This window comes from Frigoribacterium sp. Leaf172 (genome assembly GCF_001424285.1).
Lineage (GTDB): Bacteria > Actinomycetota > Actinomycetes > Actinomycetales > Microbacteriaceae > Frigoribacterium.
This window is the reverse complement of sequence record NZ_LMPB01000001.1, coordinates 224,594-336,123: the sequence shown is the minus strand read 5'-3', so window position 1 is coordinate 336,123 and position 111,530 is coordinate 224,594. Positions and strand designations below refer to the sequence as shown.

112 protein-coding genes and 6 tRNA genes (2 of these 118 running past the window's edge) are annotated in these 111,530 nt (G+C 71.7%); 49 read left to right on the top strand and 69 right to left on the bottom strand.

Annotated elements, in window-relative coordinates; all coding sequences use genetic code 11:
* From ASF89_RS01605 to tilS, 14 genes are all read right to left on the bottom strand, one after another.
* Positions 1-655, bottom strand: the 5' portion of a protein-coding gene (locus tag ASF89_RS01605; RefSeq protein WP_055811445.1) for a hypothetical protein. The gene continues 179 nt to the left of window position 1, outside the view; the window shows 655 of its 834 coding nt (coding positions 1-655); the start codon lies at positions 653-655; the stop codon falls past the left edge of the window.
* A gap of 608 nt (positions 656-1,263) precedes the next feature.
* Positions 1,264-2,292: a sigma-70 family RNA polymerase sigma factor gene (locus ASF89_RS01600; RefSeq protein ID WP_055799304.1), complete on the bottom strand. Its 1,029-nt coding sequence runs from the start codon at positions 2,290-2,292 to the stop codon at positions 1,264-1,266.
* 495 nt (positions 2,293-2,787) lie between these two features.
* Positions 2,788-3,033: a hypothetical protein gene (locus ASF89_RS15260; protein WP_082489704.1), complete on the bottom strand. Its 246-nt coding sequence runs from the start codon at positions 3,031-3,033 to the stop codon at positions 2,788-2,790.
* A gap of 24 nt (positions 3,034-3,057) precedes the next feature.
* Complete coding sequence (gene lysS, locus ASF89_RS01590) at positions 3,058-4,605, bottom strand: lysine--tRNA ligase (RefSeq protein WP_082475274.1); 1,548 nt, start codon at positions 4,603-4,605, stop codon at positions 3,058-3,060.
* A 49-nt stretch (positions 4,606-4,654) separates the two neighbouring features.
* Positions 4,655-5,416, bottom strand: a complete 762-nt coding sequence (locus ASF89_RS01585) for a Rossmann-like and DUF2520 domain-containing protein (RefSeq protein WP_055799301.1) — start codon at positions 5,414-5,416, stop codon at positions 4,655-4,657.
* Positions 5,413-7,374 (bottom strand): PH domain-containing protein, encoded by a 1,962-nt coding sequence (locus tag ASF89_RS01580; protein WP_082489703.1) that lies wholly within the window; start codon positions 7,372-7,374, stop codon positions 5,413-5,415. Before ASF89_RS01580 ends, ASF89_RS01585 begins: the two co-directional genes overlap by 4 nt.
* Positions 7,371-7,928 (bottom strand): PH domain-containing protein, encoded by a 558-nt coding sequence (locus ASF89_RS01575; RefSeq protein ID WP_082489702.1) that lies wholly within the window; start codon positions 7,926-7,928, stop codon positions 7,371-7,373. The genes ASF89_RS01580 and ASF89_RS01575 overlap by 4 nt, the downstream gene beginning before the upstream one ends.
* 43 nt (positions 7,929-7,971) lie before the next feature.
* Positions 7,972-8,442, bottom strand: coding sequence for a DUF3180 domain-containing protein (locus tag ASF89_RS01570; RefSeq protein ID WP_055811441.1), 471 nt, complete (start codon positions 8,440-8,442; stop codon positions 7,972-7,974).
* Positions 8,439-9,020, bottom strand: a complete 582-nt coding sequence (gene folK, locus ASF89_RS01565) for a 2-amino-4-hydroxy-6-hydroxymethyldihydropteridine diphosphokinase (protein WP_082489701.1) — start codon at positions 9,018-9,020, stop codon at positions 8,439-8,441. Before folK ends, ASF89_RS01570 begins: the two co-directional genes overlap by 4 nt.
* Entirely contained in the window at positions 9,017-9,487 is a 471-nt protein-coding gene (gene folB / locus ASF89_RS01560; RefSeq protein WP_082489700.1) for a dihydroneopterin aldolase, read from the bottom strand. Before folB ends, folK begins: the two co-directional genes overlap by 4 nt.
* Positions 9,484-10,293: a dihydropteroate synthase gene (gene folP / locus ASF89_RS01555; protein ID WP_055800672.1), complete on the bottom strand. Its 810-nt coding sequence runs from the start codon at positions 10,291-10,293 to the stop codon at positions 9,484-9,486. The genes folB and folP overlap by 4 nt, the downstream gene beginning before the upstream one ends.
* A gap of 756 nt (positions 10,294-11,049) precedes the next feature.
* On the bottom strand, positions 11,050-13,047 hold the full coding sequence (gene ftsH, locus ASF89_RS01550; protein WP_055799295.1) for an ATP-dependent zinc metalloprotease FtsH: 1,998 nt from the start codon (positions 13,045-13,047) through the stop codon (positions 11,050-11,052).
* 117 nt (positions 13,048-13,164) lie between these two features.
* Complete coding sequence (hpt, locus tag ASF89_RS01545) at positions 13,165-13,716, bottom strand: hypoxanthine phosphoribosyltransferase (RefSeq protein WP_055799292.1); 552 nt, start codon at positions 13,714-13,716, stop codon at positions 13,165-13,167.
* Positions 13,717-13,763: 47 nt separating this feature from the next.
* Positions 13,764-14,771: a tRNA lysidine(34) synthetase TilS gene (gene tilS / locus ASF89_RS01540; RefSeq protein ID WP_055811438.1), complete on the bottom strand. Its 1,008-nt coding sequence runs from the start codon at positions 14,769-14,771 to the stop codon at positions 13,764-13,766.
* 68 nt (positions 14,772-14,839) lie between these two features.
* Between tilS and ppa the strand changes: the two genes are divergently transcribed.
* Both ppa and ASF89_RS15575 read left to right on the top strand, forming a co-directional pair.
* Entirely contained in the window at positions 14,840-15,331 is a 492-nt protein-coding gene (gene ppa / locus ASF89_RS01535; RefSeq protein WP_055799285.1) for an inorganic diphosphatase, read from the top strand.
* A gap of 73 nt (positions 15,332-15,404) precedes the next feature.
* Entirely contained in the window at positions 15,405-15,578 is a 174-nt protein-coding gene (locus ASF89_RS15575) for a hypothetical protein (RefSeq protein ID WP_156463289.1), read from the top strand.
* A gap of 18 nt (positions 15,579-15,596) precedes the next feature.
* Here ASF89_RS15575 and ASF89_RS01530 read toward each other — a convergent pair whose 3' ends face one another.
* Complete coding sequence (locus ASF89_RS01530; RefSeq protein WP_055811436.1) at positions 15,597-16,895, bottom strand: M23 family metallopeptidase; 1,299 nt, start codon at positions 16,893-16,895, stop codon at positions 15,597-15,599.
* Between the two features lie 220 nt (positions 16,896-17,115).
* Between ASF89_RS01530 and ASF89_RS01525 the strand changes: the two genes are divergently transcribed.
* The 4 genes from ASF89_RS01525 (at position 17,116) to ASF89_RS01510 (ending at position 19,037) form a co-directional block, all read left to right on the top strand.
* Positions 17,116-17,188, top strand: a tRNA-Glu gene (locus ASF89_RS01525).
* Positions 17,189-17,237: 49 nt separating this feature from the next.
* Positions 17,238-17,311 (top strand) — tRNA-Asp (locus ASF89_RS01520).
* Between the two features lie 80 nt (positions 17,312-17,391).
* Positions 17,392-17,464 (top strand) — tRNA-Phe (locus tag ASF89_RS01515).
* Between the two features lie 49 nt (positions 17,465-17,513).
* On the top strand, positions 17,514-19,037 hold the full coding sequence (locus ASF89_RS01510; protein ID WP_055811431.1) for a glycosyltransferase family 39 protein: 1,524 nt from the start codon (positions 17,514-17,516) through the stop codon (positions 19,035-19,037).
* 37 nt (positions 19,038-19,074) lie between these two features.
* Here ASF89_RS01510 and ddaH read toward each other — a convergent pair whose 3' ends face one another.
* On the bottom strand, positions 19,075-19,950 hold the full coding sequence (ddaH, locus tag ASF89_RS01505) for a dimethylargininase (protein WP_369814524.1): 876 nt from the start codon (positions 19,948-19,950) through the stop codon (positions 19,075-19,077).
* Positions 19,951-20,047: 97 nt separating this feature from the next.
* Here ddaH and ASF89_RS01500 point away from each other — a divergent pair, with 97 nt between their 5' ends.
* Positions 20,048-20,485, top strand: coding sequence for an Lrp/AsnC family transcriptional regulator (locus tag ASF89_RS01500; protein ID WP_055799275.1), 438 nt, complete (start codon positions 20,048-20,050; stop codon positions 20,483-20,485).
* A gap of 185 nt (positions 20,486-20,670) precedes the next feature.
* Here ASF89_RS01500 and ASF89_RS16225 read toward each other — a convergent pair whose 3' ends face one another.
* Positions 20,671-24,228 carry a proline dehydrogenase family protein gene (locus ASF89_RS16225; RefSeq protein WP_055811428.1) on the bottom strand — a complete coding sequence of 1,186 codons (3,558 nt, stop codon included), beginning with the start codon at positions 24,226-24,228 and terminating at the stop codon, positions 20,671-20,673.
* A 41-nt stretch (positions 24,229-24,269) separates the two neighbouring features.
* On the opposite strand from ASF89_RS16225, the gene ASF89_RS01490 reads away from it, so the two are divergent.
* Complete coding sequence (locus tag ASF89_RS01490; protein WP_055811425.1) at positions 24,270-24,764, top strand: MarR family winged helix-turn-helix transcriptional regulator; 495 nt, start codon at positions 24,270-24,272, stop codon at positions 24,762-24,764.
* Positions 24,765-24,843: 79 nt separating this feature from the next.
* Here ASF89_RS01490 and ASF89_RS01485 read toward each other — a convergent pair whose 3' ends face one another.
* From ASF89_RS01485 to ASF89_RS16150, 8 genes are all read right to left on the bottom strand, one after another.
* A complete protein-coding gene (locus tag ASF89_RS01485; RefSeq protein ID WP_055811421.1) occupies positions 24,844-25,803 on the bottom strand; it encodes a DNA-3-methyladenine glycosylase in 960 nt (319 codons plus the stop codon).
* A gap of 130 nt (positions 25,804-25,933) precedes the next feature.
* On the bottom strand, positions 25,934-26,653 hold the full coding sequence (locus tag ASF89_RS01480) for an ANTAR domain-containing protein (RefSeq protein ID WP_055811418.1): 720 nt from the start codon (positions 26,651-26,653) through the stop codon (positions 25,934-25,936).
* 56 nt (positions 26,654-26,709) lie between these two features.
* On the bottom strand, positions 26,710-27,186 hold the full coding sequence (locus ASF89_RS01475) for a MarR family transcriptional regulator (RefSeq protein ID WP_055799260.1): 477 nt from the start codon (positions 27,184-27,186) through the stop codon (positions 26,710-26,712).
* Between the two features lie 210 nt (positions 27,187-27,396).
* Positions 27,397-28,002, bottom strand: coding sequence for a potassium-transporting ATPase subunit KdpC (gene kdpC / locus ASF89_RS01470; protein WP_055799256.1), 606 nt, complete (start codon positions 28,000-28,002; stop codon positions 27,397-27,399).
* Between the two features lie 43 nt (positions 28,003-28,045).
* Positions 28,046-30,229, bottom strand: coding sequence for a potassium-transporting ATPase subunit KdpB (gene kdpB / locus ASF89_RS01465; RefSeq protein ID WP_055811415.1), 2,184 nt, complete (start codon positions 30,227-30,229; stop codon positions 28,046-28,048).
* 2 nt (positions 30,230-30,231) lie between these two features.
* Positions 30,232-31,905, bottom strand: a complete 1,674-nt coding sequence (gene kdpA / locus ASF89_RS01460; RefSeq protein WP_055811411.1) for a potassium-transporting ATPase subunit KdpA — start codon at positions 31,903-31,905, stop codon at positions 30,232-30,234.
* A complete protein-coding gene (gene kdpF / locus ASF89_RS15570) occupies positions 31,905-31,994 on the bottom strand; it encodes a K(+)-transporting ATPase subunit F (protein WP_071257733.1) in 90 nt (29 codons plus the stop codon). The genes kdpA and kdpF overlap by 1 nt, the downstream gene beginning before the upstream one ends.
* Positions 31,991-32,125, bottom strand: a complete 135-nt coding sequence (locus tag ASF89_RS16150; protein WP_255354962.1) for a hypothetical protein — start codon at positions 32,123-32,125, stop codon at positions 31,991-31,993. Before ASF89_RS16150 ends, kdpF begins: the two co-directional genes overlap by 4 nt.
* A 116-nt stretch (positions 32,126-32,241) precedes the next feature.
* On the opposite strand from ASF89_RS16150, the gene ASF89_RS01455 reads away from it, so the two are divergent.
* Entirely contained in the window at positions 32,242-32,871 is a 630-nt protein-coding gene (locus ASF89_RS01455; protein WP_055812968.1) for a hypothetical protein, read from the top strand.
* On the opposite strand, the gene ASF89_RS01450 is transcribed toward ASF89_RS01455, so the two are convergent.
* Positions 32,855-33,457 (bottom strand): TetR/AcrR family transcriptional regulator, encoded by a 603-nt coding sequence (locus ASF89_RS01450; RefSeq protein WP_055799242.1) that lies wholly within the window; start codon positions 33,455-33,457, stop codon positions 32,855-32,857. The two genes, ASF89_RS01455 and ASF89_RS01450, sit on opposite strands and share 17 nt — an antisense overlap.
* 109 nt (positions 33,458-33,566) lie before the next feature.
* Between ASF89_RS01450 and ASF89_RS01445 the strand changes: the two genes are divergently transcribed.
* The 3 genes from ASF89_RS01445 (at position 33,567) to ASF89_RS01435 (ending at position 36,174) form a co-directional block, all read left to right on the top strand.
* Positions 33,567-34,277, top strand: a complete 711-nt coding sequence (locus ASF89_RS01445; RefSeq protein ID WP_055811408.1) for an SDR family oxidoreductase — start codon at positions 33,567-33,569, stop codon at positions 34,275-34,277.
* Positions 34,278-34,433: 156 nt separating this feature from the next.
* On the top strand, positions 34,434-34,868 hold the full coding sequence (locus ASF89_RS01440) for a LexA family protein (RefSeq protein ID WP_369814523.1): 435 nt from the start codon (positions 34,434-34,436) through the stop codon (positions 34,866-34,868).
* Positions 34,861-36,174, top strand: a complete 1,314-nt coding sequence (locus ASF89_RS01435) for a Y-family DNA polymerase (RefSeq protein ID WP_055811404.1) — start codon at positions 34,861-34,863, stop codon at positions 36,172-36,174. The genes ASF89_RS01440 and ASF89_RS01435 overlap by 8 nt, the downstream gene beginning before the upstream one ends.
* An 82-nt stretch (positions 36,175-36,256) precedes the next feature.
* Here the strand turns inward: ASF89_RS01435 and aztD are convergent, their stop codons facing one another.
* The 4 genes from aztD to aztB are packed head-to-tail and all read right to left on the bottom strand — an operon-like array spanning position 36,257 to position 40,567.
* Entirely contained in the window at positions 36,257-37,477 is a 1,221-nt protein-coding gene (aztD, locus tag ASF89_RS01430) for a zinc metallochaperone AztD (protein ID WP_055811401.1), read from the bottom strand.
* A gap of 35 nt (positions 37,478-37,512) precedes the next feature.
* The gene (gene aztC, locus ASF89_RS01425; protein WP_055811398.1) at positions 37,513-38,442 is read right to left on the bottom strand and encodes a zinc ABC transporter substrate-binding protein AztC; all 930 of its coding nucleotides are present in this window, start codon (positions 38,440-38,442) and stop codon (positions 37,513-37,515) included.
* A gap of 2 nt (positions 38,443-38,444) precedes the next feature.
* Positions 38,445-39,662 carry a hypothetical protein gene (locus ASF89_RS01420; RefSeq protein WP_055811390.1) on the bottom strand — a complete coding sequence of 406 codons (1,218 nt, stop codon included), beginning with the start codon at positions 39,660-39,662 and terminating at the stop codon, positions 38,445-38,447.
* Positions 39,659-40,567, bottom strand: coding sequence for a zinc ABC transporter permease AztB (aztB, locus tag ASF89_RS01415; RefSeq protein WP_369814522.1), 909 nt, complete (start codon positions 40,565-40,567; stop codon positions 39,659-39,661). The genes ASF89_RS01420 and aztB overlap by 4 nt, the downstream gene beginning before the upstream one ends.
* Before the next feature lie 54 nt (positions 40,568-40,621).
* Between aztB and ASF89_RS01410 the strand changes: the two genes are divergently transcribed.
* The 3 genes from ASF89_RS01410 (at position 40,622) to ASF89_RS01400 (ending at position 42,825) form a co-directional block, all read left to right on the top strand.
* Complete coding sequence (locus ASF89_RS01410; RefSeq protein ID WP_055811385.1) at positions 40,622-41,305, top strand: metal ABC transporter ATP-binding protein; 684 nt, start codon at positions 40,622-40,624, stop codon at positions 41,303-41,305.
* A gap of 78 nt (positions 41,306-41,383) precedes the next feature.
* Positions 41,384-42,070 (top strand): GntR family transcriptional regulator, encoded by a 687-nt coding sequence (locus tag ASF89_RS01405; protein WP_055811382.1) that lies wholly within the window; start codon positions 41,384-41,386, stop codon positions 42,068-42,070.
* Positions 42,067-42,825, top strand: a complete 759-nt coding sequence (locus tag ASF89_RS01400; protein ID WP_055811378.1) for a sugar transferase — start codon at positions 42,067-42,069, stop codon at positions 42,823-42,825. The genes ASF89_RS01405 and ASF89_RS01400 overlap by 4 nt, the downstream gene beginning before the upstream one ends.
* On the opposite strand, the gene ASF89_RS15915 is transcribed toward ASF89_RS01400, so the two are convergent.
* Positions 42,819-43,481, bottom strand: coding sequence for a GntR family transcriptional regulator (locus tag ASF89_RS15915; protein ID WP_055811375.1), 663 nt, complete (start codon positions 43,479-43,481; stop codon positions 42,819-42,821). The two genes, ASF89_RS01400 and ASF89_RS15915, sit on opposite strands and share 7 nt — an antisense overlap.
* Positions 43,482-43,597: 116 nt before the next feature.
* Here ASF89_RS15915 and ASF89_RS01390 point away from each other — a divergent pair, with 116 nt between their 5' ends.
* Both ASF89_RS01390 and ASF89_RS01385 read left to right on the top strand, forming a co-directional pair.
* Positions 43,598-44,491 (top strand): rhodanese-related sulfurtransferase, encoded by an 894-nt coding sequence (locus tag ASF89_RS01390; protein WP_055811372.1) that lies wholly within the window; start codon positions 43,598-43,600, stop codon positions 44,489-44,491.
* On the top strand, positions 44,488-44,973 hold the full coding sequence (locus ASF89_RS01385) for a pyridoxamine 5'-phosphate oxidase family protein (protein ID WP_055811369.1): 486 nt from the start codon (positions 44,488-44,490) through the stop codon (positions 44,971-44,973). Before ASF89_RS01390 ends, ASF89_RS01385 begins: the two co-directional genes overlap by 4 nt.
* Before the next feature lie 27 nt (positions 44,974-45,000).
* Here ASF89_RS01385 and ASF89_RS01380 read toward each other — a convergent pair whose 3' ends face one another.
* On the bottom strand, positions 45,001-45,540 hold the full coding sequence (locus tag ASF89_RS01380; RefSeq protein ID WP_055811365.1) for a hypothetical protein: 540 nt from the start codon (positions 45,538-45,540) through the stop codon (positions 45,001-45,003).
* A gap of 77 nt (positions 45,541-45,617) precedes the next feature.
* On the opposite strand from ASF89_RS01380, the gene ASF89_RS01375 reads away from it, so the two are divergent.
* The 7 genes from ASF89_RS01375 to ASF89_RS01345 all read left to right on the top strand — a co-directional run bounded on the left by ASF89_RS01375 (position 45,618) and on the right by ASF89_RS01345 (position 52,184).
* Complete coding sequence (locus tag ASF89_RS01375) at positions 45,618-46,643, top strand: 6-phosphofructokinase (RefSeq protein WP_055799204.1); 1,026 nt, start codon at positions 45,618-45,620, stop codon at positions 46,641-46,643.
* A gap of 106 nt (positions 46,644-46,749) precedes the next feature.
* The gene (locus tag ASF89_RS01370; RefSeq protein ID WP_055799201.1) at positions 46,750-47,241 is read left to right on the top strand and encodes a hypothetical protein; all 492 of its coding nucleotides are present in this window, start codon (positions 46,750-46,752) and stop codon (positions 47,239-47,241) included.
* An 81-nt stretch (positions 47,242-47,322) separates the two neighbouring features.
* Positions 47,323-48,738 carry an SPFH domain-containing protein gene (locus tag ASF89_RS01365; protein WP_055799198.1) on the top strand — a complete coding sequence of 472 codons (1,416 nt, stop codon included), beginning with the start codon at positions 47,323-47,325 and terminating at the stop codon, positions 48,736-48,738.
* 10 nt (positions 48,739-48,748) lie between these two features.
* A complete protein-coding gene (locus ASF89_RS01360; RefSeq protein WP_082489695.1) occupies positions 48,749-49,744 on the top strand; it encodes an MDR family oxidoreductase in 996 nt (331 codons plus the stop codon).
* A 103-nt stretch (positions 49,745-49,847) separates the two neighbouring features.
* The gene (locus ASF89_RS01355; protein ID WP_055811362.1) at positions 49,848-50,537 is read left to right on the top strand and encodes a GntR family transcriptional regulator; all 690 of its coding nucleotides are present in this window, start codon (positions 49,848-49,850) and stop codon (positions 50,535-50,537) included.
* 130 nt (positions 50,538-50,667) lie between these two features.
* Positions 50,668-51,357, top strand: a complete 690-nt coding sequence (locus ASF89_RS01350) for a GntR family transcriptional regulator (RefSeq protein ID WP_055811359.1) — start codon at positions 50,668-50,670, stop codon at positions 51,355-51,357.
* Positions 51,354-52,184 (top strand): ABC transporter ATP-binding protein, encoded by an 831-nt coding sequence (locus ASF89_RS01345; RefSeq protein ID WP_235483949.1) that lies wholly within the window; start codon positions 51,354-51,356, stop codon positions 52,182-52,184. The genes ASF89_RS01350 and ASF89_RS01345 overlap by 4 nt, the downstream gene beginning before the upstream one ends.
* A 95-nt stretch (positions 52,185-52,279) precedes the next feature.
* On the opposite strand, the gene hemL is transcribed toward ASF89_RS01345, so the two are convergent.
* From hemL to ASF89_RS01285, 12 genes are all read right to left on the bottom strand, one after another.
* The gene (hemL, locus tag ASF89_RS01340; protein ID WP_055811355.1) at positions 52,280-53,644 is read right to left on the bottom strand and encodes a glutamate-1-semialdehyde 2,1-aminomutase; all 1,365 of its coding nucleotides are present in this window, start codon (positions 53,642-53,644) and stop codon (positions 52,280-52,282) included.
* A complete protein-coding gene (gene hemB / locus ASF89_RS01335) occupies positions 53,641-54,633 on the bottom strand; it encodes a porphobilinogen synthase (protein ID WP_055799182.1) in 993 nt (330 codons plus the stop codon). The genes hemL and hemB overlap by 4 nt, the downstream gene beginning before the upstream one ends.
* Positions 54,633-55,415 (bottom strand): uroporphyrinogen-III synthase, encoded by a 783-nt coding sequence (locus tag ASF89_RS01330; protein WP_055799179.1) that lies wholly within the window; start codon positions 55,413-55,415, stop codon positions 54,633-54,635. Before ASF89_RS01330 ends, hemB begins: the two co-directional genes overlap by 1 nt.
* The gene (hemC, locus tag ASF89_RS01325; RefSeq protein ID WP_055799175.1) at positions 55,412-56,398 is read right to left on the bottom strand and encodes a hydroxymethylbilane synthase; all 987 of its coding nucleotides are present in this window, start codon (positions 56,396-56,398) and stop codon (positions 55,412-55,414) included. Before hemC ends, ASF89_RS01330 begins: the two co-directional genes overlap by 4 nt.
* A 4-nt stretch (positions 56,399-56,402) precedes the next feature.
* Positions 56,403-57,626 (bottom strand): ferrochelatase, encoded by a 1,224-nt coding sequence (locus ASF89_RS01320; RefSeq protein ID WP_055811352.1) that lies wholly within the window; start codon positions 57,624-57,626, stop codon positions 56,403-56,405.
* Entirely contained in the window at positions 57,623-58,390 is a 768-nt protein-coding gene (gene hemQ, locus ASF89_RS01315; RefSeq protein WP_082489694.1) for a hydrogen peroxide-dependent heme synthase, read from the bottom strand. Before hemQ ends, ASF89_RS01320 begins: the two co-directional genes overlap by 4 nt.
* Positions 58,391-58,488: 98 nt before the next feature.
* The gene (locus ASF89_RS01310; RefSeq protein WP_055799170.1) at positions 58,489-58,716 is read right to left on the bottom strand and encodes a DUF3618 domain-containing protein; all 228 of its coding nucleotides are present in this window, start codon (positions 58,714-58,716) and stop codon (positions 58,489-58,491) included.
* Positions 58,717-58,762: 46 nt separating this feature from the next.
* Complete coding sequence (locus ASF89_RS01305) at positions 58,763-59,224, bottom strand: phage holin family protein (RefSeq protein WP_055799166.1); 462 nt, start codon at positions 59,222-59,224, stop codon at positions 58,763-58,765.
* Entirely contained in the window at positions 59,221-59,499 is a 279-nt protein-coding gene (locus ASF89_RS01300; RefSeq protein ID WP_055799161.1) for a hypothetical protein, read from the bottom strand. Before ASF89_RS01300 ends, ASF89_RS01305 begins: the two co-directional genes overlap by 4 nt.
* Positions 59,500-59,550: 51 nt before the next feature.
* Positions 59,551-60,966 carry an NAD(P)/FAD-dependent oxidoreductase gene (locus tag ASF89_RS01295; protein WP_082489693.1) on the bottom strand — a complete coding sequence of 472 codons (1,416 nt, stop codon included), beginning with the start codon at positions 60,964-60,966 and terminating at the stop codon, positions 59,551-59,553.
* Between the two features lie 29 nt (positions 60,967-60,995).
* Positions 60,996-62,069, bottom strand: a complete 1,074-nt coding sequence (gene hemE / locus ASF89_RS01290) for a uroporphyrinogen decarboxylase (protein ID WP_055811349.1) — start codon at positions 62,067-62,069, stop codon at positions 60,996-60,998.
* Between the two features lie 144 nt (positions 62,070-62,213).
* Positions 62,214-63,221 carry an NADP-dependent oxidoreductase gene (locus ASF89_RS01285; RefSeq protein ID WP_055811346.1) on the bottom strand — a complete coding sequence of 336 codons (1,008 nt, stop codon included), beginning with the start codon at positions 63,219-63,221 and terminating at the stop codon, positions 62,214-62,216.
* Between the two features lie 159 nt (positions 63,222-63,380).
* Here ASF89_RS01285 and ASF89_RS01280 point away from each other — a divergent pair, with 159 nt between their 5' ends.
* Together ASF89_RS01280 and ASF89_RS01275 are read left to right on the top strand one after the other, a co-directional pair.
* Positions 63,381-64,652 carry a glutamyl-tRNA reductase gene (locus ASF89_RS01280; protein WP_055811343.1) on the top strand — a complete coding sequence of 424 codons (1,272 nt, stop codon included), beginning with the start codon at positions 63,381-63,383 and terminating at the stop codon, positions 64,650-64,652.
* A 29-nt stretch (positions 64,653-64,681) separates the two neighbouring features.
* Positions 64,682-65,089 carry an NUDIX domain-containing protein gene (locus ASF89_RS01275; RefSeq protein ID WP_055811339.1) on the top strand — a complete coding sequence of 136 codons (408 nt, stop codon included), beginning with the start codon at positions 64,682-64,684 and terminating at the stop codon, positions 65,087-65,089.
* Positions 65,090-65,108: 19 nt separating this feature from the next.
* Here the strand turns inward: ASF89_RS01275 and ASF89_RS01270 are convergent, their stop codons facing one another.
* Positions 65,109-67,073 (bottom strand): M13 family metallopeptidase, encoded by a 1,965-nt coding sequence (locus ASF89_RS01270; RefSeq protein ID WP_055811335.1) that lies wholly within the window; start codon positions 67,071-67,073, stop codon positions 65,109-65,111.
* A 41-nt stretch (positions 67,074-67,114) separates the two neighbouring features.
* Here ASF89_RS01270 and ASF89_RS01265 point away from each other — a divergent pair, with 41 nt between their 5' ends.
* From ASF89_RS01265 to ASF89_RS01250, 4 genes are all read left to right on the top strand, one after another.
* Positions 67,115-68,380 carry a uracil-xanthine permease family protein gene (locus ASF89_RS01265; RefSeq protein WP_055799143.1) on the top strand — a complete coding sequence of 422 codons (1,266 nt, stop codon included), beginning with the start codon at positions 67,115-67,117 and terminating at the stop codon, positions 68,378-68,380.
* 1 nt (position 68,381) lies between these two features.
* Entirely contained in the window at positions 68,382-69,707 is a 1,326-nt protein-coding gene (locus tag ASF89_RS01260; RefSeq protein WP_055811332.1) for an MATE family efflux transporter, read from the top strand.
* Between the two features lie 154 nt (positions 69,708-69,861).
* Positions 69,862-70,317, top strand: a complete 456-nt coding sequence (locus ASF89_RS01255) for an Hsp20/alpha crystallin family protein (protein WP_055799138.1) — start codon at positions 69,862-69,864, stop codon at positions 70,315-70,317.
* A gap of 95 nt (positions 70,318-70,412) precedes the next feature.
* Positions 70,413-70,883 (top strand): MaoC family dehydratase, encoded by a 471-nt coding sequence (locus ASF89_RS01250; RefSeq protein WP_055811327.1) that lies wholly within the window; start codon positions 70,413-70,415, stop codon positions 70,881-70,883.
* A 195-nt stretch (positions 70,884-71,078) separates the two neighbouring features.
* On the opposite strand, the gene ASF89_RS01245 is transcribed toward ASF89_RS01250, so the two are convergent.
* From ASF89_RS01245 to ASF89_RS01235, 3 genes are all read right to left on the bottom strand, one after another.
* A complete protein-coding gene (locus ASF89_RS01245) occupies positions 71,079-71,666 on the bottom strand; it encodes a YdeI family protein (RefSeq protein ID WP_055811324.1) in 588 nt (195 codons plus the stop codon).
* Positions 71,667-71,726: 60 nt separating this feature from the next.
* A complete protein-coding gene (locus ASF89_RS16265; RefSeq protein ID WP_055811320.1) occupies positions 71,727-72,005 on the bottom strand; it encodes a DivIVA domain-containing protein in 279 nt (92 codons plus the stop codon).
* 137 nt (positions 72,006-72,142) lie between these two features.
* Positions 72,143-72,568, bottom strand: a complete 426-nt coding sequence (locus ASF89_RS01235; RefSeq protein ID WP_055811318.1) for a VOC family protein — start codon at positions 72,566-72,568, stop codon at positions 72,143-72,145.
* 103 nt (positions 72,569-72,671) lie between these two features.
* Here ASF89_RS01235 and ASF89_RS01230 point away from each other — a divergent pair, with 103 nt between their 5' ends.
* Positions 72,672-73,802, top strand: coding sequence for a YafY family protein (locus ASF89_RS01230; RefSeq protein WP_082489814.1), 1,131 nt, complete (start codon positions 72,672-72,674; stop codon positions 73,800-73,802).
* On the opposite strand, the gene ASF89_RS01225 is transcribed toward ASF89_RS01230, so the two are convergent.
* Both ASF89_RS01225 and ASF89_RS01220 read right to left on the bottom strand, forming a co-directional pair.
* Positions 73,740-74,453 carry a hypothetical protein gene (locus ASF89_RS01225; RefSeq protein WP_156463288.1) on the bottom strand — a complete coding sequence of 238 codons (714 nt, stop codon included), beginning with the start codon at positions 74,451-74,453 and terminating at the stop codon, positions 73,740-73,742. The genes ASF89_RS01230 and ASF89_RS01225 overlap by 63 nt on opposite strands.
* 8 nt (positions 74,454-74,461) lie before the next feature.
* A complete protein-coding gene (locus ASF89_RS01220; protein WP_055811313.1) occupies positions 74,462-75,658 on the bottom strand; it encodes an N-acetylglucosamine-6-phosphate deacetylase in 1,197 nt (398 codons plus the stop codon).
* A gap of 223 nt (positions 75,659-75,881) precedes the next feature.
* Between ASF89_RS01220 and ASF89_RS01215 the strand changes: the two genes are divergently transcribed.
* From ASF89_RS01215 to ASF89_RS01205, 3 genes are all read left to right on the top strand, one after another.
* Positions 75,882-76,883: a helix-turn-helix domain-containing protein gene (locus ASF89_RS01215; RefSeq protein ID WP_055811309.1), complete on the top strand. Its 1,002-nt coding sequence runs from the start codon at positions 75,882-75,884 to the stop codon at positions 76,881-76,883.
* Between the two features lie 172 nt (positions 76,884-77,055).
* Positions 77,056-77,391 (top strand): Lsr2 family protein, encoded by a 336-nt coding sequence (locus ASF89_RS01210; RefSeq protein ID WP_055799111.1) that lies wholly within the window; start codon positions 77,056-77,058, stop codon positions 77,389-77,391.
* 3 nt (positions 77,392-77,394) lie between these two features.
* The gene (locus ASF89_RS01205) at positions 77,395-77,892 is read left to right on the top strand and encodes a CarD family transcriptional regulator (RefSeq protein ID WP_055799108.1); all 498 of its coding nucleotides are present in this window, start codon (positions 77,395-77,397) and stop codon (positions 77,890-77,892) included.
* 47 nt (positions 77,893-77,939) lie between these two features.
* Here ASF89_RS01205 and ASF89_RS01200 read toward each other — a convergent pair whose 3' ends face one another.
* Positions 77,940-79,016: a LacI family DNA-binding transcriptional regulator gene (locus ASF89_RS01200; protein WP_055811306.1), complete on the bottom strand. Its 1,077-nt coding sequence runs from the start codon at positions 79,014-79,016 to the stop codon at positions 77,940-77,942.
* Positions 79,017-79,053: 37 nt separating this feature from the next.
* Positions 79,054-79,725: a GntR family transcriptional regulator gene (locus tag ASF89_RS01195; protein ID WP_055811303.1), complete on the bottom strand. Its 672-nt coding sequence runs from the start codon at positions 79,723-79,725 to the stop codon at positions 79,054-79,056.
* Positions 79,726-79,887: 162 nt separating this feature from the next.
* On the opposite strand from ASF89_RS01195, the gene nucS reads away from it, so the two are divergent.
* The 4 genes from nucS (at position 79,888) to ASF89_RS01175 (ending at position 83,013) form a co-directional block, all read left to right on the top strand.
* A complete protein-coding gene (nucS, locus tag ASF89_RS01190; protein ID WP_055799099.1) occupies positions 79,888-80,583 on the top strand; it encodes an endonuclease NucS in 696 nt (231 codons plus the stop codon).
* A gap of 131 nt (positions 80,584-80,714) precedes the next feature.
* On the top strand, positions 80,715-80,966 hold the full coding sequence (locus ASF89_RS01185) for a hypothetical protein (protein ID WP_055799095.1): 252 nt from the start codon (positions 80,715-80,717) through the stop codon (positions 80,964-80,966).
* A gap of 65 nt (positions 80,967-81,031) precedes the next feature.
* Positions 81,032-81,709 carry an HAD hydrolase-like protein gene (locus ASF89_RS01180; protein WP_055811302.1) on the top strand — a complete coding sequence of 226 codons (678 nt, stop codon included), beginning with the start codon at positions 81,032-81,034 and terminating at the stop codon, positions 81,707-81,709.
* Complete coding sequence (locus tag ASF89_RS01175) at positions 81,706-83,013, top strand: CynX/NimT family MFS transporter (RefSeq protein ID WP_055811300.1); 1,308 nt, start codon at positions 81,706-81,708, stop codon at positions 83,011-83,013. Before ASF89_RS01180 ends, ASF89_RS01175 begins: the two co-directional genes overlap by 4 nt.
* Before the next feature lie 41 nt (positions 83,014-83,054).
* Here the strand turns inward: ASF89_RS01175 and ASF89_RS01170 are convergent, their stop codons facing one another.
* Positions 83,055-83,924 (bottom strand): NAD(P)H-binding protein, encoded by an 870-nt coding sequence (locus tag ASF89_RS01170; RefSeq protein ID WP_055799085.1) that lies wholly within the window; start codon positions 83,922-83,924, stop codon positions 83,055-83,057.
* A gap of 212 nt (positions 83,925-84,136) precedes the next feature.
* Here ASF89_RS01170 and ASF89_RS01165 point away from each other — a divergent pair, with 212 nt between their 5' ends.
* The gene (locus ASF89_RS01165) at positions 84,137-85,051 is read left to right on the top strand and encodes a cation diffusion facilitator family transporter (RefSeq protein WP_055799082.1); all 915 of its coding nucleotides are present in this window, start codon (positions 84,137-84,139) and stop codon (positions 85,049-85,051) included.
* 21 nt (positions 85,052-85,072) lie between these two features.
* Here ASF89_RS01165 and ASF89_RS01160 read toward each other — a convergent pair whose 3' ends face one another.
* Positions 85,073-85,585: a universal stress protein gene (locus tag ASF89_RS01160; protein WP_055811297.1), complete on the bottom strand. Its 513-nt coding sequence runs from the start codon at positions 85,583-85,585 to the stop codon at positions 85,073-85,075.
* 118 nt (positions 85,586-85,703) lie between these two features.
* On the opposite strand from ASF89_RS01160, the gene ASF89_RS01155 reads away from it, so the two are divergent.
* Positions 85,704-86,387: an SOS response-associated peptidase gene (locus ASF89_RS01155; protein ID WP_055799076.1), complete on the top strand. Its 684-nt coding sequence runs from the start codon at positions 85,704-85,706 to the stop codon at positions 86,385-86,387.
* Positions 86,388-86,553: 166 nt separating this feature from the next.
* Here ASF89_RS01155 and ASF89_RS01150 read toward each other — a convergent pair.
* Positions 86,554-86,637, bottom strand: a tRNA-Leu gene (locus ASF89_RS01150).
* A gap of 107 nt (positions 86,638-86,744) precedes the next feature.
* On the opposite strand from ASF89_RS01150, the gene ASF89_RS01145 reads away from it, so the two are divergent.
* The 7 genes from ASF89_RS01145 to pknB all read left to right on the top strand — a co-directional run bounded on the left by ASF89_RS01145 (position 86,745) and on the right by pknB (position 95,845).
* Complete coding sequence (locus ASF89_RS01145; RefSeq protein ID WP_055799072.1) at positions 86,745-87,461, top strand: DUF3662 and FHA domain-containing protein; 717 nt, start codon at positions 86,745-86,747, stop codon at positions 87,459-87,461.
* On the top strand, positions 87,458-87,991 hold the full coding sequence (locus ASF89_RS01140; protein ID WP_055799069.1) for an FHA domain-containing protein: 534 nt from the start codon (positions 87,458-87,460) through the stop codon (positions 87,989-87,991). Before ASF89_RS01145 ends, ASF89_RS01140 begins: the two co-directional genes overlap by 4 nt.
* Before the next feature lie 7 nt (positions 87,992-87,998).
* Positions 87,999-89,243, top strand: a complete 1,245-nt coding sequence (locus tag ASF89_RS01135) for a PP2C family serine/threonine-protein phosphatase (RefSeq protein ID WP_055799066.1) — start codon at positions 87,999-88,001, stop codon at positions 89,241-89,243.
* Positions 89,227-90,690 carry an FtsW/RodA/SpoVE family cell cycle protein gene (locus ASF89_RS01130; protein WP_082489690.1) on the top strand — a complete coding sequence of 488 codons (1,464 nt, stop codon included), beginning with the start codon at positions 89,227-89,229 and terminating at the stop codon, positions 90,688-90,690. The genes ASF89_RS01135 and ASF89_RS01130 overlap by 17 nt, the downstream gene beginning before the upstream one ends.
* The gene (locus ASF89_RS01125) at positions 90,690-92,165 is read left to right on the top strand and encodes a penicillin-binding protein 2 (RefSeq protein ID WP_055799064.1); all 1,476 of its coding nucleotides are present in this window, start codon (positions 90,690-90,692) and stop codon (positions 92,163-92,165) included. The genes ASF89_RS01130 and ASF89_RS01125 overlap by 1 nt, the downstream gene beginning before the upstream one ends.
* Positions 92,162-93,985: a protein kinase gene (locus tag ASF89_RS01120; protein ID WP_055799061.1), complete on the top strand. Its 1,824-nt coding sequence runs from the start codon at positions 92,162-92,164 to the stop codon at positions 93,983-93,985. Before ASF89_RS01125 ends, ASF89_RS01120 begins: the two co-directional genes overlap by 4 nt.
* A 165-nt stretch (positions 93,986-94,150) precedes the next feature.
* Positions 94,151-95,845: a Stk1 family PASTA domain-containing Ser/Thr kinase gene (pknB, locus tag ASF89_RS01115; RefSeq protein WP_255354961.1), complete on the top strand. Its 1,695-nt coding sequence runs from the start codon at positions 94,151-94,153 to the stop codon at positions 95,843-95,845.
* Between the two features lie 148 nt (positions 95,846-95,993).
* On the opposite strand, the gene ASF89_RS01110 is transcribed toward pknB, so the two are convergent.
* Positions 95,994-96,632, bottom strand: coding sequence for an aminodeoxychorismate/anthranilate synthase component II (locus tag ASF89_RS01110; RefSeq protein WP_055799058.1), 639 nt, complete (start codon positions 96,630-96,632; stop codon positions 95,994-95,996).
* Between the two features lie 160 nt (positions 96,633-96,792).
* The gene (locus ASF89_RS01105; RefSeq protein ID WP_055799055.1) at positions 96,793-97,566 is read right to left on the bottom strand and encodes a class E sortase; all 774 of its coding nucleotides are present in this window, start codon (positions 97,564-97,566) and stop codon (positions 96,793-96,795) included.
* 108 nt (positions 97,567-97,674) lie between these two features.
* On the opposite strand from ASF89_RS01105, the gene ASF89_RS01100 reads away from it, so the two are divergent.
* Positions 97,675-97,923: a cell division protein CrgA gene (locus tag ASF89_RS01100; RefSeq protein ID WP_055800637.1), complete on the top strand. Its 249-nt coding sequence runs from the start codon at positions 97,675-97,677 to the stop codon at positions 97,921-97,923.
* A 172-nt stretch (positions 97,924-98,095) separates the two neighbouring features.
* Here the strand turns inward: ASF89_RS01100 and ASF89_RS01095 are convergent, their stop codons facing one another.
* Positions 98,096-98,953, bottom strand: coding sequence for a rhomboid family intramembrane serine protease (locus ASF89_RS01095; protein ID WP_082475257.1), 858 nt, complete (start codon positions 98,951-98,953; stop codon positions 98,096-98,098).
* Positions 98,954-99,493: a peptidylprolyl isomerase gene (locus tag ASF89_RS01085; RefSeq protein WP_055799047.1), complete on the bottom strand. Its 540-nt coding sequence runs from the start codon at positions 99,491-99,493 to the stop codon at positions 98,954-98,956.
* A gap of 144 nt (positions 99,494-99,637) precedes the next feature.
* On the opposite strand from ASF89_RS01085, the gene ASF89_RS01080 reads away from it, so the two are divergent.
* Positions 99,638-100,168, top strand: a complete 531-nt coding sequence (locus tag ASF89_RS01080) for a hypothetical protein (protein WP_156357384.1) — start codon at positions 99,638-99,640, stop codon at positions 100,166-100,168.
* A 429-nt stretch (positions 100,169-100,597) separates the two neighbouring features.
* Here the strand turns inward: ASF89_RS01080 and ASF89_RS01075 are convergent.
* The 10 genes from ASF89_RS01075 to dnaA all read right to left on the bottom strand — a co-directional run.
* Positions 100,598-100,670: transfer RNA gene (locus tag ASF89_RS01075), tRNA-Ala, on the bottom strand.
* A 40-nt stretch (positions 100,671-100,710) separates the two neighbouring features.
* Positions 100,711-100,784, bottom strand: a tRNA-Ile gene (locus ASF89_RS01070).
* A gap of 84 nt (positions 100,785-100,868) precedes the next feature.
* Positions 100,869-101,276 carry a DUF3566 domain-containing protein gene (locus tag ASF89_RS01065; protein WP_055799041.1) on the bottom strand — a complete coding sequence of 136 codons (408 nt, stop codon included), beginning with the start codon at positions 101,274-101,276 and terminating at the stop codon, positions 100,869-100,871.
* Positions 101,269-103,938 (bottom strand): DNA gyrase subunit A, encoded by a 2,670-nt coding sequence (gyrA, locus tag ASF89_RS01060; RefSeq protein ID WP_082475256.1) that lies wholly within the window; start codon positions 103,936-103,938, stop codon positions 101,269-101,271. Before gyrA ends, ASF89_RS01065 begins: the two co-directional genes overlap by 8 nt.
* 76 nt (positions 103,939-104,014) lie before the next feature.
* Positions 104,015-105,994 (bottom strand): DNA topoisomerase (ATP-hydrolyzing) subunit B, encoded by a 1,980-nt coding sequence (gene gyrB / locus ASF89_RS01055; RefSeq protein ID WP_055799038.1) that lies wholly within the window; start codon positions 105,992-105,994, stop codon positions 104,015-104,017.
* Positions 105,995-106,157: 163 nt separating this feature from the next.
* A complete protein-coding gene (locus ASF89_RS01050; protein WP_082475255.1) occupies positions 106,158-106,748 on the bottom strand; it encodes a DciA family protein in 591 nt (196 codons plus the stop codon).
* On the bottom strand, positions 106,745-107,914 hold the full coding sequence (gene recF / locus ASF89_RS01045; protein ID WP_055799036.1) for a DNA replication/repair protein RecF: 1,170 nt from the start codon (positions 107,912-107,914) through the stop codon (positions 106,745-106,747). Before recF ends, ASF89_RS01050 begins: the two co-directional genes overlap by 4 nt.
* Before the next feature lie 16 nt (positions 107,915-107,930).
* Positions 107,931-108,818, bottom strand: a complete 888-nt coding sequence (gene gnd, locus ASF89_RS01040) for a phosphogluconate dehydrogenase (NAD(+)-dependent, decarboxylating) (RefSeq protein WP_055799033.1) — start codon at positions 108,816-108,818, stop codon at positions 107,931-107,933.
* Between the two features lie 53 nt (positions 108,819-108,871).
* Positions 108,872-110,020: a DNA polymerase III subunit beta gene (gene dnaN / locus ASF89_RS01035; RefSeq protein WP_055811293.1), complete on the bottom strand. Its 1,149-nt coding sequence runs from the start codon at positions 110,018-110,020 to the stop codon at positions 108,872-108,874.
* Between the two features lie 494 nt (positions 110,021-110,514).
* Positions 110,515-111,530: the 3' portion of a chromosomal replication initiator protein DnaA gene (gene dnaA / locus ASF89_RS01030; RefSeq protein ID WP_055799026.1), read on the bottom strand. The gene runs 400 nt beyond the window's last position; the window shows 1,016 of its 1,416 coding nt (coding positions 401-1,416); the start codon falls outside the window, past its right edge — the gene reads right to left on this strand; it ends in the stop codon at positions 110,515-110,517.

The window sequence follows — 111,530 nt, the reverse complement described above, 5'->3', positions numbered from 1 at the left end:
CGTCACCCTCGTACTCGATCGCGACCTTGCACCACCGGTACCGCAGATCCGGCTTGCCGAGATAGCGACCGCTGGCGTCGTAGGTCGGCTGGTTGATCTCGGGCTCGGGCAACCCGGCGCGGACGAGCAGAAGGCGCAGATCGGTCTCTCTCGGTGACTCGACGCCCGAGCGGACGAACTCGAGCGCGGCTCGAACGCGCCCGGCACCCGGTACCCGACCCACGGCGGCGATCGCAGCGACGAGGTCGTCGATCGGCCGTTCGCGCGCCTCCGCGTGAGGCGACCATGAACCGGCCAGAGAGTCGCCGACGCGGACGAGCTCGTCGACGGTCAGCAGGGCGCCGGATCGCGCCCAAGCCGAGAGAGGATCATCGACCGGGAGTTCTCGTCGGATCGAGTTCTCGGTGCGCGGGAGTGCCGACGACGAGACATCGAGCCGCATCGGCTCGGAGAGTCGCGTCGGGGCCGACCGGTGCCCGACGACGCCTGGCCGACGTGGGCCGCGCCCGACGCTCGTGCTGACATGCAACGGCTCGATCCCGGTGCTGACACGGAGCGGGACGGGCAGACCCCACAGCGCCAGCGCCGTCGTGTGTGAGAAGACCCAGCCGTTCAGCATGACGGGCTGCAGCGCCAGTGCTCGATCGACGACCATGGCCGGTGGGCTCGCGAGGGCGGCCGATCCGGTCCCGGCTAGGCATGGCACCGACGCCAGGCCGAGCGGCCTCGCGGCGTTCGTGGCACCGTCGTGAATCGCGACGCGCTCGGAGCCGACACGGACTCCGCGATGCGGTGCCACGAGATCGGGGCCGCGGAGGCGCTTGCCTCCGACTCCAGCTCCTGTCGCCTCGGCGACGGAGAACGGACGATCGACGAGGTCAGGGGGCAGAGGGATACGGGGCATGAGCCGAGACTGGCGCGATGGAGTCGACCCGCCCCTCCTCGGCTTCGCCTTCTGGGGAGGATTCGGCCCGTGAGGCGATCGGGGAGGACTCGCCCTGCCGGGGGAGCCCCTGGTCGCCCAGAGCCGACGTCTCACGGTGGGCGGAAAACGTCCCTGCAGCAGGCCGGGAAGGGCTACTTCTGACCACCCAGGCCAGAGGCCCACTCAACAGAACTCGACTGTGGGCAGAAACCGTCCCTGCAGCTGGCCGCGAAGGGCTGTCACCGACCACCGTGGCCGGGGGCGGGGCGCACGGAGAAGGGCCGCCACCCGAGCGGACTCGGGGCGGCGGCCCTCCGACGCGGAGAAGCAGACGCGTCCTACTGCAGGTACAGCTGGAGGTCCTGGCTGACGGCCTTGGCGAACATGCGCAGGCGGGCGCGGCTCTCGACGCGCGAGACGGCCTGGCGCGACGAGTGGACGCGCTTCGAGATCTCGTCGAGGGTCATCGGCTGGTCGTCGTCGAGGCCGAAGCGCATGCGGATCACGCGGGCCTCATCGTCGGGCAGCGTCGCCACGAGGGCGTGCATGTCGCGGTTGAGCAGCGAGTTCTCGGTCGCTGCGGTCGGCGAGGGGGTCTCTTCGTCTTCGATGAAGTCGCCCAGCTCGCTGTCTTCGGCGTCGCCGACGACGGTGTGGATCGAGACGGGCTCGTGCGAACGCGACTTGAGCTCGACGAGGTCGGCGACCTCCATCGCGACCTCGGCGGCGACCTCCTCGACGGTGGGCGCACGGCCCAGGTCGACGGTCAGGTCGCGCTCGGCCCGCGAGATGCGGTTGATGCGCTCGACCGTGTGCACGGGGATGCGGATGGCGCGCGCCTTGTCGGCGAGGCCGCGGGCGATCGCCTGGCGGATCCACCAGGTGGCGTAGGTCGAGAACTTGTAGCCCTGCGTGTAGTCGAACTTCTCGACGGCGCGCACGAGGCCGAGGTTGCCCTCCTGGATGACGTCCATGAACGGCAGGCCGCGCTGCGTGTAGCGCTTCGCGATGCTGACGACGAGGCGCAGGTTCGCGGTGATCATGCGGTCCTTCGCACGCTCGCCGTCGTGCTGCAGCCACTTGAGGTCGCGCATCATCTGGGCGTGGGCCTTGGTGCGGTCCTTCTTGATCGCGTCGGCGGCCTGGAGGTCCTTGAGCTTCTCGGCGGCGAACAGGCCGACCTCGATGCGGCGGGCGATCTCGGTCTCCTCGGCGGCGTCGAGGAGGGGCATGCGGCCGATGTGGCGGAGGTAGTCGCCGACCTGGTCGGTGGAGGCCCCGCGGACCTGCGACAGGACTTCGACTTCGGTGTCGTCGGTCGCTGTGTCGGTGCTCGTGTTGCGCGTGGTGACGGAGGTGTTCGTCATCGTTCTCTCCCTGCTTCGAATGCTGACTGTGCTGCTGTCGAATAAGTTCGTGAAGCTCTTCGGCGTGATACGAGTCTGGCGTGCGGGAGTTTCGGCGCGAAAGCCGCGGAAGCGCTTCGCGGGGGTTCTCGGAGCAGGCACACAGGGTTTCGAGTCGGACGGGGTACGAGAACGAACTGGCTTTGACGGCGAGCCTCGATCGGGTGTAGGCCTTTCGCCCTCCCGAGCGGGGTACATCTCACCGAGCCGATTCTCAAGAGAAGCCCGGATCTCCGGGCCTCCCGAGGCGCATCCGAGCCGGTGGGGGGTGACAGTCCGCCGCGATGCACAGTTCGACGCGTGCTGCTCGCCTTTTCTTCACCTCGTCTTCACCGGCCGTTCGGATACCGGCTAGGGGGACATCTTCGAGTGCGCAAAGCGGATGCGACCGGACAGCGCGAACGCCCGCCGACATGGTCGGGCGGGCGTTCGGAGGGTCGAAGCCGAGGAGGCGCGCTACGGGGTGGCGGGCCGCGGACCGTCGTCGAGGTGGTCGACGCCCCGACGGTCGGCCGCCAGGCGCTCGGTCTCGAAGTCGGCGGCCGCGACCTTGGCGCGCTCTTCCGCCTCGATCTTCGCGTACGCGGAGCGCTCGGTCCGGTCGGCCCGGATCAGCGAGCGCACGACGAACCAGAAGATGAGACCGACGACGATGGTCGGCGTCAACGAGAAGACGAACGCTCCGAGGTACGATTCAGGCACTCGTCAAGGGTACGTCCCGCGGTGTCACTTCACCAGCGGGAACAGGATCGTCTCGCGGATACCCAGGCCCGTGATCGCCATGAGCAGGCGGTCGATGCCCATGCCCATGCCGCCGCTCGGCGGCATGCCGTGCTCGAGCGCCGTCAGGAAGTCCTCGTCGAGGCGCATCGCCTCGACGTCGCCGCGGGCCCCGAGGGCGGCCTGCTCGACGAAGCGCTCGCGCTGCACAACCGGGTCGACGAGCTCGGAGTACGCCGTGGCCAGCTCGAATCCGCGGACGTAGAGATCCCACTTCTCGACGACGCCCGGCTTCGAGCGGTGGCTGCGGACGAGCGGGCTCGTGTCGACCGGGAAGTCCATGACGAAGGTCGGACGGTCGAGCGACGGCTTGACGAAGTGCTCCCAGAGCTCTTCGACGAGCTTGCCGTGCGTCTCGTGCGGCACGACCAGGTCGACCGTGGCGGCCAGCGCCTGCAGGTCGGCGACCGACGTCGTCGGGGTGACCTCGACGCCGGCGGCCTCGCTGAGCGACTCGTACATCGGCACTCGGGCCCATTCGCCCCCGAGGTCGTACTCGGTGCCGTCGGCGAGCGTCACGACGTGGGTGCCGGCGACGGCGAGGGCGGCGTTCTGCACCATCTCCTGCGTCAGACGGGCCATCTGCTCGTAGTCGCCGTAGGCCTGGTACGCCTCGACCATGGCGAACTCGGGCGAGTGCGTCGAGTCGGCGCCCTCGTTGCGGAAGTTGCGGTTGATCTCGAACACGCGGTCGATGCCGCCCACGACGGCGCGCTTGAGGAACAGCTCGGGCGCGATGCGGAGGAACAGCTCGGTGTCGAACGCGTTGCTGTGCGTCTGGAACGGCCGAGCCGCGGCCCCGCCGTGCATCGTCTGCAGCATCGGCGTCTCGACCTCGAGGTACTCGTGCGAGTCGAAGGTGCGACGCAGCGAGGCGACGGCCGCGGCGCGGGCGCGCACGGTGGCGCGGGCCTGGTCGCGGACGATCAGGTCGAGGTAGCGCTGACGGACGCGGGTCTCTTCGCTGAGCTCGCCGTGCAGGTTCGGCAGCGGCAGGATCGCCTTCGACGCGATGGTCCAGTCGGTCACCATGATCGACAGCTCGCCGCGACGCGACGAGATGACCTCGCCGGTGACGAAGACGTGGTCGCCGAGGTCGACGAGCTCCTTCCAGTCGGCGAGGGACTGCTCGCCCACCTCGGCGAGCGACACCATCGCCTGGATGCGCGAGCCGTCGCCGGCCTGCAGCGCCGCGAAGCAGAGCTTGCCCGTGTTGCGGGCGTGCACGATGCGGCCGGCGAGGCCGACGACGTCGCCCGAGCGGCTGTCGGTCTCGAGGTCGACGTGGCGTGCGCGGACGGCCGCGATCGTGTCGGTGACGGGCACCCCGACCGGGTAGGCCTCACGACCGGAGTCGAGCAGGCGCTGCCGCTTCGCGAGGCGGACCTGCTTCTGCTCCGACGCCTCGCGCGCCTCCTCGCTGACCGCCTGGCCGTCGGCGCCGGCGGCCCCGTCGATCGCGGGCGAGGGGGTGGGGTCGGACGAGGCGGTCATGTGTCAGCTGCTCCAGCGGGAAAGAGAGGGGTGGGAGGCGCGGTGCCGGTCAGGCGCCCGGGCCACCGGATGCGGACGACCCGTCGTCGAACGAGGCCACGTCGATGGTACCGGGGCCGACGGACCCCTCGGCGATGCCGAGCGCGCGGTCCATCGCCGACCGCACGAGCGGGGCGATGACCCGGCCGGGCTCGGGCATCCCCAGCTCGGCGAGCAGGTCGACCGACTGGCGCACGATGGCGGCCGAGAACTCCGTCGCCGTCGCCACGGCCTCGGCGTACCGGGGGCGGTCGGCGTCGGAGACGAGCACCGGCTCGGCGCCCATCTCGACGACGAGGGCCTGCCCGATCGGCTGCACCGGCACGGGAGCCGTGACCGCGCAGTAGGCGCCGCGCAGGCGCACCAGGTCGATGGTCGTGCCCGTGAAGGTGAGGGCCGGATGGATGGCGAGCGGGATGACGCCGGCGGCGAGCGCGGGTCGAAGCACCTCGAGCCCGTGGGCGGCCGAGGTGTGGACGACGAGCTGCCCGGGCTGCCAGCCGCCCGTCTCGGCGAGGCCGGACACCAGGTCGGCGAGCTGATCGTCGGGCACGGCGATCAGGACGAGCTCGCTGCGTTCGACGACCTGCTGCACGGTGAGGATCGGGACGCCGGGCAGGATCGCCTCGGCGCGGTCCCGAGCCCGGTCGGACACGGCCGAGATGCCGACCACCGCATGCCCGGCCGCGGCGAGCGCCGCCCCGAGGATCGGCCCGACGTGCCCCGCCCCGATGACGCCGACGCCGAGTCGGCCGCTGCGCTGGGGGCTCATGGGCGCTCCCCCGCGCCGTCGGCCCCGGCCCCGGTGGCCGCCGGATCGGGAGAGACCGCAGGAGGCGCGCCCTCGGTCCCGAGCGGAGTCTCCGCAGAGGATGCGGCAGGAGGCGCGGCGACGGTCCCCGCAGGAGGCGCGGCTTCGGAGGACGCCCCGCTCACGGCGGCCGACAGCCAGCGGTGCGTCCGGTCGGCTCGCGCCGCGCCGACGGCGTCGCGTGACGCCGCGTGGAAGAAGCCGAGGGCGTCGTGCTCGTCGAGCGCCCCGATCTCGGCGGTGATCGGCCCCTGGACGGTGTGCACGCTCACCTCGGCGAGCCGGAGTCGACGCAGCAGCGGCCCCTGTCGGAGCGCGACGCTCTGCATCCGCGGCAGCGGCACGATGACGAGTCGGCGCCAGACCGCGCCGGTGCGCAGCAGCACGGCGCCGGGCGCCGAGCGGAACCCGTTGCGACGCCACGAGAACCAGCGCAGCACGGCCGCGCGACGCGGCGAGACGGTGAAGCCGCCATCGGCGCCCGTCGAGGTGAGGCTCTGCTCGACGATCGAGACGGTGCGCGCCGCGTGCTCGCCGGCGGTCTCGCGGAACTCGCGCGCGACGCCCGCCGGATCGGAGGCGAGGGGCCCGGTCGAGGCGACCAGCGCCTCCTCGGTGTCCGCGTCGGCGGCGGCGACCCCCACCAGCTCGGGCAGCACGAACTCGAGCACGCGCCGCACATCGCCGATGTCGCCCACGGGCAGGATGCTCGTGTTGCTCTGCCCGTCGGCGCCCTTCGCACTCGACCGCGAGGCCCGGTTGATCGAGACCTCCCACCAGCCGAAGGGCCGCCAGAGCAGCGGCTGACCGACCTTGACCGAGTGGATGCGCCCGGGCGGCAGGGTCTCGTTCGTCGTCGAGAAGAGGCCGTAGCCGATGCGGACCCCGTCGCGCGTCGACGCGATGCTGAAGCGCAGCGACTTCGAGACGCGGTTGACGTAGAAGCCGCCCGAGCCGAGCAGCGCCGGCAGCAGGGCGAACAGCAGGAAGAACTCGCCCGTCACCGCGATGCTGACCGCGACGGCCACGGCGGCGGCGATGATGAACAGCGTGTAGCCGCTCAGCAGCACCGAGCCGATGAGACGGCCCGGCGCGATGCGGACGACCGAGTCGGGGTCGACCTCGCGCGGGTCGAGCTCGGGGGCCAGGAGCTCGTGGGCCCGCTGCTCGACGACGTGGCCGAGTCCGCTGCGGACGGGGGCTCCGCCGGGTCCGGTCACCGCGCCTCCCGGGCCGTCGACCGCCGACCGCCCGCCCGCGGTCGGGCCGGAGCGCTCGGGACGCTGGGCCCCGGAGGCGCGGCGCAGGATCTCGCGCCGGAGGTCGTCGGCCGCGGCCCCCTTCAGATACGCGAGCACCACGTTGGCGTCGTCGCCCGCCTGGTTGACCTCGAGCCGAGCCGCGCCGAAGATCCGCGCGAGCAGCGGCCGCTGGATGTTGATGCCCTGGATGCGGTCGAGCCGCGCCCGGCGGTTCGTGCGGAACACGACGCCGCTGCGGATCTCGACGATCTCCTCGGTGACGCGGAAGGTGTTCATGCGCCACGACAGCCAGAACAGGCCGACGAGCGCCGCGATCACGACGACGAGACCGAGCAGCGCGAAGCCGAACCAGCCGTTCTGCCACACGTAGCCGAACGCGTCGCCCTCGTCGGGCCCGCCGCCCCGACGGCCTCCCGGCAGGAAGAGCTCGAGCACCCAGTCGCGGGCGTTGTTGATGATGATGCCGAGGGCCACGACCAGCGCGATGCCGCCCTTGAGCACGGGCGTCGCCGGGTGCAGCCGGTGCCACTCGCCGTCGGTCAGCGCCGCGACCTCCGGCGGGGCCGAGCCGCCGAGCGGGGCGGAGCCGGACTGCGCGTCCGGCTGCGCGCCCGCGGGGGCCGAGCCGTGGTCGCCGTCGGGGGCGCCGTCGCTCACAGGCCCGCCCGCCGCGATTCGGCCAGACCCACGAGGCGATCGCGCAGCGCGTCGGCGTCGTCGGCCGGCACGCCGGGGATCGTGACGCCCGACGCGGCCGCGGCCGTGACGAACTTGAGGTCGCTGAGACCGAGGGCGCGCACCACGGGCCCCCGGTTGATGTCGATGAGCTGCATGCGGCCGTAGGGGACGGCGACGAAGCGGACGAACATGACGCCCTTGCGCAGCAGCAGGTCGTCGTCGCGCAGCTGGTAGCGGATCGCCCGCACCCGTCGCGGGGTGAACGCGGCGACCAGGGCGAAGATCACGACCACCGCGGCCGTGATGCCGTACGCCCACCACCGGTCGAGCAGCCACAGGGGCGTCGTCGCGGCCGCGACGATCAGCCCGGTGACGACCCAGCCGATCAGCTCGGGCCAGACGTACTTCGGCGAGACGCCCGTCCAGACGCCGGCGGCCGGACCGGCGTCGGGGCCATCCGAGACGGCGTGCGCGCCGTCCGGGTGGTCGTCGCCGCGGGCGATGTCGTCGTAGGCGCTGTCGAGTCGGTCCATGGCGCGGGCTCCTCCGGTGATCACGGGCGAGGCGGGACGGCCCTCAGACCGCCTGCGCCCCCGGTCCGCCGTCGTCGTCGCCCGGCGGCACCGTGCACATGCGCTCGGCGACGACGCCCGCCACCAGGAGGGCGAGGCCCCCCACGACGGCGACGATCGTGGGCACGAGCGAGCCTACCGCGACGCTCACGCCGCGAGTCAGCATGAAGATCAGCACCCCCGCGGCGGCCCCGCCGAACAGTGCGCCCGACAGGCTGCTGGCCTTCGCGAGCAGCAGCACGCGGGTCGCGTAGTACGGGTCGATGCGCTCGGTGCTGGTGCCGCGGGCGACGCGTCGCACGGGCACCGCGAGGCTGATGACGATGCCGCCGATGGCGAGCAGCACGAGTCCGAGCGGCACCGGCGGCACGAGCGCGGCCCGCCCGTTCGCGACCAGGGCCGTGTCGACGACGAACCCGCCGAGGAGGGCGACGACGCCGAGCGCGACGAGGGTGGCGGGGCGGGTGTGCTTCATGCGGTGGCTCCCTCGTCGCGGACGGCCGGAGCTGAGGAGGCGCGGCGCCCGTCGTGCAACCGCGTCGCGCCCGGCACGGGGTGCGTCCGGTCGGGCAGCGCGGCGATCAGGTCGGTGACGCGTCCGAGCGAGCCGAGCCGCGCCTCCTCGTCGATCTCGGACCAGGGCTCGAGCACGAAGGCGCGCTCGGCCGCCCTCGGATGCGGCAGGGTGAGGCGCTCCGTCTCGAGCTCGAGGTCTCCGAAGGCGACGAGGTCGAGGTCGAGGGTGCGGTCGCCCCAGCGGACGTTGCGGGTGCGCCCGTGGTCGGACTCGATGGACTGCAGGGCGTCGAGCAGGGCGATCGGGTCGAGGCTGGTCTCGACGAGGGCCACGGCGTTGAGGTACTCGGGGCGCGTCTCGTCGGGGCCTTCGGGGGTCAGCGCCACCGACGAGACCGGCGTCGAGGCCGAGACGACCGTGACCCCGGCGACGGCGTCGAGGGCGGCCACGGCGTCGCGGAGCAGCTCGTCGCGAGCGCCGAGGTTCGAGCCGAGGGCGACGACGGCGCGGGTGACGGGCCCGGTGGCGTCGCTCACGGGCGTTCTCTCACGATGGTGATCGAGACGTCTCCGAACGGCACGGTGATGGGCGCGCTCGGCTTGTGCACGGTGATCTCGGCCCGGGCGGCGGCCGGGAACGCGAGCACGACCCCGGCGAGCCGCTCGGCGAGGGTCTCGATGAGGTCGACGGGGTCGGTCTCGACGGCGGCGACGAGCTGCTCGGCCAGCACGCCGTAATGGACGGTGCGCTCGAGGTCGTCGGAGCCCGCCGCGGCACGGGTGTCGAGGTGGACGACGGCGTCGATGACGAACTCCTGGCCGTCGCGGCGCTCGTGGTCGAACACCCCGTGATGACCCGTGGCGCGCACGCCCGACAGTCTCAGCACGTCGAGGCCGACGGCGATCGTCGGCGCGGGCGTCGTGCCGGGGATCGGGACGGGCGACGGGGTCGGCGTCGGCGACGGCGGGGTCGGCTCGACCGGTCGCGGGTCGTCGGCGCTCATGCGTGCCGGGCCGGTCGGCTGGGGAGGGCGCCCTGCTGCCAGGCCCCCCACACGTCGAGCGCCGCCCGGGTCGCCGCGACGTCGTGCACGCGCACGGCCCAGACGCCGGCCTGCGCGGCCAGCACGCTGATGACGGCGGTCGCCGGGTCGCGATCGTCGACGCTCGCCCCCTCGGGGAGCAGATCGGCGAGGAACCTCTTGCGCGAGGCCCCGATCAGCACGGGCAGACCGAGACGGTCGAGCTCGTGCAGACCGGCGAGCACCCGCCAGTTCTGCGCGGCGTCCTTCGAGAACCCGATGCCGGGGTCGAGCACGATGCGCGCCGGGTCGACGCCCCGCGCCACGAGCTCGCCGACCCGGTCGGAGAGCTCGTCGCGCACCTGGGCGACGACGTCGTCGTAGTGCGGCCGGTCGGTGCCGTCGAGGGGGCCGCGCCAGTGGGTGGCCACGAACGTGCTGCGGGTGTCGGCGACGACCTGCGCCATGAAGCGGTCGGCCAGGCCGCCCGAGACGTCGTTGACGATCTCGGCGCCGGCCTCGACGGCGGCGTAGGCCGTGGCCGCGTTCATCGTGTCGATGCTGATGCGGATGCCCTCGGACGCCAGCTGCCGGATGACGGGGAGCACACGGCGCTGCTCGTCGATCGGCGCGACGCGGGCGCTGCCGGGGCGGGTCGACTCGCCGCCGACGTCGATCACGTCGGCGCCGGCCGCGACCAGCTCGCGGGCGTGCCGCAGGGCGTCGTCGACCTCGACGTACCGGCCGCCGTCGCTGAACGAGTCGGGTGTCACGTTGAGGATTCCCATCACGAGCGTGCCGCGGCCCGACGGCTGCGCGTGGGCGCCGGCGCCGGTCGGCACGACCTCGAGCACCCGCGTGGCGACGTCGGGCTCGGGGGCCGAGTGGCGGTCGCCCGTGACGCGGGGTCTCAGCTCGTCGGCGCCGCGGACGGGCGGCACGACGAGGCCCGGCGCCGCGTGCGACCCGACCCGGGTGCGGGCGGCCGCGGCGTCGCGGTCGTCGAGGGGGCCGTCGAAGCGCCCCCCGGCGATGAGGCGGCGTCCGGAGGCGCGGGTCGGCTCCCCCTCGCCGCCCACTGTCGCGGAAACGGAACCGGAACCGGAACCGGAACCGGAACCGGAGACGGCCGCGCCCGCGGGACCGGCCTCACCGGAGGCGGCGGGTGCCGCCGGCGCCGAGGGCGTCACGCCCACCGGGCCGCCCGGAGTGCGCGTCGCGGGGGTCTGCGTGACCGGGGGCAGCTGGGCCGGCGGCCGAACCGCCGCACGTTCGCCGAGCGAGAGCACGAGGCGACGCTCGCTGCCGGCGGCGGGGGCGCTGGCCGGAGGGGCGTCGAGCACGACCGGGTCGGGGTATCGCTCGCGACCGCGGGGGCGCTTCCAGACACGCCTGGCCGACGTCTCGTCGGGTGCCCGGTGGGCTCCGCTCGGTGAGTCGGTCACGGCGTGGCGCCTCCGATCGGGCAGGGACGAACAGGATCGATACCCAGGGTAGCGACCGCACCGGTGTCGTCGAGCCGGTGCGGTCGCCCCGAGCGGCGGTCAGGCCGTGGCGATGCCGGGGGTGGTGCGCGGCGGGCGCTGACGGCTGGTCGCGCCGTCGGCCTCGGGCTCGGAGCCCACGCCGCCGTCGACCGCGGCCGCGTCGACCGGTGCCTTGGTCGGCATCGGGATGGCGGGCCGGTCCGAGACGGGTCGCTTGTCGCTCGAGAGCCACTGCGGGCGCTCGGGCAGCTTCTTGACGTCCTTGAAGATGTCGGCCAGCTCGTCGTGGTCGAGGGTCTCCTTCTCGAGCAGCACGGAGGCGAGGTGGTCGAGCACGTCGCGGTTGTCGTTGATGACCTGCCAGGCCTCGTCGTGCGCCTGCTCGAGCAGCACGCGCACCTCGGCGTCGACCGTCTCGGCGATGTTCTCGGAGTAGTCGCGCTGACCCATGTCGCGGCCCATGAACTGCTCGCCCGAACCCTGACCGAGCTTGACCGAGCCGACCTTGTTGCTCATGCCGTACTCGGTGACCATCTTGCGGGCGGTGCCGGTGGCCTTCTCGATGTCGTTCGAGGCGCCCGTGGTCGGGTCGTGGAAGACGATCTCCTCGGCGACGCGACCGCCCATGGCGTAGGCCAGCTGGTCGAGCAGCTCGTTGCGGGTGACCGAGTACTTGTCTTCGAGGGGCAGCACCATCGTGTAGCCGAGAGCGCGACCGCGGGGCAGGATCGTGACCTTCGTCACCGGGTCGGTGTGCCGCATCGCCGCGGCAGCGAGGGCGTGACCGCCCTCGTGGTAGGCGGTGATGAGCTTCTCGTGGTCGTTCATGATGCGGCTGCGACGCTGGGGCCCGGCCATGACGCGGTCCACGGCCTCGTCGAGCGCGCGGTTGTCGATCAGCTGCGCGTTCGAGCGAGCCGTCAGCAGGGCGGCCTCGTTGAGCACGTTGGCCAGGTCGGCGCCCGTGAAGCCGGGCGTCTTGCGGGCCAGGACCTCGAGGTTCACCGAGGCTGCGAGGGGCTTGCCCTTGCCGTGCACCTCGAGGATCTGCTTGCGACCGTCGAGACCGGGGGCGTCGACGCCGATCTGCCGGTCGAAGCGACCGGGACGCAGCAGGGCCGGGTCGAGCACGTCGGGGCGGTTCGTGGCGGCGATGAGGATGACGTTGGTCTTGACGTCGAAGCCGTCCATCTCGACGAGCAGCTGGTTGAGCGTCTGCTCGCGCTCGTCGTTGCCGCCGCCGACGCCCGCGCCGCGGTGGCGGCCGACGGCGTCGATCTCGTCGACGAAGATGATGGCGGGCGAGTTCTGCTTGGCCTGCTCGAAGAGGTCGCGCACGCGGCTGGCGCCGACGCCGACGAACATCTCGACGAAGTCCGAGCCGGAGATCGAGAAGAACGGGACCCCGGCCTCGCCGGCGACGGCGCGGGCGAGCAGGGTCTTGCCGGTGCCGGGAGGGCCGTACAGCAGCACGCCCTTCGGGATCCGAGCGCCGACGGCCTGGAACTTCGCGGGCTCCTTCAGGAACTCCTTGATCTCCTCGAGCTCCTCGATGGCCTCGTCCGCGCCGGCGACGTCGGTGAACATGACCTGCGGGGTCTCTTTCGAGTTCAGCTTCGCCTTGGACTTGCCGAACTGCATGACCTTGCTGCCGCCTCCCTGCATGGACGACAGGAGGAACCAGAAGATCACGCCGATGATCAGGAACGGCAGAAGGATGCCGAGCAGCGACACGAGCCAGTTGCTCTGCGTGACGGTGTCGTCGAAGTTCTCGAGGTCGGCGTCGGTGATCGCCGTGACGACCTCTTCGCCGCGCGGCGTCGCGTAGTAGAACTGCTCCTGCTTGTCGCCGTCTTTCAGCACGAGGTCGACCCGCTGCTCGTTGCTGAAGATGGTCGCCGACTTGACGTCGCCGGCGCTGATCGAGGCCAGACCCTTCTGGGTCGACACCTGCGTCGTGCTCGACGAGCTGATGACGCTCCACCCGATGCCGATGCCGATCACGGCGATCACGATGTAGATGATCGGGCCGCGGAAGAGTTTCTTGAAGTCCATGTCAGTACGGGCGGAGCCCGAGACCTTTCTGCAGGGAGAAGATGAGCAGAAGGTTACATCGAGCCCCCTATGCGCCCCATGGGTGTTCGCCGTGGGCCTAATGCACCCGCGCCGGAGCTAGCTGTAGACGTGCGGCGCCAGCACCCCGACGCCGCGCAGGTTGCGGTAGCGCTCGTCGAAGTCGAGCCCGTAGCCCACCACGAAGTCGTTGGGGATCTCGAAGCCCACGTACTTCACGTCGACGTCGACCTTCGCGGCCTCGGGCTTGCGCAGCAGCGCGAAGATCTCGACCGAGGCGGCGCCGCGGGTGCGCAGGTTGTCGAGCAGCCACGACAGGGTCAGACCCGAGTCGATGATGTCCTCGACGATGATGACGTCGCGACCGTGGAGGTCGGTGTCGAGGTCTTTCAGGATGCGCACCACACCCGACGACTTGGTGCCCGAGCCGTACGACGAGACGGCCATCCAGTCCATCGCCGCGCTCATCTTCAGCTCGCGCGAGAAGTCGGCCATGACCATGACCGCGCCCTTCAGCACCCCGACCAGCAGCGGGTCGCGACCGGCGTAGTCGGCCTCGACCTGACGGGCGACCTCGGCGATCTTCGCGTGGATCTGCTCTTCCGTGTAGAGGACGGAGGTGAGGTCGCTCTCGATGTCGCTGAGTTCCATGGCGGGGTCGTGCTCCAGAGGTGAGGGGAGGGGCGGTGGCGGGGATCTCAGGAGGCGCCGGTCGCGGCGAAGTGCAGCGCGCCTCCGGTGCGTTCCACTGTAATGCCCGGCAACGACACGGGCCCCTGGCCGTGCCAGTCGGTCACGAGACGCGCCACCTCGAGGGTCTGGGCGCGGCTGAGGGTCACGGCGAACTCGCTCGCGACGGCCAGGCGGATCAGCCGCTGGCGGAGGGCGGCGGGGTTCGCCGCGAGCGACCGCACGTCGAGCGAGATGCCGGCCTCGGCGTGGTCCGCCACCTCTTCGGCCTGCTCGAGCGCGAAGTGGTCGAGCGCGTCGTTGTCCTCTCGCAGCTGGGCCGCCGTGCGGACGAGCGCCTCGGCGACGCCCGGCCCGAGCTCGCGCTCGAGCACCGGCAGCACCGCGTGGCGCACCCGCACGCGGGCGTACGCGGGGTCGTCGTTGTGCGGGTCGTCCCACGGATCGAGACCGAGGTCGGCGCAGGAGGCGCGGGTCGTCTCGCGACGCACCCCCAGCAGCGGTCGGCGCCACCGCCCCGACACGGCGTCCATGCCGTGCAGGCTCACCGGGCCGCTGCCCCGCGCCAACCCGAGCAGCACGGTCTCGGCCTGGTCGTCGAGCGTGTGGCCGAGCAGCACGACGGCGGCGCCCGTCTCGGTGGCGACCTCGTCGAGCGACCGGTAGCGCGCCTCCCGGGCTGCGGCCTCGGGCCCGCCGTCGACGCCGACCCCGATGCGGCGGATCTCGACCGGGGCGAGACCGAGGGCGGTGGCGGCGGCCGCGGCGGTGGCCGCGACCTCGGCCGAGCCGGGCTGCAGCGCGTGGTCGACGACGACGGCCCCGGCGCGGAGGCCGGCCCGGGGCGCCTCGAAGGCGGTGGCGGCCGCGAGGGCGAGCGAGTCGGCGCCGCCGCTGAGGGCCACGAGCACGAGGGCGTCGGAGGGCAGCCCGTCGAGCGAGGCACGGACGGCCCGACGCACGTCGGCCATGGCCGGGGTCAGGCGCGGGCGGGTCGGACGGTGCTCGGCGCTCATCTTGTAACGTTAGCGAAGCCGTCGACCCGCCTGGTCGGCACGCCCCCGAGACTGAAGCAGGAGCACCCATGGCCGCGTACGACGCCGTGATCGAGATCCCCAAGGGAAGCCGCAACAAGTACGAGGTCGACCACGAGACCGGTCGCGTCTACCTCGACCGCGTGCTCTTCACGGGCTTCGTGTACCCGACCGACTACGGGTTCTTCGAGAACACCCTCGGGCTCGACGGAGACCCCGTCGACGTGCTCGTGCTGCTCGACTACCCGCTGTTCCCGGGCGTGGGCGTCAAGGTCCGCCCCGTCGGCGTCTTCAACATGACCGACGACGGCGGCAGCGACGCCAAGGTCATCGCGGTGCCCGCGAAGGACCCGCGCTGGGAGCACATCCAGGACATCTCGGACGTCCCCGAGTACCTGCGTAAAGAGATCGAGCACTTCTTCGAGCACTACAAGGACCTCGAGCCCGGCAAGTGGGTCAAGACCGAGGGCTGGGGCGACGCCGCCGAAGCCGAGGCCATCGTCGAGGCCGGCATCAAGAAGCTGGCCGACGAGGGTCACTGACCCGTTCCGCATCATGAGGGGGCCCCGCGATCACTCGCGGGGCCCCCTCATGGTCTGACGAGGGAGGACGGACGTGTTCGAGAGCAAGACGGTGGTGGCGATCTGCGCGGGGATCATCCTCGTCGTCGCGGTCCTGATCTGGATCCAGATGACCGGCGCCTTGGCCGTCTTTTTCGATCACGAACCCGAGGAGGACTACGCGATCGCGGTGCTGCGGTCCCTCTCGGTTCTGGCGCGCGCCTCCTGAGAGGCCGGGGAGGCGCGGCTAGAGCGTGATGCCGCGCTGCGCCATGAAGGCGACGGGGTTGGCGGCGGTGCCGTTGATGCGGGTCTCGAAGTGCAGGTGGCAGCCGGTCGAGTTGCCGGTCGAGCCGACGTGGCCGATCTGCTGGCCGAGGGCGACCCGCTGGCCGACCCCGACGATGATGCCGCCGTCGGGCTGGTGACCGTAGGCCGTCGTGATGCCGTTGCCGTGGTCGATCAGCACGTAGTTGCCGTAGCCGCCGTACCAGCCGGCGTAGACGACGGTCCCGGCCGTGGCGGCGAAGATCGGGGTGTTGCAGGCGGCGGCCAGGTCGGTGCCCGCGTGCAGGATGTACGCGCCGGTGACCGGGTTCACGCGCATACCGAAGCCGCTCACGACGTTCCCGCCCGAGGGGCGCGTCCAGCCGAAGCTCGACGTGACGCCCACGGGCGTGCCCGAGGTCGGGCTGCCGAGTCGGGCGGCGCGGGCGGCGGCCTCGGCCTCCTTCTTCTTGCGCTCGGCCTCGCCCTTCAGGAACTGCTTCTCGGTCGTCTTCGTGTTCGTCTTGAGCGAGGTCAGCTGCGCCTGGAGGCGCGCGCCGTTCTCCTGCTGCTCGGCGAGCGAGTCGGCGGCGGCCTTCACGGCCGCGTTGGCGGCGTCGAGCGCGGCCTCGGCCTCGTCGGCCAACGCGCCCAGCGCCTCCTCGGCGACCTCGGCCTGGTCGGTCAGCCCCTGCGCCGTGTTGCGGTCCTGCGTGGCCTGCGAGTAGATGCCGTCGGCCTGCTCGGTGAGCTTGGTCATCGCGCCGAGCTTGTAGAGCAGCTCGCCCGCGTCGCCCGGGTCGGCGATCAGGGTGCCGGTCATGTCGTTGCCGTTGCCGCCCGATCGGCCGAGCTGGGCGGCGAGCTGACCCGCGCGCTTCTCGCTCGCGGCGGCGACGGTGGCGGCCGCGTCGGCCTGCCCGCGCAGCTGCTGGGTCCGGTACTGCGCCTCGTCGAAGGCGCTCTGCGCCTTCTGCAGCAGATCGCCCTTCTCCTTCGCGTCGGCGTTCTTGCGGTCGAGGTCGGCCTCGATCGTGTCGAGCAGCTTCTCGAGCCGCGCGATCTCGGCCTTCTTGGCCGCCTCGTCACCCCGCGCCTTCTCGACGTCGGACCACGACGGGTAGCTCGCCGCCTGCGCCGAGTCGACCGGTCCGCCGGCGACCCCCACGCCGACGACCAGGGCGAGCGCGACGGCGACGGCGGTCAGTCGGCCGCGACGACCGGCCGGGGCCGAGGTGCTCGAGGCGCCGGGGAGACCGAGGAGGCGGAGGAGAGTCATGCGTGTTCGATTCACTCGGGATGCTGGGCGGCGCCGACGTCGGCCCGTCGGACCTTCAAGCGCAGGTCGAAACTAACGGCGGCGGGGCCCGACGGCGGGAACCGCGCCGGAGTGGCGTGGCGACTCGTGTCGAGCCCGCCGTGCGGGCATCTCGTTTTGCATTAAGCCCGGCGGTTCCGTATGCTCGTCTCTCGGTTGCTCTGTGCTCTTCGGAACACACGGCCCCATCGTTTAGTGGCCTAGGACACCGCCCTTTCACGGCGGCAGCACGGGTTCGAATCCCGTTGGGGTCACTGGTTCGGCAACGATCCAGAGTCCGGTTAGTATAAGTAGCAATTGTTTGGCCCTGTAGCGCAGTTGGTTAGCGCGCCGCCCTGTCACGGCGGAGGTCGCCGGTTCAAGTCCGGTCAGGGTCGCGAAGGCGAGTTTCTCGCCTGGAGGGCACGTCCCTCCGGTGGGCCGGCAGGTCGGGGCACAGTCTCCACCGAGGCCCCACGGCTGGGTAGCTCAGTTGGTAGAGCGTTCGACTGAAAATCGAAAGGTCCACGGATCGATGCCGTGTCCAGCCACCCAAGGCCCCGCCCCGGCGGGGCCTGTCTTCTTTAAGCCAGGGGTCGCGTGAGCATCGGCCACGACCCGGGCGTCGCGCATCCGCGGCACCGCTGGCTCGACCCGCTGCTCGCGGGACTCCTCGCGGTCGTCGTCACGGTCACCGGCAGCTGGATCCCCTCGTACTGGAGCGACGAGGCCACCACCCTGCTCGCGGCGCGCATGCCCCTGCCCGATCTGATCGCGTTCCTCGGTCAGCGCGACGCGGTGCACAGCGTCTACTACCTGTTCATGCACGCCTGGATCGGCGTCGTGGGCGAGAGCGAGTTCGCCACGCGCCTCCCCGGGGTCCTGGTCACCGGTCTCGGAGCCGCGGGCGTGCTCGTGCTGGTGCGCATGCTGACGAACCGCACGACGGCGGTGCTCGCCGCCGTCATCTACGCCGTGCTGCCCCGCCTGACCCTCGAGGCGATCGAGGCTCGGCCGTACGCGCTCACCGCGGCCCTCGCCGTGTGGATCACCGTGCTGGTGCTCGTCGCGTCTCGCCGGCACAGCTGGTGGTGGTGGGCGGCCTACGGGGCAGGGCTCGCCGCCGCCGTCGCGACCTTCGTGCCGCTGGCGCTGATGGTCGTCGTGCACGGGGTGTTCCTCGCGTTGGCCCCGGCTCAGCGCCGTCGTCGGGGAGCCCGCCACCGCCTCCTCGGCTGGTCGGTGTCGACCGGGGCCGCGCTGCTCGCGACCGCACCGTTCATCGGCACCGTGCTCGGCGAGCGCAGCCGGCTGCTCGGGGCCGACGACCCCTCGACCGGCGCCGACATCACCTGGTGGACCGTGCTCGTCGAGCCGTGGTTCGCGACGTCGATCGCCTACGTCGTCATCGGGCTCGTGCTGCTGATCCTGCTCGGCACGCGCCTGCGCGACCGGGCCAGGACCCCCGGCAGCGTCGTGCTGCTCGGCGCGCTCTGGGTCGTCATGCCCATCGGCGTGCTGCTGCTGGCCGGCATCGCGCTCGAGCCGATCTACCAGGCGCGCCTCGCCGTGTTCGCCGCCCCCGGCATGTGCCTGCTGCTGAGCGTCGCCATCACCGGGTTCCGCCGTCGCTGGATCAGCATCGCCCTGATCGCGCTGCTGGTCGTCGCCTCGGCACCGACCTGGGTGCTTCAGCGACAGCCGACGGGCAAGGGAGGCGCGGCCGACCTGCGTCAGATCGCGAGCTACATCGAGCAGCAGGCACGGCCCGGCGACGCCTTCGTGCTCGACGCGTCAGGCACCGTCTCGACCAGGCCCCGCCAGGCCCTCTACGCCTACCCGGACCGCTTCGACGGGCTGGAGGACGTCGCGTTCGTGCGCTCGGGCGCCTCCGAGGGCCGGTTCACCGACGTCACGCTGAGCCTCGACGACGAGACCCAGCGCGACGAGCTGCAGGAGCGCCTCAGCGACGTCGACCGTCTCTGGATCACCCGGCTGCAGGTCGACGCCGTCGACGACTCCGATCTGCGGACCCTCGGCGGCTTCGGCTACGACCTCGCGCAGGAGCACCGCACGGGCCGCAGCGTGGTCTACCTGTTCGTGCGCCCCGACGGCCGCGGCTGAGCACGGACCGCCGAGGAGGCGCGGGTCGGGTCGACCGTCAGCGTCGCAGATCGAGGGTGCAGCACTTGACCCCGCCGCCGCCCAGCAGCAGCTCGGAGAGGTCGACGCCGATCGGGTTGTAGCCGCGTTCGCGCAGCTGGCGCTCGAAGCCGGTGGCCCGGGCGGCGATGACGACGTTGTAGCCGTCGCTGTACGAGTTGAGCCCGAGGATCGCGGCATCCTGCTCGTCGACCAGGATCGCGTCGGGGAACCTCTCGCGGAGGATCTCGAGCGAGGGCGCGTCGAAGGCGCTCTCGAGGTAGGCGATGTTCTGGCGGCCCTCGACCGGCTCGGGGTCGAGCACGGCCACGGCGGTGTCCAGGTGATAGAAGGCGGGGTCCACCAGCGTGAGCCCGACGACCTCGCGGCCGAACACCCGGGCGACCTCGTCGTGCGAGCGGGTCGAGGTGCGGAACCCGGTGCCGGCGAGCACGACGTCGCCCACGAGGAGGAGGTCGCCCTCGCCCTCGTTGATCTCGCTCGGGACGGCGACCTCGAAGCCCGCGTCGCGGAACCAGTCCATGTACGCGGGGCCCTCGGGCTGGCGCTCGGGGTAGGTGAAGAGGGCGCCGTAGGCCTTGCCGTCGACGACGAAGCCGCCGTTCGCCGCGTAGACCATGTCGGGCAGGCCGTCGATCGGGTCGATCAGGTGCACGTCGTGGCCGAGCCCGACGTAGGTGTCGTACAGCACCTGCCACTGGGCGACCGCCTTGGCCGTGTCGGTGGGCTCGGCCGGGTCCATCCACGGGTTGATCTTGTAGCTCACGGTGAAGTGGTCGGGTCGGCACATCAGCACCGTGCGCGGGGTGGCTCGACGGGTGATCGGGTTCTGGGGGTCTCCGGCGGTGTCCACGGAGTCGCTCGTGATGCTCACGGATGCCAGTGTCACACGCCGTGCGCGCAGGTGATCGGGCTGCCACGCAACGAACATGCGTTGTGAGCACTGCGCACGCAACGAGTAGGGTCTTCGGGTGGACAATCTCGATTTCGGCATCATCGACCTGCTCCGCCAGAACGCCCGCGCCGGGTACGGCGACATCGGGGCGTCCGTCGGCCTCAGCGCCTCGGCCGTGAAGCGCCGGGTCGACCGGCTCGTCGCCGACGGGGTCATCAAGGGGTTCACCGTGCAGGTCGACCCCGCGGTCGACGGGCTCGGCACCGAGGCCTACGTCGAGCTCTTCTGCCGCGGCACCGTGTCGCCGCAGGAGCTGCAGCGCATCCTCAGCACCGTGCCCGAGGTCGTCGACGCCGGAACGGTCACGGGCAGCGCCGACGCGATCGTCCACATGCGCAGCCGCGACATCCCCTCGCTCGAGGAGGCGCTCGAGCGCGTCCGCAACGCACCCAACGTCGACCACACCCGCAGCGCCATCGTCCTGTCGAAGCTGATCAGCCGACACCCGGCCTGAGCGGCTCGGTGCGCAGGGGAACCAGCACGGGCACGGGTCACCGCGAACGGGCGAGAGCACGGGCACGGCTCGCCGCACACGCGGTCCGCACCTCGGAGTCAGCGGAGACCCTGGAGCCGCGCGCCTCCGAGCCGGCGCAGGCCGCCGAGCTCGCGCAGGCCGCCGAGCCGCACCGCACCTCCGAGCTAGCGCAGGCCTCCGACCAGTCGGCGCAGCGAGGCGTCGGGGCGCCCGTCGCGGTGGGCGGCGACCGTGACCGTCTGCTCGTGCACGAACGGCAGCAGCTCGACGCGCCCCTCGTCGGTCACCTCGCCCGTCCACACGGCGACGTCGGCGCTGTTGCCGAGGGCCGACGACAGGGCCGTCCGCCCCTGACCGATCAGCCGGATGCGCAGCCCGCGGTAGTCGGCGACCCGCCGGGGCGCACCCGACGGCGCGATGCCGAGGTCGACGACGAGGTCGCGCTCGTCGTCGGCGTTCTGAAGCCCCCCGACGGCGGCCCGGTCGAAGAAGGCCTCGTCGCTCTCGACGACCACCGAGCCGACCTGGACCGGCGACTGCGGCGAGGTGATCAGCAGCCGGAGCGAGGCGGGCAGGGGCGAGGCGGTGCTGACGACGACGCGGGCACGGGCACGGGTGGCAGCCGCGATCAGCCGCACGAGGTCGACGGGGTCGCCGCCCGACGCCAGACGCAGCACGACCGACGCCGGTCGGTGCCGTACGAGCGTGCGCTCGACCGGGACTCCCCCGATCTCGCGCGACGCCCCGAACAGGTCGCTCCACGCCCTCTCGTCGCTTCGAGCCGCGGCGCGGACCCGGTCGAACTCGTCGAACGAGAGGTTCGCTCGCGCGGCCTCGATCAGCCGGACGACCGGTTCGGAGACGCCGTCGAGGGCGAGCGACTTCTCGGGCGACCGGGCCACGCGCGACCAGGCGCCCTGCGCGGTCACGGTGTGCGCGCCTCCTGAGGCCGTCGTCCGCCCGATCGAGGCACGGCGTCGACCAGCCGCCGGCGACCGCCCGGCGCGAGGGGCCGCGACGGGGCGGTTGACCACGAGCGAACCCGCCTCCACCTCGTCGAGCCAGCGTTCGACCTCGCCCGCGTCGAGCGAATGCAGGCCCGCGGTGATCGAACGGTCGAGCGAGTTCTGCACCTCGATCGCCTCGCCGAGGGTGTCGACGCGCATCAGGCCGATGACGGGCCCGCCGCGGGTGGGTGCGAAGAACGTTCCGCCCGGTCGCACGCCGTCGCGCACACCGGGCCGCCAGAGCAGGCCGTCGTCGTCGAGCCGGTCGGGCTCGACCAGCCAGCTCTCACCGGAGTCGAGCCGGGTCAGGGCGGCGAGCAGCGGCCCCTCGGCGGGGTCGATCAGCGGCCCGACGTCGGTCGTCACGACGTCCGGCCAGCCGACGCGGAGAGCGGCGACGGCGTCGACGAGCCGACGACGGAAGGCGTCGACCCGGATCGGCGACCCGACCACCACGACGAGACGCGCGACCCACGGCGCCTGACCGGCGTGAGCCACCGCCCCCGCGACGACGTCGACGGCCGCGCGGTCGAGGTCGGCGCTCTCGGCCACGGCGACGGAGTTCAGCCCGGCGGTCTCGGCCCACATCTCGCGATCGCCGCGGAAGGAGCGGATCCGGGCCGCGTCGTCGAACGATCCGTGCTGCACGACGCGGTCGACGGCCGGGTGCATGAGCAGATCGTGGGCGAGCTCGAGGTCGTCGACGATCGCCGTCGACACGAGCGACGTCGGCACCCCGGCCGAACGCAGCAGGTCCGAGACGACCGACGCGGTGCGGCAGGCCTCCGACGCCGGGCGGACGACGACGCCGCTGCCGGCGGCGAGCGCAGCCGAGACGGAGCCGATCAGGGTCGAGACGGCCGAGTCGGCGGTCGGCACGACGACGGTGAGCCGAGGAGGCGCGTAGCGGGCACCGCGGACGTCACCCAGTCCGCGGGCGAGCACCGCATGCCAGCGGGCGGCGTCGACGGCCGCGGCGACGTCGAGGTCGGCCTCGGTCATGGTCGCGCCGGTCTCGCTGACCAGCACCTCGATCAGGCGGGCCCGATGCGAGTCGATCTTCGCCGCCACCCGATCGAGGAGCTCGGCGCGGAGAGCATGCTCGCGACGCCCCCAGGCGACCCCGGCCTCGACCGTGCGCGCCACGATCTCCTCGAGGCGCCCGTGGTCCCGCACGCGGGCCCCCTCGATCTGCTCGAGACCGAGCTCGGAGGTGCGGGCGGCCACGAGGATCCGCCGGGCCCAGGCACGGACCGCGTCGAGGGCGGGATCCGAGTCGGGCGCGGAGACGAGGTCGCCGTAGGGAGGCGCGGGCCGCGTGGATGCGTCGCCCGATGTCGCGTCGTCGGCCCCGTCGGCGTCGATGGCGTCGGCGTCGTCGGCCCCGTCGGCGTCGATGGCGCCGGCGGCGTCGGCCCCGTCGGCGAGGTCGTCACTCCCCGCACCGGCACCCGCACCCGCACCGCCCCCGGCGCTCGGACCCCCGCCGATCAGGCCCCGGATGAGAGCGCCGACCGCCGCGTCGGACTCGGCGGGCGGCGCCGTCGGCGTGTAGACGGCCATGCCCCCGACCTCGGCCGCGACGACGCGGGTCTGAGCCGGGGCGAGTCCGTGCATCATCTCGAACACGACCGACCCGGCGACGTCGCGGTGGCGCGCGAGAGTCCAGGCGTGCGCGAGGTCGGTCAGGTCGTGCGTGGCGACGCCGACGTGCGCCACGGCGGCGTTCTCGGGCCGCAGGGCGTGATCGAGCAGGCGTCGGTACGAGGCGTCGGTCGCCGCCTTCGACGGGAGGGTGGGTGCGGCCCGCCCGTGACGTGCCGCCTCGACGGCCTCGGCACCGAGGTTGCCGCCCTTGACCAGCCGGACGCGGATCGGCGCGCCGCCCTCGGCCACCCGCTGCCGCGCCCAGTCGGTGAGCAGCTCGAGGGTCGCGAGGGCGTCGGGCAGATAGGCCTGCAGCGCGATGCCGGCGTGCAGACCCCGCAGCGAGGGCTGATCGAGGAGGCGCGTGAAGACGTCGACGGTCAGGTCGAGTTCGCCGCGCCTCCCCATGTCGAGATCGAGCAGGGTCGGCGTCTCGCCGCTCCGCGCGAGCTCGTAGAGCGGGGTCAGCCGCTCGACGAGGGCCGCCGCGGTCTCGTCGAGGCCCCAGGGGCCGAACGGGCCGCCGACGTCGCGCAGCGAGAACGAGACGTGCCGCACGTCGCCACGGGCGACGAGCGCGCGCACCCGGGCGAGCCGTCGGTCGGCGCCCGCCGGTCCGACGACGGGTTCGCCCAGCGGGGCGAGGTTCGGCCACGATCCGTCGACGGCGAGCGCCGGCAGCTGCGCCGCGAGCCGCTCGGGCGTCTCGTCGACGACGAGGTGCTCGACCAGGCGACGGAACGCCCGCCGGGCGACGGGGATCACGGCGCGGGGCGCCAGCGGGCCGAAGCCGCCGCCGGTCGAGACGGCGGCGCGCAGAGGCCACGGGAGCGAGTCGGGCATCGAGCGGCTGAGGCCGTCGAGTCGGCGGGCCGCGACGGCCGGGTCGTCGACGAGGACGACGCCGTCGATGAACGCCGCCGTGAAGTCGAGACCCTCGGGATCGCGCGTCACCCGGGCCAGCCGGGCGGCCGTCGCGTCGACCGGTGCGCCGCTCGCGGCCTGCTGCCATCGCCGGGCGGTCTCGGCGGTCTGCTGTGTGAGGTCGGCGGCGTTCACATCGGGCATGGCCCGAGGATATGCCGCACCACCGTCTCTACACTGGGCGAATGTCCCACGAACTGACCGACGACGAGTGGGCCGTCTGGGACGCCTTCTACACCATGCGACGACGGCTCGATCGCGCGCTCGAGCTGCGCCTGCACACGCAGTCGGGCGTGTCGGCGGCCGAGTACGAGATCCTGGTGGGCCTGGGTCGCAGCGCCGACCGGCGCCTCCGCGTCCGGGACATCGCCGACCACATCGGCTGGGAGAAGAGCCGCGTCAGCCATCAGGTCACCCGTATGGAGAGGCGCGGGCTCGTGCGCCGCTCGGAGTGCCCGACGGACGGCCGCGGCACCTGGGTCGAGCTGACGGCCGACGGCCGACGCGCGATGCTGACGGCGACCCGTGGTCACACCGCGGCCATCCACGAGTACTTCGTGACCTCGCTCGGCGACGACGCGCAGACTCTGCACGCCTTCGCCGATCGCGTCCTCGGTGCGATCGGAGCGGACGCCTCGCCCGACGGCCCCGCGCGCCCGGGCCCCGATCCGACCGCCTGACCGCCGACCCGGCGATCCCCCGGTCCGCCGCGACCTGCGCCGACCCCCGAGGAGGCGCGCCCGGGGAGGACCGGAGGCGTCAGTGGAAGCGGTGGTCCTGGATGGTCATCCGCGGGCCGAACTTCGGCTTCGAGAAGCCGCTCGCCGAGATGAGGCGCATCACCCGCTCGCGGTGACCCCGCCACGGCTCGAGCAGCTCGAGCATGCCGTCGTCGTCGACAGGCCTCCCGATCAGGGCCCAGCCGACGAGCGCGGGGAGGTGGTAGTCGCCGACGCTCGGGCTGTCGGCGTCGCCGTGCGAACGCTGCATCGTCTCGGCGGCCGTCCACACGCCGATGCCGGGGATCGACCGCAGGCGCCGCTCGACCTCGGGGCCCCCGCGCCCGAGCGACAGCGTCCGCTCGAGCGACGACGCCACGGCGCAGACCCGCATGACCGTGTCGGACCGCTGGGGGCCGACCCCGGCGCGGTGCCAGTCCCAGCTCGGGATGCGGCGCCAGCCCGCGGCGTCGGGCGGCACGACCAGCCCCTCGGGGGCCGGCCCCGGCGCGGGCTCGCCGTGTCGGCGGACGAGATCGCGCCAGGCCCGCCACGCCTCCCGGCTCGTCACCTTCTGCTCGAGCACCGCCGGCACGAGCACCTGCACCACCTGGTTGACCCGGGTCAGCCGGAGCCCCGGCAGGCGGTGCCGGGCGTCGCGCAGCAGGGCGCTGCCGGAGACGTCGAGCCCCGACCAGTCGTCGCCTCGGCCGAGCATCTCGGGCACGGACTCGATGACCCACTCGGCGCCGGGGCCCCACGCGCGGGCGTGCACGCCGTCGGCGGCCACCTCGAGGCGCAGGGTCGCGGCCCCCGACGGCGTGCGGATCGCCCGCCACACGACGCCGCCGATCACGCGGTAGGCGGGGTCGCCGGCGCCCCGCGAGAGCGGCCGCAGGGTCGCCCGCACGTCGACCGGGTCGGACGGCCGGTACACGGTCACGACCGCTGGGCCGCCCGCCGGGTCGACGTCGTGGTGCGTCGAGGCGGGATCGGACATGGAGCGATGGTAGACGCCGCCGCCGACACGATCGGGCGCGCGTCGTGCACGCGGAGGCGGCGGAGGCGGCGGAGGCGCGGAGAAGGAGGAGGCGCGGTGGGGCTGCGACCGGCACCGCGCCTCCTCGGCGTCACCGGGTCGGGATGACCACCGTGCCCTGGACGACGCCCTCGGCGATCGACGAGAGCGGCGCCTGCGCCGAGCGGGCGTGGGCGCGGAGGAGGCGGTAGGCGCTGTCGGTGTCGAGCTCGTGCCGGTGCGCGAGGAAGCCCTTGGCCTGCTCGATGACCACCCGGCTGTCGAGGGCCCGCTGCAGCTGCTCGCGCACCTCGTCGCCGTCGCGGATGACCCTCTCGCGGATGATGCTGATCGTCGCGACGTCGGCGAGCGCCTGGGCCGCCGTCGCGTCGGCGTCGTTCAGCGCGCCGTCGTGGTCGCGGAACAGGTTGAGCGACCCGATGGTCTGCTCGCGCAGACGCATGGGGATCGCGTGGGCCGAACGGTAGCCGGCGTCGACGGACGCCTCGGCGAAGACCGGCCAGCGGTCGACCATCTCGGCCGGATCGACGACGGACACGACGACGCGTCGCGTGACGGCCTCGATGCAGGGGCCCTGCTCGGCCTCCAGCTGCAGCCGCCCGATGCCGCGGCACTCCTCGCTGGTGGCGGCCGCGACCTCGAGGTGCGCGTCGTCGGCGCCGAGGACGATGTTGCAGTCGGTCGCGTCGAAGAGGGTCGCGCACTGGTCGACGAGGGTCTGCAGCGTGTCGATGACGTCGTACTCGTTGACGAGCGAATCGGCCAGGCTGACGAACGAATGGACGAGTTGCGCTTCACGGCTCTCCGACATCGCCCCATTAAAGACGGCTGGCGGACACTGGGGACGGTTCGGCGGCCGACGGCGTGTCACTCGGGGCCGGCGGCCTCCCGGGCGGCGCCGTTCAGGGCGTCGGTCACACGGTCGAGCTGCGGGAGCACGGCGGTGATGGCATCGTCGGTGCCCGAGGTCGAGAGCACGTAGCGGTACGCCTCGTTCAGCATCGACATCGTGTCGTCGCCCTTCTCGGTGAGGCGGAGGTGCAGGCTGCGACGGTCGCCGGGGTGCTTCTCGCGGAAGATGTGCCCCGAGCGCTCGAGGCGGTCGATGACGGCGGTGGTGGCCCCCGAGCTGAGGACGATGTCCTTCGCGAGCGCCCCCGGCGTGATGCCGGGCGTGTCGTTGATGGCGGTCAGCGCGGACAGCTCCATGGGGCTCACGTCGACGACCCTGGCGGTGTACACGCGGTACCGGCGGTGGGCCTCGTCGAGCTGGTGGAGGGTGTCGGCCAGTCGTGCGACGGACTCCGGGGTGTTGGCCGGGGTCGCGGGCAGATCGTCGTGCATGGGTGCTCTTTGCTCAGGGTGCGAGGGCGCGGTCGTCGCGCGCGGCTTCTTCCCGCGGGGCGGCGGGGCGGTGAGACCGTCGGGCCTCCCCCGATTCTGTCGCGCTGCGGGGTGCCGCGTCTATGCCCTGTTCGAGGCAGACGACGCCGCGGGCGGCCGGGATGCCCCGACCGCCCGCGACCCCGGTGCCCCGACCGCCCCGCCCGCGGGTCAGCCCGCCGTCGCCGCGAGCGCCACGTTCAGCTCGAGCACGTTCACCGTGGGCTCCCCGAGGTAGCCGAGGTCGCGGCCCTGGACGTGACTCTCGACGAGGGCCGACACCTCGTCGGCGGGCAGGTCGCGCGCGGCCGCGACCCGGGCGATCTGCAGACGGGCGTAGGCGGGGCTGATGTGCGGATCGAGGCCCGAGCCGGACGCGGTCAGGGCGTCGACCGGGATGCTCGCGGGGTCGACCCCGTCGCTCTCGGCGATCGCGGCCCGGCGCTCCTCGACCGCGGTCACGAGGTCGTCGCTCTCGGGCCCGAGGTTGCTGCCGCTCGAGGCCGAGGCGTCGTAGCCGTCGCCGGCCGCGGAGGGCCGCGACTGGAACCACTCGGGCAGAGCGACCCCGTCGGCGTCGGTGAACGACTGCCCGATGAGCGACGACCCGACGGTCTCTCCGTCGAGACGGACGGCCGAGCCGTCGGCCCGACCGCTCAGGGCGACCTGGCCGATGCCCGTGACGACCGCCGTGTAGACGACGCCGAGCAGCAGGGTGAAGACGAGCATGGCCCGGAGGGCGACGCCGTGCTGGCGGAACAGGGTGCGTGTGTTCATGGTCTCTCTCGTTGCGTGGGGGTCGCGGGCTCGGCTGGCCGGCTCAGAAGCCGGGGAGGAGGCTGACGACGAGGTCGATGAGCTTGATGCCGACGAACGGGGCGACGACGCCGCCCACTCCGTAGACGAGCAGGTTGCGCGACAGGATCGCCGACGCGGACGCCGCCCGGTACCGGACTCCGCGCAGGGCGAGCGGGATGAGCGCGACGATGACCAGCGCGTTGAAGACGATCGCCGACAGGATCGCCGACGCGGGCGAGCTCAGCTGCATCACGTTCAGCACCCCGAGCCCCGGGAACACCCCGGCGAACATGGCCGGGATGATCGCGAAGTACTTCGCGACGTCGTTCGCGATCGAGAACGTCGTGAGGGCGCCTCGGGTGATGAGCAGCTGCTTGCCGATGCGGACGATGTCGATCAGCTTCGTGGGGTCGCTGTCGAGGTCGACCATGTTGCCGGCCTCCTTCGCGGCCGAGGTGCCCGTGTTCATCGCCACGCCCACGTCGGCCTGCGCGAGCGCGGGGGCGTCGTTGGTGCCGTCGCCCGTCATGGCGACGAGCGCCCCGCCCTGCTGCTCGCGGCGGATGAGCGCGAGCTTGTCTTCGGGCGTGGCCTCGGCGAGGTAGTCGTCGACGCCGGCCTCGGCCGCGATGGCCTTCGCGGTGAGCGGGTTGTCGCCCGTGATCATCACGGTGCGGATGCCCATCGTGCGCAGCTCGGCGAAGCGCTCGCGCAGCCCGGTCTTGACGACGTCCTTCAGGTGGACGACGCCGAGCACGCGGGCATCGGCTGCGGTCGTCTTCATGGCGACCACCAGGGGCGTGCCGCCGGCGTTCGAGATCTCGTCGATGCGGGTCTGGAGCTCATCGCGCTCGCTGGACGAGAGGCGGCGATCCTCCTCGACCCACGAGATGATCGAGTTGCCGGCGCCCTTGCGGATCCGGGTGCCGTCGGGCAGGTCGAGCCCGGACATCCGGGTCTGCGCGGTGAAGGGCACGATCTCCCCTCGCCGATCCTCGGCGTCGTGCCAGCCCGTCGTCAGGGCCAGGTCGACGATGGACTTGCCCTCGGGCGTCGGGTCGGCGAGGGAGGACCGCGCTGCGGCGTCGACGAGCTCGGCCGGTGCGATGCCGTCGAGCGGCGTGAACTCGGCGGCCTGGCGGTTGCCGTACGTGATCGTGCCGGTCTTGTCGAGCAGCAGCGTGGTGACGTCGCCGGCGGCCTCGACGGCGCGACCCGACATGGCCAGCACGTTGCGCTGCACGAGGCGGTCCATGCCGGCGATGCCGATGGCGCTCAGCAGGGCGCCGATCGTCGTGGGGATGAGGCACACCAGCAGGGCGATGAGCACGGGGATGCTCACCGACGCGTCGCTGTAGGCGGCGATCGGGTTCAGGGTCAGCGTGACGACGACGAAGACGATCGAGAGGCTCGCGAGCAGGATGTTCAGCGCGATCTCGTTCGGCGTCTTCTGCCGCGAGGCCCCTTCGACGAGACGGATCATCCGGTCGACGAAGGTCTCGCCCGGCTTGCTCGTGATCCGCACGACCACGCGGTCGGACAGCACGCGCGTGCCGCCGGTGACGGCGCTGCGGTCGCCGCCCGACTCGCGGATGACCGGCGCGGACTCGCCGGTGATGGCCGACTCGTCGACGCTGGCGATGCCCCAGACGATGTCGCCGTCGCCGGGCACGACCTCGCCGGCGGTCACGACGACGACGTCGCCGAGGGTGAGATCGGCGGACGAGACGGACTCCGAGGAGGCGCGCTCGGCTCCGCCGTCGGACACCGCGTCGTACGCCGTGACGCGCCGGGCCGTGGTGCTCGTGCGGGTGGCCCGCAGGGTCTCGGCCTGCGCCTTGCCGCGCCCCTCGGCGACGGACTCGGCGAGGTTGGCGAAGACGACGGTCAACCACAGCCAGACGGCGATGGCGGCCGTGAACGAGCCGGGCACGGGCGATCCGCCCGAGGTCTCCGGGCCCGTGAAGAGCCCGGCCACGGCGAGGATCGTCGTGTAGGCGGCGCCGACCTCGACGATGAACATGACGGGGTTGTGCCACATCTCGCGCGGGTCGAGCTTGCGGAGGGCCCCCGGGAGGGCGGCGACGAGCTGGGCGGCCCCGAAGGCGCCGCCGCGCTTCGGCGGGGTGCCGGTTCCGGTGTCGGCGCGGGTGGCGTCGTGGGCGTCGTGTGACGCGTCGGTGGCAGGTGTGTCGGTGGTGGTCATGGTTACTGCAGCCCTTCGGCGAGCGGCCCGAGTGCGAGGACGGGGAAGTAGGTCAGCGCGGTGATGATCACCGAGACGCCGGTCAGGAGGCCCACGAACTGCGGGCGGTGGGTGGGCAGCGTGCCGGCCGTGGCGGGCACCCTGTCCTGTGCGGCGAACGAGCCGGCGAGCGCGAGCACGAGCACGATCGGCACGAACCGGCCGAGCAGCATCGCGACGCCGAGGGTCGTGGTGAACCAGGGCGTGCTCGCGGTCAGCCCGGCGAAGGCGGAGCCGTTGTTGTTCGCCGCCGAGGTGAAGGCGTAGAGCACCTCGCTGAAGCCGTGCAGCCCCGGGTTCCAGATGCTGGTGCCCTCGACGTCGGCCCGCACCGCGGGGATCGCGAAGCTCAGCGCCGTGAACGCCAGCACGATCGTCGGCGTGACGAGGATGTACAGGCTCGCGAGCTTGATCTCGCGCGGCCCGATCCTCTTGCCGAGGTACTCGGGCGTCCGCCCGACGAGCAGCCCCGCGATGAACACGGTGATCACGGCGAGCACGAGCAGGCCGTAGAGCCCGCTGCCCACACCGCCGGGGGCGATCTCGCCGAGCATCATGTTCAGCATCGCCATCATGCCGCCGAGGGCCGTGTACGAGTCGTGCATCGAGTTGACGGCGCCGGTCGACGTGATCGTCGAGGTCGTGCCGAACAGGGTCGACCCCCAGATGCCGAACCGCGCCTCCTTCCCCTCCATCGCGCCTCCGGCCAGCTGCGTCGCGGTGCCCGCGCCGCGCAGCTCGAACCAGGTCATCGCCGACAGGGACACGGCGAAGATCGTCGCCATGACCGCGGCGATGGCGACGCCCTGACGGGTCGAGCCGACCATGCGGCCGAAGGTCCGCGGCAGCGAGAACGGGATGACGAGCATCAGCAGCACCTGGAGGACGTTCGTCCACGGGGTGGGGTTCTCGAACGGGTGGGCGCTGTTGGCGTTGAAGAAGCCGCCGCCGTTGGTGCCGAGCAGCTTGATGGCCTCCTGCGAGGCGACCGGCCCGCCGGGGATCGTCGCGGCGCCCCCCGTGAGGGTCGTCACGTCGGTGAAGCCCGCGAGGTTCTGGACGACGCCGCCGGCGAGGAGCACGAACGCCGAGAGGACGGCGAGGGGCAGCAGGAGGCGCGTGACGGCCCTCGTCAGGTCCACCCAGAAGTTGCCGAGGGTGCCGCTGCGGACCCGGGCGAGCCCGCGGATCAGCGCGACCGCGACGGCGATCCCGACGGCCGCCGACACGAAGTTCTGCACGACGAGTCCGAGCACCTGCACCGCGTAGCCCATCGTGATGTCGGGCGAGTACGACTGCCAGTTGGTGTTGGCCACGAACGAGGCCGCCGTGTTGAACGACAGCCCCTCGGGCACGGCCGGGAAGCCGAGCGAGTACGGCAGGACCGCCTGGAGCCGCTGCACGGCGTAGACGAACAGCACGCCGACGAGCGAGAACGCGAGCACACCGCGCACATACGCGGGCCAGGTCTGCTCGGAGGCGGAGTCGACCCCGATGAGGCGGTAGAAGCCGCGCTCGAGCCGGGCGTCCTTCGCCGTGGTGAAGATGCGGGCCATGTGGTCGCCCAGGGGGCGGTGCACAACGACCAGGACCACCACGACGGTGAGGATCTGGAGGATGCCGGAGAGAGCGTCCACTAGAACCTCTCGGGCTTCACGAGGGCGTACACGAGGTAGGCGAGGGCGGCCACGGCGAGGACCGCCGCGCCGATGCTGAAGACGATCACAGCTTCTCGACCCCCTTCGCCACGAGGGTGACCACTGCGAACACAGCGATGACGGCGAGCACGTACACGATGTCGAGCACTACGACTCCAAGAGGATGATCGGCGGGCCCTGAGGCCCGGGTGCCCGTCACGGGCACAGCGAGTCAGTAGACGCCCCCTCGGCGCCTCGGCCGGCGGCCTTTACGGGTTCCTCACGTCGGGCTCGGGGATCCTCACGGACTCCACACGCCACGGCATGATGGAGGGCATGCGAGACAGCGCCGTGATGCCCGCCGACGACCCGCGCCGCGCGGCGCTCGAGGCGGAGGGCTGGCGCGTGACGGCCGGGTCGTTCGGCGCGGAGCTCGACGCCGACCGCATCGACCGGGCGAGGCTGCAGGAGGCGCTGGCCGGCTCCGTCGGACGGGCGGGCGTCGCGCGCGAGCTCACCGCCGACGACGTCGACGCCGTCCTGGCCCTCGACGCCGCGACGGCCCGCGACTACCCGGGCAGCGTGGCGACGCGGCACCGGCCCGTCGATCGCGATGGGGCGACGCCGTCGGCCTCGCGCCGCATGTTCGGGGTGCTCTCGGCGGGCGGCGAGCTGCTCGCGCTCACCGTCGTCGACGTCGACGGGGCCGCGGCCGAGACCGATTTCACGGTGGTCGCACGCGACCGACGGCGCCGGGGTCTGGGCGTCGCCGTGAAGGCGCTCTCGGTGCTGACCCTCGTCGACGACGGCGTCGAGCGGTTCCGCACCGGCGGCTCCGCCGACAACGCCGGCATCCTCCGGGCGAACGCCCTGCTGGGCTACGTGCGCGACGAGGAGTGGGTGACGCTCGAGCCGGGCGACGCCCAGCCGATGCGCCCCGAGCCCCGCCTCAGTCGGGGAGGATGACCCTCAGGCGCGCGCGGATCGCCTCGACGATCTCGTCGTCGGAGACCGCCTCGTCGACCGCCGACGACATCGCGAGCATGACGACCGCCGAGATCACCTGGGCGAGCGAGGCGGCGTCGGCCGGACTGCGCGACGTGAGGCGCGTGATGATGCCGGCCACCGCCTCCTCGGTGCGGGCCACGATGGCGAGGGCCTCGGCGTGATGCGGCTCGGTCGCGTCGCCGAACGCCATCTCGCGGAGGTACGTGCGGCCGTTCTCGACCTGCTCGCGGTTGCAGTGCACGATCGGAGTCAGCACGGCGACGATGGCCTCGACGGCCGTCGCGGCGCTCTGGGAGGCGCGGATCCCCTCGTCGAGGGAACGCGCGTAGTTCGCGTTCTGCGCGAGCAGCAGCAGCTCGCCCTTCGTCCTGGCGTAGAGGAACAGCGTGCCGGCGCCGACGTCGGCCGCCTCGGCGATCTGCTGGGTCGTGACCTCGTCGACGCCATGGCGGGAGAACAGGTCGGAGGCCGCCCGGGTGATGCGCTCGAGCTTCGCCTGCTTGTTGCGTTCGCGCCGCCCGGGCTCGGGGGATGTCGACGACATGGCATGCTCCAGGAATAGATTCTGACTGAACTCAATTATGACATGAGTCAGATATCTGGCGGCTCGTATTCGAGCATCACATCTTCTCACCCTCTCGGAAGGAACACCCATGACCAGCATCGAAGGCTCCGTCGTCCTCGTCACCGGAGCGAACGGGGGCATCGGCACCGCGTTCGTCGAGGCCGCCCTCGCCCGCGGTGCCGCGAAGGTCTACGCGACCGCCCGCACCCCGCGCGAGTGGAGCGACGACCGCGTCGTGCCCCTCGCCCTCGACGTGACCGACGCCGCCTCCATCGCGGCCGTGGTCGAGGCCGCCCCCGACGTCACCATCCTCATCAACAACGCCGGCGCCAACACGCCCACCCCCGGGATCCTCAGCCACACCGACGACGAGATCCGCGCCAACGTCGAGACGAACTTCTTCGGGCCGCTGTTCCTCGCCCGCGCCTACGCCCCGCTGCTCTCCGCGCAGGGCGGCGGCACGGCGATCATCGACATCCACTCGGCCCTGTCGTGGTTCGCCGTCGCGGGCATCTACTCGGCGACCAAGGCCGCTCTGTGGTCGGCGACGAACTCGCTGCGCCTCGAGCTGCAGCCCGCCGGCGTCCAGGTGGTCGGCGTGCACGTCGGCTACGTGGACACCGCGATGGCCGCCGGCGTGACCGACGCGAAGACCTCGCCCGTCGACCTCGTCTCCGACGTCTTCGACGCGACCGAGGCCGGCGAGCACGAGGTCCTCGCCGACGAGACCTCGCGGCAGGTGCGGTCGGGTCTCTCGGCCCCCCTCGAGGCCCTGTACCCGCAGCTGGCCCGCGGCTGACGCCGTGACCGGCCGAGGAGGCGGTCCTCGCGACCGCGGGCGCGCCTCCTCGGCCCCTCCCCCGATGTCGGGGGTGCTCCGTAGGCTTCACCCCATGAGCACCCTGACGATCGTCGCCGACCGCGCCGCGGCGCGGGGTGCCGTCGGGGGCGCCCGGTGAGCGCCGCGATCATCGGACCCGTCGGGGGCGACGAGCGACCCGAGGGGCTCCTCGCCCGCCTGGCGCCCGAGGCCGTCCCCGCGGGCTTCCCGTCGCCGGCGCAGGGCTACTACACCGGCCCCGTCGACCTCAACCGCCACCTGATGCGCGACCCGACGGCGACGTTCATCGTGCGGGTCAGCGGCGAGAGCATGATCGGCGCGGGCATCTTCGACGGCGACGAGCTCATCGTCGATCGCGGGCTCGACGCGCACGAGGGCGACGTGGTGGTCGCCGTCGTCAACACCGAGCTGACCGTCAAGCGGCTGTCGTACCGGTCGGGCCGCATGGTGCTGAGCCCCGAGAACCCCGCCTACCCCGAGATCGTGCTGTCCGAGCACGACGAGGCGACCATCTGGGGCGTCGCCACGAGGTGCCTGCACCGTGTCTGAGCCGCGCTCCCCGTCGACGGCTTCGCGGCGCAGCATCGCGATCGTCGACGCCAACAACTTCTACGTCTCGTGCGAGCGCGTGTTCGACCCCGCCCTCGAGGGCCGGCCCGTCGTCGTGCTCTCGAACAACGACGGCTGCGTCATCGCCCGGTCGCAGGAGGCGAAGGCGCTGAACGTCGACATGGCGGCGCCGTGGCACACGATCGCCCCGATCGCCGCGATGCAGGGCGTGGTCGCCGTGTCCAGCAACTACGAGCTCTACGGCGACATGTCGGCCCGCTCGGCCGAGATCCTCAGCCGGTACACCAGCAGCCAGGAGGTCTACTCGATCGACGAGTCCTTCATCGAGCTGACCGGCACGCTCGACGACACCATCGCGCAGGCGCGCGAGATCCGGCGCATGATCCGCAAGCTGATCGGGCTGCCCGTCAGCATCGGCATCGCCCCGACCAAGACCCTCGCCAAGCTCGCCAATCGGGGCTCCAAGCAGAACCCCGCCCTCGCGGGAGTGTGCCACCTCGGCAGCTACGGCCCCGAGCAGCAGACCGCCATCCTGGCGAGCGTCGACGCCGGCGAGGTGTGGGGCATCGGCCGACGGACGGCCAAGAAGCTGATCCCGCTCGGCATCCACACCGCCGCCGATCTCCGCGACGCCGACGTCGCCCGCATCCGCAAGCGGTTCGGGGTCGTCCAGGCCCGGGTCGTCGAGGAGCTCCGCGGCGTCGACTGCCTGCCGATCGACCAGGTGCAGCCCGAACGCGACCAGATCCACCACTCGCGGTCGTTCGCCGTGCCCATCACGACCGTCGCCGAGCTCGAAGAGGTGATGTCGGTGTACACGCAGCGCGCCGCGGCCCGACTGCGCAAGCAGGGCTCGCTGACCCGCATGATGCGCTGCTTCGCCGCGACCTCCCCGTTCGCCGAGGGGTCGGCCCACACGAACCACGTCGTCTCGGCCGCGTTCCCCGAGCCGACCGACGACGCCACGACGCTCTACCGCGCCGCCATCGCCGCGCTCGGGCCGCAGCTCGAGCCCGGCAAGAGGTACGTCCGCGCCGGCGTCACCCTGATGGAGCTCACGCCCCGCGACGAGCACGCCAGCCTCGACGTCTTCGGCGAGGCCGCCGAGACCCCGCCCGCCTACGGGGCCGTGCTCGACCGGATCGCCGGCCGGTTCGGCGAAGAGACGCTCGGCCTCGGCGTGGCCGGTCTCCGCCACCGTCGTGGCTGGACGATGAAGCGCGACATGGTCTCGCCCCGCGCCACCACCCACTGGGACGAACTCGCGGTCGTCAAGGCCGACTGAGCGCCGGCCGACCCGGCTGGGGGTGGCTCCGCGACGGAGGAGGAGGCGCGGTGCCGACCGGCACCGCGCCTCCTGACCTCGGCTACTCGCCGACCGCGGTCGCGATCTCGTTCGGGGTGACGTCGAGCTCGCTCGTGGCGACGACCTCGCCCGTGGTCAGGTCGACCGCGTGGATGCTGTTCTTCGCCGGCTCGGTGACGTAGCCGACGCCGTCGGCGCCCACGACGATGGCCGGGTGCGCGTCCTGCCACTCGACGGGGCTCTCCCAGGCGTCGATGACGGGGTACGAGGCGGTCAGCTCGCCGGTCTCGGGGTCGAGCACGTGCACGGCGCCGTCGGAGCCGATGATGTACGCGAGGTCGTCCGGGCCGCGGGCGACGTCACGGAAGGTGTACTCGACGCCCTCGGGCAGGTCGACGACCTCGAGGGTCTTCGCCTCGGTGTCGATCAGGGTCACCGCGTTCAGCAGGTAGCCCTCGGCGTCGGGGTCGTTCTTGTAGTCGCCGACGATGATCGGGCTGGTCTCGCTCACGTACGCGTTGCCCATGCGGCCGTAGGGCTGGTCGGGTGCGTCGAGCTTGGTGATCTCGCCGTCGTGGTAGACGATCGCGCCGTCCTCGCAGCCGAAGACGACGGCCTCGTCGGCCGCGGTGCCCTCGCCGTGCACGCCCGGGCACTCGTCGCTCTGCACGACGACCTCGCCGGCCGCGTCGCGGACCTCGATGCCGTTCCGGCCGTCGGCGTTCCCGACCGTGGTGAGGAACGTGCCGTCCTCGAGCACGACCGAGACGCCGTGGTGCGCCTCGACGCCCTCGATGGTCTCCGTCTCGGGCAGACCGTCGGCGGTGGCCAGGTCGGCGGTGTCGAAGACGGTGGTGTCGCTCGTGCCGTCGGCGTAGAGGATCGTCTTGCCGCCATGCCGCACGACGTGGCCCGGGGTGTCGGCCGCGAAGACGGTGTCGGTGAGCTCCGGCTCCTCCGACGTGCCGGCCGCGGTGTCGAGCAGCTGGAAGCCCTCGCTCATCGTGACCATCACGTGGCGGCCGTCGCCCGCCGGGTTCAGCCGGGTGAACTCCTCGGAGTCCATGTCGGCGACGGTCTCGAGGGTCGTGCCGTCGAGCACGAGGATGCCGCCCTCGTACGAGACGGCGACGCGGCTGCCGGCCGGGCCGGATGACGCGTCGGCGGCGGGGGTGGTGCCGTCGCTCTCGGGTGCGGCGCCCGACGAGCAGGCGGCCAGGGCGGCGACGAGCCCGAGGGAGGCGGCGGCGAGGCCGACTCGGCGGAGGTGGGGGGTGCGCATGGCGGGTTCCTTCTCTTGATGGTGGATCAGGGCGCTCAGGGCGAGAGCCCGGTGGCGATGCGCTGCGTGTTGACGCGCATCATGGTGAGGTAGTCGGGAGCCCCCTCGTCGGGTCCCGTGAGGGACTCGGTGTAGAGCTCGACCACCTCCACGTGGATGTCGGCCTCGCCGGCGAGGGCCTGGACGAGGCGGTCGGGCGACGACGACTCGGCGAAGATCGCCCGGACCCCGGTCTCCTCGACCGCGTCGACGAGGTCGGCGAGGTCCGAGGCGGAGGGCGCGGCCAGGGTCGTGCCCCCGGGGATGACGGCTCCGACCACGTCGAAGTCGAACCGGTCGGCGAGGTATCCGAAGACGTGGTGGTTCGTGACGAGGGCGCGGCGGTCGTCGGGGATCGCCTCGAACGCCGCGGTCATCTCGGCGTCGAGCGCGTCCAGCTGCGCCCGGTAGTCGGCGGTCCGCTCGGCGACGGCCTCGGCGTCGACGCCGGGGATCCCGGCCAGCTCGGGCTCGAGCGCGTCGACGACGTCGAGCATCCGCGCCGGATCCGTCCAGAAGTGCGAGTCGGGCATGCCCTCGGCGTCGCCCTCGCTGTAGTCGAGCACGTCGATGACGTCGCCGGCGACGAATGTCGGCACGTCGTCCGCCGAGGCCGCGTCGAGGTGCTGTTGCAGCCCCTCCTCGAGACCGAGTCCGTTCGAGACGATCAGATCGGCCGACCGCAGGCGCGCCGCCTCCTGGGCCGAGATCTCGAACGAGTGCGGGTCGGCGTTCGGCTTCATCAGCGTCATGACCTCGGCGTCGTCGCCCACGAGCTCCTCGACCACGTCGCCGAGGATGTTCGTCGAGACGGCCACGAGCGGCCGGTCGTCGCCCGCGACGGGCGAGCAGCCTGTGAGCGCGAGGCCGGCGACGGCGGCCGCGACGATCGCGGACAGGGTCGCGCGCCGGGTGGTGGATCGCATGGTCATCGTCCCGTCTCGGCGGTGAACGCCGGCTCGGTGGCGGTGTCGAACGTGCGGGCGACGCGGGCGCCGTCGGCGTGGTCGATCTCGAACAGGCGCCGTTCGGACGGGCCGCTGAGGTAGGCGCGCTGCTGGTCGGCGACGAGGGTCGGGGTCGCTCCGGCCGCGAGGGACTCCGCGACGAGCGGCTCGGTCTCGGCGAGCACGGCGCCGTCGGGGCTCATGACCACGACGCGGCCGTCGGCGGTGAGGGCGAGGACGTTCTCGTCGGCGTCGTCCACCGCGGTGACGTGCACGAGCGGCGCCGGGGCGTCGATCAGCGTCCACGAGCGCTCTCGGGTGTCCAGCAGCCAGACGCCCTCCGAGCCGGCGAGCGCCGCGACGGTGGGTCGCCCCTCCCGGTTGTCGAACGACGTCGCGGGCGGCGCGGTCGTCCCGGCCGGGTAGGGGATCCGCTCGACGGTGAGCTCGTCGTCGACGACGGTGGCCAGCAGCGCCCCGTCCGAGCAGCCGATGACGGCGCCGACGCGGGTGGTGATGGTGCCCGACGCCTCGGGGCACGCCTCGTCGAGCCCGGTCGGTTCGCCCTCGGCCGTGTAGCCGACGGCGGTGCCGCCCTGCGCGACGACCGCGAACGACCCGACGGACACGACCATGCCCGGGCCGGGCTCGGCGTCGAGGCGGAACAGCTCCGAGACCTCGCCCTTCGACAGCGCCTCCGTGTCGAGCAGGACGGCGTCGCCCGAACCCTCGAAGAACACGCCGGTGCCGCCCGACGTCGAGAGGTTCGTGGTGGCGATGCGCGCCTCCCCGCCTCCGTCGACGGCGCCGAGGAGGCGCGGGTCGGCCCGGTAGTAGTGGAAGTGGTCGACGTGATCCCACGTCCACACCCCGCTGTCGACGACCTCGACGCCGGCCTCCGTCTGCGCGAACAGGTACCGGCCGTCCGTCGTGATGGCGGACGGGGCGCCGATCTCCCCGATGTCGGTGACGCTCTCGTCGAGCAGGTCGAGGTGCGAGACCGCGCCGTCGGGGTCGATGGCGGTGAGTCCGAGCCGCGGTTCGGCGAGCTCCTCCGCTCCGGCCACGGCGCCGTGGCCCTCGGCGGCGGCCGTCGTGGTGGGGTCGGACGCGGCGGGGGCGTCGGACCCGGTCGAGCACGCGGTCAGGGCGAGCGCGCAGACGCCCACGAGGGCGGAGTTCAGGATGCGGGAGATCACGGGATCCTTTCGAGGGGGGCGGGCGCGGGGGTCGGCGCCGCGGGCGGGACCGTCGGTCGAACCGCGGCCCGGCGCCGACGGCTCGTCACGATCGAGCGCGCGGCCCACGAGAGACCCGACAGGGCGATGGCGGTGGCGGCGACCGACGCGCCGGCCGCCGTGGCGGCATGCCACGAGACGAGCAGTCCGATGACGACCGCGGCGATGCCGACGACGGCGGCGAGCGCCATGCGGGTGGGGATGCGCGTCGTCCACTGGCCGGCTGCGACGGCCGGTGCGAGCAGGAGGCCCACGACCAGCAGCGACCCGACGGCCTGGTACGAGGCGACGACGGCGAGGGTGACGAGTCCGACCAGGACCGCGTGCGCCAGCCGGGGGCGGAGTCCGAGCACGGCGGCGATCCGCGGGTCGAGCGCCGAGGCGACGAGCGGGCGGTGGAACACGACGGCGACGACGAGGCCCACGACGGCGGCGACGGCGAGCAGCAGCACGTCGAGCGGGGCGATGGCGAGGATGTCGCCGAAGAGGATCGAGGTCGCGTCGGTGGCGAAGCTGCCCGAGTGCGAGATGATCACGACGCCGAGGGCGAGCATCGAGACGAAGAGCATGCCGATGCTCGTGTCGTACGAGAGCCGGCCCCGACGCTGCAGGGCGGCGATGCCGAGGCTCATGGCGACGGCGCTCAGGGCGCCCCCGACCAGGACGGGGGCGCCGACGACGGTCGCGAGGGCGACGCCGGGCAGCATCCCGTGGGCGAGGGCCTCGCCGAGGAACGCCATGCCGCGGATGACGACCCAGGTGCCGACGACGCCGCAGAGGACGGCGACGAGACCGCCGCCGACGAGGGCGCGCTGGAGGAAGTCGAGCGTGAACGGCTCGAGGATCCCGGTGATGGAGGAGGGCACGAGGCATGACCGTAGCCGAGAATGAGAACGGTTATCAACTTGTAGGGTGGAGACGTGCTCTCTCATCGACCCGCCCCCCTCCCCTGCGTCAGCCTCCGCGGCGCGGGTGTCGACTTCGACGGTCGCGCCGCACTCGACGGGGTGGACCTCGACCTCGCCGCCGCGTCGCTGACCGTCGTGGCGGGCCCGAACGGCGCCGGCAAGTCGACGCTCCTCGAGGTCGTCGCCGGCACCCGCCCCCTCTCGCGCGGCACCCGCGTGGGCTCCCGCGTCACGGCCTTCGTGCCGCAGCGTGCCGGTGTCTCGGACCGCCTGCCGGTCACGGTGCGCGACGTCGTGACGATCGGCACCTGGGGCCGCTCGACGAGCCCCCGGCACCGAGGAGGCGCGGCGCGCGAGACCGTGGCGGTCGCGCTGGACAGGCTCGGCATCGCCGACCTCTCGGGCGAGCCGTTCTCGTCGCTGTCGGGCGGTCAGCGCCAGCGGGCGCTCCTGGCGCAGGGCCTCGTCGGCGGCGCGGACCTCCTGCTGCTCGACGAGCCCACGACGGGGCTCGACGACGAGAGCTCCGCGCGGATCCGCGACATCATGCAGACCGAGGCGCGCCGCGGCGTCGCGGTGGTCTGCGTCTCGCACGACCCGGCGGTGCTCGCCGTCGCCGGGCGCGTGATCCGTCTCGACGGCGGCCGCATCGGATCGGACACGACGGCGTCGGCGTCGGCGTCGGCGGGGGCCTGACGCCCGTCCGCCGCCCGCTACCGCTCTGGCGAAAAAGAATGACGGATGATATGTTCTGCTTCTGACTTTGGAGGCAGCATGCCAGTTCCCGACCGCTCGACGCGTCGCCCCCGGCGACTGCTCCGCGATCTGACGTTCGAATCCGTCCTCGACGCCATCCTCGACGGCACGCTGCATCCCGGCGAGCGCCTGTTCGAAGACGACATCGCGGCCTGGCTGGGCGTCTCGAAGACGCCCGTCAAGGAGGCGCTCGCCCGGCTCGCCACCCAGGGCCTCGTCGACATCGAGGCGAACCGGTACACCCGCATCGCGTCGGTGACGATCGCCGACCTGCTCGACACGTTCGAGCTCATCGGCGTCCTCCACGGCGAGGCGATGCGCCACGCGAGGCAGCTGCCGGGCGACGAGACCGCACCCCTCGCCGACCAGCTGGTCGAGGCCCTCGCGGCCGACGACGCGACGTGCGCCGACATCGTCCGTGAGACGACGGTCTTCGTCGACCGGGCCGGGAACCCGCTCACGCGTCGGGCCGCCGAGCCGCTCGACCATCGCGCGGCGTTCCTCTCGCAGCACGTCTCGATCGGCCTCGGCGAGCCGGCCCTCCGCCCCTCGGTGGCGGTCTTCGCGGCAGCGGTGTCCGATCGACGCTGGCTCGAGGCCGGCGATGCGCTCGTCGAGCTGCTCGGCCGCGAGACGCTCGGCCCCGCCGTCGCAGGGCTCGACGACATCCCGGCCGTGCCCGACACCCGGCGGGCGGCACGGTGACGACCACGCCCCTCCGGCCGGGCTCGCCCCGGGGCGCGACCCCGACCCCCCTCCCCGACGCCGTCACCCCGAACGCCGTGGCCCCGGGTGCCGTCACCCCGGAGGCCTCGCCGGGCGCCTCGCCCTACCTCGCCCCGCCGCCCGTCCGCCGCCGTCCGCACCGGGTCGCGAAGCGCCTCGTCGACGTGATCGTCGGACTCGTCCTCGCCGTGGCCCTCCTCCCCCTCGCCGTCCTGGTCGCCCTGGCGGTCCGCCTCGACACCCCCGGGCCGATCCTCTACCGACAGCAGCGCGCGGGTCTCGACGGCCGGCCCTTCACGATGCTGAAGTTCCGCACCATGCACGTCGATGCCGAGGCCCGGCTCGCCGAGCTCGCCGCCCGCAACGAGGCCGGCGGGCCCCTCTTCAAGCTCCGTCGCGACCCCCGGGTCACCCGGGTGGGTCGCCGACTGCGTCTCCACTCGATCGACGAGCTGCCCCAGCTGCTCAACGTGCTGCGCGGCGACATGAGCCTCGTCGGCCCCCGACCCGCGCTGCCCAACGAGGTCGACCGCTACTGCGACCGAGCGCGGCAGCGCCTGCTGGTGCTCCCCGGGCTCACGGGCCCGTGGCAGGTCGGCGGCCGATCCGACCTCCCCTGGGAGGCCGCGCTCGATCTCGACCTCTCGTACGTCCACGACTGGACCCCGGTCACCGACGCCGTCGTCCTCGTCCGGACGGTGCGCGCCGTGGTGCGCCCGGTCGGCGCCTACTGACCCGCCGACGAGGCGATCGTCTCGACGGCCGTGCGAGCCGCCTCGACATCGGCCCTCTCGAGGGCGACGGCGAGACTCGACAGCCCCTCCGTCAGACCCGCCTCGTCGAGGTCGTCGCCGACGAACCGGGCGTGAAACAGCAGCGCGACCCCGAAGTGGACGACCATTCCCTCGAGTCGACCGTTCGACGAGGCGGCGGCCATCGTGCGAGCGGCCGAGACGAGGGCCTCGACGACCGGGGGCGCGCTCGGCGCCACGACCCGCGCCTCGTCCCCCGCCGGGGCCTCCGCACCGGCCTGACGGAGCACCGCCGCCACCGCGACCCGCGTCTCGTCGTCGGCGACGGCCTCGACCAGGGCGAGCAGCACGAGCGAGCACAGCGTGGGCAGCAGCGGGCGCACGAGCCAGGGGCGGGCGTGGCTGACCCGGGTGTACCTCTTCGGCACGGTCTCGATCAGAGAGAGGTCCTCGAGGCGGGCCAGTGCCATGCGGATGGGCGTGCGGGAGACGCCGAGCCACTCCTCCAGCTCGGTGTCGCGCAGCCGCTCGCCCTCGGCGAGCTCGCCCGACACGATGGCGTCGAGGACGAGCTCGAAGACCTCGTCGCGGTGGAGCCGCCGGCAGAACGCGGGTGACGGGGTCGTCGGGATGGGCATCGATCCTCCTCGTGGTCGACGGCCCCGACCGGCGATGTGCCGCCCGGTGCCGTTCCACATGTCAGAATAGTGCATTCATCATCCAGGACTGCACAGTCGACGACTAAGCTCTCCGGGTGGCCGTCCCCAAGATCCTGCTGTTCTACGTGTTCACCCCGCTCGCCGACCCCGAGGCCCTGCGCCTCTGGCAGCGCGACCTGTGCCGCTCGCTCGACCTGACGGGTCGGATCATCCTCTCGCCCCACGGGATCAACGCGACGGTCGGCGGCGAGCTCCGAGACGTCAAGCGCTACCTCAAGACGACCCGCGAGTACGCGCCCTTCGCCGGCCTCGACGCGAAGTGGAGCGAGGGCACGGGTCACGACTTCCCCCGCCTGTCGGTCAAGGTCCGCGACGAGATCGTCACCTTCGGCGCCGCCGACGAGCTTCGGGTCGACGCCGACGGCGTGGTCGGCGGCGGCACGCGCCTGTCGCCCGACGGGTTGCACGAGCTCATGGCGCGCGAGCAGGTCACGTTCTTCGACGGTCGCAACGAGTTCGAATCGCGCATCGGCCGGTTCCGCGAGGCGATCGTGCCCGACGTCGCCACGACGCGCGAGTTCGTGGCCGAGATCGAGAGCGGCCGCTACGACCACCTGAAGGACGAACCGGTCGTCACGTACTGCACCGGCGGCGTCCGCTGCGAGGTGCTCAGCTCGCTGATGACGACGCGCGGCTTCACCCGCGTCTACCAGCTCGACGGCGGCGTGGTCCGCTACGGCGAGCGCTTCGGCGACGACGGCGTCTGGGACGGCTCGCTCTACGTGTTCGACGGCCGCGGCTCGGTCGACTTCTCCGACCACACCGCCGTGCTCGGTCGATGCGTCCGCTGCGGCGACGCGACGAAGCGGATGCGCAACTGCAGCGACGTCCAGTGCCGCGAGCAGCTGGTGGTCTGCGACGCGTGCGCGGAAGGAGGCGCGGTGCACTGTGACTCGCACCGCACCTCCGGCGTAGCGTCACCCGCATGACCGACACGAACGACATCAAGCGCATCTCCGAGGTCCTCGACAAGGGCCGAATCGGCATCCTCACGACCCAGGGCAGCAGCCAGCACCTGGTCAGCCGGCCCCTCGCCATCGTCGACCGCGAGTTCGACGGCAAGGTCTACTTCTTCACGCCCGACCCGTCGCCCAAGGTCGACGACGTCCGCGCGCACCCGCAGGTCAACGTCGCCGTCGAGACCGGCAAGGGCTACCTGTCGCTCTCCGGCAAGGCGACCGTCGTCAAGGACGCGGAGCTCATCGACGAGCTGTGGACCACCGGGGCCGAGGCCTGGTTCGACCAGGGCCGTGACGACCCCACCGTCGCCCTGCTCGAGGTCGACGTCGAGACCGCCGAGTACTGGGTCAGCAACGAGCCCAAGGCCGTCACGCTGCTGAAGTACGCGAAGGCCGCGATCACCGGCGGTCACCCCGAGAACATCGCCGACACGGGCACCGTCCGACTCTGAGACGATCGGCGGCCAGCACGACCGGCGTCAGTCGCAGGTGACCGTGCGTCCGGCCGGGTCGGCGTACTCGCCGGGGCCCAGCTGGGCGCACGTCGCCGACAGCCGCGCCAGGTGGTCGAGCGCGCTGACGCCGTAGACGATGCTCGCCACCATCACGACGGCGGCGATCGCGACGCCGATCAGGGCGAGGCGCCGCGAGTGGCCCGCCCGGGCCGAGCGTCGGGCCGACACGAGGCCGAGGACGAGCCCGAGCGGGGCGAAGAAGACCGCGAAGACGATCGACGCGACGGCGAGACCGTGACCGGGGTCGTCGTGTCGGGGTCTCGGGGCGTCCCACTCGTCGTCGTCGGCAGGGGCGAAGTACGAGTCGAACCCGGCCGCGTCGGGCCGGGGCTCGGGGGCGGCGGGCGCCCACGTCTGCTCGGCGGCCGGCGCGAACGGATCGACCCGCGCCTCCTGCCGGGGCCGAGGAGGCGCGGCGAGAGGGATCTCGCGGCTCTCGCCCGGTGCGGGCCGGGTGAAACGCGCCCAGGGCGACGGCGGTCGCGGCGTCGACTGGTCGCTCATGCGTCGAGGGTAGTACGCCATGATGGAACCGACCTCGGCCCTCCGGGCCGGGCCCGACCTTGCGATGGAGCATCACGATGAGAATCGGAATCCTCACCAGCGGCGGCGACTGCCCCGGCCTGAACGCCGTCATCCGCGGAGCCGTCCTGAAGGGCACGCAGATCCACGGGCAGGAGTTCGTCGGATTCCGCGACGGATGGCGCGGGGTCGTCGACGCCGACATCGTCCCCCTGGCCCGGAAGGACATCCAGGGCATCGCCAAGCAGGGCGGCACGATCCTCGGCACGAGCCGGACGAATCCCTTCGAGGGCGACGGCGGCGTGGCGCGCATCACCGAGAACATGGAGCGGCACGGCATCGACGCCATGATCGCGATCGGCGGCGAGGGCACCCTCGCGGCGGCCAAGCGCCTGACCGACGCCGGTCTCAAGATCGTCGGCGTGCCGAAGACCGTCGACAACGACCTCGGCGCCACCGACTACACCTTCGGCTTCGACACCGCCGTGCAGATCGCGACCGACGCCATGGACCGCCTCCGCACGACCGGCGAGTCGCACAGCCGCTGCATGGTCGCCGAGGTCATGGGCCGCCACGTGGGCTGGATCGCCCTGCACTCGGGCATGGCGTCGGGCGCGCACGCGATCCTCATCCCCGAGCAGGCGACGAGCATGGATCAGATCGTGGCGTGGGTGAAGTCGGCGTACGACCGGGGTCGCGCGCCGCTGGTCGTCGTGGCCGAGGGCTTCGTGCCCGATCAGGGCACCGACGTGCACTCCGAGCGCGGGCTCGACGCCTTCGGCCGTCCCCGTCTCGGCGGAATCGGCGAGCGCCTCGCGCCGATCATCGAAGAGCGCACCGGCATCGAGACCCGCGCCACGACGCTCGGTCACATTCAGCGCGGCGGCACGCCCACGTCGTACGACCGGGTGCTCGCGACGCGTCTCGGGCTCGCGGCGAGCGACGCGGTGCGGGACGAGCGCTGGGGCCGCATGGTGGCGCTGCGCGGCACCGACATCGTGCACGTCTCGTTCGAGGAGGCCCTCGACAGCCTGAAGACCGTGCCGCAGCACCGCTACGACGAGGCCGCCATCCTCTTCGGCTGATCCGGGCACCCGCCGAGGAGGCGCGGGTCGGCGACCCGAGGCGGATCCGTCCGCATTCCCCCGCGCAGCCGAGGCGCGGCGGGTCGTCTTCTGACAGTCTCGTCGCATGGTCACGTTCATCGTCGTCGGGTCGGTGGGGCTCGTCGTCCTGCTGCTCAGCATCGTCGTGGGCGATCTGCTCGACGTCTTCGACATCGGCGACGGCCTCGTCTCCGGCGTCGCCGTGGGCGCCGCTCTGGCGATCTTCGGCCTCGCGGGCGTCGTCACCCTGCAGAACGGCCTGCCCCCGGGCTGGACGTACGTCATCGCGATCGCGATGGCCCTCGTCGCCCTCGTGGTCATCCAGATCCTCGTCCGCCGGGTCACCCGCCGCGAGACCGGCGGCCACTGGTCGCCGGTCGGCTTCGTCGGCACGGCGACCGAGACCATCACGCCGACGGGCGGCGAGGTCCGCCTCGACGACGTCCGCGAGCTCGAGCGCCGCCTGGCCGTCAGCAGCGAGCGCATCGAGCGCGGCACCCGCATCCGGGTGGTGGCCGAGGCCGGTCCGCGCGTCGAGGTCGTGCGCGACGGGTCCGAGCCGACCCGCGCCTCCTAGGCTCCGCCGCCCCCGTTCCCCGACCCGCACCGGGTCCCCCGACTACCGCCCCGCACCACCGAAAGAGAAACGAGAAGCCCGATGGACTTCATCTCCGGAAACATCAGCGTCGTCGCCATCGTCGTCGCGGTCGTCATCGTCGTCGCCCTGCTGTCGTTCGTCGCCAGCCGCGTGCGACGCGTCCCGCCGAACGAGGCGCTGATCGTCGTCGGCCGTGGCGCCGAGCGCTCCGAGGGCGGCGGGATCTCGAGCCCGCAGAAGGTCATCATCGGCGGACGCACCTTCGTCTGGCCGATCTTCCAAGAGGGGTTCAAGCTCAGCCTCGAGCAGTACCAGACCCCCGTCGAGGTGCAGGCGATCGACGCCAACTACATCCGAACCGCGGTCAAGGCCACGGTCAACTTCAAGGTCACCGGCACCGAAGACGGCGTGCGTCGCGCCGCCCAGCGGTACCTGCTGCAGCAGCAGCAGCTGCCCGTGATCGTCCAGCAGTCGCTCGAGGGCTCGATCCGCGGTCTGATCGGCGGCCAGCCGGTCGACGACCTCGTCAAGAACTTCTCCCGTCTGGCGGCCGACGCCGTCAACGAGACCAAGGGCGAGCTCGCCGAGCTCGGTCTCCAGATCGAGACGATGAACATCCGCGAGATCGAGACCCCCGGCAGCACGTACCTCGCCGACCGCGGTCGCGCCGAGGCCGCCGTCGCCAAGCAGAACGCCGACGTCGCCGAGGCCGAGGCCGAGCGCATCGCCGCCCTGGCGCGCATCGGCAACACGCAGCAGACCGCCGAGCGTCAGCTGCAGCTCGACGTGCGCCAGGCGCAGATCAAGGCCGAGACCGACCGCGCCAACGCCGAGGCGTCCGCCGCCGGCGAGCTGGCCCGCGCCACGCAGGACAAGCTCGTCGCCGAGCAGGAGAGCATCGCCGTCGCCGAGCAGGCCAAGGTCAACCAGGAGCGCCTGAACATCGACGTGCGCCAGCCCGCCGAGGCCGCCGCGTACGCCGCCGTCCAGAACGCCGAGGCCGAGCGCGACGCCGCCAACGCCGCCGTCGAGGCCGAGGCCTTCCGCCGCACGCAGCTCGCCGACGCCGCCCGCGCCGCGGCCGAGAACGAGGCCGCCGCCGTCGAGGCCGCCGGTCGCGCCGAGGCCGCCGCCATCAAGGCCAAGGGTCTGGCCGAGGCCGAGGCGGTCGACGCCCTCGCCGAGGCGCAGGGCAAGTTCGGCCAGGCCGCCCTGGCCTCGCAGGTCATCTCGCGTCTGCCCGACATCGCCCGCGAGATGGCGGCGCCGATGAGCAACATCGACACGCTCACCGTCGTGTCGACCGACGGGGCGAACGAGCTCACCAAGTCGGTGGCGAACAACATGACGCAGCTGCAGGACGTCGTGAAGGCCACGACCGGTCTCGACCTCGTGGGGGCCCTGGGTGGGTTCCTCGGCGGTCGCGCCGGGGCGGCGTCCGACTCCCCCGTCACCACGCCGCGCGACTCCGCGTAGCCTGGCGCGCATGCGAGCCGTCGTCGTCGAGAGAGGTCAGCGAGCCACCCTGCGCGAGGTGGCGCCGCCCCTCGGCGGCGACGGACTCGAGCCCGGCCGGGTCGTCGTCGACGTCCTCTGGTCGAGCCTGAACTACAAAGACGGACTCGCCCTCGCCGGCGACCCGGGCGTCGTCCGCGTCAGCCCGCTCGTGCCGGGCATCGACGTCGTCGGGCGGGTCCTTTCCGTGGGGCCCGAGACCGCCGACGGATCGTTCGCGGTCGGCGACCTCGTGGTCGCGACCGGCGCCGGTCTCGGCGAGACGCGCGACGGCGGCTTCGCCGACCAGGCCGTGGTCGACGCCGACACGCTCGTGGCCGTGCCCGCCGGCATCAGCGCACGGCAGGCCGCCGCGATCGGCACGGCCGGGCTGACGGCGATGCTGAGCGTGCTCCGCCTCGAGCGCGGCGTCCGCCCGGGCGACGGCGAGATCGTCGTCACCGGGGCGGCCGGGGGCGTCGGGTCGGTCGCCGTCGCGGTGCTGAGTCGCCTGGGGTACTCGGTCACCGCCTCCTCGGGGCGGGCCGACGAGCTGGGGCCGTATCTCCGGTCGCTCGGCGCCGGCACGGTTATCGACCGGTCCGAGCTCGGCGAGCCGGGCAAGCCCATCCGCCGGCCGCGCTGGGCCGGCGGAATCGACTCGGTCGGCAGCACCACGCTCGCGGGGGTGCTCGCCGAGACGTCCTGGGGCGGCACCGTGACGGCCTGCGGGCTGGCGCAGGGCTCCGATCTGCCGACGACGGTGCTGCCGTTCATCCTGCGGTCGGTCACCCTGGCGGGCATCGACTCGGTCCAGGCGCCGGTCGCGCTGCGTCGCTGGGCCTGGGCGCGTCTGGCGGACGACCTCGATCTCGACCTGCTCGACTCGATGACCCGCGAGGTCGCGCTCGACGACGTCGTCGCCCAGGGCGGCGCCATCCTCGACGGACGCGTGCAGGGCCGCACCGTCGTCCGCGTCGGCGCCTGACACCTCGACCCCCGACTCGCGGGGGCGCTCTGTGGACACGCCCGGGGTGGTCTACTAAAGTACCGGATAATCGATACATCCTCGTGCATTGAAGGTCTGATACATGCCCATCCCCTCCGGTCCCGACGCTCCGGCACCCCGCCGCCTCCTGCGCGACGTCGTCTTCGACAAGCTGCTCGCGGCGATCGAAGACGGCACGCTGCAGCCCGGTGAGCGCCTGAACGACGACGAGCTCGTCACCTGGCTCGGCGTCTCGCGCACGCCCATCCGCGAGGCGATCGCGAAGCTCGTCGACCACGGCCTCGTCGAGATGGAGGCGAATCGCTACACCCGCATCGCCCTGCCCGACTTCGAGATGTACCGGCACGCCCTGCAGGTCTACTCGGGGCTGAACGAGCTCACCGCCCGCTGGGCCATCCCCCTGCTCGACGACGCCGACGTCGACGAGTTCACCGGGTTGGTCGACGTCGCGCTGGCGCGTCTCGCGGAGCACGACGTCGCCGGGCTGCCCGACTTCCAGGCGGTGCCGGCGTACCTGCGGGCGAAGGTCGGCAACCCCCTGCTCGACAGCGCGGAGCGGCTCATCAACGCCCGGGTGATGTTCAACTCGAAGCCCGTCCTCGACCACTGGCAGTGGGATCTCACCACCGAGTACCTCACCCGGATCCGAGAGGCCGTGCGCCGGCGCGACGTCGCCCTCGCGATCGCCGCCTTCCAGCCCCTCGACGAGGCGAACCTCCGCCACCTCGAAGCCGTCGAGGTCGTCGGCGCGCTGCTCACGACCCGGTCGTAGCACCGCCGCACCGCGACACCCGCACGACCAGTTCCACAGCACGACCAGTTCCACCGCACCATCCCCGGTGCGGGCCGACGCAGGGAAGTCGGCCCGCACCTCCCGCCCTCCGCCCGACCCAGGAGACCCCATGCCGATCCCCACGCTCACCGACCAGCCGCCCGCCCCCCGCCGTCTGCTCCGCGACGTCGTCTACGACAAGATGTTCGACGCGATCATCGACGGCACCCTCGAGTTCGGCGAGCGACTGAACGACGACCAGCTGGTCGCCTGGCTCGGGGTCTCGCGCACGCCCGTCCGCGAGGCCATCGCCAAGCTCGCCGACCAGGCCCTGGTCGACATCGAGGCGAACCGCTACACGCGCATCGTGCACCCCACCTTCGACGAGTTCGTCGACACCATCGACGTCGGTTACGCCGTCTGGGCGCTCTTCGTCGAGCGCGGCGTCGCCCGCCTCGGCTCGAGCCAGCGCGCCGAGGCCCTGAAGATCCTCGACGCCCGCATCAAGGCCTTCTCGGCGAAGAAGCCCGAAGACGACGCCGCCCTGGTCCGCTTCAACGAGCTGCTGCTCGAGGCCAGCGCGAGCACCTCGCTGGCGCGACTGTGGGCGAACACGGGCCCGCGCCTCCTGCTGCTGATCCGTCGTCCGTCGTCGCAGGGGCTCTTCGACTTCGACGCCGCTCTCGAGTTCACGGAGTCGCTGCGCGAAGCCGTGGCCTCGGGCGACGCCGCCGCCGCGGCCGAGGCCGTCCGCACGCAGCCGGCGCGCCTCGCCGCGTTCCACGAGCAGGTCCGCGAGGCGGGCGTCTACCTCTCGTGACCCCGGCGTCGGCGACCGGCGCGCGGCCGAGCCCGGTCGTGCTCGACGTCGCCGACGTGCGGGTCGCGCGCTCGGGTCGCGACCTGCTGGCCGACGTGTCGCTGCGGGTCCGATCGGGTGAGCACTGGGCCCTCATCGGCCCGAACGGCGCCGGCAAGACCACGCTGCTGACGCTCTGCGGGGCCCTCGGGCACCCCACCTCGGGCACGGTCGACGTGCTGGGCCGCCGTCTCGGCCGCGTCGAGCTGAGCGAGCTGCGGCGGCACATCGGTCACGTCGACCCGCGGCACCGCATGCTGCGCGACAACATCGTCACCGAGGTCGTGCTGACCGGGCTCACCGGCAGCAGCGACCCCGTCGCCCGCTGGTCGCCGACACCCGCCGAGGAGGCGCGGGCGCGTTCGCTCATCGCCTCCGTCGGTCTCGGGGCCCGGTCCACGGCGCGTTGGTCGGTGCTGTCGCAGGGCGAACGGGGTCGCGCCCTCATCGCCCGGGCGCTGGTCGCCACGCCCTCGCTGCTGTTGCTCGACGAACCCGCGACCGGTCTCGACGTGGCCGCCCGCGAGCACCTGCTCGACACCCTCGACGGCGTGCGGGCGGCCCACCCGGACATCGCGTCGGTCACGGTCACGCACCACCTCGAGGACCTCCCGGCGAGCACGAGTCACGCGATGCTGCTGCGCGACGGCCGCGTCTTCGCCCAGGGAGCGGCCGACCACGTGCTGACATCGGAGCCGGTGTCGGCGGCCTTCGACCACCCGCTCGACGTGGAGCGCGTCGACGGACGCTGGTCGGCTCGGACCCGGCGAGGCGCCCCGCCGGCCTGAGTTCCCGGCGCACCTCGCGCCCTGGGGCGCGCACCCGCACGCGCGGCCCGACGGGACCACGGCAGCGAGCCGTCGCCCCGACGGACCCGGCCGGCCTAGACCGGCGTCGGCGGCGTCGCCGCAGCCGCGGCCTTCGCGGCGGCGGGCAGGGCATCCAGGATGCGCGACACCGCGGTCTCGTCGTGCGCCGCCGTGACGAACCACGCCTCGTAGACCGACGGCGGCAGGTTCACGCCCGCGTCGAGCATGGCGTGGAAGAACGGCGGGTAGCGCCAGGCCTGCTGCGCGCGGACGTCGTCGTAGTCGACGGGTGCCGTGGGCGTGAAGGCGAACGAGAACAGCGAGCCCGCGCGCTGCACGGTGTGCTCGACCCCCTCGGCGGACAACGCGGCGGAGACGGCGTCCGACAGCCGGTCGGAGACCGAGTCGAGCGTGGCGTACACCTCGGGCGTCGCGAGACGGAGGGTCGCCGTGCCCGCCGCGACGGCGACGGGGTTGCCGCTCAGCGTGCCGGCCTGGTAGACGGGGCCGACAGGGGCGAGGTGGTCCATCACGTCGGCACGACCGCCGAGCGCGGCGAGGGGCATGCCGCCGCCGATGACCTTGCCGAACGTGACGAGGTCGGGCTCCCACCCGCTGCCGTCGGGCACGATGTCAGCCGCTTCGAGACCCCACCAGCCGGCCGGGCCGACCCGGAACCCGGTCAGCACCTCGTCGACGATCAGCAGGGCGCCGTTGGCGCGCGTGATCTCGGACAGGCTGCGGTTGAAGCCGCGCTGCGGCGCCAGCACGCCCATGTTCGCGGCGGCGGCCTCGACGATGACGGCCGCGATGCGCGGCCCGTGCTCGGCGAACGCGCGGCGCACGGCGTCGAGGTCGTTGTACGGCAGCACGAGGGTCTGCGCCGCGGTGGCCGCGGTGATGCCGGCCGAGCCGGGCAGCGACAGGGTCGCGACTCCCGAGCCGGCCTCGGCCAGCAGCGAGTCGGAGTGTCCGTGATAGTGGCCGGCGAACTTCACCAGCAGATCGCGGCCGGTGCAGCCGCGGGCGAGACGGATCGCCGTCATGGTCGCCTCGGTGCCCGTCGACACCATGCGGATCTTGCCGATCGGGCGGGCGTCGCCCACGGAGACCCGCTCTCGCACGAGCTCGGCGAGCTCGGTCTCGCCCGGCGTCGACGCCCCGAACGAGAGACCGCGGGCGGCGGCCTGCTGGACGGCCTCGAGCACCTCGGGATGCGTGTGGCCGAGGATGGCCGGACCCCACGACGCGACGAGGTCGACGTACTCGCGGCCCTCGGTGTCGGTCACGTAGGGGCCCGAGGCGCCGACGAGGAACCGGGGTGTGCCCCCGACCGACCCGTAGGCCCGGACCGGCGAGTTGACGCCGCCGGGGATGGAGCGCTTCGCTCGCGCGAAGTACCCGTCGTTGGTGCGGTCTGTGCTGCGGTCGGTGATCATCGGATCCGTCCTTCCCGGAGGCGCGTGGCCAGTTCCGTGGCCCAGTACGTCAGGATCGCATCGGCTCCGGCCCGCTTGATCGAGAGCACGCTCTCGTACGACGCGGCGTCGAGGTCGATCCAGCCGTTGGCGGCGGCGGCCTGGATCATCGCGTACTCGCCGCTGATCTGGTACGCCCAGACGGGCACCGGGCTCATCGCCGCGGTCTCGGCGAGCACGTCGAGGTAGCTCATGGCGGGCTTCACCATGACGATGTCGGCGCCCTCGGCGAGATCGAGCTCGACCTCGCGGATGCCCTCGCGACCGTTGGCCGCGTCCTGCTGGTAGGTGCGGCGGTCGCCGACGAGCGTCGACTGGACGGCCTCGCGGAACGGCCCGTAGAACGCCGAGGCGTACTTCGCGGCGTAGGCCAGCAGAGCGGTGTTCGAGAAGCCGGCGGCGTCGAGCGCGTCGCGGGCCGAGCCGATCTGGCCGTCCATCATGCCGCTCATGCCGATCAGCTGCGATCCGGCCTCGGCCTGCACGACGGCCATCTCGTCGTAGCGGACGAGCGTCGCGTCGTTGTCGACGGAGCCGTCGGCGGCGAGGACGCCGCAGTGCCCGTGGTCGGTGAACTCGTCGAGGCAGAGGTCGGTCTGCACGACGAGGGCGCCCTGCGCGGCGTCGACGGCCACCCGGGTCGCGACGTTCAGGATGCCGTCCGGGTCGGTCGCACCCGAGCCGACGGCGTCCTTCTCGAGCGGGACGCCGAAGAGCATGACACCGCCGACCCCGGCCTCGGCCGCCTCGGCGACGGCGTGCGGGAGGCTCGCGAGGCTGTGGTGGACGACTCCCGGCATGGACGAGATCTCGACCGGCGAGTCGATGCCCTCTCGGACGAACATCGGCAGCACGAGATCGGCCGGATGCAGACGCGTCTCGGCGGTCAGGCGGCGGAGGGCGGGGGTGGCGCGCAGCCGACGGGGGCGCACGCGGGGGAACTCGGACATCAGTCTTTCTCGGGATCGGAGGGGCGTCCGTCGAGGGCGTGGTCGACCACGGCCTGGACGAGGGCGGCCGCCGAGCGGGTCTCGGCGATCAGGTGCACCGGCAGCCCGGCCGCGCGGGCGTCGAACGCCGTGCGCGGCCCGATGCAGGCGACGAGGGTGCTCGCGGGCAGCGGGGCCAGCTGTGCCGCGATCTGCCGGGCCACGCTGCCCGAGGTGATGAGGATGACGCCGATGTCGCCCGACCGGACGCCGGTCGCGACGGACTCGGAGACGTCGACGCCGACCGTGCGGTAGGCGGAGACGAACTCGGCGTCGAAGCCGCGCTCCGACAGGCCCGCGACGAGGGTCGGCTCGGCGAGGTCGGACTGCGGCACCAGCACGCGGCCCTGGACGTCGTCGCGCGGCCACTCCTTGACGAGACCCCGCGCCGAGTTGTCGCCCTCGGGCACGAAGTCGACGCGGTAGCCGGAGAGCGTGAGGGCCGCGGCGGTCGTCTCGCCGACGGCCGCGATGCGGGTCGAGGCGGGTGGGCGGATGCCGTTGCCGACGAGCACGTCGACCGTGGTGGCGCTGGTGACGACCAGCCAGTCGTAGACACCCGCCTCGAGACGGGCGAGGGCGGCGGCCAGCAGCTCGGGCGTCTCGGCCGGAGCGAAGTTGATCATCGGGGCGATGACGGGGGCGGCGCCGTGGGCGCGCAGGGCGGCGGCCACGCCGTCGCCCCACTTGCCGCCGCGAGGCACGAGCACACGGGTGCCCTTGAGCGGCCGATCGACCGTCACGACGCGCTCCCCACGGGGTCGCCGCCCGACGGTCCGCCGCCGAGCGGCGCCAGATCGGCGGCGCCGAGCTCGAGCAGCTCGTCGACGACGCGACGGGCGACCTCGGAGACGTCCACCAGCTGCGACTCGAGCGAGCCGTCGTCGAGCGACACGGCGTGCGAGGAGCTGACGGTGCCGGCGCCCTCGGGGCTGTAGACGGTGGCGCTGAGCAGCAGCAGACCGGCGTCGACGACGGCGGTGGCGCCGATCGGTGCGGCGCAGCCCGCTTCGAGACCGGCGAGCACCTGACGCTCTGCCGTGACGACCAGTCGGGTCTCGCGATCGTCGACCGCGGCGAGCCCGCGGGCGAGGACCTCGTCGGGGTCGCCCTCGCGCACCTCGACCGCGAGGGAGCCCTGACCGGGGGCGGTCGGCCACCAGCCCAGGCCGAGCAGGTCGGTCGCCGCGTCGAGACGCCCGAGGCGGCCGAGGCCCGCCGCCGACAGCAGCACGGCGTCGAGGTCGTCTCCGACCCGCCGGAGGCGCGTGTCGACGTTGCCGCGGATGTCGACGATCTCGAGGTCCGGACGACGCGAGAGCAGCTGCGCGGCACGTCGAGGGGACCCCGTGCCCACGCGCGAGCCCTGAGGCAGGGTCTCGAGGGTGAGCCCGTCGCGCGCGCACAGGGCGTCGCGGGCGTCGGCCCGGCCGGGCGTCGCGCCGATGACGAGACCGGGGTGGGAGGCGGTGGGCAGGTCTTTCAGGCTGTGGACGAGCACGTCGCATTCGTCGGCGAGCAGCGCCGAGCGCAGGGCGCTGGCGAAGACGCCGGTTCCGCCGAGGCTGGACAGCGACTCACCCGACGACTGGGTGCGGTCGCCCTCCGTCTTGATGCGGACGAGCTCGACGTCGGCGCCCGTCGCACGCCCGAGCCGCTCGGCGATGGTCGTCGACTGGGCGACGGCGAGTGCGCTGCCGCGGGTTCCGATGCGGAGTGTCGTCACGGCGTCAGGGCACCAGACCCGAGAGCGCCGGCTTGAAGCCGAGGCGGACGTTCTCACAGCACCCCGGGCGGCAGACGTCGTACCAGGGACCGAGGTCGGTCACGTGCGGGCGGTCTTCGGCCGGGACCCCGTCGCGTCGCTCGAGCACGAGGTCGACCAGACCCGTCACGTAGTTGGGGTCGATGCCGGGCGTCGGCGTGCGGACGGCCCAGAAGCCGTTCTTCTCGCTGGTCTCGAGCGCCTCGTTGTCGAGGTCCCACATGACCTCCATGTGGTCGCTGACGAAGCCGAGCGGCACGATGACGACGGCGCGGGTCGGACCGCTGGCGAGATCGTCGATCGCGTCGTTGATGTCGGGCTCGAGCCACGGCATCGACGGCGGACCGCTGCGCGACTGGTAGACGAGCTGCCACGGCACGGTGCTGCCGCCGCCTTCGGGGATCTCCAGCTCGAGGGCGGCCTCGGCCGCGGCCATGACGACCTCGGCGACCGCCTTGTGCTGGGCGGCGTAGGCGCCGTCTTCGTCGAAGCCGCGCGACTGCGGCCCGCTCTTGGCCGCATCGGTCGAGGGGATCGAGTGCGTCGCGAAGAGCACCTGGATCTCGGACGACAGGTCGAGACCGTCCAGCTCGGCACGGGCCTTCAGCAGCGCGTCGCGCACGCCGTCGATGAAGGGCTGGACGAAGCCGGGGTGATCGAAGAACTGACGCACCTTGTCGATCTGCATCGTGTCGGCGAGACCCGTCTCGTCGAGGGCCATGGCGAAGTCCTCGCGGTACTGGCGGCACGAGCTGTACGACGAGTAGGCGCTCGTGGCGACGGCGATGAGCTTGCGGAACCCGCGGCGGTCCGCCTCGCGGACCGCGTCGGCCATGTAGGGATCCCAGTTTCGGTTGCCCCAGACGACCGGCAGGTCGATGCCGCGTCGCTCGAGCTCGGCCTCGAGGGCCGCCTTGAGCTCGCGGTTGTGCTCGTTGATCGGGCTGACGCCGCCGAAGTGGCGGTAGTGGGTGGCCACCTCCTCGAGTCGCTCCTCGGGGATGCCGCGACCACGCGTGACGTTCCGCAGGAACGGGATGACGTCGTCCTGGCCCTCGGGGCCGCCGAAGCCGGCCAGGAGGATGGCGTCGTAGTCGGTCGGCTCGGAGACGTGCTCGGGGCCGCGCTCGGCCGCCGGGGTGGCGTTGCGCACGAGCTCGCCGTTGGTGATTCCGCTGGTGTCGGTCACGACAGAACCTCGATGATCTCGGTGGTGGTGATGCGTCGGCCGGTGAAGAAGGGGATCTCCTCGCGGACGTGACGACGGGCTTCGGTGTAGCGCAGGTCGCGCATGAGGTCGACGAGCTGGACCAGCTCGGGCGCCTCGAGGGCGAGGATCCACTCGTAGTCGCCCAGCGAGAAGCTCGCGACCGTGTTGGTGAGCACGGCCCGGTGCTCGGACCCCTGCTTGCCGTGGTCGGCCAGCATCTGGCGGCGCTCGGACTCGGGCAGCAGGTACCACTCGTAGCTGCGCACGAAGGGGTAGACCGTCAGCCACGCCTCGGGATCCTTGCCGCGCATGAAGGCCGGGCTGTGGTTGCGCGAGAACTCGGCCTCGCGGTGCATGCCCATGGCGTTCCAGGTCGGGAGCAGGCCGCCGAGCGCGTCGGTGCGGACCAGGCGACGGTAGGCGGACTGGATCGCCTCGGGGATCTCGCCGTGCAGCCAGATCATGATGTCGGCGTCGGCGCGCAGGGCGCTGACGTCGTAGAACCCGCGGACGACGACGCCGTCGGCGGCCAGCGACTCGACGACGGCGTCGAGCGCCTCGGCGTCGGTCTCGTCGGGGGTGAACGGGTTCTGGGGGTCTCGGCGGAGCACGGCCCACAGCGTGTAGCCGAGACGCTCGGCGCCGGCGCCCGACGACGGAGCCCCGCTCGGGGCCGATGCGGGAGCGGCGGGTGAATCTGACGTCGGCAACACGGGTGCCGACCCGTCGGCGCTGGTACTCATGCGGCTATTCTCCCCCTCTCGCGGCTGGGAGCCCAACCAGGTACTTCCAGTTCGAGAGAACGGTGGAGGACGCCCCGGGCGGGGTCGATGGGGAGGGGCTAACGGCGCTTGACGACGCCGACCAGGATGCCGCCGACGGTCAGCGCGACGACCCCCGCGCCCGCGAGCCACGGCCACTTGTCGCGCTCGTACGACGCCTTGGCCCGCTGCCCGGCGGCACCCAGCTGCTTGGGCACGTTGAGCTTGTCCTCGATCTCGTTCAGCGTCGCGGCCAGCTCGGCACGCGTCTTGTCGATGTGACCCTGGATGTCGTTCGTGTCGCTCACGATGGTTCCGTTCGGTGCAGGGGAGGTGCGGAGAGGGGGAGGAGCGTCAGGACTCGTCGAGACGCGTGCGGGGGATCGTGCCGACGCCCTTGATGGCCCGCAGATCGCGCTGCAGGCTGGCCAGGGTCTTCTCGGGGACGACCGGCAGCCCGACCTTGATCTTCTTGTAGCCGACCCAGCCGAGGATGCCCGCGCCGATCAGCAGGGCCACCGCGACGATGAGGGCCGACAGCCAGCCCGGGAGCCAGATGGCGATCAGGAGCACGATCGCGGTCAGGAGCACCCCGAGGGCCGCGAAGACGAGCACGAGCGCGCCGACGACGAAGCCCGCCCCGAGGCCGAAGGCCTTGAGGGTGCCGAGGATCTCGCTCTTCAGCAGCGCGATCTCGCCCTTGACGAGGTCCGTCACCAGGGTCGGGACGTCGTGCAGCAGCGTGAAGAGCGACCGGGAGCGGGTCCGTGAGCCGGAGTCGTGGCGGATCCGGTCGCTCCGGGTCGAATCGGTCATCGGGTCTTACCGGTGGTCGTCGACTTCTGCTTCTTCCTGCCGCCGCCGAAGGCCCGCACGATGACGAACTTGACGGCGTTGACACCCGCGTCGACGACGTCGGCCGTCTTGGCGCCGGCGAAGTCCTCGGCCTTGACCACCTGGCGCTGGACCGCGCGGCTGTGCCAGAGCTTCGAGCTCGTCGCCGAGATCTGCTCGTAGCGGTCTCGACCGGCCCGGGCGCCCAGCACGAAGCCGAGTGCTCCACCGGCGACGAAGATCAGTTTGCCTCGCATGTCGCTCCTTCTGTGGTCTGCGCGCGGCCGTCGGCCACGCGAGACCCCAATCTAGTCCGAGGGCGCCGCGAGATGCCCGACGCCGTCGCTCAAGACGGCCGCGGCGGTCGCACGGGACTGCGCGATGACCGAGGCGAGGCCCCGTCCCGCCACGGCGCCGCCGACGCGACGGACGCCGTCGAGGGGGGTGACGGAGCCGACCCGCGCCTCCTCGGCTCCGGTCGCGGGCGTCGTCAGCGGGGCGTCCCAGGCGACGCGCGCCCAGCCGTCGACCCGATCGGGGTCGAGGGCGACGCCGAGCAGCACCCCGGCATCGGCGATCGCGACCGCACGCAGCTCGGCGTCGGGGGTGCTCCGCTCGACGACGGGCGAGTCGTAGCTCAGCCGCAGCACGTGGCGACCGCCGGTCCGCTCGGCGAGCCACGGCCACTTGACGGTGGCGTGCGTGAGGGCCTTCGCCCGCACGTCGAGGGCGCCCGGCGCGACGAGCACCCCGGTGCCCCGCGGGCCGCCGTCGAGGGCCGGTTCGCGGACGACGAGGGTGACGAGCGTGATCAGGCCCGCAGCCGAGGAGGCGCGACCCGCCAGGGCCCGCCCCGCACCCTCGCCGACGGCCAGCACCACGGCGTCGGCGACGAGCCACTCGCCCCCGACGGTCACGGACGACGCGTCGAGCGCGCTCACGGGGGCGTCGAGGCGGGTCTCGACGCCGAGCCGGGCCAGATCGGAGACGAGCGCGTCGACCAGCCGGGCGTTGCCGCCCCGCAGACCCGCGACCGCCGAGCCCGCCGGGGCCAGTGCCCGCAGGCTCAGGACGGCGGCCGTGAGCGACCCCTCGCGCAGCAGCGCGCGGCGCAGGCCCGGCGACACGCGGTCGACGAGGAGGTCGTCGGGGTGACGCGAGTGGACGCCGCCGACGATCGGCGTGACGAGCCGGTCGAGCACGGCGTCGCCCATGCGCGCGCGGATGAACGGACCGACGGCGATCTCGTCGGCGCCGACCTCGGCGGGCTGCGCGTCGAGCCGGGCGGCGATCGCCGCCCCGTCGGCCCCGATGACGCGCAGCACGTCGGGGTCTGCGAGATCGCCGGGGATGCCGAGCAGACCCGTGCGGGGCAGCGGGAACGCCTCGCCGTCGGCCTGATGCACCCAGGCGCCTCGACCGTCGGGCAGCACGATGTCGTCGCCGAGGCCGAGATCGGCGAGGTAGGCGGCGACCGTCCCCCCGCGGGTGGCGAAGCTCTCGGCGCCCGAGTCGAGGTCGATCCCCGCGACTGTGTGCCGGCCCACCTCGCCGCCGAGTCGACCCGAGGCCTCGAGCAGCAGCACGCGCGCCCCGCCTCGGGCCAGCTCGCGCGCGGTGACCAGTCCGGCGACCCCGCCGCCGACGACGACGACGAGCGCGCGCCCGGCGGCGGGCGCCGGCGACTCGGAACCGACCGAGGAGGCGCGGAGCGGGTCGTACACGGGCGTTCCCCTTCTCTGAGAGCGGTCTTCTAGAGCGTGTGCGCCAGCGCGACGATGCGGGTCAGCACGTCGGGGTCGGTGTCGGGGTTGACGCCGTGCCCCAGGTTGAGCACGTGGGCCGGCGCGGCGCGGCCGCGCTCGACGACGTCGCGCACGTGCGCCTCGAGCACCGGCCAGGGCGCCTGCAGCAGTGCGGGGTCGATGTTGCCCTGGAGCGGGGTGCCGCCGCCGAGGCGACGCGAGGCCTCGTCGAGCGGGATGCGCCAGTCGACGCCCATCGCGTCGACGCCGACGTCGCGCATGGCGGTCAGCACCTCGCCGCTGCCGACGCCGAAGTGGATGCGCGGCACGCCCAGGTCGGCCACGTGCGACAGCGCACGGGCCGAGTGCGGTGCCACGTTCGCCGTGTAGTCGGCGAGCGACAGCGACCCGACCCACGAGTCGAACAGCTGGGCGGCGCTCGCACCGGCCATCACCTGCGCGCGCAGGAACGCCCCCGTGACGTCCGCCGCCCAGGTGAGCAGCGCCTCCCAGGTGTCGGGATCGCTGTGCATCAGGGTGCGGGCGCGGATGTGGTCTTTGGAGGGGCCGCCCTCGACGAGGTACGCGGCGAGGGTGAACGGGGCGCCGGCGAAGCCGATCAGCGGGGTGGCGCCCAGCTCGGCGACCGTCTGCGCGACGCCGGCCGCGATGGGGGCCAGCGCGTCGTCGTCGAGCGGGCGCAGGGCGGCGACGTCGGCCGCCGTGCGGATGGGGTTCTCGAGCACCGGACCGCGCCCGGGGACGATGTCGACCGACACCCCGGCGAGCTTGATCGGCACGACGATGTCGCTGAAGAAGATGCCGGCGTCGACGCCGTGGCGACGGACCGGCTGCAGCGTGATCTCGCTGGCGAGGTCGGGGGTGAGGCAGGCGTCGAGCATCTTCGTGCCGACGCGCAGCTCGCGGTACTCGGGCAGCGATCGACCGGCCTGACGCATGAACCAGACGGGCAGCGTCTCGGGCCGGTCGCCCCGCAGTGCCCGCACCAGGCGGGAGTCGGCGGTGAGGCCGGTCGCGAGCGGGTGCTGGTCGGGCAGGGCGGAGGTGATCACGGGGAGCATTCTCCCATCGCCTGCTGGGCGTCTCGTCGAGGCGACCCGGCGGGGGTCCCGCGGTCCCGGGACCGCCCGCACGGCCGCCTCGCCCTCGGCTCGCCGACGACGCGGAGGCGGGAGCCGAGGAGGCGGGAGCCGCGGAGTCGCGGGTCAGCCGACCTTGACGACCATCTTGCCGACGTTGGCGCCGCGCATCAGCCCCGTGAACGCCTCGAAGGCCTGGTCGATGCCCTCGACGACGGTCTCGTCGTGGACCACGTCGCCGTTCGCGAGCCACGGGCCCATCTCGGCCTGGAAGGCGGGGGCGATGTGACGGTAGTTACCGAGCGTGAAGCCCTTCATCATGAGACCGCGGGTGACCATGTTGGTCATGCCGGTGATGCCGACGGGGGCCCCGGTCGAGTTGTAGTTGGCGATCGAGCCGCAGAGCGCGGCACGGCCGCCGTCGCGGAACGAGTCGAGCGCGGCCGAGAGGTGGTCGCCCCCGACGTTGTCGAAGTAGACGTCGATGCCGTCGGGCGCTGCCTCGCGCAGCAGCTCGGTGACGTCGCCGTCCTTGTAGTTGAACGCCGCGTCGAAGCCGTACTTCGAGGTGAGCAGCTCGACCTTCTCGGCCGATCCGGCGCTGCCGATGACGCGCGAGGCGCCCTTCAGCCGGGCGATCTGACCGACCATCGTGCCCACGGCGCCGGCGGCGCCGGAGACGAAGACGACGTCGCCCTCGCGGATCCCGGCGATCTCGGTGAGGCCGACGTAGGCCGTCAGACCGGTGAGGCCGAGCACGCCGAGGTGAGCGGACAGGGGCACGCCCTCGACGGTCTGCGTGGCGCGGAACGAGCCCGCGCCTCCCTGGGCCACGTCGCGCCAGCCGAGGTCGTGCTGCACGACAGTGCCCACCGGGAGCTCGTCGGAGCGCGACTCGACGACGCGTCCGATGGCGCCGCCGGTCATCGTCTCGTTCAGGGCGAAGGGCGGCACGTAGGACTTCACGTCGTTCATGCGACCGCGCATGTAGGGGTCGACGGACAGGAACTCGTTCTGCACGCGCACCTCGCCGTCGGCGAGCTCGGGCAGGGTCACCTCGACCCGGCGCACGTCGTCGGTGGTGGGCTCGCCCTCGGGGCGGGCGATGAGCTGCCACTGGATGCTGGTGGTCATGATTCTCCTGTCGTCGGGCCGATCGGGGTGGTCGGCGGGGCCTCATGTTGCAATGCGCAACACTGCATGCGCATTCCCGGGACCAGCCTGACCCCGTGCATCCTCTCGACATCGAGGCATCACCCAGCCGGATGCGTCGATGAGCGTTACTCTTGATCGGTGCTTATCTGCCTGACGGCGTCCCACCGGAACGCCAGCTTCGACCTCCTCGAGAAGTTGAGCATCGGCGCACCCTCGGCGGTCGGCACCCTGGTCGACGGCAGCGACTTCGTCAACGGAGCCGTCGTGCTCGCGACCTGCAACCGCTTCGAGGCCTATCTCGACGTCGACGAGCCCCTCACGGCCGGCAGCGCCGTCGCGGTCGAGGCCACCATCGCGACCATGAGCGACGCGAGCGACGTCACGGCCGACGACCTGCGCGACAGCGTGCGCATCATCACCGGCGACGAGGTCGTCGAGCACCTGTTCGCCGTCAGCTCGGGTCTCGAGTCGGTCGTCATCGGCGAAGACGAGATCTCGGGCCAGGTCCGCCGCGCGCTCGAGCGCGCCCGCGAGGGCGGCACGACGTCGTCCGACCTCGAGCGCCTCTTCCAGAAGGCCTCGCACACCTCCCGCGGCATCAAGAACCGCACGAACGTCGGAGGCGCGGGTCGTTCGCTCGTGCGCCTCGCCCTCGAGCTCGCGTCCTCGCGCGTCACGGACTGGGCTGACGCCCGGGTGCTGATCGTGGGCACCGGCCAGTACGCCGCCACGACGGTCACCGCCCTGCGCGACCGAGGCGCCGACCGGCTCGCCGTGTACTCGTCGTCGGGTCGCGCCTCCTGGTTCGGGCTGAAGCACGACGCCACCCCCTACGACGACCTCGCCGAGGCCATCGCCTGGTGCGACGTGCTCATCACCTGCACGTCGACGACCGAGCCCGTCGTCACCCCCGACGTCGTCGCCGCGGGCGACCGCCGCCTGGTCATCGACCTCGGCCTGCCCCGCAACGTCGACCCCCTCGTCACCGAGATCGACGGCGTCGAGCTGCTCGACCTCGAGACCATCAGCCTGCACGCCCCGCTCGCCGAGCTCACCGCCGCCGACGACGCCCGCGCGCTCGTCTCGACGGCCGCGGCCGAGTTCCAGGCCGTCGCCGCCGAGCAGTCGCTCACCCCCGCCGTCGTCGCTCTGCGCAAGCACGTCTTCGATCTGCTCGACTCCGAGATCGAGCGCGCGCGGTCCCGTGGCGACTCGTCCGACCGCACCGAGGCCGCCCTGCGCCACCTGGCCGGCGTGCTGCTGCACACCCCGTCCGTGCGAGCGCGCGAGCTGGCCCGCGAGGGTCGCGGCGAGGAGTTCCGCGACGGGCTCGAGGCCCTCTTCGGCCTCACCGAGACACGCGCCGCCACCCCGGCCCCGCACCTGCGCGCCGTCGGCGACGCGAGCTGACCTCTTCAGGCCGGTGCGAGGATGACCGGATGGAACCGATCGTCGTCAGCGCCCTCGCCCTGATCCGCGACCGGCGCCTCCTCATGGTCACGGCCCGCGGCCGCGACGTGCTGTACCTGCCGGGCGGCAAGCTCGAGCCGGGCGAGTCGCCCGCCGAGGCCCTCGTGCGCGAGTCGCGCGAGGAGGTCGCCGTCGAACTCGACCCGTCGACCGTCGTCGAGCTGTTCACCGTGCGGACCCAGGCCCACGGCGAACCGGACGGGCGGGAGGTGCACATGACCCTGTTCTCGGCGGACCCGACCACGGCCAGCCCCGAGCCCCTCGCATCGGCCGAGGTGGGTGCGCTCCACTGGGTCACGTCGGTCGACGCCGACCGGTGCCCCCCGGCCGGCGTCGCGACCCTCGACGGTCTCGTCCGGCTCGGCCTGATCGACTGACCGGCGGGGCCGCGCGGGGTCACCAGATCGTGACGCGCTCCTCCGGCGGCAGCCAGGCCGCGTCGCTCGGCGCGACGTCGAAGGCGGCGTAGAACTCGTCGATGTTGCGCACGATCTGGTTGCAGCGGAACTCGTTCGGCGAATGCGGATCGATCGAGAGCAGCCGGACGGCCTCCTCGTCGCGCAGCGTGATCTGCCACGCCTGCGCCCAGCTGAGGAAGAACCGCTGGGCTCCGGTCATGCCGTCGATCACAGGAGCCTCGGCCCCCTCGAGCGAGAGCAGGTACGCCTTGTAGGCGATCGACAGCCCACCGAGGTCGCCGATGTTCTCGCCGATGGTGAGGGCGCCGTTGACGTGGTGGTCGGGGACCTGAGCCGGGGCGAGCGCGTCGTACTGGGCGATCAGCGACGCGGTGAGCTTCTCGAACGCCTCGCGGTCGGCGGCCGTCCACCAGTCGCGGAGTCGGCCGTCGCCGTCGTACTTCGACCCCTGGTCGTCGAAGCCGTGGCCGATCTCGTGTCCGATGACCGCGCCGATCGCGCCGTAGTTCGCGGCGGCGTCGCGGGTCTCGTCGAAGAACGGGAACTGCAGGATCGCCGCGGGGAACACGATCTCGTTCATGCCGGGGTTGTAGTAAGCGTTGATCGTCTGCGGGGTCATGAACCACTCGCCGCGGTCGAGCGGCTGTCCGATCTTGCCCAGCTCGCGGTCGAAGCCGACGGCGGCGGTCGCCCGCACGTTGCCGACCAGATCGGCCGGGTCGACCTCGAGGGCCGAGTAGTCGCGCCAGGTGTCGGGGAACCCGATCTTCGGCGTGAACTTCTCGAGCTTCTCGAGGGCGCGGCCGCGGGTCTCCTCCGTCATCCACTCGAGGCCGGTGATGCTCTGCCGGTACGCCTCGACCAGGTGCGCGACGAGCACGTCCATGGCGGTCTTGGCCTCGGGCGCGAAGTGGCGCTCGACGTAGATGCGGCCGACGGCCTCGCCCATGGCGCCCTCGACGAGCGAGACGCCGCGCTTCCAGCGGGCGCGCTGCACGGGCGCTCCCGTGAGGGTGCGACCGTAGAAGCCGAAGTTCGCCTCGACGAACGGGGTCGACAGATAGGCCGCCGATGAGCGGATGATCTGCCAGCGCAGCCAGTCCTGCCAGTCGAGGAGGCGCGCTCCGGTCAGCAGCGACGCCAGACCCGTCACGAACGACGGCTCACGCACGACGAGCTCGTCGAACACGCGCTCGGGCGCGCCCAAGGCGTCGCGCCAGACGGTCAGGTCCACGCCCTCGGCGAGCGCGTCGAACCCCGCCCAGGGCAGGAGGTTGTAGGTCGCGTCGCTGTCGCGGGTGGCGACGTTGTCCCAGTGGCGCGAGGCGAGCTCGGTCTCGAGCGCCATGATGCGGGCGGCGCGGTCGGCGGCCTCGTCGAAGCCGGCGAGCTCGAGCATGCGGGCGACGAAGGCGACGTAGGCGGTGCGGATCGACTCGGACTTCTCGTCGCGGTAGTACGACTCGTCGGGCAGACCCAGACCGCCCTGCTCGACGAACAGGACGTAGCGCTCGGGGTCGCCCGGGTCGTTGTCGACGAAGAGCTGCACGAAGCTCGCGAGCCCCTGCTTCTCGAACGAGCCCAGGAGGCGCAGGAGGCCGTCGACGTCGGTCACGTCGTCGACGGGGTCGAGCAGGGGGCGGATCGGCTCGGCGCCGAGCGCCTCGACGCGCTGCTCGTCGAGGAAGCTCGTGTAGAGGTCGCCGACCTTGCGGGCCTCGGTGCCCGGCTCGGCGTCCTGAGACTCCTGGATGATCTCGCGGACGGCCGCCTCGGCCTCCTCGGCGAGGACGTAGAACGAGCCGTAGCGCGCCTTGTCGTCGGGGATCGCCGTCCGGGCGATCCAGCGACCGTTCACGTGACGGAAGAGATCGTCCTGCGGACGCACCTCCGGGTCGAGCTCGTCGGTCAGGATTCCGGAGGAGAGGGCGTCGCTCGTCATGGTCGTCAGCCTACGACCGCGTCGCCGCTACAGTTCTGAGCATGGCACTCCCCTGGTCCCTGCACGGTGACGGCAAGACCGTCGACTCGACCGAGATCGTGGCGCCGGAGGAGCGGCTCACCTGGCCGCGCACCATCGGCCTGGGCGGTCAGCACGTCGTCGCCATGTTCGGCGCGACCTTCCTGGTGCCGATCCTCACGGGTTTCCCGCCGAGCACGACCCTGCTGTTCTCGGGCATCGGCACGCTGCTGTTCCTGATCATCACGAAGAACCGGCTGCCCAGCTATCTCGGGTCGTCGTTCGCGTTCCTCGCTCCGATCGCCGCGGCGAAGGAGGTCGGGGGCATACCGCTCGCTCTCAGCGGCATCATCGTCGTCGGCGCCCTGCTCGCGATCATCGGCGTGGTGGTGCACCTCGCGGGCACGCGCTGGATCGACTCGCTGCTGCCGCCGGTCGTCAGCGGCGCGATCGTCGCCCTGATCGGCTTCAACCTCGCGCCCGCCGCCCGCGACAACTTCGCGCTCGCCCCGCTGACGGCGGTCATCACGCTCGCCGCGGTGGTGCTGAGCGCCGTGCTCTTCCGAGGCCTCCTCGGTCGCCTCTCGATCTTCGTCGGCGTGGTGGTCGGCTACATCGCCGCCGTGCTGCTCGGCGAGGTCAGCTTCGATGCCGTGCGCGACGCCCCCTGGGTGGGTCTGCCGACCTTCACCGCGCCGGCCTTCGATCTGTCGGCGCTGCCCGTGTACCTCGGTTTCCTGCCGGTCGTGCTGGCCCTGATCGCCGAGAACGTCGGGCACGTGAAGGGCGTCGGTCAGCTGACGAAGCGGAACCTCGACCCGCTGACCGGCCGAGCGCTCTTCGCCGACGGCCTCAGCACGGTGCTCGCCGGGCTCGGCGGCGGCTCGGCCACCACCACCTACGGCGAGAACATCGGCGTGATGAGCGCCACCCGGGTCTTCTCGACCGCGGCGTACTGGGTCGCCGGCATCGTGGCGATCCTGCTCGGGCTGTCGCCGAAGATCGGCGCCGTCATCTTCACCATCCCGCCGGGGGTGCTCGGCGGCGTGACCACGGCCCTCTACGGCCTCATCGGCGTCATCGGCATCCGCATCTGGGTCGAGAACAAGGTCGACTTCAGCCGACCGAAGAACCAGCTCACGGCCGGCATCGCCCTGATCATGGGCATCGCCGACTTCACGCTGTCGCTCGGCGGCGCCACGTTCGGCGGCATTATCCTCGGAACGGTCGCGGCCATCGTCGTGTACCACCTGATGACGCTGGTCGGCCGGGCCCGCGGCACCGACTGAGGTGCGCCTCCGGAACCCCCTCGACCGCGAGATCGTCCGTCTGGCCCTGCCTGCGCTCGGGGCGCTGATCGCCGAACCGCTGTTCCTACTGACCGACACGGCCCTGATCGGGCATCTCGGCTCGGTGCCGCTGGCCGGTCTCGGGGTGGCCGGGGTGATCCTGCAGACGGCGCTCGGGCTGCTGATCTTCCTGGCGTACGCGACGACCCCGACCGTGGCGAGGAGGCTCGGTGCCGGTGACCGGGCGGGGGCCATCCGCGCCGGCGTCGACGGCCTCTGGTTCGCGCTGCTGCTCGGCGTCGTGCTGGCCGTCGCCGGAGCGTTCACGGCGCCGTCGCTCGTGGGGCTGTTCGGCACGGAGCCGGCCGTGGAGGCCGCCGCCACGACCTATCTCACGGTGTCCATGATCGGCCTGCCGGGCATGCTCATCGTCATCGCCGCCACCGGCCTGCTGCGCGGCCTGCAGGACACCCGCACCCCTCTCGTCGTCGCCGGCGTGGGCTTCGCCGTGAACGCCGGGCTCAACGCCGTGTTCATCTACGGGTTCGGCTGGGGCGTCGCCGGGTCGGCGGCCGGCACCGTCGTGGCGCAGTGGGGCATGGCGGCCGTCTACGTCGTGATCGCCGTGCGCGCGGCCCGCGCCGTCGGCGCCGATCTGCGCCCCGGGCTCGCGGGGGTCGGACGCACGGCCCGGTCGGGCGCGTGGCTGCTGGTGCGGAACGCGAGTCTGCGGGTCGCGATGATCGCGACCGTGGCGACCGCCGCCTCCTCGGGGGTGACGGGGTTGGCGACCATCCAGGTCGCGCTGACGGTCTTCAGCACGCTCGCCTTCGCGCTCGACGCCCTCGCGATCGCCGGGCAGGCCATGATCGGGCACTCCCTCGGAGCGGGGGACCGCGACCGGGTGAGGGCGGTGACCCGCCGCCTGATGCTGTTCGGGGTCGGCGGCGGGGTGCTGCTCGGGGCGCTCGTCGCCGCGCTCTCGGGGGTGCTCGGGCCGGTGTTCACGACCGACGAGGGCGTCCGCGCACTGCTGCCCGGGGTGGTGCTCGCGATGGCGGTCGGCATCCCGCTGGCCGGGTTCGTGTTCGTGCTCGACGGCGTGCTGCTCGGAGCCGGCGATGCGCGCTACCTGGCGCTGGCGGGGGTGGTGAACGTGCTGGTGTACCTGGCGATCCTCGTGCCGGTCGAGCGCGCCGTGGGCGAGGGGCCGGGGTCCGTCGTCGCGCTGTGGTTCGCGTTCGGCCTCGGCTACATCGGGATCCGCGCCGTGACCCTCGGGGTGCGGGCCGCGGGGTCGCGCTGGATGGTCGTCGGCGCGCGCTGAGCCCGCCGCCACGGTCTCAGATTCATCCCAGCGTGCTCGAAGCGATTTTCGAGACAAGCCCGCTGACCGGGATTTATCCTCTTCTCGTCGGCCGGATCCGAGACCGGGACCGGCCCGGATAACCACACGCGAACACCGAAAGGGGACTCTTCATATGGCTGTGTCTTTCGATCCTTTCACCGAGCTCGACCGCCTCGCCGCCGGGCTCCTCGGCACCCGTCAGGGCCCGAAGGTCATGCCCGTCGACCTCTACCGCGACGGCGACCGCTACGTGCTGAACGCCGACATGCCGGGCATCGACCCGGGCTCGGTGGACATCGACGTCGACGGTCAGCTGCTGACCATCCGCGCGAACCGCACCCCCGACACCCGCGACGGGGTGACGTGGCTGTCGCAGGAGCGCCCGCACGGGTCGTACCTGCGGCAGTTCAGCGTGGGCGAGGGCATCGACTCGAACGCGATCACCGCCCACTACGACAACGGCGTGCTGTCGCTGCTGATCCCGGTGAGCGAGCGGGCGAAGCCGCGCAAGATCGAGGTGACCGCCGGACCGGCGACCGAGCCGTCCGTCGGCGCTCCGTCGGCCGAGCGACGGTCGATCGACAGCTGACCCGACGACCGGAGGGCCCCCGCGCAGGCGGGGGCCCTCCGCACGTCTGTCCACCCCCCGGCCAGGATTCTGCGCGATGTGTACCGTCTCCTCTCGTGCCTTCCTTCGACGAGACCCCGCTGATCGACCGACACTTCGACGACTACCGGCCCGGCGCCGGCGGGACGTACGGCCCGGTCGAGGTCACCGCGAGCTCCATCGTGGGCTTCGCGGCCGACTTCGACCCGCACACGATGCACCTGGATCCCGTCGGCGCGGCTGACGGTCCCTTCGGCGGTCTGATCGCGAGCGGCTGGCACACGACCGCCATGATGATGCGGCTGATGGTCGACAACTTCCTCAACGAGCGGACGAGCCTCGCGTCGCCGGGTGTCGACGAGCTGCGCTGGCACCGGCCCGTGCGACCGGGCGACCAGCTGCGGGCGCGGTTCACGGTGCTCGAGGCCCGCCCCTCGCGGTCGAAGCCCGACCGCGGCATCGTCCGCACCCGCATCGAGATGCTGAACCAGCACGACGAGGTCGTCATGTCGCAGATCATGATGAACCTGATCAGGCGCCGCGCCTAGCGGTCGCTTCCGCACCGCTCGCCGCCTGCCGCCCTGCCGCCCTGCCGCGGCCACGGTGGGCGGAAAGTGCCCCTCGCAGAGCTCGGACGGGCATCTTCTGACCAACGACAGGCCAGCGCACCAGCCCCGCGGCCACGGTGGGCGGAAGGCGCCCCTCGCGCGGCGCTCGAGGGCGTCTTCCGACCAGGGTCGCCGTCAGCCGGGCCGGGCGGCGCCGGGCGGCTCGGCGCCGGCCTCCAGCCGGGCGACGGCGCGGGCGATGCGGCCGACCCGCGCCTCCTCGGTGGGGGCCGTCAGCACCGGGTGCATGACCGAGTAGCGGGCCGACCGGCTCAACCCCGCGAACGTCCGGGAGGCGCGGGTCGAGTCGGCGAGCGCGGCCGCCAGGTCGGCGGGCGGCTCCATGTCCGCCTGGCCCGCGTAGGCGCGATCCCAGCGCCCGTCGCCCTTCGCCCGGTCGATCTCGGCCTGACCCCGCGGGCGCATCCGCCCCGAGTCGACGAGGCGGGCGACGTGGTCGACGTTGCGCATCGACCAGATCGACCGGGCCCGCCGGGGCGTGAAGTGCTGGAGGAAGGTGCCGGCGTCGAGGGCGTTGCGGCGCCCGTCGATCCAGCCGCTGCAGAGGGCCTCGTCGAGCGCCTCGGCGTACGTGAGCGACGTGGGGCTCGTGGTGCCCTTCTTGGCGAGCACGAGGCGCACCCCCTCCGAGGTCGACTCGTGGGCGTCGAGCCATGCCCGCCAGGCGACGGCGTCGGGCACGGTGAGGCGGTCGTCGGGCATGTCTCCCTCTCGGTGCGGGCCGGTCGGCGGGTGGCGACCCGCGCCTCCTCGGCTCCGTCGTCAGCCGGCGGCGGGCGGTTCGGCGGTGCGCAGGGCGATGACGACCTGGTCGAGGAACGCGTCGACCTGATCCTGGTCGTACCCCTCGCGGAACCTCGTCGCCTGGAACTTCGCCGCGATGACCTCGTCGGCGGTGAGGGGACCCGGGCCGCGCCCCTGCTCGAGGGCCGCGAACGTCGCGGTGATCCGGTCGAGCAGGTCGTCGACCTGGTCCTGGTCGTAGCCGTCCCGGAACCGGGTCGGTGTGAATCTCGTCGCGACGACGTCCTCTGAACGCATGTCTCCCCCTCGATCGTGGCTCGATCCTGCCACAGGGCGGGGCGGGCTCTCGAGCAGCCGCATGCGCAGGATGCCGGGCGGCCTCGACCCGCCCCCGCCGACCCCGACCCGACCCGCCGGCCCCGCCGAGACCCGGCTCAGCCCCAGGGGACGATCACGTCGATGATCCACGTCACGCCGAACCGGTCGGTGAGCTTGCCGTAGTACGGCGAGAACATCGACGGTCCGAAGGGGACGTGCACGGTGACGCCCTCGGACGCGGCGAGCGCCGTTCCGAGCTGCTCGAGCTCGGCCGCGTCGGTGCTGCGCAGCGACAGGTAGAAGGGGTTGTCGCCGGCCGCATACGGCAGCGAGTCCTGGATGTCGTACGCCATGACGTGGAACCCGCTCGGGGCCATGACCTGCCCCCAGACGATCTGGTCGGCCTGGTCGGGGCCCTGACCCGACTCGGTCTCGCCGTAGGGCACGAGCACGAGGTCGCCGCCGAAGACCGAGTGGTAGAACTCGAGCGCCTCCTTCGCCTGGCCTCGGAAGTTGATGTGCAGGGTGGTGATGACGCTCATGGTCTGTCTCCTCGACGTGATGTCGCGCTCTCTCTGAGCGCTGAGACAAGTCGACTCCGTGTACCGGTCAGCTTCGGTCCGGTTCACGCGCGATGATGACGTCATGCCCGCCGCAGCCGCCTCGTCGACGTCCCAGCGCCTCCTCGCCCTGCTGTCGTTGATGCAGACGAACCGGTCGTGGTCGGCTCCGACGCTGGCCGCTCGGCTCGAGGTCGGCGAGCGCACCGTGCGTCGCGACGTCGAGCGTCTGCGCGAGCTGGGCTACACGATCGACACGACCCGCGGGCCCGAGGGCGGGTACCGGCTCGCGGCGGGCGAGTCGCTGCCTCCGCTGCTGCTCGACGACGAGCAGGCGGTCGCCGTGACCCTCGCGCTGCAGACCGCTCGCCTGGCCGGGGCCGGTCTCGACGACGCCGCGGCCCGGGCCCTGCTGACCGTGACGCGACTGCTGCCCGATCGCGTGGCGCAGCGCATCGCGCGACTCGAGGTCGGGGCCCTCACGCCGGGCTCGCCGTCGACCCGCGTGCAGGTCGACCCCGAGGTGCTGCTGCGCATCGGCGACGCGATCCACCGCCGCGAGGAGCTCCGCTTCGACGTCGACCGGGCCGAGGAGGCGCGGCTCGCCTCCGCAGCGCACCCCGCGTCGACGTCGCTCCCGGCCTCCGCGTCGCCCCCGCCCCGACCGCCGCGACGCGTCGAGCCGCATCACCTGCTGCTGAGCTCCGGCCGCTGGTACCTGATCGGCTGGTCGGACGAGCACGGCGACTGGCGGGTGTTCCGGGTCGACCGGTTACGGCTGCGCCAGCACACGGGTCGGCGCTTCGAGCCGAGGGCGGTGCCGGGCGGCGACCCGGCGGCCTTCCTGTCGGCGCGGTTCAAGGGCTCGAGCGGAGCCGACGCCTGGGCCTGCGTCGGCACGGTCGAGCTGTCGCTGCCGGCGAGCGCCGTGGCCCCGTTCGTCGGCGACGGCGTCGTGGTCGCCGTCGGTCCCGAGCGCTGCCGCGTCGAGGCCGGGTCGTGGTCGTGGGGGTCGCTCGCCGCCTCGTTCGGCCGCTTCGACGCCGAGCTCGTGGCCGTCGGCCCGGCCGAGCTGATCGACGCCTTCGCCGATCTCGCGGGCCGGTACGCGCGGGCGGCGGATCGACGGGCGAGGCCGCGGCCCGTGCCGACCTCAGACCCGGGCGTCGCCGTCGTGCCGCAGGTCGGTCACGAACAGGACGGCGATCGCGGCTGACCGATCCGGCCGGAGGGCCGCGACGACGACGGCGGGGCCCGTGTCGGCGGAGCAGAGCGCGATCTCGGTCTCGCCCCGCTCGGCGAGCCGATCGACGAAGTCCTCGAGCCCGACGACGGTGACGCCCTTCTCCCGGGCGATCGAGTACTTGGTCCGGAACGTCCGCGAGGTGGCGATGGCGCCCTGTCGTCCGACCCGCAGCGACTCGTCGGGCCTCTCGTCGAGCACGGCCAACGCCCGAGCGACCGCCGACGAGGCGGCCGCCGCGTCGTCGGACCGTCTCAGCAGTCCAGCCAGCTCGGCGGCCGAGACGCTATCCGGTTCGACGACCGGCTCCACGGACGCGGCGGTGACGGCCCCACCCGCATCGATCAGCATGATCGCGACCTCGGTCTCGGTGTCGTATCGCCCGAATCGCACGTCGTCGTCGCCGAGATCGTCGAGCACCGCCAGGAGCGCCGTGAGGCTCCCGCTCGACGGCGCCCGGCTCGAGCGGAGTCTCCGGGCCAGGACGGCTGCGGGCGCACGATCGAGACCGATCCGCTCGTCGCGGGGCGACCGCCCCAGGAGGCCGACCAGCGCCTCCGTCCCGGGGGCAGTCGTTCCCGCCGCCCGCTGGCACAGCTCGCCGACGCTGATGGTCTCGCTCATCCGGTCGATCATCCTCGCTCGAACAGCACCTCGCCCTCCGCCACGACCACGTCGGGCGACCAGTCGTCGCCGAGCACGACGAGGTCGCCCCGCGCCCCGACCTCGAGCCGCCCGAAATCGCCGCGGCCGAGCAGGTCGGCCGGGGTGCGCGTCAGCGCCGTGATCGCCGCGACGGGGTCGACGCCCGACCCGACGGCGAGCCGCAGGGCGACGTCCTGCGTGAGCACCGACCCGGCGAGCGCTCCCGAGTCGGCGAGCCGCGCCTCCCCGGCGGCCACCACGACGTCGAGCCCGCCGAGCCGGTACGACCCGTCGGCGCAGCCCGTCGCCGACATCGAGTCCGTGACGAGCGCCACCCGGCCCGGTGCGAGCGCGAAGACCGCCCGCCAGACCGACGGATGCACGTGCACCCCGTCGACGATCAGCTCGAGCACGGCGCCCGCGTCGACGGCGGCGAGCACGGGGCCGGGGTCGCGATGGAGCAGGGGCGGCATGGCGTTGAAGGCGTGGGTGAGGGCGCGCGCGCCCCGGGCGAAGGCGTCGAGCGCGAGGTCGTGGTCCGCCGCCGTGTGCCCGAGGGCGACGACCACCCCGGCGTCGGCGAATCGCCGCAGCGCGTCCGCGGCCCCGTCGAGCTCGGGTGCCAGCGTGATCATCCGCAGGCTCCCGTCCGCCGCTCCGAGCAGCCGGTCGACGGTCTCGGCGGTCGGCGTCGCGAGCGCGCTCTCGTCGTGCGCGCCCTTATGCGAGGCGGCGAGGAACGGCCCCTCGAGGTGCGAGCCGAGCACGAGCGGATCCGTGGCCGCGAGCGCCGCGATGCGCCCGAGCGCCGCCTCCAGTCGGGCGGGTGGCGCCGAGACGAGGCTCAGCACCTGCCGCGTCGTCCCGTGTCGACGGTGGTGCGCGAGCGCGGCCGAGAGGTCGGCGTCGTCGTCGTACGACAGGCCGGCCGCGCCGTGTCCGTGCAGGTCGACGAAACCCGGGGCGACGACGCGACCCCCGGCGTCGATCACGCGCGCCGTCGATGTCGAGGGACCGTCAGCCGACGCGCCGGGCAGACCCGTCGCCCCACCGGTCGCTCCCTCGGGCCGACCCGCGCCCTGGGCGACGGCCGCGATCACCCCGTCCTCGACGCGGATCCAGCCGGGTCGTCGGCCCGCGGCGTCGATCAGCACGGCGTCGTGGACGACGACGGCTCCGCTCATGGTGACGCTCTCTCTCGTTCGGTGCCCGGGCGTTCTCGCGCTGCGGCCGACGCTACCTCGACGACCCGCGTTCGGGGGAGAGCGCATGCCGCCGAGATTTGCGACCGTGGAAGGTGGGCCGTCGTCGTCGGTTTCGTGACGTTCGGCCTCCGGGACACGTCCTGATGATGCAGCCGCGTGCCCCACCAGCACCGGTGCGAGACGCTCAGGACCAGGAGACCTCATGACCACCACCTACCTGCCGAGCGGGACGCCCCGGCCCGAGCCGGGCCAGACCCCCGGCGGCTTCGACCGCTTCCAGGTCACCGGCGACGACATCGAGGAGGCGCGACACAGCCTCGAGACCTCTCTCGACGGTCGTCAGTTCCGTGCGCGCCTCGCGGACGAGCCCTTCTCATTCCGATTCGCCTCGGCGGGCGACGAGCGGCTCAGCGTGCAGACGGGATCGTTCACCGGACATCTGCAGGGCGTGATCCCGTGGTCGAAGGACTACGTCGTGTCGTGGTTCCGCAGCGGCGAGGTGACCATCGACCACCCCGGCGGCCAGCTGACGAGCGTCGTCGGACGGCCGTTCCTGACCCCGAGCGAGACCTCGTACTCGTTCACGATGACCCCGCACCATCACGGGATCGTGCATCTCGGCGCCGACTTCCTGGAGGACGTCGCGACCGAGAGGCACGGTGGCCCGCGCCAGCGCATCGTGTTCGACTACGACGCGGTGCCCGACGCCGCCGGACTCGCCGCCTGGCAGAAGGCGCTCGGCGCGGCGACTCCGCTCGTCGTGGGCGACACGACGAAGCCCCTGGCCCGCCACTCGGCGCAGGTCTCGCTGGCGCACGCCCTCCTCGACCTGTTCCCGTGGCAGGCCGTCGACGTCCCCGAGGAGCTGCGGACCGAGCAGACCCGCAAGCTCCGCCAGGCCGCCGAGTACGTGCACGCCTTCGCCGACCAGCCGATCTCGGCGGGCGACATCGCGACGGCGGCCGGGGTCCACACGCGCACGCTGCAGCAGCTCATGAACAAGCACCTCGGCTCGAGCCCGACGACGTACCTCCGGCACGTCCGTCTCGACCGGGCCCGGCAGGATCTCCTCGCGGCCGATCCGGCCGCGGGCTTCGTCGCCGACGTCGCGCGTCGATGGGGATTCGGCAATCTCGGTCGGTTCTCGGCGTCGTACGCGAAGCGCTTCGGAGAGTATCCGCGCGACACCCTCGCGCGGTGGTGAAAGGCATTCCCGGTCACTCGTGAATGCGTCCGCATAAACGATCGGCGTTCGCGCGACGGCCTGCCGAGTGCTTTAGGGATGTCATACAGACACGCATGAATTACACTTGTTCCCTAGCACGCCGTCGCACGTTTATCTTCGGCGCTTTCCATTGTTTTTTCAGGAGACTCCGTTGGCCCAGAAAACACTCATCCAGCTCGTCGATGACATCGACGGCACCCCCATCGCCGACGGCGAGGGCAAGACCGTCTCGCTGACGCTCGACGGCGTCTCGTACGAGATCGACCTGAGCGACGCGCACGTCGACGAGCTCACCGAGGCCCTGGCCCCCTTCACCGGCGCGGCCCGCCGAACCGGTCGCAAGGCCCCGGCGCGCAGCGGCTCGACCCGGTCGAACGGCGACGATCTGCAGAAGATCCGCGAGTGGGCCAAGGCGAACGGGCACGACGTGTCCGACCGCGGCCGCATCGCCGCCGCCGTCCGCGACGCTTACGACGCGGCGCACTAGACCATGGCCACGACATACGAAGTCGGCACGACGCTGGTCTACCCGCACCACGGCGCCGTCACGATCACCGACCTGACGACCAAGAACATCAAGGGCTCGCCCACCGAGTACATGTCGCTGCGCGTGCACACGAGCGAGCTCGTCATCCAGATCCCCACGGGCAACGCCACCGACATCGGCGTCCGCGAGGTCATCGACCAGGCCGGCGTCGAGCGCGTCTACGACGTGCTCCGCACCTCCGAGGTCGAGGAGGCCGGCAACTGGTCGCGTCGCTACAAGAGCAACCAGGAGAAGATGACGAGCGGTGACGTCTACAAGGTCGCCGAGGTCGTCCGCGACGTCTGGCGTCGCGATCAGGACAAGGGCATCTCCGCCGGCGAGAAGAGCATGCTGGGCCGCGCCCGGCAGATCCTCGTCTCCGAGCTGGCCCTTGCGTTGAACACCACCGCCGAAGAGGCCGACAAGGCCCTCGAGGGCGTCCTGGCGACTCCCGCCGCCTGACGCCTCCSCCSCGCCGATCGGCGGGGGGTCGCTCTCGTCTCGCCCGGTCAGTCCGCCGGGAGCGGCGGCGGCCCGGTCGTCGACCCGCGTCGGAACGTGCTCGTGAACGACGTCGACTCGACGGGCGCCCCCGACAGCAGGTCGAGCAGCGCCCGTCCGGCCGCGCGACCCTTCTCGACCGCCGGCTGACGCATCGTCGTGAGGTCCGCCGCCCGGGGGTCGTCGAGACGGATGCCGTCGAAGCCGACGACGCTGAGATCGCGCGGCACCTCGAGGCCGAGCTCGGCGGCGGCCGCGATGACCCCCGACGCGAGCAGGTCGCTCTGCGCGATGACGGCCGTCGGCCGATCGGCGGGTGCGACGTCGAGCAGGGCCAGTCCGGCCCGGTACCCCTCCGACGTCCAGCTGCCCTCCGTGACGACTCCCCCGACCCGACCGAAGACCTCGCGGACCCCGGCGAGACGCTGCAGGGCGATGTAGGTCGTCCCCGAGGCGACCCGCTCGTCGGTGATCGGTCCGAGCGCCCGGGTGGGTCCGAGCTGGAGCGACACGACGGCGACGCGGCGGTGTCCGAGATCGTGCAGATGCCGAGCGAGCGTCCGCGACGCGTCGAGGTTGTCGAGACCGATGTCGAGCACGCCCTCCATCGCCCGCGCCTCGATGGACACGACCGGGATGCCCCGCCGTCGCACGACGGCGACCGACTCGTCGAGTCGGAGACTGCAGCCGAAGAGCACCACGGCGTCGAGCGGAGCGTCGATCAGGCGAGACCGCTCGGGCCCGGTCTCCGTGAGCAGCAGGAGCGAGTAGTCCGCCGGTCCGGTGACGTCGGCCAGGCCGTCGAGCATGGCCACGTTGACGGGATCCCGGAAGGCGTCGCTGAGACTCGACTCGATCACGGCCCCGACGATGCCCGAGCGACCGCGTCGCAGCGATCGCGCCCGGGGGTCGGGTCCGCCGTAGCCGAGCTCGGCGGCGGCGGCCAGGACCCGGTCGCGGGTCGCCGGCGAGACGGGGCCGGCTCCGCTGAAGGCGAGGGAGGCGGTGGAGGCCGAGACGCCCGCGGCACGTGCCACGGCGGCGAGCGTCGGCCTGCCGACGTCGGGCTTCTCTGCCGGGCTCATGGTGGTGCAGCCTAGCGGTGCCCGCGGGGCGCCCCCCCTACGGCTGGTCGGGTGCGAACGCGATGCCGAAGTCGGCCATCAGGCCCGGGATCGAGCGCCACTCGCCGTAGTGCACGGCCGCCTCGATCTCGTCGACGATGCGGGCGCGGAGGTCGTCCGGGAGGGCGGGGCGCGAGTCGTGCACCCGCAGCGCGTCGATGCTGGCGAGCACCGAGAGGGGGCCGACGACCTCGCGGTCGAGTCGTGCGGCCTCGTCGTCGTCGAACAGTCCGAACAGCGGGTCGGCCAGCTCGACGAGTCGAGCGATGTCGAGGGGAGACTCGAGCCCGAACCGGTCGGCGAGGGTGGCGCCCGGTCGCGGCTCGGGGAGGTCCTCGACCTGCGGCCCGCGAGCGAGCGCGATCTCCATGGCGCCCCCGAGACGCCGCAGGAGGGTCGTGACGCTGTAGGCAGGCAGACCGACCACTGCGTCGCGGCCGAACGGCGCCCGCAGGAGCACCCCGATGCGGCAGAGCACGTCGATCGAGCGGCGCACCTCGCCGAGGCTCACGCCGAGCTCCCGGGCGACGGCCGAGTCGTCGAGGACGTCGCCCGGGGTGTGGCGGCCCGTCGCGAGGTCGATCAGCAGGGCGTCCGCGGCGACGCCGATCCCCGACCGGCCGTTCGTCGCGGGCGAGTCCTGAGCGGTGGCGGGCAGCGTGGTCGACATGGGTTCCTCCGGGGTCTGGTGCTGGTGCTCGGGCCGCTCCTCGCGGTGTCATGAACATATTTCGCATTTCACACTCTGTCAAGCGCCCAGCAGGAGAGGCGGACCGATCGCCCGACGCCGACGCTGTCGCCCGACCCGCGCCTCCCCGCCTAGGATCGTCGGGTGCGTCTCGTCATTGCCCGTTGCTCCGTCGACTACGCCGGGCGACTCTCGGCCCACCTGCCGCTGGCCACGCGCCTGCTCATGATCAAGAGCGACGGCAGCCTGCTCGTGCACTCCGACGGCGGCAGCTACAAGCCGCTGAACTGGATGAGCCCGCCGTGCTCGATCAGCATCCTCGAGGCCGACGCCGACCAGCAGGAGGCGGGGGTCGTCGAGCTCTGGAAGGTCACCCAGGCGAAGACGGCCGACATCCTCGTGGTCTCGATCCACGAGGTCCTGCACGACTCCAGCCACGAGATGGGCTTCGACCCGGGCCTCACGAAGGACGGCGTCGAGGCCGATCTGCAGAAGCTCCTCGCCGAGCAGATCGAGCTCCTCGGCGAGGGCCACACGCTGGTCCGGCGCGAGTACATGACGGCGATCGGCCCGGTCGACATCCTCGCGCGCGATGCCTCCGGAGGCGCGGTGGCGGTCGAGCTGAAGCGCCGCGGGGACATCGACGGCGTCGAGCAGCTGACCCGCTACCTCGAGCTGATGAACCGCGATCCGCACCTCGCGCCGGTGACCGGCGTCTTCGCCGCTCAAGAGATCAAGCCCCAGGCGCGCACCCTGGCGCACGACCGGGGCATCCGCACGCTGCTGCTCGACTACGACGCGATGCGGGGCCTCGACGACTCGCACTCGCGACTGTTCTGAGCCCCATCCCCGAGAACAGGGGCGCGGGGGCCGATCCGAAATACATCAGCCGACCCCTTGCGCGGGCGGAATATGAGCGTAACATTTCTCATGTCCCGCTCTTCCCCAGCCCGCAACCCTCGGAGGCTCCCGTGACCTCGCCCATCTTCGATCAGATCCTCTCCCAGCGAGAGGCGACGCCTCTGTTCGAGTCCATCTCGGGCTCCTTCCCGAGCGTCGTCCGCGACGACGTCGCGATCGTCCCCTCGACGCCCCGTGGGCGGACCGACTCCGCACGACCCGCCCGTCGACCCGGGTCGACCGCGCCGAGCCGGGGTCGCACCGCGGCCTCCGGCCCGCGCTCCCTGCCCGCGACCACCTGGCCGCTGGGCCCCGTGGCCTGACGGGCGTCCCCACCCGCCCACGGCGCGCCTCCCCGGGGGTGGTCCCGGTGCCTAAGCTGAGGGGGATGACTCTCCCCTACACCGCCGTCCTCTACGACCTCGACGGCACCATCGCCGATTCGGCGCCCGCCATCACGGCCAGCCTCGCGCACACCATCGAGGCCCTCGGGCTGCCCGTGCCCTCGCCCGACGAGCTGATCGCCTGGGTCGGCCCGCCCCTCCCGCAGAGCTTCGAGGTGCGTCTGGGCCTGACCGGCGACCGGCTCGTCGAGGCCATGCGCCTCTATCGTGCGCACTACCTCGAGACCGGCGCCCTCGGCAGCCCCATCTACCCCGGGGTCCCCGATCTGATGGCCGCCGTGCACGCCGCCGGCATCCCCACCTCCACGGCGACGTCGAAGCCGGAGACCCCCGCCACGCGCATCCTGCAGGTCAACGGTCTCGACCGCTACCTCGACGTCATCACGGGCGCCTCCGACGACGAGGTGCGCAATACGAAGGCCGACGTCGTGGCCGAGGCCCTCCGCCGGCTCGACGCCCGCGGCGTCGACCTGTCGCGCCCCGTGCTGATCGGCGACCGGCACCACGACGTCGAGGGCGCCGCCGTCCACGGCGTGCCGACCATCATGGCGGGCTGGGGCTACGGCGACGAGCTCGAGTACGCCGGCTCGGTCGCGGTGGCCGCCGACGTCGACGAGCTCGCCGCCCTGCTGGGCGTCACCCTGCTGCGCGGCGCGGCGTGAGCCCTCGCGCGGGCACCGTCGCGCGGTCGCCCGCCGCCTGGCTGCTGACCCTCGCGATCATCCTGATCGCGATCAACCTGCGCGGGCCCATCGTGGCCACCGCGCCGGTGCTCGACCAGATGATCGGCGACCTCGGTCTCACCGCCGTGGTGGCGGGCCTCCTGACGAGCATCCCGGTGCTCTGCTTCGCCGTCGCGAGCCCGGCCGCCTCCGCTCTCATCGGCAGGGTCGGCCCCGAGCTGGCCGTGACCCTCGGACTCGCGGGCGTGCTCGCCGGCACCGTCATCCGCACGCTGGGCAGCTCGTTCTGGCTCTACGCCGGCACCATCGTCATCGGCGTGGCCATCACGATCGGCAACGTCGTGCTGCCCGTCGTCATCAAGCGCGACTTCTCGCCCGAGCGCGGCGGCTTCGTGACCGGCATCTACACGTCGGCGCTCAACGTCGGGTCGATGATCACCTCGCTCGGCACCGCGCCCATCGCCTCGGTCGTCGGCTGGCCTCTGGCCCTGCTCACCTGGGGACTGCTGGCGGTCCTGGCCGGCGTCGTCTGGTCGATCGCCGTCGGTCCGCGGGTCGCTCTGCGGGGCGCGCGCCTCGGTTCGGCGACCGGTCCGGTCCACACGGGCCGCGCCTCCTCGTCCGAGGGCGACGCGTCCGACGTGCTGACCGGCGGCATCCCCGTCGTCGACGAGCGCGCGGCGGCGGCCGACGCCGAACGCCGCGCCGAGGCCGCACGCCCCCCGCTCCTGAGGCGCTGGACGACCTGGGGCCTCACCCTGGCGTTCTCCGGTCAGGCGTTCGGGTACTACGGGCTCACGGCCTGGATGCCGACGCTGCTGCGCGACGAGATCGGCCTCACCCGCGAGGCCGCGGGCGCCAGCTCGTCGGTCTTCCAGATCCTCGCGGTGGTCGGCGCCCTCGGCGTGCCGGTGCTCGCGCTGAAGCTGCGCCCCGCCGTGGTCATCGCCCTGATCAGCCTGTTCTGGACGGTCATGCCCCTCGGCCTGCTCTTCGCCCCCGAGCACTGGCTGCTCTGGTCGATCTTCGGCGGCGCGGCCCAGGGCGGCGGCATCACCATCATCTTCATCGTCATCGTGCGCATGGCGACGACCGACACCGACGCCCGGCGGCTCTCGGCCCTCGTGCAGGGCGGCGGCTACGCGATCGCGGCGCTCGGGCCCCTCGCCATCGGCGGTCTGCACGATGCGACGGGCAACTGGCAGGCGCCGATGCTCGGCGTGTTCGCGGCGACGCTGGTGCTCGGGGTCAGCGGCGTGCTGTCGTCGCGGCGGGTACGGTAGCACCACCCCACCGCCCCACCGCTCAGCAGCCGACGACGGCCTCAGCGCGCGGCGACGACCTGCTCGAGCGTCAGCGGCTCGCGCCCCGTGAGGTCGCGCACCGCACGCGAGACGCCCGCCACCTCGCCCGAGGCGATCGACGTGTAGGTGCTGACCCAGGCGTCGGCCATCCACGGCTCGGGTCGCCAGGCCGCACGCGACGCGTAGGCCTCGTCCAGCGTCTCGTCGACGAAGACGTGGTCGCGGCCCGTCGCGGTCGACAGACGGGCGGCGAGCTCGGCGAGCGTCAGCGCCTCCGGTCCGGTCAGGTCGTAGGTCGCGCCCCGGTGCGCCGCCGGGTCGCGCAGCACGGCGGCCGCCGCGTCCGCCACGTCGGTGCGGGCGACGGCGGCGACCCGCCCCGCACCGGCCGGCCCGCGGAGCACCCCGTCGGCGTCGGCGAAGTCGATCAGGGCGTCGAGGTAGAACGAGTCGCGGAGGAACGTCGTCGCCATGCCCGACGCCAGCAGGTGCTGCTCGGTGGCGGCGTGGTCGCGGGCGAGCGTGAAGACGGCGTCGGGGGCCGCGCCCTGGAACGACGTGTAGACGACGTGCCGTACGCCCGCCTCGGCCGCGGCGTCGACGAAGGCGCGGTGCTGGTCGAGCCGGTCGACCGCTTCGGCCGCCGAGACCATGAAGAGCGTCTCGACGCCCTCGAGCGCCGCCCGGGCGGCGGCGCGGTCGGCGTACGAGGCGACGGCCACGTCGACGTGGTCGCCGAGCGACGGCGCGCGCGCGGCGTCGCGGACGACGAGGCGCAACGGCACGCCGTCGGCGGCGAGGGAGGCCGCCACCCGCCCTCCGAGGGCGCCGGTGGCCCCGGTCACGGCGACGGGGCGGGGGGAGGCCGAGGAGGCGCGGGTCGAGTCCATGACTCAGCCAACCGCGGTCGCGCCCTCCGTGTTCCGCCACCCGCGCCTCCCCGGCTCGGATCCGCGTCGTTCCGGGGATCGAGAGTCGTTATCGACTGGGCCCGAGAGCTGTCCGACGTCGGTGGCCCGGGCTACTCTCGGGGGAGGCGATCACCGACGACCCGCGACCGGGCCGACGGCTCGAGCCGCCCGACACCCCGAAAGAGCACAGCATGGCGCACGACCACCAGCACGGTCACATGGCGGCCGACGGGCGTCGACTGAAGCTGGCGATCATCGTCATCGCCCTCGGACTCGTCGCGCAGCTGACCGGCGCGCTCGTCTCGGGCTCGCTCGCCCTGCTGGCCGACTCGGGTCACATGTTCTCCGATCTCGCGGGTCTCGTCGTGGCCCTCGCGGCGACGATCGTGGCGGCGAGACCCGCCAGCGGGCGGCAGACGTACGGGTACCGGCGGGCCGAGGTGTTCGCCGCGGCCGTGAACGGCCTCGTGCTGGTCGCCGTCTCGATCTCGGTGGCCGTCGCGGCCGTCGGGCGGCTGCTGACCCCGTCGGATCACGAGGTGCTCGGTCTGCCGATGCTCGTCGTCGGCGTGATCGGCGGGGCGACCAACGTCGTGGCGCTGCTCGTGCTGAGGGGCGGGGCGTCGCACTCGATCAACATGCGGGGCGCGTATCTCGAGGTGCTGGGCGACCTGCTCGGCTCGGTCGCCGTCGTCGTGGCCTCGGTCGTCGTCCTGACCACGGGCTTCGTGCAGGCCGACTCGGTGGGGTCGCTGATCATCGCCGCGATGATCGCGCCGCGCGCCTGGTCGCTGCTGCGCGAGGCGCTCCGGGTGCTGTTCGGCTCGGCGCCGGGCGACATCGACCTCGACGACATCCGCGCGCACATCACCGAGACGCCCGGCGTCGTCTCGGCCCACGACGTGCACGCCTGGCAGATCACGAGCGGGGCGACGGTCTTCTCGGCGCACGTCGTCGTCGAGCGCGAGGTGTTCTGCGACATGCGGGTCGACGAGACCCTCGACTCGCTCGACCGGTGCCTGGCCGCGCACTTCGAGGTCGAGCACGCGACGTTCCAGCTCGAGCCGGCCGATCACGCCGACCACGAGCGCGCGACGCACGCCTGACGCGAGCCTCTCCGAGGCCCGCTACAGCTCGTGCTCCCACGGCAGGCGCTCCGACCGGGTGACCGGCGACAGCGGTACGACCACGACGGGCAGCTGCTGGCGATGGGTCAGATGCAGCGCCACCGAGCCGGCGAAGAACTCGCGGAGGCTGCCCCGCAGGCCGGCCTCGCGGCTGCCCACGACGATCATCGGCGCGCCGATGCGGTCGGCGAAGCGGCCGAGGCAGTGGGCGGGCTCTCCGGTGAGGGCGCGTGTGGCGAGCGGGACGCCGCGGGCCTCGGCGATCGGGCGGAGAAGCGCCTCCAGCTCGGCGTCGAAGACGGGCGGTCCGTCGAGCTCGTCGGATTCGAGCGGGTACGAGAGCACCGTGCCGTCGATCCCCTCGGTGAACGCGACGCGGTCGGGCTCGACGATCACGCAGACGAGACCGGTGCCGAAGCGGGCGGCGAACTCCACCGCCCGGGCGACCACCGCCTCCCCGCTCCCCGGGACGACGCCCGCGACGACGTAGCCGTGCAGTTGCGAGTCGGACATGGTCACCCTCGTCTCGTCGAGGCCCCGGGAGGCCGAACGTGCGGCCCGGGTCGTGTCCGCGACCGCTGCGCCCCAGTGAACCACCACCGCCGAGGCGACGGAAGAGCAGACTGAGCCCATGTGCGGCCGCTACGTCATCGCCCGAGCCACGTCGGATCTGCTGCCCTCGCTGCTCGAGGGTCTGGGGCCCGTCCCCGACGACTTCAACGTCGCGCCGACGACGCGGGTCCCGGTGGTGCGCGAGCGGCACGGCGAGCGCGAGATGCCGCTCGTCCGCTGGGGCATGGTGCCCTCGTGGTACCCGGATCTGAAGCGGCGCCCGCAGCCGATCAACGCCCGCATCGAGACCGTCGCGACGAGCGGGATGTTCCGTCGGCCGTTCGCGCAGGCCCGCTGCATCGTCCCCGCCCTCGGGTACTACGAGTGGGTCGTGACCGAGACGGGCAAGCAGCCGCACTACATCCACCAGCCGGAGGCGGGGCTGGCCATGGCCGCGGTCGCGAGCGCGTGGCCGGACCCGTCCAGGGCCGACGACGACCCCGACAGGTGGATGCTGTCGATGTCCATCATCACGCGCGATGCTCACGTCGCGCCGGGCGAGGTGCACGATCGCATGCCGGCCTGCCTGACGCCCGACTCGTACGACGACTGGCTGGGGGATCACCTCGGCACGACCGAGCTGCTCGAGCTGCTCGACCGGGACTCGCACGAGATCGCGCACGACCTCGTGCATCACGAGGTCTCCCGAGACGCGAACTCGGTCCGCAACAACGGCCCCCACCTCATCGCCCCCCTCCCCTAGGAGGCGCGGCTCACCGACCGCACAGACGGCGCCCCCCATGAGCACAGAGAACGAAATGGCCCTCCCGATAGGGAGAGCCATCTTCATTCGTGCGCCGCAGCAGCGGCGGCGCACCATGAGCACAGAGAACAATTGGCCCTCCCGTAGGGGAGAGCCAATTCGTTCGTGCGCGAGGGGGGACTTGAACCCCCACGCCCTTTCGAGCACTGGCACCTGAAGCCAGCGCGTCTGCCAATTCCGCCACTCGCGCGAACTCGAAAACACTAGCATGAACGAGGCCTCCCGCTTCGCACTCGTGAGAACATGCCACCCGTTCCGGCTAAGATCGGGCGACCTGAGACCCGACCCTGGAGAGACATGGGACTGCTCGACAACTTCGAACGCGGGCTGGAGCGCGCCGTCAACGGCGCCTTCGCCAAGACGTTCCGTTCGGGCGTGCAACCTCTCGAGCTGACGAACGCCCTGCGGCGCGAGCTCGACACGAAGGCCGCGGTGGTCTCGCGTGACCGCATCCTCGTGCCCAACGAGCTGCTGGTGCGTCTCGCGCCGATGGACTACGAGAAGATGGCGGCGATCGGGTCGTCGCTGATCGACGAGCTCACTCAGCTGACGCAGCGTCATGCCACCGCGCAGGGGTATCACTTCGCCGGTCCGGTCAGCATCCGCCTCCGCGAGGACGACTCGCTGAGCATCGGCATCATGGCCGTCGACTCGCGCAACGTCCGCGGCGAGGAGGTCTCGTGGCGACCGGTCGTCGACATCGACGGTCAGCGCCATGTGCTCCGCGGCCAGCGGACCGTCATCGGTCGCGGCTCCGACGCCGACATCACCATCCAGGACACCGGCACCTCGCGGCGGCACGTCGAGATCCTGTGGGACGGCGACCGGGCGCAGGTCCGCGATCTCGGCTCGACGAACGGCTCGAAGCTGAACGGCGAGCCCTTCTCGAAGGCCCCCCTCCTGCCCGATTCGACGATCCAGATCGGTCGTACGCGTATCGTGTTCCGGGTGCTCCCCCTCTCAGCGACGCCCGACCCCTTCTCCGGGCCCGACGTCTCGGGGGGCCGACGATGACGAGTGAGCTCACTCTCCTGGCGTTGCGCTTCGGCTTCCTGGCGGTCCTGTGGCTGTTCGTCTTCGCCATCGTGTTCGCGCTCCGGTCCGATCTGTTCGGCCAGCGGGCGCGCAAGCTGCCGGCCGACCAGCAGCCGGGCCAGATGAGCGCAGCCCCCGCCGCACCTCCCGCTCCCGCCGCGCCTCGCGCTCAGCCCGCGTCCGCCGCTCCGGCGGCGCCTTCGCCGGGCGGCGATCCGGCCGCGCGTCGGCTGGTCATCACGAAGGGCGCGAAGGCGGGGCTCGAGATGCCCCTGTCCGACGGCCCGCTGACGATCGGCCGGTCTCAAGAGAGCAATCTCGTGATCCGCGACGACTACACCTCGACGCATCACGCCCGTCTCATGCTGTGGAACGGTCGCTGGGTCATCCAGGACCTCGACTCCACGAACGGCACGTTCCTCGCGGGCGAACGTGTCACGGTCCCCACGCCGGTGCCCGTCGGCTCCACGGTGACGATCGGCCAGACGAGCTTCGAGCTGCGACGGTAAGCGCCCGATGACGCATCCCAAGAGCGCGGCTCTGTCCAATGTGGGCAAGATCCGCTCGAACAACCAAGACAGCGGCTACGCCGGAGGTCGGCTGTTCGTGGTCGCCGACGGGATGGGCGGTCATGCCGGCGGCGACGTCGCCTCGGCCATCGCGATCCGTCGCATCCGCGAGACCGACAAGCAGTACAGCTCGCCCGGCGATGCCGAGTTCGCGCTCCAGTCGTCGCTGATCGCCGCGAATCAGCTGCTCGCCGAGACCGTGTTCGAGCACCAGGAGCTCACGGGCATGGGCACGACCGTCAGCGCGATGCTGCGCGTCGGCGACAGCATGGCCATCGCGCACATCGGCGACTCGCGCATCTACCTGTGGCGCGAGGGCGAGCTCAGTCAGATCACCGCCGATCACACGTTCGTCCAGCGTCTGGTCGACAGCGGTCGCATCACGGCCGAGGAGGCGGCGGTGCACCCCCGCCGCAGCGTGCTCATGCGCGTGCTCGGCGACGTCGACGCGGCGCCCGAGATCGACACGGCCATCCTCGGCACGCAGCCCGGCGACCGGTGGCTCATCTGCTCCGACGGTCTCAGCAGCTATCTCGCCGAAGAGCGCATCAAGAAGGCCCTGGCCGCCGGTCTCGACCCCGATCAGACGGCTCGTCGTCTGGTGAAGGAGACCCTCGACCACGGCGCCCCCGACAACGTCACGGTCGTCATCGTCGACGTCGACGAGTCGGGCGACTCGTCGGTCGAGCCCCCGGTGACCGTGGGCTCCGCCGCCGTCCCTCTCACGTTCGAGGGCGAGACGGGCCGCAAGTCGCTCCGGCTGCCGACGATCCTGCTCCACCCGTTGAAGGTCGCGACGACCCCCGAAGACAGCCACTTCGAGCCCGAGTCCGACGAGTACCTCGCCGAGCTCATCGCCGAAGACAGACGGCGTCGCCGGCGTCGCCGCATCACCTGGCTGGCGGCCCTCGTGGTCGCGATCGGCGCGCTCGTGGCGGGTCTCGTGCTCACCTACCAGTGGACTCAGGACCACTACTACGTGGGCGAGCGGGAGGGCACGGTCGTCATCTACAAGGGCGTGCAGCAGACGCTCGGCCCGATCGCGTTGTCGAGCGTCCTCGAAGAGACGGACCTCGAGGTCTCCGATCTGCCGAACTACACGCAGCAGACCGTCGAGGACACCATCAACGCCCGTTCCCTGGCCGATGCCCGTGCCATCGTCGAGAGGTTGACCGATGCCAGCACCCGGTGACGACACGTCGACCGAGCTGATCGGTCGTCCTCCAGGAGGCGCGCGAGGGTCCGCGAAGGCCTCCCGCCCCGCACCCGTCGAGCCCACCAGTCTGACGCAGGCCATCACCATCCGTCTGCGGCAGCCCGCCCGGCTCCGCAACCTCGAGCTGCTGATGCTGCTCATCGCATGCGGGATCTGCGCCGGCGCGGTCGTCCTGGTCCAGCTGGGCGCGACCGACGAGATCGACACGAGCGTCCTGATCGCCGGCTCGGCCGTGCTCGGCCTGGGTCTGATCTTCCATCTCGTGCTCCGCGTGGTCGCGCGCGAGGCCGACCCGTTCATCCTGCCGATCGGGCTCGCCCTGAACGGCATCGGCATCGCGATGATCTACCGCATCGACCTCGCGTACGGCCGGTCGGGCTGGGAGGCCTTCGGCATCAAGCAGATCGTGTGGACGGCGATGGCCATGGTCATCGCGCTCATCGCGCTGATCGTGATCCGCAACTACCGCATCCTCTCGCGCTACCGGTACATCGCCATGTTCGTGTCGATCGTGCTCCTGCTGCTGCCGCTCATCCCCGGACTCGGTCGCGAGGGCCTGAACGCCCGCGTCTGGATCGACATCGGTCCGTTCTCGTTCCAGCCGGGCGAGATCGGCAAGATCACGCTGGCGATCTTCTTCGCCGGCTACCTGGTGACGGCCCGCGACAACCTCTCGCTGATGGGGCCCAAGATCCTCGGCATGCGGTTCCCGCGACCGCGCGACCTCGGGCCGATCCTCATCGTCTGGCTGGTCGCCATGGGCGTCCTGATCTTCCAGCGCGACCTCGGCACCTCGCTGCTCTACTTCGGCCTGTTCCTCGTGATGATCTACGTGGGCACGGGGCGGGCCAGCTGGATCGTGCTCGGTCTGACGCTGTTCCTCGGCGGGGCGCTGGTGGCCTCGACGTTCCTGGGCTACGTCCAGGGCCGGTTCGCTGCCTGGCTGAACCCGTTCGACCCGGCCGAGTACAGCGCCGACGGCGGGTCCTTCCAGCTGGTCTCGGGCCTGTTCGGCTTCGCGAACGGCGGGCTGATCGGCACCGGACTCGGCCAGGGGCGCCCGCAGACGACGCCGCTCGCCGAGAGCGACTACATCTTCGCCTCGCTCGGCGAGGAGCTCGGCCTGGCCGGCATCTTCGCGATCCTGGCCCTCTACCTCCTGCTCGTGTCGCGCGGCTTCCGCATCGGCTTCGTCGGGCAGGACGACTTCGGGCGCATGCTCGGCGTCGGCCTGGCCTTCGTCATCGCCCTCCAGGTCTTCGTGGTCATGGGCGGCGTGACGCGCGTCATCCCCCTGACCGGTCTGACGGCGCCCTTCATGGCCGCCGGCGGATCGTCCCTCGTGGCGAACTGGATCATCGTGGCTCTGCTGCTGCGGCTGTCCGACTCGGTGCGCAACCAACCCAGGCTGGTGATCGGCTGATGAACAAAGAACTGAGACGCGTGAGCCTCGTCGTGCTGGCGATGTTCGTCGCGCTGTTCGTGTCGAGCACGTACATCACGACGTTCCAGGCCGAGTCGCTGCGGGCCGACCCGCGCAACTCCCGCGCCCTGCTGGCGAGCTACTCGGCCCAGCGCGGACCGATCCTCGTGGGCGGCGAGCCCGTCGCGCAGTCCGACCCGGTCGACGACGTCTACAAGTACCAGCGCTCGTACCCGCAGCCCGACCTCTACGCCCCGGTGACCGGGTACTACACGCTCGGTCAGGGCGCCCGCGGCATCGAGGACTCCATGAACGAGTACCTGACGGGCAACGCCAACTCCCAGTTCTTCGAGCAGATGAACTCGCTGCTGACCGGGCAGTCCCCCGAGGGCGCGACCGTCAACCTGACGCTCGACCCGACGGTGCAGCAGGCCGCGTACGACGCGCTCGGCGGCAACGACGGTTCGATCGTGGCGGTCGAGCCCTCGACCGGCAGGATCCTCGCCATGGTGTCGAAGCAGAGCTACGACCCCAACCCGTTGGCGAGCCACGACAGCGCGGCGGTCAAGGCCGCCTACGACGCCCTCGTCGCCGATCCCTCCGACCCGCTGCAGAACAAGGCCATCGAGGGCGACCTCTACGTGCCGGGCTCGACCTTCAAGCTCATCACCGTCGCGGCGGCTCTCGAGAGCGGCGACTACACCCCCGAGAGCACGTTCCCCAACCCCTCGAGGCTCACCCTGCCGGGCACGTCGACCGACATCAACAACGCCGAGGGCGGCAGCTGCGGCGGCGGTGACGAGGCGAGCATCGCCACGGCGCTCCGCCTGTCGTGCAACATCCCGATGGCTCAGCTCGGTCGGGCGCTCGGCGCCGACGCGCTGAAGGAGCAGGCTCAGGCGTTCGGCTTCGACGACGACTCGATCACGATCCCGCAGTCGGTGACGCCCAGCCAGTTCCCGATCGAGGACGCCGACGGCGCCGAGATCAGCGACGCCGCGCTCATGCTCCAGTCGTTCGGCCAGGGCAGCGACCGCGTCACGCCCCTGCAGATGGCGATGGTGTCCGCGGCGATCGCCAACGGCGGCACGCAGATGGACCCGACCCTGATCGACAGCGTGCTGAACCCCGATCTCAGCCCGGTGGAGGACTTCTCGCCCACCGAGTACGGCGATCCGATCAGCTCCGACACCGCGGCGACGATGACCGACATGATGGTCGACGACGTCGCCGACGGTGCGGCCAGCAATGCAAGAATTAGCGGGGTCGACGTGGCCGGCAAGACGGGCACGGCGGAGAACGGCGTGGGCGAGCCGTACACGCTGTGGTTCACCGGCTTCGCACCGGCCGCCGACCCCGAGGTCGCCGTCGCGGTCGTCGTCGAGAACGGCGGCGGGCAGGGCCAGTCCGCGTTCGGAAACAGTGTCGCGTCACCAATCGCGAAGAGAGTCATTGAGGCGGTGCTGAACAAATGAGACCTTCGGGCGGAATCACCTTCGGTGGGCGTTACCAGCTGTCGACCCGTGTCGCCATCGGCGGCATGGGCGAGGTCTGGGAGGCGACCGACCTCGTCATCGGGCGCACCGTCGCCATCAAGATCCTGAAGGACGAGTACCTGGGCGACCCGGGGTTCCTCGAGCGCTTCCGCGCCGAGGCCCGGCACGCCGCCCTCGTCAATCACGAGGGCATCGCCAACGTCTTCGACTACGGCGAAGAAGAGGGCAGCGCGTACCTCGTCATGGAGCTGGTCCCCGGCGAGGCCCTGTCGACCGTGCTCGAGCGCGATCGCGTCCTGCCGACCGACAAGGTGCTCGACATCGTCGCGCAGACCGCGTCCGCTCTCCAGGCCGCCCACGCCGCAGGCCTCGTGCACCGCGACATCAAGCCCGGCAACCTCCTCGTCACGCCCGACGGCCGCGTGAAGATCACCGACTTCGGCATCGCCCGCATCGCCGACCAGGTGCCGCTGACCGCGACCGGTCAGGTGATGGGCACCGTGCAGTACCTCTCGCCCGAGCAGGCCAGCGGTCACCCCGCCTCGCCGAGCACCGACATCTACTCGCTCGGCATCGTCGCCTACGAGGCTCTCGCCGGTCGACGCCCGTTCACGGGCGAGTCGCAGGTCGCCATCGCCATGGCCCAGATCAACGAACAGCCGCCGGATCTCCCGTCGACCGTCTCCGAGCCGGTGCGACGTCTGGTCATGTCGTGCATCTCGAAGAAGCCGGGCGAGCGTCCGGCCACGGCGTCGGCACTGGCCCAGGCCGCTCGGGCCCTCCGCCGTGGCGACGTCGCCGCCGCCACGGTCGCCGTGCCCGCCATCGGCGCGGCCGGTGCCGCCGCCCTCGCCGCCGACGACGCGACCCGTGCCTTCGCCGCACAGGACGCCACGACGCAGCTCTTCAACCCGAACGCCACGGGTGCCGGTGCGGCCGTGACGGGCCCGTACACGCCCGGCTCCGCCGACCCGGACGCCCTGCACGACGACGACCTCGACGACGAGCGCAAGCAGCGCAGCCCCTGGTTCTGGCCGCTCATCGTGCTCGGCGTCCTCGTGCTGGCCGGCGCGATCGCCGTGATCGCCTTCGCTCTGTCGTCGAACGAGCCGTCGCCGTCCGAGACCTCGTCCCGGCCCCCGTCGTCGACCGCTTCGACACCGCCGCCCTCCGAGACGCCCACCCCGACTCCCACGACGACGCCGACGCCCGACACGGTCAACGTCGTGGCCGGCGACTTCGTCGGCATGACCGAGGCTCAGGCGCGCTCGGCGCTCGAGTCGCTCGGTCTCGTCGTCGACTCGGGGCCCAGCTCGGCCGCACCGCCGAACAGCGAGGACGTCGGAACGGTCGCCAGCGTCAACCCGAGCGGGAACGTCCGCAAGGGCAGCACCGTCACGATCCTGATCTACCAGGAGGCGCCCCAGCCGACCCAGCCCGGGTCGCCGAGCGCGTCCCCCTCGGAGATCCCGGCCGACGGCGCGACCCCCGCGACGATCACCTGGGAGTCCTACGCGGGCTGCCCCACGGGCTACTCGCTGACCGGGTACTCGTACTCGGTCTCGGGCGGAACCGACACGTCGGGTCAGACGGGCGGAGCCGTCGGCGCCAACGTGACCTCGATCCAGGTCGTCTCGTCCACGCCCGGCAACGTCACCGTCGCCTACCTCGCGAACTGCGGCGAGCTCGCCTCCGACGCGTCACCCGGCGTGACGCTCACGGCGTCGCCGGTGGCCCAGGAGCCGTCTCAGGAGCCGACCGAGACGACGCCGTCCGAGACGCCCCCCGCCCAGGGCTGAACCCCGTGACCGCGGCCCTCCGGGGCCGCGGTCACGAAGCGGCGACAATCATCCCCAGGACGGACCCCGGCACCCGATCTGGGGCCAGACGGCCAAGTACACTTGCTGCGACCGTGTGTTCCGAGTTCACGGTTTCGTGAGGGAGTGTACGGCGTGGTCGAAGGCGTGAGAGAGAGCATCCACCTCCTCGCCAACCGGTATCAGATCGGTGAGCGCATCGGTCGAGGCGGCATGGCCGACGTGCACGTCGGCACAGACGCCCGACTCGGTCGGCGCATCGCGATCAAGCTGATGAAGCCCGCACTGGCGACCGATCCGGCCTTCCGCACGCGTTTCCGCCAAGAGGCCCAGGCGGCGGCCCGCATGGCGCACCCCACCATCGTCCGCGTCTTCGACGCCGGCGAGGAGACCGTGCGCTCGGCCAACGGCCACGAGGTGCAGGTCCCCTTCATCGTCATGGAGTACGTCGAGGGCCGACTCCTCAAGGACATCGTCGCCGAGGGCCCGATGGATCCCGCCGAGGCGATGCGCATCACCCGGGGCATCCTGACCGCCCTCGAGTACTCGCATCGCGCCGGGGTCGTGCATCGCGACATCAAGCCGGGCAACGTGATGATCAACCACGCCGGCGAGGTCAAGGTCATGGACTTCGGCATCGCGCGGGCCATCTCCGACTCGTCGGCGACGGTGGCGCAGACGACCTCGATCCTCGGCACCGCCCAGTACTTCAGCCCCGAGCAGGCGCGCGGCGAGACGGTCGACGCCCGGACGGACCTCTACTCCACCGGCGTCCTGCTCTTCGAGCTGCTGACCGGCCGTCCGCCCTTCCGGGGCGAGTCGCCGGTCGCCGTCGCCTACCAGCACGTGAGCGAGCCGCCGGTGCCGCCGAGCACGATCGTGCCCGCGGTCTCGCCGGCGCTCGACGCGGTCGTCCTGCACGCCCTGGCGAAGGACCGCTTCGAACGGTTCCAGACCGCAGCGGACTTCCGTGCCGACGTCGAGGCGGCGGCCGAGGGCCGGGCGCCGACCCGTCGTCTGCCCTCGTCGCACTCGGGTTCGACGCTCTTCGGCGTCAACCCGGCGACCGCCGCCGGCAGCGAAGGCGCCCTGAAAGAGCTCGCGTCCGACGACAACGACCGCCCCCAGCGCACCCAGACCCGGCCCCCGGTCGCCTGGATCTGGGCGGGCATCGTCCTGGTCGCGATCGTCATCATCGCCGTGGTCTTCTGGGTGGTGAACCTGGCACCGCCCGTCGTCGAGAACTCGCAGTCCGCCCGCATCCCCGATCTCGTGGGGGTCAGCTACGACGACGGTTCGGCTCGCCTCGACGAACTGGGTCTCGAGGTCACGCGCGCCGAGATGCCCGACGACACCGTCGCCGCCGGCGACATCGTCTCGACGGATCCCTCCTCCGGCATGTCCGTGCCGCTCGAGACGAGGGTCACGGTGACCGTGTCGACGGGTCCGCAGCTGTCCGCGGTGCCCGACGTCGTCGGCTCGCAGATCGACGAGGCGTGGCAGACGCTCTCCGACGAGGGCTTCACCCAGGGTCAGCAGACCACCGACTACTCGCCCGACGTGCCGGAGGGCGCCGTGATGGCCGCCGATCCCGAGGTCGACGCCGAGGTGGCCGTGGGCAGCACCGTCGACCTGGTCGTCTCGAACGGCCTCGTCACCGTGCCCGATGTGACCGGCGAGACGACGACGGACGCCAACGCGCGACTGGCCGAGCAGCTCCAGCTGCCGGTCACCCTCGAACCCGATCCCGCCTGCACGGGCGGTGCCGTCGCCGGCCAGACCCTCGCACCCGGCGATCACGCCCAGGGCTCGCCGATCACCCTGCGGGTCTGCAGCGGCTGATCACCGCTCTTCACCGCCGACCTCCCCCGATCGGCTCGCGCGGCTGGAGCTCTCGACCCGTCGCGCGGAGAGCCGGCGGGCTTTCACCGCCGACTCTCGCGAGCGGTGGTCGCGCCCGGTGGTTGCGCCCGGCACCCGACGGGCGGGCTCAGCTCAGATCGAGCAGCGGTGACAGCCCTCGGGCGGTCGTCCGTGCCTCGGGCAGACCGGCCTCGCCGAGCCAGTTGCCGATCATCTGATAGCCGCCCTCGGTGAGGACCGACTCGGGGTGGAACTGCACGCCGTACAGGGGAGCGCTGCGGTGCCGCAGACCCATGATGATGCCGCCGGTGGTGCGCGAGGTCACCTCGAGGGCTCCCGGCACGGTCTCGTCGACGACGGCGAGCGAGTGGTACCGCGTCGCCGTGAAGGGCTGCGGCACCCCGTCGTAGAAGGGGCTCTCGTCGTGCGTCACGGCCGAGGTCTTGCCGTGCATGAGCTCCTCGGCGTGGGTGACCGTCGCACCCAGCGCCTCCGCGATGGCCTGGTGCCCGAGGCAGACGCCGAGGAGGGGCTTGTCGGTCTCGAGGGCGGCGTTGACGACGTCGATCGACACCCCGGCCGCGGCGGGTGTGCCGGGGCCGGGCGAGAGCAGCACGGCGTCGTACTCGGCGATGCGCGAGGCGGCGTCGCGGCCGGCGAACGAGTCGTTGCGGACCACCTCGGTCTCGGCTCCGAGCTGCTGCAGGTAGCCGTTCAGCGTGTAGACGAAGCTGTCGTAGTTGTCGACGACGAGGATGCGCGTCATGGGTTCTCCACAGTGACGTCGGGGGTGGGCAGCATCTCGTTCACAGCGGGGAACACCCACTCGACGAGAGCGAAGAGGACGGCCGCGAGCAGCACGATCAGGATCACCAGTCGCACCCACCACGGTCCCGGAAGAATACGCCACAGGGCTGCGTACACGGTCAGCTCCCCCCACCGGCGGCCGTGACCCCGGCCGGGGGTCCGGCCGAGAGCGGCTGCCACGAATCGAAGACGCCGTAGGCGACGATGCGCTCCTGCGCCGTGAACATCGGGTTGCAGCTCGTCAGGGTGATGAGCCTCTCGCCCGAGGCGGCCGACACGTCGGGTGCGTCGGGGACGGGCTGCAGCACCGACACCTGCGACGCCTGGACGTACTGGAGATTGCGGAACGCGTAGGTGAACCAGCCGTCCTCGGTCTCGACGTACATCTCGTCGCCCTCCCGCAGATCGGCGATGGCGTTGAAGGGCGCCCCGTAGGTCGTACGGTGCGCGGCGATCCCGAAGTTGCCGACCTCGCCGGGCATCTGCGTCTGGTCGTAGTGGCCGATGCCGATCGCGTTGAGAGTCCGAACGGTGCTCGTGCCGCCGGCGATCGGGACGGCGTAGTCGGCGCCGAAGCGGGGGACGTAGAAGTTCGCGAACTCCTCGGCCTCCGCGGGTGCCTCGCCCACCGGCGGGTCGCCGTACGAGCCGTCGGCGCCGGGCTCGACCTCGGGCCCGGCCTCGCGCTCGAACCGATCGCTCAGGCTCGACGCCTGCTCGCGATGCTCGCCCGCGACGACGAGGTCGTTGAACCACTGCTGCCATCCGATGAACAGCAGCACGAGCGCACCGGCCGTGATGAGCAGCTCTCCGAGCACACCCGCGAAGGAGGTGCGGCGAGGGCGGCGACGCGACCTCGCCCCCTCGCGGGGTCGGCGCCGGTCGTCGTCCATGGCCTCGATTCTAGGTGCAGGCCCCGGCGGGCCGGCCGTCTCGGGGGCATGCTGTGGACGGGGATGCCGCCCCGCGCCTCCGGAACCCCTCCCGGTATGATGTCGGCCATGGCCAAAGACACGAAGCGCACCTCGAAGCCCGCCGACCCGCGCGAGACGCGGACGGCCGCAGACGCCCCGAACCCGGTCTGGTTCAAGCCGGTCATGTTCGGGTTCATGCTGATCGGCCTGGCGTGGATCGTCGTGTTCTACGTCAGCCAGAGCACGCTGCCCGTGCCCTCGATCGGCTCGTGGAACATCCTCGTGGGCTTCGGCATCATGTTCATCGGGTTCCTCATGACCACGCGCTGGCGCTAGAACACACCTTCGGACTTACATCGCTGTAACTATCCCCAGTGTTAATAAACCTGTGGATAACTTTCTGTGGATAAGAGTGTGAAAACTCCCGGCCCGGCCAGGAACGACAGAAGAGGCGGCTCCCCAAGGAGCCGCCTCTTCCGTCGTCCGGGTGTTCGAACCCGCTCTCGCCTCAGATGACGCCGTAGGCGCTGGCGAGCTCGTACGACCGCCAGAGCACGATCGCGAGCACGAGCACGCCGATGCCGACGACCGCGGCGGTCTGCGCACCCCGCTTCGAGCGGTGCCGCGTCTTCGAGAAGACGAAGGCGACGGCCGCGCCGGCCACGAGGCCGCCCAGGTGGGCCTGCCACGACACGTTCGGCAGGACGATCCCGATCACGAGGTTGATGCCCACGAGCACGAGCAGCTGCACGCCGTTCGAACCGCCCAGGCTGCGGGCGATGACGAAGAACGCCGCCATGAGACCGAAGATGGCCCCGGAGGCGCCGATCACGCTCGAGACGGGAGCGATCAGCGAGACCGCTGCCGCGCCTCCCACCCCGCTGATGGCGTAGAGCGCGGCGAACCGGCCCCGCCCCAGAGTGCGCTCCAGCTGCCCGCCGAAGATGAACAGCGCGTACATGTTGAAGAGCAGGTGGAACACGCCCGCATGTGCGAACAGCGACGTGACGAGACGCCACGGCTGCACGATCTCGAACGGAGCCGAGAACGACAGCAGGCTCGTGAACGACGATCCGAGCACGACCTGCAGCAGGTAGACGAGCACGCTCGTGCCGATCAACGAGTACGTGACGACCGGTGCGCCGCTGGCCGAGGCGCTCCGCATGCGCGTCACGACGGCAGGCTGCACCCTCGGTGCGTTCGCGCGCGCCTCGCGGACGCACTCCGGGCAGTGCACGCCGACGGCCGCCGGCGTCTGGCACTGCCCGCAGATGGTCCGCCCGCAGCGCTGGCAGAGCACGAAGCTCTGCCGATCGGGGTGTCGGTAGCAGTAGTTGCCCGCATCCGACGGAGAGGGTTGCGTCACCTAGACCTCGTCGATGGTGACGCTCTGGATCACGACGTCCTCGAGCGGCTTGTCGCGGGCGTCGGTCTTCACGGCCTCGATGGCGTCGACGACCTTCTTGGACTCGTCGTCGGCCACCTCGCCGAAGATGGTGTGCTTACCCTGCAGCCACGGCGTCGCCACCGTGGTGATGAAGAACTGCGAGCCGTTCGTGCCCTTGCCGCCCTGGGTGCCGGCATTCGCCATGGCGAGGACGTAGGGCTTGCTGAAGTCGAGCTCGGGGTGGATCTCGTCGTCGAACTGGTAGCCGGGGCCGCCGATGCCCTGACCGAGCGGGTCGCCGCCCTGGAGCATGAAGTCCTTGATGATGCGGTGGAAGACGACGCCGTCGTACAGCTTGTCGGTGCTGACCTTGCCGGTGGCGGGGTGCTTCCACTCGATGGTGCCGGTCGCGAGACCGGTGAAGTTGGCGACGGTCTTGGGGGCGTGGTTGCCGAACAGGTTGACCTTGATCGTTCCGAGCGAGGTCGTCACGGTGGCAACGGAAGTGTGCTTTGACATAGGCCTCATTGTCCCACAGGGGCCCCTCGGCCTCAGGGAGGGTACAGACTTCGTGGTGTTCCCTGTCAGGTTGCCTCGTGCCAGGATGGAGGAGCCAGTATCCCTCTGGCCCCGTTGCCTACTCGTTGGAGGAACACTGTGGCCTTGTCACGCAAGCAGAAGAAGGAACTGAACAAGTTCAAGAAGCACGCGTCCGCCGTGTGGACCGAGCAGCGCGAGGTCTTCGGTCACGCCGGCAAGGTCCTCGGGGATGCCCGCGACGCCGGCGTCAAGGTCGCGAACAAAGAGGTCGTGCCGCGCGTCCGTCATGCCGTCGACAACAACGTGCGCCCCGCCGTGTCGACCAGCCTGGCCGCCGGGTCGAAGTACGCCACCAAGGCTCAGGACCGCCTGATGCACGATGTCTACCCGAGCGTGCAGTCGTACCTCAACGGCCTCGACATCACGAACGACCCCAAGGTCAAGAAGGCCGTCAAGAACGCGAAGAAGCAGGGCGCCAAGGTCGCGAAGAAGTACGCGCCGGCCAAGCAGAAGTCCGGCCCCGGCGTCGGCGGCGTGCTGCTGATCGGCGTGGGCGTCGTCGCCCTCGGAGCCCTCGTCTTCGCCGCCGTGCAGACGCTGCGCGCCGACGACGAGCTCTGGGTCGCCGACGACGACGCCGACACCAAGGCGTAGTCCTCCCCCGAACCACCCGAGAGGGCCCGCATCCACCCGGATGCGGGCCCTCTCGTCGTCCGACGCCCGCTCCGGCGGGCTCCTGCGCACTCGCGCTGCCCGCGCCGCCGCCACACGCCCTGAACGAGACCCCCAGCGACCTGACAAAGTCAGCAGCCCCCATGCTCGTCCGATCCTCGAAGCCCCCGCGACCCGACGAAGTCGGCAGCCCCCCGTGACCGCCCGGACCCCCTCAGCGGCAGGCGAAGCCTGCGCGCCTGCGCCCCGCGACCCAACGAAGTCGGCAGCCCCCCGCAATCGCTCGGACCCCGTCGGCGGCAGGCGAAGCCTGCTCGGCTGCGCCGCAGGAGCGGCGGCGCAGCCACAAGCACGAACAAGAAATCCCCGCGACCCGACGAAGTCGAGGCGCAGGGAAGGGACTGTTTCTTGTGGAGCCTAGGAGAATCGAACTCCTGACATCCTGCTTGCAAAGCAGGCGCTCTACCAACTGAGCTAAGGCCCCGTGGAGCTGGGGATCCACCCGCTGGGGGACCTCACGGGAGTGGGGCTAACAGGACTTGAACCTGTGACCTCTTCGTTATCAGCGAAGCGCTCTAACCGCCTGAGCTATAGCCCCCGAACCGTCGTAAAGCCTACAACACCACGACGGAGTTTCCGAATCGTCGACGCGGCGGCCGCGTCGACGATCCGTCAGATCGACTCAGTTGTTGGTGAAACCGACGAGCAGGCCGCCGGTGACACGCACGCTGAGGTTGTACAGCACGGCCACGATCGCGCCGATGACGGTGCCGATGACGACGTTGAGCACGGCGACCACGATGGCGAAGAGCATCACCTGACCGACGTTGAAGGACTCCTGGATGGAGAAGTCCTGGTCGCCGAGGATGTCGCGCAGCAGCTGGTCGAGGTCGTTGAAGATGCCGGTCTGGTTGAGGATCAGCCAGATCAGGAACGTGGCGACCACGGTGATGATGCCCAGGGCGACGGCGATGAGGAACGACAGCTTCACGACCGACCAGAAGTCGATGTAGACGAGCTTCAGCCGCACCTGCTTGGTGCCGGCGGGTCGCTTGGCCTTGCTCTGGAGTCGCTCGGCGACACTACTCATTGATCGGTTCCTCTTCGGTGGTGCCGGCGTTCGGCACGTCGGGCGTGGTGTCGTCTGTCTCGACGGCGTCGATCACGTCTCCGGGACTGACGGCCGGCACGGCCTCGTTGTCACCGACTGCGTCGATGACGGCCTCGTCGGACTGTGCCACGAGGTTGCGCTCGGTGTTGCGCGCCACGGCGATGATCCGATCATCTGCGGCGAACCGTGCGAACACGACACCCATCGTGTCGCGGCCCTTGGCGGGCACCTCGGCCACGGCAGACCGTACCACCTTGCCGCTCGACAGCACCACGAGCACCTCGTCGTCCTCACCGACGATGAGCGCTCCGGCGAGGTCGCCCCGCGCCTCCGCGAGCTTGGCGACCTTGATGCCGAGACCGCCGCGGTTCTGCACGCGGTACTGGTCGGCGGCCGTGCGCTTGGCGTAGCCGCCCTCGGTGACGACGAAGACGTAGCCCTCGTCGTTCGACACGGAGGCCGACAGGAGCGTGTCGCCCTCGCGGAAGGTCATGCCCTTCACACCGGAGGTCGAGCGGCCCATGGGTCGCAGCGAGTCGTTGGTGGCGGTGAAGCGCAGCGACATGCCGTGGCGCGACACGAGCAGGAGGTCGTCGTGCTCGTCGACCAGCAGCGCCGAGACGAGCTCGTCGTCGTCGCGCAGGTTGATGGCGATGATGCCGCCGGTGCGGTTCGTGTCGTACTCGGTCAGGGCCGTCTTCTTGATGAGGCCCTCGCGGGTGGCCAGCACGAGGTACTGCGCCACCTCGTAGTCGCGGATGTCGAGCACCTGCGAGATCTGCTCGTCGGGCTGCATCGCGAGCAGGTTGGCGACGTGCTGGCCCTTCGCGTCGCGACCGGCCTCCTGCAGCTCGTACGTCTTGGCCCGGTAGACGCGGCCCTTGTTCGTGAGGAACAGCAGCCAGTGGTGCGTCGTGGTGACGAAGAAGTGGTCGACGACGTCGTCCGCACGCAGCTGGGCGCCGCGCACGCCCTTGCCGCCGCGGTGCTGGCTGCGGTAGTTGTCGCTGCGCGTCCGCTTGACGTAGCCGCCGCGGGTGATGGTGACGACCATCTCCTCTTCGGGGATGAGGTCCTCGACGCTCATGTCGCCGTCGAAGCCGAACATGATCTCGGTACGGCGGTCGTCGCCGAACTTGTCGGTGATCTCGGCGAGCTCGTCGCTGACGATCGTGCGCTGACGCTCGGGCCGGGCGAGGATGTCCTTGTAATCGGCGATCTCGCGCTCGAGCTTGTCGGCGTCGTCCTGGATCTTCTGGCGCTCGAGGGCCGCCAGCCGGCGCAGCTGGAGGTTGAGGATGGCCGAGGCCTGGATCTCGTCGACGGCCAGGAGCTCCATCAGGCCGACCCGCGCCTCCTCGACGGTGGGCGACCGGCGGATGAGCGCGATGACCTCGTCGAGGGCGTCGAGCGCCTTGAGGTAGCCGCGCAGGATGTGCACGTCGGCTTCGGCCTTCTTGAGACGGAACCGGGTGCGGCGCTGGATGACGTCGATCTGGTGGTCGACCCAGGCCGAGATGAACCCGTCGAGGGCCAGCGTGCGCGGGATCCCGTCGACGATCGCCAGCATGTTCGCGCCGAAGTTCTCTTGGAGCGACGTGTGCTTGTAGAGGTTGTTCAGCACGACCTTCGCGACCGCGTCGCGCTTGAGCACGATGACGAGTCGCTGACCGGTGCGACCGGAGGTCTCGTCGCGGATGTCGGCGATGCCGCCGACGCGACCGTCTTTGACGAGCTCGGCGATCTTGATCGCCAGGTTGTCGGGGTTGACCTGGTACGGCAGCTCGGTGACGACGAGGCAGGTGCGGCCCTGGATCTCTTCGACGTTGACGACGGCGCGCATCGTGATCGAGCCGCGACCCGTGCGGTACGCGTCCTGGATGCCCTTGACGCCGAGGATCTGCGCGCCGGTCGGGAAGTCAGGTCCCTTGATGCGCTGCATGAGCGCCTCGAGGAGCTCCTCGCGCGAGGCCTCGGGGTTCTCGAGGAACCACTGCGCACCCGATGCGACCTCGCGCAGGTTGTGCGGCGGGATGTTCGTCGCCATGCCGACGGCGATTCCGACCGAGCCGTTGACGAGGAGGTTCGGGAACCGGCTCGGCAGGATGGCGGGCTCCTGCGTGCGACCGTCGTAGTTGTCCTGGAAGTCGACGGTGTCCTCGTCGATGTCACGGACCATCTCGAGCGCGAGGGGAGCCATCTTGGTCTCGGTGTACCGCGGGGCCGCGGCGCCGTCGTTGCCGGGCGAGCCGAAGTTGCCCTGCCCGAGCGCGAGCGGGTAGCGCAGGCTCCACGGCTGGACCAGACGCACCAGCGCGTCGTAGATGGCCGAGTCGCCGTGCGGGTGGAACTGGCCCATGACGTCGCCGACGACGCGGGAGCACTTCGAGAACGCACGGTCGGGGCGGTAGCCGCCGTCGTACATCGCGTAGATCACGCGGCGGTGGACGGGCTTGAGACCGTCGCGGACCTCGGGGAGAGCGCGCCCGACGATGACGCTCATCGCGTAGTCGAGGTACGAGCGCTGCATCTCGAGCTGCAGGTCGACCTGCTCGATGCTGTCCCGCTTGAGCGCCGCCGCGAAGGTGGGCGTGACCTCGGGGTCGGTGCCCTCGGGGGTGTCTGTCGGCTCGTCGGCCATGATTCTCCGTTTGTCGTCGTCGGCCCCGGTCTGCTCCGCGGGGCGCGGATGTCCTCCGGATCACCGGAGGCGCGTGTCAGATGTCGAGGAAGCGGACGTCTTTCGCGTTCTGCTGGATGAAGTTGCGTCGCGACTCGACGTTCTCGCCCATGAGGGTGTCGAAGATCGTGTCGGCGGCGGCGGCGTCCTCGAGGGTCACCTGCAGGAGCGTGCGGGTCTCCGGGTCCATGGTGGTCTCCCAGAGCTCCTTGTAATCCATCTCGCCGAGGCCCTTGTAGCGCTGGATGGCGTTCTCCTTGGGGATCCGCTTGCCGGCGGCCTTGCCCGACACCAGCACGGCGTCGCGCTCGGCGTCGCTGTAGACGTACTCGTGCGGGGCGTTGCTCCACTTGAGCTTGTACAGCGGCGGCTGGGCGAGGTAGACGTAGCCGAGGTCGATCAGCGGCCGCATGTAGCGGAACAGCAACGTCAGCAGCAGCGTGGTGATGTGCTGCCCGTCGACGTCGGCATCGGCCATCAGCACGATCTTGTGGTACCTGGCCTTGTCGGCGTCGAAGTCCTCGCCGATGTCGGCGCCGAAGGCCTTGATCATGGCCTGCACCTCGTTGTTGCCGAGGGCGCGGTCGAGCCGCGCCTTCTCGACGTTGAGGATCTTGCCGCGGAGGGGCAGGATCGCCTGGGTCTCGGGGTTGCGCCCCTGCACGGCGGAACCGCCGGCGGAATCGCCCTCGACGATGAAGATCTCGCTGAGCGAAGGGTCCTTGCTCTGGCAGTCCTTGAGCTTGCCGGGCATGCCGTTCGACTCGAGCACGCCCTTGCGACGGGTCTGCTCACGGGCCTTGCGGGCGGCCATTCGGGCCTGCGACGCGAGGATCCCCTTGCGGACGATCTCGGCGGCCTGTCGGGGATTGCGGTCGAACCAGTCCGTGATCTGGTCGAAGGCGACCTTCTGCACGAACGACTTGGCCTCGGTGTTGCCGAGCTTGGTCTTCGTCTGACCCTCGAACTGCGGTTCGCCGAGCTTGATGGAGATGACGGCGGTCAGACCCTCGCGGACGTCGTCGCCCGTGAGGTTGTCGTCCTTCTCCTTCAGCAGCTTGTTCTTGGGGTCTTTGGCGTAGCGGTTGACCAGCGTCGTCAGCGCGGCGCGGAACCCCTCCTCGTGCGTGCCGCCCTCGTGAGTGTTGATCGTGTTCGCGTAGGTGTGGACGCTCTCCTGATACGAGGTGTTCCACTGCATGGCGACCTCGAGCGAGATCTTCTTCTCGGTGTCCTCCTGCTCGAAGGCGATGATGTCGTCGTGGACGGTCTCGACCTTCTTCACCGTGTTCAGGTACTCGACGTAGTCGACGAGCCCCTTCTCGTAGTGGAAGACGTCGTGACGCGGCTCGGCATCCTCTTCTTGCACGCGCTCGTCGCTGAGCTCGATGCGGAGGCCCTTGTTCAGGAACGCCATCTGCTGGAATCGCGTGCGGAGGGTCTCGTAGTCGAAGTCGACCGTCTCGAAGATCTCGGCGTTGGGCCAGAAGGTGATGGTGGTGCCGGTCGTGTCGTCGGCCTCGCCCTTGGCGAGCGGCGCGACGGGGACACCGTCGGTGAAGCTCTGCCGGTAGACGTTGCCCTGACGGCGGACCTCGACGTCGAGCTCGCTCGACAGGGCGTTGACGACGGAACTGCCCACGCCGTGCAGACCACCCGAGACGGCGTATCCGCCGCCGCCGAACTTGCCGCCGGCGTGGAGCACGGTCAGGACGACCTCGACGGTCGAGCGACCCTCGATGGGGTGCACGTCGACCGGGATGCCGCGGCCGTTGTCGACGACGCGCACGCCGCCGTCTTCGCGCATGGTGATCTCGATGTGGTCGCAGTGACCGGCCAGGGCCTCGTCGACCGAGTTGTCGACGATCTCGTACACGAGGTGGTGCAGACCGCGCGGGCCGGTGGACCCGATGTACATGCCGGGTCGCTTGCGGACCGCCTCGAGCCCCTCGAGCACCTGAATGTCGCCGGCGCCGTAGGAGTGGTCGTTTCGGGCGTCGGGGGTGTCAGGTGACATGTGCGTGGAGCTCCTGCCGGATCGGACGAGGGTGGAACGCCCGGTCTCGAACCCCCCAAGGGGCCCACGGACGACCTTCCGAGTCTACCGCAGCCCCGCCTGCGACGGGGCGAAATCCGCCCTCAGAGCGATTTTCTCCGTCGCCTTGGACGATTCACCCTCGTTACCCGTAGGTATCGCGAGGACCACGCCCTGGAACCGATCTGGGACCGCGTTTCCAGGTCGGGGCGTTGGGTGCCAAGAATCGCACCGACTGGATGCCCGCGTCGGGGTACCTCTGGACGATGGTCGTCGTGACCTGTCCGCGCATCAATCTCAGCTGCGTGGCCCACGCCGTCGAGTCGCATTGGACGGTCAGCGTGCCGTCGTCGATCGAGACGGGATGCGAGTGCCCGGAGAGCTCGTCGCCGACCAGCGCGGGCCAGGCCTCCATGAGCTCGGACTGCGCGAGAGGCGAGTTCCAGCCCATCTCGGTGGTGACGCTCGCGAGGACGTCGGCGATGCCGCGGGGCTCCCGGCCCGTGCCGAACGGCTGACTCGGCGACCCGAGCTTGATGGCCTTGCGGCGCCGGCCGTCGCGCGAGCGACTCGTCGCATCGCCGAACACGCGGCGGAACCGCAGATAGACCCGCTGCGCCTCGTCGTCGGGCGGCGTCTCGACCGCAGGGAGCGAAGGAGGCGCGGGCCGGGCGGACGCATCGGCCGCGGCTCCCCCATCGACCCGGTCGCTCCGGTCGACCCGGTCGTCGCTCACGGCGCGACCTCGTCGACGATGGTGCCGGCTGAGATCCGCACGGTGTGGGCCTTCAGCCGTTGGGGGACGTCGCCCTCGACCGCCGCGGTGATGAGCACCTGCTCGTAGCCGGCGACCTCGTCGGCGAGACGTTCGCGACGGGATCCGTCGAGCTCGGCGAAGACGTCGTCGAGCACGATGACCGGGTCGCCCGTGGCCGACTCGCTGCGGACGACGGCCGCCGAGGCGAGCTTGAGAGCGAGCGCGAACGACCATGACTCGCCATGGCTGGCGTAACCGCGCGCCGGCAGCCCGTTCAGCGAGAGGAAGAGATCGTCACGATGCGGCCCGACGAGAGTGAGACCGCGATCGAGCTCGGACGGGCGGACCCGGGCGAGCGCCTCGCGGAAGACGTCGGCGACGGAGTCCGCGGGGATGGTCTCGTCGGGGGCCTCGGCGGCGGCCGCGGTCTCGTCGTCGGGCACCGAGCCGCGGATGCTCAGCACGGTGGCGAGTCGGGCCCGGTGGTCTTCGCCGGCGACGGCGGCGTAGGCGCGGGCGACCTCGGGGGCGAGGTCCGCGACGAGTCGGTCGCGGGCGACGATCAGCTCGCTGCCCAGGGCGACCAGGCGCTCGTCCCAGATGTCGAGGGTGCCGAGCTGACCGGCCTTGACCCCGCTGGCCCTGGCCGACTTCAGCAGGGTGTTGCGCTGCTTGAGCACGCGGTCGTAGTCCGTCTGCACGCCGGCGAACCGAGGCGAGCGGGCGACGAGCAGTTCGTCGAGGAACCTCCGGCGGCCGGAGGGCTCGCCCCGGACGAGCGCGAGGTCTTCGGGGGCGAACAGGACGCTCGTGAAGTACCGCGGGAGTTCACGCGGCTTGATGGCGCCCCGGTTGATCTGCGCCCGGTTGGCGGACGACCGGTTGATCTGCACCTCGGCGAGCAGCTCGCGGCCGTCGGCCTCGAGTCGCGCCCGGACGATGGCCGAGTCGGCGCCCTGTCTGATCAGGGCCGAGTCGCTCGACACCCGGTGCGAGCCGAGACTCGACAGGTAACCGAGCGACTCGACGAGGTTCGTCTTGCCCTGGCCGTTGCTGCCGACGAAGAGGTTCGGCCCGCGCGCGAGGCCGACTTCTGCAGTGGTGTAGTTGCGGAAGTCGGTCAGGCTGAGATGCAGTACTCGCACGCGGGCCGGTGAGGCGCTAGGCCTTCTTGACCGCGTGGCCGCCGAACTGGTTGCGCAGAGCGGCGACGGCCTTCATGGTCGGCGAGCCCTCGCCCTGACGCGAGACGAAGCGCGCGAAGATCGACGCGCTGATCGTCGGCATCGGCACCGCGTGGTTGATCGCCTCTTCGAGGGTCCAGCGGCCCTCGCCGCTGTCCTCGACGTAGCCCGAGATCTCGGCGAGCTTCGGGTCGGCCTCGAGGGCCAGGACCATGAGCTCGAGCAGCCAGGAGCGCACGACGGTGCCGCGCTGCCAGGCCTTGAAGGTGCCGGGCACGTTCTTGATCAGGTCGGAGCGGGCCTCGAGAAGCTCGTAGCCCTCGCCGTAGGCCTGCATGATCGCGTACTCGATGCCGTTGTGGACCATCTTGGCGTAGTGACCCGCGCCGGTGTCGCCCGCGTGGACGAAGCCCTCTTCGCGGGGGCCCTCGGGGCGCAGCGCGTCGAAGATCGGCTGAGCCATGGCGACGTTCTCGGTCGAGCCGCCGACCATCAGGCCGTAGCCGTTGTCCTTGCCCCAGACGCCGCCCGAGACGCCGGCGTCGATGTACTTGATGCCCTTGTCGCCGAGCAGCTTCTCGTTCGCGAAGTCGCTCGTGAACTTGCTGTTGCCGCCGTCGATGACCAGATCGCCCTCGGAGAGCTCGTTGGAGAGGTCCTCGATGACGGCGGCGGTGATGTCACCGGCCGGGACCATGACCCAGACGATGCGGGGGCTGGGGAGGCCGGCGGCGAGGTCGGACAGCGTGGCGACGTCGGAGACGGCGGGGTTGGCGTCGTAACCCGTCACCTCGATGCCGTTGTCGCGGAGGCGGGCACGCATGTTGTTGCCCATTTTGCCGAGACCGACGAGACCGATGTGCATGTGATTCCTTTGTTCGGGGAGGCGCGGGTGGGCGCCCGATTCGTGAGATGCGTCTAGCGCAGGAGGAGGTTGGGCTGCAGCAGGTACTTGTAGCTGTCAGCGCCGGCCTGGTCTTTGGAGGACTGACTGGTGATCAGCACCGGACCGGGCTTGTTCGGGTTCTCCGTCTTCGTGAAGGAGATGCGGACGAACTCGGAGTGGACCGCTCCGAGACCGTCGAGGAGGAACTGCGGCTTCAACGAGACGACCGTGTCCTCTCCTGTCAACAACGCATCGATCGACTCTGACGCCTGCGCCTGCTCGCTACCGATGGCCTCGAGCGTGAGGCCGTCGATGGTGAACGTGAACCTGAGGGCCGCCTCGCGCTCGAGCACGAGCGAGACGCGGCGGACGGACTCGACGAGCTCGGCCGTGTTGATCACGGCGTAGTTCTCGACGGTCTCGGGGAAGAGCCGCTTGACGGGCGGGAAGTTGCCCTTGATCAGCAGCGACGTGACGGTCTTGTTGCCCGCCTGGAAGGCGATGAGCTCACGGTCGTCGGAACCGGTGATGGACACGGACACCGTGGTCGCGTTGCCGAAGGTCTTACCGACCTCCTGGAGGGTGCGGGCCGGGACGAGCGCGGTGGTGGTCTCGGCGCTGGCGGCGGTGCCGGGGTCGAAGTCGATGCCGCGGACGGCGACGCGGTAGCGGTCGGTGGCCACGAGCGAGAGCGCGTTCTCGGTGACCTCGAGCTGGACACCGGTGATGACGGGCGTGACGTCGTCGCGGGACGCGGCGACGGCGACCTGCGAGACGGCGAGGGCGAAGCGATCGCCGGGGACGACGCCGGAGCGCTCTCCGACGGTGGGCAGCGTCGGGTACTCCTCGACGGGCATGCTCAGGAGCGAGAAGTTCGCGGAGCCGCAGCTGACGGCGATCCGGTTCTCGTCGGTGGAGAAGGTGACGGGGGCGTTCGGCAGGCGGCTCGCGATGTCGGCGAGCAGACGACCCGAGACGAGGATCGTGCCGGGCTCGTCGACCTCCGCGGGGATCTGCGTCTGGGCAGAGACCTCGTAGTCGAACGACGAGAGCGTGAGCCCGTCGGCGTCGGCCTCGATCAGCACTCCGCTGAGGATCGGGAGGGTCGTGCGCTGCGGAAGGAGCTTCACCGCGAACGAGACGGCATCGCTGAAGACGTCACGGTTGACCTGGAACTTCACGCGGGGGACCCCTATCGACTACCTGCTCGTGGATGGCCGGTTAATACTGGCACAGCATTCGGAGCCCCGGTCCCGGGGTCCCGACCGCCCTCGACCTGTCCACAAGGTTGTCTCTCCATCAATTTCTTGTAATCAGGATTAACAGTCTTAACCGTTGTGCACAGTGTGGATAACCTGTTTAAAACCCCACGGCGACAGGGAACTACAACCGTGTGACTTGTGCACTCGATGTGGACGTCACCCCCGAAACCTCGGACGACCCACGGGTCGGCCTTGAGCCGTTCCCACAGGGTCATGTCATTCGTGAACAACCGTCCCCCAAGTTATCCACGAGTTTCCACAGGTTATCCACACTGTGGGATCGTTCGGTCGTCTAGGGACCTGCTGTGCGCCTCCTGATGGCTCCGGAGACGACGAACGGGCGCCGACATGATGTCGACGCCCGAACGGACGGTGCTGCCGGGAGGGGTGGGGACAGCCCCTCGACCAGGCCCTTATTTGTAGCGGGTGTCCTGCTTGATGCGGCTCGTCAGCTCGGTCACCTGGTTGTAGATGGAGCGGCGCTCCTTCATGAGCTCGCTGATCTTCTTGTTCGCGTACATGACCGTGGTGTGGTCCCGGTTGCCGAACAGCTGACCGATCTTCGGCAGCGACAGGCTCGTCAGCTCACGGCACAGGTACATCGCGATCTGCCGGGCGGTCGCGATCGCCTGCGACCGCGACGAGCCGTAGAGGTCGTCGACCGAGAGCTTGAAGTAGTCCGCGGTGTGGTTGATGATGTCGACCGGCGCGATGATGTTGTCCTCGTCGAGCGTGATGAGGTCCTTCAGCACGGTCTGCACGAGCGCGAGGTCCACCGCCGTGCGGTTGAGGCTGGCGAACGCCGTCACCCGGATGAGCGTGCCCTCGAGCTCGCGGATGTTGCTCGACACCTTCGTGGCGATGAACTCGAGCACCTCGTCGCGGATCTGCAGCTTCTCGCTCTGCGCCTTCTTGCGGAGGATCGCGATGCGCGTCTCGAGGTCGGGCGCCTGCACGTCGGTGATCAGACCCCACTCGAAGCGCGAGCGCATGCGGTCCTCGAACCCCGTGAGGTGCTTCGGGGGCAGGTCGCTGGTGATGACCAGCTGCTTGTCGTGATCGTGCAGGGTGTTGAACGTGTGGAAGAACGCCTCCTGCGTGCTGTCCTTCCCCTGCAGGAACTGGATGTCGTCGATCAGGAGGATGTCGATCTCGCGGTACCGCTGCTGGAACAGGTTCGAGCGGTTGTTGGCGATCGAGTTGATGAAGTCGTTCGTGAACTCCTCGCTGCTGACGTAGCGGACGCGGATGCCCGGGTACATCGTCTCGGCGTAGTGGCCGATGGCGTGGAGGAGGTGCGTCTTGCCGAGCCCGGACGACCCGTAGATGAAGAGCGGGTTGTAGGCCTTGGCCGGCGCCTCGGCGACGGCGACGGCGGCCGCGTGCGCGAAGCGGTTCGAGGCGCCGATGACGAAGTTGTCGAAGCTGT

Excerpts from the sequence above, each read along its gene's own strand:
- ASF89_RS01600 (WP_055799304.1), bottom strand. The coding sequence starts at position 2,292 with ATGACGAACACCTCCGTCACCACGCGCAACACGAGCACCGACACAGCG.
- lysS (WP_082475274.1), bottom strand. The coding sequence starts at position 4,605 with ATGACCGCCTCGTCCGACCCCACCCCCTCGCCCGCGATCGACGGGGCC.
- ASF89_RS01585 (WP_055799301.1), bottom strand. The coding sequence starts at position 5,416 with ATGAGCCCCCAGCGCAGCGGCCGACTCGGCGTCGGCGTCATCGGGGCG.
- ASF89_RS01575 (WP_082489702.1), bottom strand. The coding sequence starts at position 7,928 with ATGGACCGACTCGACAGCGCCTACGACGACATCGCCCGCGGCGACGAC.
- ASF89_RS01570 (WP_055811441.1), bottom strand. The coding sequence starts at position 8,442 with ATGAAGCACACCCGCCCCGCCACCCTCGTCGCGCTCGGCGTCGTCGCC.
- folB (WP_082489700.1), bottom strand. The coding sequence starts at position 9,487 with ATGAGCGCCGACGACCCGCGACCGGTCGAGCCGACCCCGCCGTCGCCG.
- folP (WP_055800672.1), bottom strand. The coding sequence starts at position 10,293 with ATGGGAATCCTCAACGTGACACCCGACTCGTTCAGCGACGGCGGCCGG.
- ftsH (WP_055799295.1), bottom strand. The coding sequence starts at position 13,047 with ATGGACTTCAAGAAACTCTTCCGCGGCCCGATCATCTACATCGTGATC.
- hpt (WP_055799292.1), bottom strand. The coding sequence starts at position 13,716 with ATGGAACTCAGCGACATCGAGAGCGACCTCACCTCCGTCCTCTACACG.
- tilS (WP_055811438.1), bottom strand. The coding sequence starts at position 14,771 with ATGAGCGCCGAGCACCGTCCGACCCGCCCGCGCCTGACCCCGGCCATG.
- ppa (WP_055799285.1), top strand. The coding sequence starts at position 14,840 with ATGGCCGCGTACGACGCCGTGATCGAGATCCCCAAGGGAAGCCGCAAC.
- ASF89_RS01530 (WP_055811436.1), bottom strand. The coding sequence starts at position 16,895 with ATGACTCTCCTCCGCCTCCTCGGTCTCCCCGGCGCCTCGAGCACCTCG.
- ASF89_RS16225 (WP_055811428.1), bottom strand. The coding sequence starts at position 24,228 with ATGCCCGATGTGAACGCCGCCGACCTCACACAGCAGACCGCCGAGACC.
- ASF89_RS01490 (WP_055811425.1), top strand. The coding sequence starts at position 24,270 with ATGTCCCACGAACTGACCGACGACGAGTGGGCCGTCTGGGACGCCTTC.
- ASF89_RS01485 (WP_055811421.1), bottom strand. The coding sequence starts at position 25,803 with ATGTCCGATCCCGCCTCGACGCACCACGACGTCGACCCGGCGGGCGGC.
- ASF89_RS01480 (WP_055811418.1), bottom strand. The coding sequence starts at position 26,653 with ATGTCGGAGAGCCGTGAAGCGCAACTCGTCCATTCGTTCGTCAGCCTG.
- ASF89_RS01475 (WP_055799260.1), bottom strand. The coding sequence starts at position 27,186 with ATGCACGACGATCTGCCCGCGACCCCGGCCAACACCCCGGAGTCCGTC.
- kdpC (WP_055799256.1), bottom strand. The coding sequence starts at position 28,002 with ATGAACACACGCACCCTGTTCCGCCAGCACGGCGTCGCCCTCCGGGCC.
- kdpB (WP_055811415.1), bottom strand. The coding sequence starts at position 30,229 with ATGACCACCACCGACACACCTGCCACCGACGCGTCACACGACGCCCAC.
- ASF89_RS01455 (WP_055812968.1), top strand. The coding sequence starts at position 32,242 with ATGCGAGACAGCGCCGTGATGCCCGCCGACGACCCGCGCCGCGCGGCG.
- ASF89_RS01450 (WP_055799242.1), bottom strand. The coding sequence starts at position 33,457 with ATGTCGTCGACATCCCCCGAGCCCGGGCGGCGCGAACGCAACAAGCAG.
- ASF89_RS01445 (WP_055811408.1), top strand. The coding sequence starts at position 33,567 with ATGACCAGCATCGAAGGCTCCGTCGTCCTCGTCACCGGAGCGAACGGG.
- aztD (WP_055811401.1), bottom strand. The coding sequence starts at position 37,477 with ATGCGCACCCCCCACCTCCGCCGAGTCGGCCTCGCCGCCGCCTCCCTC.
- aztC (WP_055811398.1), bottom strand. The coding sequence starts at position 38,442 with ATGCGATCCACCACCCGGCGCGCGACCCTGTCCGCGATCGTCGCGGCC.
- ASF89_RS01405 (WP_055811382.1), top strand. The coding sequence starts at position 41,384 with ATGCCAGTTCCCGACCGCTCGACGCGTCGCCCCCGGCGACTGCTCCGC.
- ASF89_RS15915 (WP_055811375.1), bottom strand. The coding sequence starts at position 43,481 with ATGCCCATCCCGACGACCCCGTCACCCGCGTTCTGCCGGCGGCTCCAC.
- ASF89_RS01385 (WP_055811369.1), top strand. The coding sequence starts at position 44,488 with ATGACCGACACGAACGACATCAAGCGCATCTCCGAGGTCCTCGACAAG.
- ASF89_RS01380 (WP_055811365.1), bottom strand. The coding sequence starts at position 45,540 with ATGAGCGACCAGTCGACGCCGCGACCGCCGTCGCCCTGGGCGCGTTTC.
- ASF89_RS01375 (WP_055799204.1), top strand. The coding sequence starts at position 45,618 with ATGAGAATCGGAATCCTCACCAGCGGCGGCGACTGCCCCGGCCTGAAC.
- ASF89_RS01370 (WP_055799201.1), top strand. The coding sequence starts at position 46,750 with ATGGTCACGTTCATCGTCGTCGGGTCGGTGGGGCTCGTCGTCCTGCTG.
- ASF89_RS01365 (WP_055799198.1), top strand. The coding sequence starts at position 47,323 with ATGGACTTCATCTCCGGAAACATCAGCGTCGTCGCCATCGTCGTCGCG.
- ASF89_RS01360 (WP_082489695.1), top strand. The coding sequence starts at position 48,749 with ATGCGAGCCGTCGTCGTCGAGAGAGGTCAGCGAGCCACCCTGCGCGAG.
- ASF89_RS01355 (WP_055811362.1), top strand. The coding sequence starts at position 49,848 with ATGCCCATCCCCTCCGGTCCCGACGCTCCGGCACCCCGCCGCCTCCTG.
- ASF89_RS01350 (WP_055811359.1), top strand. The coding sequence starts at position 50,668 with ATGCCGATCCCCACGCTCACCGACCAGCCGCCCGCCCCCCGCCGTCTG.
- hemL (WP_055811355.1), bottom strand. The coding sequence starts at position 53,644 with ATGATCACCGACCGCAGCACAGACCGCACCAACGACGGGTACTTCGCG.
- hemB (WP_055799182.1), bottom strand. The coding sequence starts at position 54,633 with ATGTCCGAGTTCCCCCGCGTGCGCCCCCGTCGGCTGCGCGCCACCCCC.
- hemQ (WP_082489694.1), bottom strand. The coding sequence starts at position 58,390 with ATGAGTACCAGCGCCGACGGGTCGGCACCCGTGTTGCCGACGTCAGAT.
- ASF89_RS01305 (WP_055799166.1), bottom strand. The coding sequence starts at position 59,224 with ATGACCGATTCGACCCGGAGCGACCGGATCCGCCACGACTCCGGCTCA.
- ASF89_RS01300 (WP_055799161.1), bottom strand. The coding sequence starts at position 59,499 with ATGCGAGGCAAACTGATCTTCGTCGCCGGTGGAGCACTCGGCTTCGTG.
- hemE (WP_055811349.1), bottom strand. The coding sequence starts at position 62,069 with ATGCTCCCCGTGATCACCTCCGCCCTGCCCGACCAGCACCCGCTCGCG.
- ASF89_RS01285 (WP_055811346.1), bottom strand. The coding sequence starts at position 63,221 with ATGACCACCAGCATCCAGTGGCAGCTCATCGCCCGCCCCGAGGGCGAG.
- ASF89_RS01275 (WP_055811339.1), top strand. The coding sequence starts at position 64,682 with ATGGAACCGATCGTCGTCAGCGCCCTCGCCCTGATCCGCGACCGGCGC.
- ASF89_RS01270 (WP_055811335.1), bottom strand. The coding sequence starts at position 67,073 with ATGACGAGCGACGCCCTCTCCTCCGGAATCCTGACCGACGAGCTCGAC.
- ASF89_RS01265 (WP_055799143.1), top strand. The coding sequence starts at position 67,115 with ATGGCACTCCCCTGGTCCCTGCACGGTGACGGCAAGACCGTCGACTCG.
- ASF89_RS01255 (WP_055799138.1), top strand. The coding sequence starts at position 69,862 with ATGGCTGTGTCTTTCGATCCTTTCACCGAGCTCGACCGCCTCGCCGCC.
- ASF89_RS01245 (WP_055811324.1), bottom strand. The coding sequence starts at position 71,666 with ATGCCCGACGACCGCCTCACCGTGCCCGACGCCGTCGCCTGGCGGGCA.
- ASF89_RS16265 (WP_055811320.1), bottom strand. The coding sequence starts at position 72,005 with ATGCGTTCAGAGGACGTCGTCGCGACGAGATTCACACCGACCCGGTTC.
- ASF89_RS01235 (WP_055811318.1), bottom strand. The coding sequence starts at position 72,568 with ATGAGCGTCATCACCACCCTGCACATCAACTTCCGAGGCCAGGCGAAG.
- ASF89_RS01230 (WP_082489814.1), top strand. The coding sequence starts at position 72,672 with ATGCCCGCCGCAGCCGCCTCGTCGACGTCCCAGCGCCTCCTCGCCCTG.
- ASF89_RS01225 (WP_156463288.1), bottom strand. The coding sequence starts at position 74,453 with ATGAGCGAGACCATCAGCGTCGGCGAGCTGTGCCAGCGGGCGGCGGGA.
- ASF89_RS01220 (WP_055811313.1), bottom strand. The coding sequence starts at position 75,658 with ATGAGCGGAGCCGTCGTCGTCCACGACGCCGTGCTGATCGACGCCGCG.
- ASF89_RS01215 (WP_055811309.1), top strand. The coding sequence starts at position 75,882 with ATGACCACCACCTACCTGCCGAGCGGGACGCCCCGGCCCGAGCCGGGC.
- ASF89_RS01205 (WP_055799108.1), top strand. The coding sequence starts at position 77,395 with ATGGCCACGACATACGAAGTCGGCACGACGCTGGTCTACCCGCACCAC.
- ASF89_RS01200 (WP_055811306.1), bottom strand. The coding sequence starts at position 79,016 with ATGAGCCCGGCAGAGAAGCCCGACGTCGGCAGGCCGACGCTCGCCGCC.
- ASF89_RS01195 (WP_055811303.1), bottom strand. The coding sequence starts at position 79,725 with ATGTCGACCACGCTGCCCGCCACCGCTCAGGACTCGCCCGCGACGAAC.
- ASF89_RS01180 (WP_055811302.1), top strand. The coding sequence starts at position 81,032 with ATGACTCTCCCCTACACCGCCGTCCTCTACGACCTCGACGGCACCATC.
- ASF89_RS01170 (WP_055799085.1), bottom strand. The coding sequence starts at position 83,924 with ATGGACTCGACCCGCGCCTCCTCGGCCTCCCCCCGCCCCGTCGCCGTG.
- ASF89_RS01165 (WP_055799082.1), top strand. The coding sequence starts at position 84,137 with ATGGCGCACGACCACCAGCACGGTCACATGGCGGCCGACGGGCGTCGA.
- ASF89_RS01160 (WP_055811297.1), bottom strand. The coding sequence starts at position 85,585 with ATGTCCGACTCGCAACTGCACGGCTACGTCGTCGCGGGCGTCGTCCCG.
- ASF89_RS01155 (WP_055799076.1), top strand. The coding sequence starts at position 85,704 with ATGTGCGGCCGCTACGTCATCGCCCGAGCCACGTCGGATCTGCTGCCC.
- ASF89_RS01145 (WP_055799072.1), top strand. The coding sequence starts at position 86,745 with ATGGGACTGCTCGACAACTTCGAACGCGGGCTGGAGCGCGCCGTCAAC.
- ASF89_RS01140 (WP_055799069.1), top strand. The coding sequence starts at position 87,458 with ATGACGAGTGAGCTCACTCTCCTGGCGTTGCGCTTCGGCTTCCTGGCG.
- ASF89_RS01135 (WP_055799066.1), top strand. The coding sequence starts at position 87,999 with ATGACGCATCCCAAGAGCGCGGCTCTGTCCAATGTGGGCAAGATCCGC.
- ASF89_RS01130 (WP_082489690.1), top strand. The coding sequence starts at position 89,227 with ATGCCAGCACCCGGTGACGACACGTCGACCGAGCTGATCGGTCGTCCT.
- ASF89_RS01125 (WP_055799064.1), top strand. The coding sequence starts at position 90,690 with ATGAACAAAGAACTGAGACGCGTGAGCCTCGTCGTGCTGGCGATGTTC.
- ASF89_RS01120 (WP_055799061.1), top strand. The coding sequence starts at position 92,162 with ATGAGACCTTCGGGCGGAATCACCTTCGGTGGGCGTTACCAGCTGTCG.
- ASF89_RS01110 (WP_055799058.1), bottom strand. The coding sequence starts at position 96,632 with ATGACGCGCATCCTCGTCGTCGACAACTACGACAGCTTCGTCTACACG.
- ASF89_RS01105 (WP_055799055.1), bottom strand. The coding sequence starts at position 97,566 with ATGGACGACGACCGGCGCCGACCCCGCGAGGGGGCGAGGTCGCGTCGC.
- ASF89_RS01100 (WP_055800637.1), top strand. The coding sequence starts at position 97,675 with ATGGCCAAAGACACGAAGCGCACCTCGAAGCCCGCCGACCCGCGCGAG.
- ASF89_RS01085 (WP_055799047.1), bottom strand. The coding sequence starts at position 99,493 with ATGTCAAAGCACACTTCCGTTGCCACCGTGACGACCTCGCTCGGAACG.
- ASF89_RS01065 (WP_055799041.1), bottom strand. The coding sequence starts at position 101,276 with ATGAGTAGTGTCGCCGAGCGACTCCAGAGCAAGGCCAAGCGACCCGCC.
- gyrA (WP_082475256.1), bottom strand. The coding sequence starts at position 103,938 with ATGGCCGACGAGCCGACAGACACCCCCGAGGGCACCGACCCCGAGGTC.
- gyrB (WP_055799038.1), bottom strand. The coding sequence starts at position 105,994 with ATGTCACCTGACACCCCCGACGCCCGAAACGACCACTCCTACGGCGCC.
- gnd (WP_055799033.1), bottom strand. The coding sequence starts at position 108,818 with ATGCACATCGGTCTCGTCGGTCTCGGCAAAATGGGCAACAACATGCGT.